Annotated in this window: 121 protein-coding genes and 6 tRNA genes (2 of these 127 running past the window's edge); 53 read left to right on the top strand and 74 right to left on the bottom strand. The window is 61.3% G+C overall.

Annotated features, from left to right (window positions below):
* The 7 genes from nusG to tuf all read right to left on the bottom strand — a co-directional run.
* A protein-coding gene (gene nusG / locus ACWGS8_RS14605; protein ID WP_010909261.1) for a transcription termination/antitermination protein NusG crosses the window boundary here: on the bottom strand, positions 1–177 show its 5' end (the start). Its footprint begins 351 nt before the window's first position; 177 of the gene's 528 nt are visible here — the first part of the coding sequence; it begins with the start codon at positions 175–177; its stop codon lies beyond the left edge, outside the window.
* A gap of 29 nt (positions 178–206) precedes the next feature.
* Positions 207–410, bottom strand: a complete 204-nt coding sequence (gene secE, locus ACWGS8_RS14610) for a preprotein translocase subunit SecE (RefSeq protein ID WP_010909260.1) — start codon at positions 408–410, stop codon at positions 207–209.
* Positions 411–773: 363 nt separating this feature from the next.
* Positions 774–849: transfer RNA gene (locus ACWGS8_RS14615), tRNA-Trp, on the bottom strand.
* Between the two features lie 82 nt (positions 850–931).
* Complete coding sequence (locus ACWGS8_RS14620; RefSeq protein WP_454581584.1) at positions 932–1141, bottom strand: putative glycolipid-binding domain-containing protein; 210 nt, start codon at positions 1139–1141, stop codon at positions 932–934.
* Positions 1142–1167: 26 nt separating this feature from the next.
* Positions 1168–1653, bottom strand: a complete 486-nt coding sequence (locus tag ACWGS8_RS14625) for a group II truncated hemoglobin (protein WP_454581585.1) — start codon at positions 1651–1653, stop codon at positions 1168–1170.
* Positions 1654–1753: 100 nt separating this feature from the next.
* Complete coding sequence (locus ACWGS8_RS14630; protein ID WP_454581586.1) at positions 1754–3418, bottom strand: hypothetical protein; 1665 nt, start codon at positions 3416–3418, stop codon at positions 1754–1756.
* A 155-nt stretch (positions 3419–3573) separates the two neighbouring features.
* Positions 3574–4749, bottom strand: coding sequence for an elongation factor Tu (tuf, locus tag ACWGS8_RS14635; RefSeq protein WP_010909256.1), 1176 nt, complete (start codon positions 4747–4749; stop codon positions 3574–3576).
* A gap of 295 nt (positions 4750–5044) precedes the next feature.
* Here tuf and ACWGS8_RS14640 point away from each other — a divergent pair, with 295 nt between their 5' ends.
* Entirely contained in the window at positions 5045–5932 is an 888-nt protein-coding gene (locus ACWGS8_RS14640; protein WP_454581587.1) for a DMT family transporter, read from the top strand.
* A gap of 91 nt (positions 5933–6023) precedes the next feature.
* Here the strand turns inward: ACWGS8_RS14640 and ACWGS8_RS14645 are convergent, their stop codons facing one another.
* The gene (locus ACWGS8_RS14645; RefSeq protein WP_454581588.1) at positions 6024–6281 is read right to left on the bottom strand and encodes a GlsB/YeaQ/YmgE family stress response membrane protein; all 258 of its coding nucleotides are present in this window, start codon (positions 6279–6281) and stop codon (positions 6024–6026) included.
* Positions 6282–6411: 130 nt separating this feature from the next.
* Between ACWGS8_RS14645 and ACWGS8_RS14650 the strand changes: the two genes are divergently transcribed.
* Positions 6412–6876: a YidB family protein gene (locus tag ACWGS8_RS14650; protein WP_454581589.1), complete on the top strand. Its 465-nt coding sequence runs from the start codon at positions 6412–6414 to the stop codon at positions 6874–6876.
* 76 nt (positions 6877–6952) lie between these two features.
* On the opposite strand, the gene ACWGS8_RS14655 is transcribed toward ACWGS8_RS14650, so the two are convergent.
* Positions 6953–7026, bottom strand: a tRNA-Gly gene (locus ACWGS8_RS14655).
* Positions 7027–7116: 90 nt separating this feature from the next.
* Positions 7117–7201 (bottom strand) — tRNA-Tyr (locus ACWGS8_RS14660).
* A 202-nt stretch (positions 7202–7403) separates the two neighbouring features.
* Between ACWGS8_RS14660 and ACWGS8_RS14665 the strand changes: the two genes are divergently transcribed.
* Positions 7404–8264 carry a TrmH family RNA methyltransferase gene (locus ACWGS8_RS14665; protein ID WP_454581590.1) on the top strand — a complete coding sequence of 287 codons (861 nt, stop codon included), beginning with the start codon at positions 7404–7406 and terminating at the stop codon, positions 8262–8264.
* Between the two features lie 6 nt (positions 8265–8270).
* The gene (locus ACWGS8_RS14670) at positions 8271–8576 is read left to right on the top strand and encodes a hypothetical protein (protein WP_454581591.1); all 306 of its coding nucleotides are present in this window, start codon (positions 8271–8273) and stop codon (positions 8574–8576) included.
* Between the two features lie 106 nt (positions 8577–8682).
* Here ACWGS8_RS14670 and ACWGS8_RS14675 read toward each other — a convergent pair whose 3' ends face one another.
* Genes ACWGS8_RS14675 through gcl form a run of 3 tightly spaced genes read right to left on the bottom strand, consistent with a single transcriptional unit; the run spans position 8683 to position 12290 of the window.
* Positions 8683–9801: a 2-hydroxy-3-oxopropionate reductase gene (locus tag ACWGS8_RS14675; RefSeq protein WP_454581764.1), complete on the bottom strand. Its 1119-nt coding sequence runs from the start codon at positions 9799–9801 to the stop codon at positions 8683–8685.
* Entirely contained in the window at positions 9701–10498 is a 798-nt protein-coding gene (otnI, locus tag ACWGS8_RS14680) for a 2-oxo-tetronate isomerase (protein WP_454581592.1), read from the bottom strand. Before otnI ends, ACWGS8_RS14675 begins: the two co-directional genes overlap by 101 nt.
* Positions 10499–10508: 10 nt before the next feature.
* Positions 10509–12290, bottom strand: coding sequence for a glyoxylate carboligase (gcl, locus tag ACWGS8_RS14685; protein ID WP_454581593.1), 1782 nt, complete (start codon positions 12288–12290; stop codon positions 10509–10511).
* Between the two features lie 213 nt (positions 12291–12503).
* Between gcl and bhcR the strand changes: the two genes are divergently transcribed.
* Entirely contained in the window at positions 12504–13325 is an 822-nt protein-coding gene (bhcR, locus tag ACWGS8_RS14690) for an HTH-type transcriptional regulator BhcR (protein WP_454581594.1), read from the top strand.
* A 137-nt stretch (positions 13326–13462) separates the two neighbouring features.
* The gene (locus ACWGS8_RS14695; RefSeq protein ID WP_454581595.1) at positions 13463–13825 is read left to right on the top strand and encodes a hypothetical protein; all 363 of its coding nucleotides are present in this window, start codon (positions 13463–13465) and stop codon (positions 13823–13825) included.
* Positions 13826–13908: 83 nt separating this feature from the next.
* On the opposite strand, the gene ACWGS8_RS14700 is transcribed toward ACWGS8_RS14695, so the two are convergent.
* The 3 genes from ACWGS8_RS14700 to ACWGS8_RS14710 all read right to left on the bottom strand — a co-directional run bounded on the left by ACWGS8_RS14700 (position 13909) and on the right by ACWGS8_RS14710 (position 15045).
* The gene (locus tag ACWGS8_RS14700) at positions 13909–14214 is read right to left on the bottom strand and encodes a BA14K family protein (RefSeq protein WP_027045656.1); all 306 of its coding nucleotides are present in this window, start codon (positions 14212–14214) and stop codon (positions 13909–13911) included.
* Between the two features lie 226 nt (positions 14215–14440).
* Complete coding sequence (locus ACWGS8_RS14705; protein WP_454581596.1) at positions 14441–14665, bottom strand: hypothetical protein; 225 nt, start codon at positions 14663–14665, stop codon at positions 14441–14443.
* A gap of 212 nt (positions 14666–14877) precedes the next feature.
* Positions 14878–15045 (bottom strand): hypothetical protein, encoded by a 168-nt coding sequence (locus ACWGS8_RS14710; RefSeq protein WP_454581597.1) that lies wholly within the window; start codon positions 15043–15045, stop codon positions 14878–14880.
* 279 nt (positions 15046–15324) lie between these two features.
* Here ACWGS8_RS14710 and ACWGS8_RS14715 point away from each other — a divergent pair.
* Positions 15325–15400, top strand: a tRNA-Thr gene (locus ACWGS8_RS14715).
* An 11-nt stretch (positions 15401–15411) separates the two neighbouring features.
* On the opposite strand, the gene ACWGS8_RS14720 is transcribed toward ACWGS8_RS14715, so the two are convergent.
* Positions 15412–16389, bottom strand: a complete 978-nt coding sequence (locus ACWGS8_RS14720; protein WP_454581598.1) for a DUF4435 domain-containing protein — start codon at positions 16387–16389, stop codon at positions 15412–15414.
* The gene (locus ACWGS8_RS14725) at positions 16386–17891 is read right to left on the bottom strand and encodes an AAA family ATPase (RefSeq protein ID WP_454581599.1); all 1506 of its coding nucleotides are present in this window, start codon (positions 17889–17891) and stop codon (positions 16386–16388) included. Before ACWGS8_RS14725 ends, ACWGS8_RS14720 begins: the two co-directional genes overlap by 4 nt.
* On the opposite strand from ACWGS8_RS14725, the gene ACWGS8_RS14730 reads away from it, so the two are divergent.
* Entirely contained in the window at positions 17890–18117 is a 228-nt protein-coding gene (locus tag ACWGS8_RS14730) for a hypothetical protein (RefSeq protein ID WP_454581600.1), read from the top strand. The genes ACWGS8_RS14725 and ACWGS8_RS14730 overlap by 2 nt on opposite strands.
* A gap of 47 nt (positions 18118–18164) precedes the next feature.
* Here ACWGS8_RS14730 and ACWGS8_RS14735 read toward each other — a convergent pair whose 3' ends face one another.
* A complete protein-coding gene (locus tag ACWGS8_RS14735) occupies positions 18165–18734 on the bottom strand; it encodes a DUF4145 domain-containing protein (protein WP_454581601.1) in 570 nt (189 codons plus the stop codon).
* A gap of 375 nt (positions 18735–19109) precedes the next feature.
* Here ACWGS8_RS14735 and ACWGS8_RS14740 point away from each other — a divergent pair, with 375 nt between their 5' ends.
* Positions 19110–20210 carry a S1 family peptidase gene (locus ACWGS8_RS14740; protein WP_454581602.1) on the top strand — a complete coding sequence of 367 codons (1101 nt, stop codon included), beginning with the start codon at positions 19110–19112 and terminating at the stop codon, positions 20208–20210.
* Between the two features lie 199 nt (positions 20211–20409).
* Here the strand turns inward: ACWGS8_RS14740 and ACWGS8_RS14745 are convergent, their stop codons facing one another.
* From ACWGS8_RS14745 to ACWGS8_RS14775, 7 genes are read right to left on the bottom strand one after another with little or no spacing between them, the layout of a single operon-like run.
* Positions 20410–20886 (bottom strand): hypothetical protein, encoded by a 477-nt coding sequence (locus ACWGS8_RS14745; RefSeq protein WP_454581603.1) that lies wholly within the window; start codon positions 20884–20886, stop codon positions 20410–20412.
* Entirely contained in the window at positions 20883–21116 is a 234-nt protein-coding gene (locus tag ACWGS8_RS14750; RefSeq protein WP_454581604.1) for a hypothetical protein, read from the bottom strand. Before ACWGS8_RS14750 ends, ACWGS8_RS14745 begins: the two co-directional genes overlap by 4 nt.
* Position 21117: 1 nt before the next feature.
* Positions 21118–21369, bottom strand: coding sequence for a hypothetical protein (locus ACWGS8_RS14755; protein WP_454581605.1), 252 nt, complete (start codon positions 21367–21369; stop codon positions 21118–21120).
* Positions 21345–21632, bottom strand: a complete 288-nt coding sequence (locus ACWGS8_RS14760) for a hypothetical protein (protein WP_454581606.1) — start codon at positions 21630–21632, stop codon at positions 21345–21347. Before ACWGS8_RS14760 ends, ACWGS8_RS14755 begins: the two co-directional genes overlap by 25 nt.
* Positions 21616–22041 carry a hypothetical protein gene (locus ACWGS8_RS14765; RefSeq protein WP_454581607.1) on the bottom strand — a complete coding sequence of 142 codons (426 nt, stop codon included), beginning with the start codon at positions 22039–22041 and terminating at the stop codon, positions 21616–21618. Before ACWGS8_RS14765 ends, ACWGS8_RS14760 begins: the two co-directional genes overlap by 17 nt.
* A gap of 1 nt (position 22042) precedes the next feature.
* A complete protein-coding gene (locus ACWGS8_RS14770) occupies positions 22043–22264 on the bottom strand; it encodes a hypothetical protein (protein ID WP_454581608.1) in 222 nt (73 codons plus the stop codon).
* Positions 22261–23034: a hypothetical protein gene (locus ACWGS8_RS14775; protein ID WP_454581609.1), complete on the bottom strand. Its 774-nt coding sequence runs from the start codon at positions 23032–23034 to the stop codon at positions 22261–22263. Before ACWGS8_RS14775 ends, ACWGS8_RS14770 begins: the two co-directional genes overlap by 4 nt.
* Positions 23035–23501: 467 nt before the next feature.
* Here ACWGS8_RS14775 and ACWGS8_RS14780 point away from each other — a divergent pair, with 467 nt between their 5' ends.
* Positions 23502–23966 carry a hypothetical protein gene (locus ACWGS8_RS14780; protein WP_454581610.1) on the top strand — a complete coding sequence of 155 codons (465 nt, stop codon included), beginning with the start codon at positions 23502–23504 and terminating at the stop codon, positions 23964–23966.
* Positions 23967–24160: 194 nt separating this feature from the next.
* On the opposite strand, the gene ACWGS8_RS14785 is transcribed toward ACWGS8_RS14780, so the two are convergent.
* The 4 genes from ACWGS8_RS14785 to ACWGS8_RS14800 all read right to left on the bottom strand — a co-directional run bounded on the left by ACWGS8_RS14785 (position 24161) and on the right by ACWGS8_RS14800 (position 27962).
* Positions 24161–25690, bottom strand: a complete 1530-nt coding sequence (locus tag ACWGS8_RS14785; protein WP_454581611.1) for a DUF3987 domain-containing protein — start codon at positions 25688–25690, stop codon at positions 24161–24163.
* A gap of 167 nt (positions 25691–25857) precedes the next feature.
* Entirely contained in the window at positions 25858–26091 is a 234-nt protein-coding gene (locus tag ACWGS8_RS14790; RefSeq protein ID WP_454581612.1) for a hypothetical protein, read from the bottom strand.
* 246 nt (positions 26092–26337) lie between these two features.
* Entirely contained in the window at positions 26338–26613 is a 276-nt protein-coding gene (locus ACWGS8_RS14795) for a hypothetical protein (protein ID WP_454581613.1), read from the bottom strand.
* 59 nt (positions 26614–26672) lie between these two features.
* Complete coding sequence (locus ACWGS8_RS14800) at positions 26673–27962, bottom strand: tyrosine-type recombinase/integrase (protein ID WP_454581614.1); 1290 nt, start codon at positions 27960–27962, stop codon at positions 26673–26675.
* Positions 27963–28112: 150 nt separating this feature from the next.
* Here ACWGS8_RS14800 and ACWGS8_RS14805 point away from each other — a divergent pair.
* Positions 28113–28173, top strand: a tRNA-OTHER gene (locus tag ACWGS8_RS14805).
* Between the two features lie 42 nt (positions 28174–28215).
* On the opposite strand, the gene ACWGS8_RS14810 is transcribed toward ACWGS8_RS14805, so the two are convergent.
* Positions 28216–28830, bottom strand: coding sequence for a TetR/AcrR family transcriptional regulator (locus ACWGS8_RS14810; RefSeq protein WP_010909235.1), 615 nt, complete (start codon positions 28828–28830; stop codon positions 28216–28218).
* A gap of 91 nt (positions 28831–28921) precedes the next feature.
* On the opposite strand from ACWGS8_RS14810, the gene ACWGS8_RS14815 reads away from it, so the two are divergent.
* From ACWGS8_RS14815 to ACWGS8_RS14835, 5 genes are read left to right on the top strand one after another with little or no spacing between them, the layout of a single operon-like run.
* Complete coding sequence (locus ACWGS8_RS14815; RefSeq protein ID WP_454581615.1) at positions 28922–30007, top strand: polyamine ABC transporter substrate-binding protein; 1086 nt, start codon at positions 28922–28924, stop codon at positions 30005–30007.
* 12 nt (positions 30008–30019) lie between these two features.
* Positions 30020–30907: an ABC transporter permease gene (locus ACWGS8_RS14820; protein WP_454581616.1), complete on the top strand. Its 888-nt coding sequence runs from the start codon at positions 30020–30022 to the stop codon at positions 30905–30907.
* Between the two features lies 1 nt (position 30908).
* Positions 30909–31691, top strand: a complete 783-nt coding sequence (locus ACWGS8_RS14825; RefSeq protein WP_454581617.1) for an ABC transporter permease — start codon at positions 30909–30911, stop codon at positions 31689–31691.
* Positions 31688–32752, top strand: a complete 1065-nt coding sequence (locus tag ACWGS8_RS14830) for an ABC transporter ATP-binding protein (protein WP_454581618.1) — start codon at positions 31688–31690, stop codon at positions 32750–32752. Before ACWGS8_RS14825 ends, ACWGS8_RS14830 begins: the two co-directional genes overlap by 4 nt.
* 1 nt (position 32753) lies before the next feature.
* A complete protein-coding gene (locus ACWGS8_RS14835) occupies positions 32754–33515 on the top strand; it encodes an MBL fold metallo-hydrolase (RefSeq protein WP_454581619.1) in 762 nt (253 codons plus the stop codon).
* A 51-nt stretch (positions 33516–33566) separates the two neighbouring features.
* On the opposite strand, the gene ACWGS8_RS14840 is transcribed toward ACWGS8_RS14835, so the two are convergent.
* The 5 genes from ACWGS8_RS14840 to ACWGS8_RS14860 form a co-directional block, all read right to left on the bottom strand.
* A complete protein-coding gene (locus ACWGS8_RS14840; protein ID WP_454581620.1) occupies positions 33567–34121 on the bottom strand; it encodes a DUF2569 family protein in 555 nt (184 codons plus the stop codon).
* 138 nt (positions 34122–34259) lie between these two features.
* A complete protein-coding gene (locus ACWGS8_RS14845; protein WP_454581621.1) occupies positions 34260–34958 on the bottom strand; it encodes a TetR/AcrR family transcriptional regulator in 699 nt (232 codons plus the stop codon).
* A gap of 89 nt (positions 34959–35047) precedes the next feature.
* On the bottom strand, positions 35048–36475 hold the full coding sequence (locus ACWGS8_RS14850; protein WP_454581622.1) for an amidase: 1428 nt from the start codon (positions 36473–36475) through the stop codon (positions 35048–35050).
* A gap of 98 nt (positions 36476–36573) precedes the next feature.
* Positions 36574–37608 carry an extracellular solute-binding protein gene (locus tag ACWGS8_RS14855; protein ID WP_454581623.1) on the bottom strand — a complete coding sequence of 345 codons (1035 nt, stop codon included), beginning with the start codon at positions 37606–37608 and terminating at the stop codon, positions 36574–36576.
* Positions 37609–37897: 289 nt separating this feature from the next.
* On the bottom strand, positions 37898–38062 hold the full coding sequence (locus ACWGS8_RS14860; RefSeq protein ID WP_244420703.1) for a hypothetical protein: 165 nt from the start codon (positions 38060–38062) through the stop codon (positions 37898–37900).
* A gap of 350 nt (positions 38063–38412) precedes the next feature.
* Between ACWGS8_RS14860 and ACWGS8_RS14865 the strand changes: the two genes are divergently transcribed.
* Entirely contained in the window at positions 38413–39186 is a 774-nt protein-coding gene (locus tag ACWGS8_RS14865) for an NAD kinase (RefSeq protein ID WP_454581624.1), read from the top strand.
* A 192-nt stretch (positions 39187–39378) separates the two neighbouring features.
* Positions 39379–40962: a DEAD/DEAH box helicase gene (locus ACWGS8_RS14870; RefSeq protein ID WP_454581625.1), complete on the top strand. Its 1584-nt coding sequence runs from the start codon at positions 39379–39381 to the stop codon at positions 40960–40962.
* A 39-nt stretch (positions 40963–41001) separates the two neighbouring features.
* On the opposite strand, the gene ACWGS8_RS14875 is transcribed toward ACWGS8_RS14870, so the two are convergent.
* From ACWGS8_RS14875 to ACWGS8_RS14895, 5 genes are read right to left on the bottom strand one after another with little or no spacing between them, the layout of a single operon-like run.
* Positions 41002–41673, bottom strand: coding sequence for a WbqC family protein (locus ACWGS8_RS14875; protein WP_454581626.1), 672 nt, complete (start codon positions 41671–41673; stop codon positions 41002–41004).
* Entirely contained in the window at positions 41673–42611 is a 939-nt protein-coding gene (locus ACWGS8_RS14880; protein ID WP_454581627.1) for a hypothetical protein, read from the bottom strand. The genes ACWGS8_RS14875 and ACWGS8_RS14880 overlap by 1 nt, the downstream gene beginning before the upstream one ends.
* Positions 42612–42621: 10 nt before the next feature.
* Positions 42622–43575, bottom strand: a complete 954-nt coding sequence (locus ACWGS8_RS14885) for a hypothetical protein (RefSeq protein WP_454581628.1) — start codon at positions 43573–43575, stop codon at positions 42622–42624.
* A complete protein-coding gene (locus tag ACWGS8_RS14890; protein ID WP_454581629.1) occupies positions 43575–44243 on the bottom strand; it encodes an acetyltransferase in 669 nt (222 codons plus the stop codon). Before ACWGS8_RS14890 ends, ACWGS8_RS14885 begins: the two co-directional genes overlap by 1 nt.
* A gap of 59 nt (positions 44244–44302) precedes the next feature.
* On the bottom strand, positions 44303–44935 hold the full coding sequence (locus ACWGS8_RS14895) for a class I SAM-dependent methyltransferase (RefSeq protein ID WP_454581630.1): 633 nt from the start codon (positions 44933–44935) through the stop codon (positions 44303–44305).
* A 251-nt stretch (positions 44936–45186) separates the two neighbouring features.
* Here ACWGS8_RS14895 and ACWGS8_RS14900 point away from each other — a divergent pair, with 251 nt between their 5' ends.
* A complete protein-coding gene (locus ACWGS8_RS14900) occupies positions 45187–46719 on the top strand; it encodes a radical SAM protein (protein ID WP_454581631.1) in 1533 nt (510 codons plus the stop codon).
* An 8-nt stretch (positions 46720–46727) separates the two neighbouring features.
* Positions 46728–47843, top strand: a complete 1116-nt coding sequence (locus tag ACWGS8_RS14905) for a DegT/DnrJ/EryC1/StrS family aminotransferase (protein ID WP_454581632.1) — start codon at positions 46728–46730, stop codon at positions 47841–47843.
* Between the two features lie 291 nt (positions 47844–48134).
* Here ACWGS8_RS14905 and ACWGS8_RS14910 read toward each other — a convergent pair whose 3' ends face one another.
* The 7 genes from ACWGS8_RS14910 to ACWGS8_RS14940 form a co-directional block, all read right to left on the bottom strand.
* On the bottom strand, positions 48135–48743 hold the full coding sequence (locus ACWGS8_RS14910; protein WP_454581633.1) for a hypothetical protein: 609 nt from the start codon (positions 48741–48743) through the stop codon (positions 48135–48137).
* Between the two features lie 247 nt (positions 48744–48990).
* Entirely contained in the window at positions 48991–49641 is a 651-nt protein-coding gene (locus ACWGS8_RS14915; RefSeq protein WP_454581634.1) for an OmpA family protein, read from the bottom strand.
* 127 nt (positions 49642–49768) lie between these two features.
* Positions 49769–50137: a GFA family protein gene (locus ACWGS8_RS14920; RefSeq protein ID WP_454581765.1), complete on the bottom strand. Its 369-nt coding sequence runs from the start codon at positions 50135–50137 to the stop codon at positions 49769–49771.
* Between the two features lie 109 nt (positions 50138–50246).
* On the bottom strand, positions 50247–50624 hold the full coding sequence (locus ACWGS8_RS14925) for a hypothetical protein (RefSeq protein WP_454581635.1): 378 nt from the start codon (positions 50622–50624) through the stop codon (positions 50247–50249).
* A gap of 306 nt (positions 50625–50930) precedes the next feature.
* Positions 50931–52062 (bottom strand): peptide chain release factor 2 gene (gene prfB, locus ACWGS8_RS14930; RefSeq protein WP_454581636.1). Its coding sequence is split into 2 segments (ribosomal slippage): positions 50931–51995 and positions 51997–52062, totalling 1131 coding nucleotides; the frame shifts between segments, so codons are not numbered across the junction.
* A gap of 127 nt (positions 52063–52189) precedes the next feature.
* A complete protein-coding gene (locus tag ACWGS8_RS14935; RefSeq protein ID WP_454581637.1) occupies positions 52190–54646 on the bottom strand; it encodes a penicillin-binding protein 1A in 2457 nt (818 codons plus the stop codon).
* A gap of 213 nt (positions 54647–54859) precedes the next feature.
* Positions 54860–56122 (bottom strand): N-acetylmuramoyl-L-alanine amidase, encoded by a 1263-nt coding sequence (locus ACWGS8_RS14940; RefSeq protein WP_454581638.1) that lies wholly within the window; start codon positions 56120–56122, stop codon positions 54860–54862.
* A 650-nt stretch (positions 56123–56772) separates the two neighbouring features.
* Between ACWGS8_RS14940 and ACWGS8_RS14945 the strand changes: the two genes are divergently transcribed.
* Positions 56773–59715 carry an Rne/Rng family ribonuclease gene (locus ACWGS8_RS14945; protein ID WP_454581639.1) on the top strand — a complete coding sequence of 981 codons (2943 nt, stop codon included), beginning with the start codon at positions 56773–56775 and terminating at the stop codon, positions 59713–59715.
* A 93-nt stretch (positions 59716–59808) separates the two neighbouring features.
* Here ACWGS8_RS14945 and ACWGS8_RS14950 read toward each other — a convergent pair whose 3' ends face one another.
* Both ACWGS8_RS14950 and ACWGS8_RS14955 read right to left on the bottom strand, forming a co-directional pair.
* Complete coding sequence (locus tag ACWGS8_RS14950; RefSeq protein WP_454581640.1) at positions 59809–60756, bottom strand: glutaminase; 948 nt, start codon at positions 60754–60756, stop codon at positions 59809–59811.
* A 4-nt stretch (positions 60757–60760) separates the two neighbouring features.
* On the bottom strand, positions 60761–61909 hold the full coding sequence (locus tag ACWGS8_RS14955; protein WP_454581641.1) for a pyridoxal phosphate-dependent aminotransferase: 1149 nt from the start codon (positions 61907–61909) through the stop codon (positions 60761–60763).
* A 146-nt stretch (positions 61910–62055) separates the two neighbouring features.
* Between ACWGS8_RS14955 and ACWGS8_RS14960 the strand changes: the two genes are divergently transcribed.
* From ACWGS8_RS14960 to aat, 6 genes are all read left to right on the top strand, one after another.
* Complete coding sequence (locus ACWGS8_RS14960) at positions 62056–63447, top strand: M48 family metalloprotease (RefSeq protein WP_454581642.1); 1392 nt, start codon at positions 62056–62058, stop codon at positions 63445–63447.
* A 64-nt stretch (positions 63448–63511) separates the two neighbouring features.
* The gene (locus ACWGS8_RS14965) at positions 63512–64312 is read left to right on the top strand and encodes a DsbA family protein (RefSeq protein WP_010909211.1); all 801 of its coding nucleotides are present in this window, start codon (positions 63512–63514) and stop codon (positions 64310–64312) included.
* A 145-nt stretch (positions 64313–64457) separates the two neighbouring features.
* Complete coding sequence (aroQ, locus tag ACWGS8_RS14970; RefSeq protein ID WP_019857903.1) at positions 64458–64892, top strand: type II 3-dehydroquinate dehydratase; 435 nt, start codon at positions 64458–64460, stop codon at positions 64890–64892.
* Positions 64893–64918: 26 nt separating this feature from the next.
* A complete protein-coding gene (gene accB, locus ACWGS8_RS14975; protein ID WP_454581643.1) occupies positions 64919–65377 on the top strand; it encodes an acetyl-CoA carboxylase biotin carboxyl carrier protein in 459 nt (152 codons plus the stop codon).
* Between the two features lie 10 nt (positions 65378–65387).
* Positions 65388–66731, top strand: coding sequence for an acetyl-CoA carboxylase biotin carboxylase subunit (accC, locus tag ACWGS8_RS14980; protein ID WP_454581644.1), 1344 nt, complete (start codon positions 65388–65390; stop codon positions 66729–66731).
* Between the two features lie 12 nt (positions 66732–66743).
* The gene (gene aat / locus ACWGS8_RS14985) at positions 66744–67361 is read left to right on the top strand and encodes a leucyl/phenylalanyl-tRNA--protein transferase (protein ID WP_454581645.1); all 618 of its coding nucleotides are present in this window, start codon (positions 66744–66746) and stop codon (positions 67359–67361) included.
* Positions 67362–67369: 8 nt separating this feature from the next.
* Here the strand turns inward: aat and ACWGS8_RS14990 are convergent, their stop codons facing one another.
* The 3 genes from ACWGS8_RS14990 to ACWGS8_RS15000 form a co-directional block, all read right to left on the bottom strand.
* The gene (locus tag ACWGS8_RS14990; protein ID WP_454581646.1) at positions 67370–67756 is read right to left on the bottom strand and encodes a hypothetical protein; all 387 of its coding nucleotides are present in this window, start codon (positions 67754–67756) and stop codon (positions 67370–67372) included.
* Positions 67757–67831: 75 nt separating this feature from the next.
* A complete protein-coding gene (locus tag ACWGS8_RS14995; RefSeq protein WP_454581647.1) occupies positions 67832–68428 on the bottom strand; it encodes a DUF2155 domain-containing protein in 597 nt (198 codons plus the stop codon).
* A gap of 140 nt (positions 68429–68568) precedes the next feature.
* Entirely contained in the window at positions 68569–68967 is a 399-nt protein-coding gene (locus ACWGS8_RS15000) for an NADH:ubiquinone oxidoreductase subunit NDUFA12 (RefSeq protein ID WP_454581648.1), read from the bottom strand.
* A 230-nt stretch (positions 68968–69197) separates the two neighbouring features.
* On the opposite strand from ACWGS8_RS15000, the gene panB reads away from it, so the two are divergent.
* Together panB and panC are read left to right on the top strand one after the other, a co-directional pair.
* A complete protein-coding gene (gene panB / locus ACWGS8_RS15005) occupies positions 69198–70061 on the top strand; it encodes a 3-methyl-2-oxobutanoate hydroxymethyltransferase (RefSeq protein ID WP_454581649.1) in 864 nt (287 codons plus the stop codon).
* Complete coding sequence (gene panC / locus ACWGS8_RS15010; protein ID WP_454581650.1) at positions 70058–70909, top strand: pantoate--beta-alanine ligase; 852 nt, start codon at positions 70058–70060, stop codon at positions 70907–70909. Before panB ends, panC begins: the two co-directional genes overlap by 4 nt.
* Positions 70910–70974: 65 nt before the next feature.
* On the opposite strand, the gene ACWGS8_RS15015 is transcribed toward panC, so the two are convergent.
* The 3 genes from ACWGS8_RS15015 to gatB form a co-directional block, all read right to left on the bottom strand.
* The gene (locus tag ACWGS8_RS15015) at positions 70975–71673 is read right to left on the bottom strand and encodes an AIM24 family protein (RefSeq protein ID WP_454581651.1); all 699 of its coding nucleotides are present in this window, start codon (positions 71671–71673) and stop codon (positions 70975–70977) included.
* Positions 71674–71831: 158 nt separating this feature from the next.
* Positions 71832–72311: an N-acetyltransferase family protein gene (locus ACWGS8_RS15020; protein WP_454581652.1), complete on the bottom strand. Its 480-nt coding sequence runs from the start codon at positions 72309–72311 to the stop codon at positions 71832–71834.
* 4 nt (positions 72312–72315) lie between these two features.
* Positions 72316–73815, bottom strand: coding sequence for an Asp-tRNA(Asn)/Glu-tRNA(Gln) amidotransferase subunit GatB (gatB, locus tag ACWGS8_RS15025; RefSeq protein WP_454581653.1), 1500 nt, complete (start codon positions 73813–73815; stop codon positions 72316–72318).
* Positions 73816–74109: 294 nt separating this feature from the next.
* Between gatB and ACWGS8_RS15030 the strand changes: the two genes are divergently transcribed.
* The gene (locus tag ACWGS8_RS15030) at positions 74110–74367 is read left to right on the top strand and encodes a YjhX family toxin (protein WP_013895772.1); all 258 of its coding nucleotides are present in this window, start codon (positions 74110–74112) and stop codon (positions 74365–74367) included.
* Positions 74368–74415: 48 nt separating this feature from the next.
* On the opposite strand, the gene ACWGS8_RS15035 is transcribed toward ACWGS8_RS15030, so the two are convergent.
* Complete coding sequence (locus ACWGS8_RS15035; protein ID WP_010909196.1) at positions 74416–74847, bottom strand: CBS domain-containing protein; 432 nt, start codon at positions 74845–74847, stop codon at positions 74416–74418.
* Positions 74848–74934: 87 nt separating this feature from the next.
* Positions 74935–75693 (bottom strand): rhomboid family intramembrane serine protease, encoded by a 759-nt coding sequence (locus ACWGS8_RS15040; RefSeq protein ID WP_454581654.1) that lies wholly within the window; start codon positions 75691–75693, stop codon positions 74935–74937.
* Positions 75694–76095: 402 nt separating this feature from the next.
* On the opposite strand from ACWGS8_RS15040, the gene ACWGS8_RS15045 reads away from it, so the two are divergent.
* The 4 genes from ACWGS8_RS15045 to ACWGS8_RS15060 all read left to right on the top strand — a co-directional run bounded on the left by ACWGS8_RS15045 (position 76096) and on the right by ACWGS8_RS15060 (position 79237).
* Positions 76096–76728, top strand: coding sequence for a PAS domain-containing protein (locus ACWGS8_RS15045; RefSeq protein ID WP_454581655.1), 633 nt, complete (start codon positions 76096–76098; stop codon positions 76726–76728).
* Between the two features lie 118 nt (positions 76729–76846).
* Complete coding sequence (locus ACWGS8_RS15050) at positions 76847–77464, top strand: PilZ domain-containing protein (RefSeq protein ID WP_010909193.1); 618 nt, start codon at positions 76847–76849, stop codon at positions 77462–77464.
* Between the two features lie 303 nt (positions 77465–77767).
* Complete coding sequence (locus tag ACWGS8_RS15055) at positions 77768–78376, top strand: transglutaminase-like cysteine peptidase (RefSeq protein ID WP_454581656.1); 609 nt, start codon at positions 77768–77770, stop codon at positions 78374–78376.
* 300 nt (positions 78377–78676) lie between these two features.
* Positions 78677–79237, top strand: a complete 561-nt coding sequence (locus ACWGS8_RS15060; RefSeq protein WP_454581657.1) for an ankyrin repeat domain-containing protein — start codon at positions 78677–78679, stop codon at positions 79235–79237.
* Positions 79238–79280: 43 nt separating this feature from the next.
* Here ACWGS8_RS15060 and ACWGS8_RS15065 read toward each other — a convergent pair whose 3' ends face one another.
* On the bottom strand, positions 79281–79808 hold the full coding sequence (locus ACWGS8_RS15065; protein ID WP_454581658.1) for a gamma carbonic anhydrase family protein: 528 nt from the start codon (positions 79806–79808) through the stop codon (positions 79281–79283).
* 19 nt (positions 79809–79827) lie between these two features.
* Positions 79828–80163: a DUF6949 family protein gene (locus ACWGS8_RS15070; RefSeq protein WP_454581659.1), complete on the bottom strand. Its 336-nt coding sequence runs from the start codon at positions 80161–80163 to the stop codon at positions 79828–79830.
* Positions 80164–80279: 116 nt separating this feature from the next.
* Here ACWGS8_RS15070 and ACWGS8_RS15075 point away from each other — a divergent pair, with 116 nt between their 5' ends.
* Positions 80280–81011, top strand: coding sequence for a hypothetical protein (locus ACWGS8_RS15075; protein WP_454581660.1), 732 nt, complete (start codon positions 80280–80282; stop codon positions 81009–81011).
* 48 nt (positions 81012–81059) lie between these two features.
* Here ACWGS8_RS15075 and ACWGS8_RS15080 read toward each other — a convergent pair whose 3' ends face one another.
* From ACWGS8_RS15080 to ACWGS8_RS15090, 3 genes are all read right to left on the bottom strand, one after another.
* Positions 81060–81263, bottom strand: coding sequence for a DUF3126 family protein (locus ACWGS8_RS15080; protein WP_019857879.1), 204 nt, complete (start codon positions 81261–81263; stop codon positions 81060–81062).
* A 153-nt stretch (positions 81264–81416) separates the two neighbouring features.
* Positions 81417–82265: a serine O-acetyltransferase gene (cysE, locus tag ACWGS8_RS15085; protein ID WP_027046788.1), complete on the bottom strand. Its 849-nt coding sequence runs from the start codon at positions 82263–82265 to the stop codon at positions 81417–81419.
* Between the two features lie 260 nt (positions 82266–82525).
* On the bottom strand, positions 82526–83170 hold the full coding sequence (locus tag ACWGS8_RS15090) for a VOC family protein (RefSeq protein WP_454581661.1): 645 nt from the start codon (positions 83168–83170) through the stop codon (positions 82526–82528).
* A 121-nt stretch (positions 83171–83291) separates the two neighbouring features.
* Between ACWGS8_RS15090 and ACWGS8_RS15095 the strand changes: the two genes are divergently transcribed.
* Positions 83292–83894, top strand: coding sequence for an HD domain-containing protein (locus ACWGS8_RS15095; protein ID WP_454581662.1), 603 nt, complete (start codon positions 83292–83294; stop codon positions 83892–83894).
* A 190-nt stretch (positions 83895–84084) separates the two neighbouring features.
* Here the strand turns inward: ACWGS8_RS15095 and ACWGS8_RS15100 are convergent, their stop codons facing one another.
* The 3 genes from ACWGS8_RS15100 to ACWGS8_RS15110 are packed head-to-tail and all read right to left on the bottom strand — an operon-like array spanning position 84085 to position 86053.
* Positions 84085–84852 carry an alpha/beta fold hydrolase gene (locus tag ACWGS8_RS15100; protein WP_454581663.1) on the bottom strand — a complete coding sequence of 256 codons (768 nt, stop codon included), beginning with the start codon at positions 84850–84852 and terminating at the stop codon, positions 84085–84087.
* A gap of 19 nt (positions 84853–84871) precedes the next feature.
* Complete coding sequence (locus ACWGS8_RS15105) at positions 84872–85432, bottom strand: DUF192 domain-containing protein (protein ID WP_454581664.1); 561 nt, start codon at positions 85430–85432, stop codon at positions 84872–84874.
* 24 nt (positions 85433–85456) lie between these two features.
* Positions 85457–86053 carry a cold-shock protein gene (locus ACWGS8_RS15110; protein ID WP_091578390.1) on the bottom strand — a complete coding sequence of 199 codons (597 nt, stop codon included), beginning with the start codon at positions 86051–86053 and terminating at the stop codon, positions 85457–85459.
* A 216-nt stretch (positions 86054–86269) separates the two neighbouring features.
* Between ACWGS8_RS15110 and gloA the strand changes: the two genes are divergently transcribed.
* Complete coding sequence (gloA, locus tag ACWGS8_RS15115) at positions 86270–86710, top strand: lactoylglutathione lyase (RefSeq protein ID WP_010909179.1); 441 nt, start codon at positions 86270–86272, stop codon at positions 86708–86710.
* Positions 86711–86854: 144 nt separating this feature from the next.
* Positions 86855–87145 carry a DUF2218 domain-containing protein gene (locus ACWGS8_RS15120; protein WP_454581665.1) on the top strand — a complete coding sequence of 97 codons (291 nt, stop codon included), beginning with the start codon at positions 86855–86857 and terminating at the stop codon, positions 87143–87145.
* A 5-nt stretch (positions 87146–87150) separates the two neighbouring features.
* Here ACWGS8_RS15120 and ACWGS8_RS15125 read toward each other — a convergent pair whose 3' ends face one another.
* Both ACWGS8_RS15125 and ilvA read right to left on the bottom strand, forming a co-directional pair.
* Positions 87151–87705 carry a DUF1697 domain-containing protein gene (locus tag ACWGS8_RS15125; RefSeq protein WP_454581666.1) on the bottom strand — a complete coding sequence of 185 codons (555 nt, stop codon included), beginning with the start codon at positions 87703–87705 and terminating at the stop codon, positions 87151–87153.
* Complete coding sequence (ilvA, locus tag ACWGS8_RS15130; RefSeq protein ID WP_454581667.1) at positions 87702–88958, bottom strand: threonine ammonia-lyase IlvA; 1257 nt, start codon at positions 88956–88958, stop codon at positions 87702–87704. Before ilvA ends, ACWGS8_RS15125 begins: the two co-directional genes overlap by 4 nt.
* Before the next feature lie 422 nt (positions 88959–89380).
* Between ilvA and ACWGS8_RS15135 the strand changes: the two genes are divergently transcribed.
* Positions 89381–90487, top strand: coding sequence for an alpha/beta hydrolase (locus ACWGS8_RS15135; protein WP_454581668.1), 1107 nt, complete (start codon positions 89381–89383; stop codon positions 90485–90487).
* Between the two features lie 142 nt (positions 90488–90629).
* A complete protein-coding gene (locus tag ACWGS8_RS15140; RefSeq protein WP_454581766.1) occupies positions 90630–91787 on the top strand; it encodes an alpha/beta hydrolase in 1158 nt (385 codons plus the stop codon).
* Positions 91788–91812: 25 nt separating this feature from the next.
* On the opposite strand, the gene ade is transcribed toward ACWGS8_RS15140, so the two are convergent.
* Together ade and ACWGS8_RS15150 are read right to left on the bottom strand one after the other, a co-directional pair.
* Positions 91813–93630 (bottom strand): adenine deaminase, encoded by a 1818-nt coding sequence (gene ade / locus ACWGS8_RS15145; RefSeq protein ID WP_454581669.1) that lies wholly within the window; start codon positions 93628–93630, stop codon positions 91813–91815.
* An 81-nt stretch (positions 93631–93711) separates the two neighbouring features.
* On the bottom strand, positions 93712–94098 hold the full coding sequence (locus tag ACWGS8_RS15150) for a SecDF P1 head subdomain-containing protein (protein ID WP_454581670.1): 387 nt from the start codon (positions 94096–94098) through the stop codon (positions 93712–93714).
* A 190-nt stretch (positions 94099–94288) separates the two neighbouring features.
* Here ACWGS8_RS15150 and ACWGS8_RS15155 point away from each other — a divergent pair, with 190 nt between their 5' ends.
* The 3 genes from ACWGS8_RS15155 (at position 94289) to ACWGS8_RS15165 (ending at position 95794) form a co-directional block, all read left to right on the top strand.
* Positions 94289–94954 carry an outer membrane protein gene (locus ACWGS8_RS15155; protein ID WP_454581671.1) on the top strand — a complete coding sequence of 222 codons (666 nt, stop codon included), beginning with the start codon at positions 94289–94291 and terminating at the stop codon, positions 94952–94954.
* Between the two features lie 282 nt (positions 94955–95236).
* Positions 95237–95322 (top strand) — tRNA-Leu (locus tag ACWGS8_RS15160).
* 58 nt (positions 95323–95380) lie between these two features.
* Positions 95381–95794 carry a hypothetical protein gene (locus ACWGS8_RS15165; RefSeq protein WP_454581672.1) on the top strand — a complete coding sequence of 138 codons (414 nt, stop codon included), beginning with the start codon at positions 95381–95383 and terminating at the stop codon, positions 95792–95794.
* A gap of 38 nt (positions 95795–95832) precedes the next feature.
* Here ACWGS8_RS15165 and ACWGS8_RS15170 read toward each other — a convergent pair whose 3' ends face one another.
* On the bottom strand, positions 95833–96144 hold the full coding sequence (locus ACWGS8_RS15170; RefSeq protein WP_454581673.1) for a hypothetical protein: 312 nt from the start codon (positions 96142–96144) through the stop codon (positions 95833–95835).
* A 343-nt stretch (positions 96145–96487) separates the two neighbouring features.
* Here ACWGS8_RS15170 and ACWGS8_RS15175 point away from each other — a divergent pair, with 343 nt between their 5' ends.
* Positions 96488–97993 (top strand): HAL/PAL/TAL family ammonia-lyase, encoded by a 1506-nt coding sequence (locus tag ACWGS8_RS15175; protein WP_454581674.1) that lies wholly within the window; start codon positions 96488–96490, stop codon positions 97991–97993.
* A 25-nt stretch (positions 97994–98018) separates the two neighbouring features.
* Here the strand turns inward: ACWGS8_RS15175 and ACWGS8_RS15180 are convergent, their stop codons facing one another.
* Entirely contained in the window at positions 98019–98597 is a 579-nt protein-coding gene (locus ACWGS8_RS15180; RefSeq protein ID WP_454581675.1) for an NUDIX domain-containing protein, read from the bottom strand.
* A gap of 227 nt (positions 98598–98824) precedes the next feature.
* Between ACWGS8_RS15180 and ACWGS8_RS15185 the strand changes: the two genes are divergently transcribed.
* The 3 genes from ACWGS8_RS15185 to ACWGS8_RS15195 all read left to right on the top strand — a co-directional run bounded on the left by ACWGS8_RS15185 (position 98825) and on the right by ACWGS8_RS15195 (position 99795).
* On the top strand, positions 98825–99142 hold the full coding sequence (locus ACWGS8_RS15185) for an SH3 domain-containing protein (protein ID WP_454581676.1): 318 nt from the start codon (positions 98825–98827) through the stop codon (positions 99140–99142).
* Between the two features lie 105 nt (positions 99143–99247).
* Entirely contained in the window at positions 99248–99526 is a 279-nt protein-coding gene (locus ACWGS8_RS15190; protein WP_010909164.1) for a DUF982 domain-containing protein, read from the top strand.
* A 29-nt stretch (positions 99527–99555) separates the two neighbouring features.
* Positions 99556–99795, top strand: a complete 240-nt coding sequence (locus ACWGS8_RS15195; protein WP_454581677.1) for a DUF2188 domain-containing protein — start codon at positions 99556–99558, stop codon at positions 99793–99795.
* A gap of 102 nt (positions 99796–99897) precedes the next feature.
* On the opposite strand, the gene ACWGS8_RS15200 is transcribed toward ACWGS8_RS15195, so the two are convergent.
* Together ACWGS8_RS15200 and ACWGS8_RS15205 are read right to left on the bottom strand one after the other, a co-directional pair.
* Positions 99898–100182 carry a hypothetical protein gene (locus ACWGS8_RS15200; protein WP_454581678.1) on the bottom strand — a complete coding sequence of 95 codons (285 nt, stop codon included), beginning with the start codon at positions 100180–100182 and terminating at the stop codon, positions 99898–99900.
* A gap of 54 nt (positions 100183–100236) precedes the next feature.
* Positions 100237–101241 carry an alpha/beta fold hydrolase gene (locus tag ACWGS8_RS15205; protein ID WP_454581679.1) on the bottom strand — a complete coding sequence of 335 codons (1005 nt, stop codon included), beginning with the start codon at positions 101239–101241 and terminating at the stop codon, positions 100237–100239.
* A gap of 164 nt (positions 101242–101405) precedes the next feature.
* Between ACWGS8_RS15205 and ACWGS8_RS15210 the strand changes: the two genes are divergently transcribed.
* The 6 genes from ACWGS8_RS15210 to ACWGS8_RS15235 form a co-directional block, all read left to right on the top strand.
* A complete protein-coding gene (locus tag ACWGS8_RS15210; protein ID WP_454581680.1) occupies positions 101406–102149 on the top strand; it encodes a competence/damage-inducible protein A in 744 nt (247 codons plus the stop codon).
* An 82-nt stretch (positions 102150–102231) separates the two neighbouring features.
* Positions 102232–103065, top strand: coding sequence for a universal stress protein (locus tag ACWGS8_RS15215; RefSeq protein ID WP_454581681.1), 834 nt, complete (start codon positions 102232–102234; stop codon positions 103063–103065).
* A gap of 116 nt (positions 103066–103181) precedes the next feature.
* Positions 103182–103682 (top strand): xanthine phosphoribosyltransferase, encoded by a 501-nt coding sequence (gpt, locus tag ACWGS8_RS15220; RefSeq protein ID WP_454581682.1) that lies wholly within the window; start codon positions 103182–103184, stop codon positions 103680–103682.
* A gap of 210 nt (positions 103683–103892) precedes the next feature.
* Positions 103893–104381, top strand: coding sequence for an NUDIX hydrolase (locus ACWGS8_RS15225; protein WP_454581683.1), 489 nt, complete (start codon positions 103893–103895; stop codon positions 104379–104381).
* Between the two features lie 107 nt (positions 104382–104488).
* On the top strand, positions 104489–104800 hold the full coding sequence (locus tag ACWGS8_RS15230) for a PilZ domain-containing protein (protein ID WP_454581684.1): 312 nt from the start codon (positions 104489–104491) through the stop codon (positions 104798–104800).
* A 673-nt stretch (positions 104801–105473) separates the two neighbouring features.
* Positions 105474–107627: the 5' portion of a vitamin B12-dependent ribonucleotide reductase gene (locus ACWGS8_RS15235; RefSeq protein ID WP_454581685.1), read on the top strand. The gene runs 1629 nt beyond the window's last position; 2154 of the gene's 3783 nt are visible here — the first part of the coding sequence; it begins with the start codon at positions 105474–105476; its stop codon lies off the right edge, out of view.

Raw genomic sequence — 107627 nt, forward strand, 5'->3', positions numbered from 1 at the left:
CTTGCGCTCGGCATCGACCTTGCGGCCACGACGGACCTCGACCACCTTCTCGGTCGGCACCACGATCTGCTCGATATCGGCGGACAGGCCCTTCTGCTTGGCCTTGTTCTCGATATCCTCGGCGACCTTCTTTTCAAAGTTCGAATAAGCGTGGACGATGTACCAGCGCGCAGCCATTTTTTTAGACTTCTCCGTAGTCGCCGGACTTAGCGTCCAATGCCCAGAATCTGTTCGATCGCGAGGCCCATCAACTGATCGGCGCTAAAGAAAAAGATCATCGCAATCACAGCGAAGGCCAGAACCATCACCGTCGAGATCATCGTTTCGCGCCGCGACGGCCAAGTCACCTTGGCGGTCTCCGAGCGAACCTGCTGGAGAAAGACGAAAGGATTTGTGGTTTTCGAAGCCATATGCCGCTCTGTCTTCAAGACCCGTTGGCCGGGTCCCCTGGATGATCCCGCTGGCCGGGACGTGCCGCCTGAGCCCAGTCTCGCGCCGAATCAGCGCAATCATTTCGCCCATGCAAATCAGACGCGTAAAGCCGGCTTCCCAGCTCCACGCGTCGCGTGTCTGTTCTGTCTACATAAAACCGATTCTTGATCCACGCAAGTGGCAAGTGTCCGCTTTATGACCAAACGCCGCCTCGGAACCATCCAGTCGTTCCGTCCCGGCTATGGCGCCCTTATGCCCCAATCGGGCTAATATGGCAAGCGTGTCGCCGATTTTCAAAGGGCGGACCGCGGAAATATCGTTTCTGAAGCCATTTTTTGAAATGGCACGGGCAGCAGGGCTCGAACCTACGACCTGCGGTTTTGGAGACCGCCGCTCTACCAACTGAGCTATGCCCGTATCGTGCGCGCCTCGGCGCAGCAGGGGCTTCCTAAAAGCTTCCGCGCTGTCTGTAAAGAGTGGTTTGCACGCAAACGCGCCTTCATCCCCTTTGCCAGAAATCGGGATAGGTGACTACCAGCCCGTCTCCGTCGATCTCGACTTCGAGCCTGAAGCCGCTGGCGCGCGATTCATAGAGATATCGCCTGGCCTCCTCGAGGCATGCGTAGCGCTGCGGGTTGCTGACGGTGAGCGCCGGGAATTCGATAAAGGCAGTGGTGATCTCGGCACTCTGTCCAGTGGCCAGCCGCAAGCCGCCCTTCGGCCTGTTCGCAACCGCTAGGATTTCCCGGTCGGCGGCGTATATGGCCCGCCAGGCACGCCCCAGCCCCAGGCCGGCATCGGTTCTGTTTCCGGATCGCAGGTCTCACCGAGATTGGAGTTCATCTTGGCCAGCCGCGATCCCCATTCGACATAGCCCATGAAGGCCGAGCGGAATTCGGGATCGTCCGGCAAGCCGACCTCGTCGGCGGCATCGGCGAGCAAGTTGATCCAGCGGCGGCGCTGCTCCTCGGTCAAATGCTTGCCCAGATGATGCATGACCATCTCACGGTGGCCGCCGAATTTCTCGCTATAGGTCTTCGGCCCACCAAAGACCTCGCCGATGAAGGCCGCAACATGGGTGGGATGATCCGGCGACATCGCCTTGAACACCGGCCCAACGACCGGGTCCCTTGCCACCTTGCCATAGAAGGTCTGCGTCAGCTGGTTCAGGGCTTCGCTGCCGCCGGCCCATTCGTAGAGTGTGGGAACATCCCGGCTCATTGTCGATCCTCCGCCGGCCCCGGCGCCACCGGCCGCGACGATAGCGGAAAGATCGAAGGCAGCTCAACCTGCCTCGATGGCCAGTTTCCGAAGCCGCGCACTACAGCTTTGCGGGCGCGTCGGCCGCCGCATTGGCGGGCGGCAGGCCGCGGCAGTTGTCGGGCCTGGGAACGGCCTTGCAAATCGTGGCGCCGGTCAGTGCGTCGACCGATTGCGGTCCCGTTGTCAGCCCCGCCTTCAGCATGATGTCCGGTTCGAGCTGGCGCTCGGCCGAGCGCCCCGCGATCGCTTTGAACAGAACGGGACCGATCGCCATCTCCTCGAGATACGCCTTGACCATCTGCTTCTGTCCCATCGGGTAGAGGCTGAGCCGCGCTTCGGGGCCAACAAGCCTTCTCGCGCCGCCGGCAAGCATCAGCGCGCAGGCTGAATCACATTCCACGCCGGTATCGATGCTCAATCCGGCATAAGCGCCCTCCTTGGCCAGGCAATTCCATGCTCCCGGGTCGCAATCGACGAAATCGGTCCGGCCCACGGCGACGTCAAGCTTCCTTTCGCGGATAAGCCGGCCCGCCGCCAGGGCGCCGGACAGGTCACCTCTCCGTGAACTGATCACGACAGGCAGGCGCCGATTGCCAAGCGTGGCGAGCAACTGGCGCAACTTCTGCGGCGTCTGGCCCGTAATCGCGCCGTCCGCCGAAATCCATTCCGGACAGTCGGGATTGCACAGCGGATTGCTGCCGCGAACCACGACAAAGCGCATCTCCGCACCGGCCTTGGCGGTTTCCGGCCCAGCCGGTACGACATCCCTGGGCTTGCCGATCGCAGCGGCCGATGGCGTCGCATCATTTGCAGAGATCGGTATCTCCCGGCAGTTCGCGGCCGGCTGTTGCGGCGCGCACAGGCTCGCGGAGGTCAACAGATCCACGGCATCCCGGCTGGTCACCAACTTCATCGTCAGCATATCGTCGAGCGCGATCTGGCGGATGTCGCTGGCCGGCGTGGCCTTCATCATTTCCAGCACGCCGTCGCCTATCCCCATTTCCCTGAGATAGGCCGAAAGCGTCTTCTCAACCGCCTTGCTCATCTCGTAGGTCTTGTAGCTGCCGGCATTTTTCCGGCTGACCACCTTGGTGTTGATGATCTTCTTCTTGCCGTTCACGATCCGGTAGGTGGTCCGGTAGAGCAGCTTCTCGCGCTTGTAGGTGGTGGTGATCTGGTGGACACCGAGATAGGCGAAATCTCCGACCACGCGGCGGACACCGCCGGAAAACATCAGGGGACAGGCAGAATTGCACATGCCCCCGTCGTCGAAAGCCATGCCGAAATAGTCGGCACCCTTGCCCTTGTTGTCGCTGCAACTCTTCACCTCCGGTTGGCAGCCGGAAAACACCGTCACGCCGACGGCGATATCGAGCTTGGCCTTGCGGATCATCCTGCCAAGTGCGAGTGCGGCATCGACATTGCCGCCGGGCGAGTTGACCACGACAGGCAGTTGCCGTCCCTCGAGCGTTTTGAGCGTGCGTTTGAAGAGCGATGGCGTGTCTGCCGCGATCGTGCCTTCCGCCGATATCCATTCTGGACAATTGGGCTCGCATCCCGGCGCATTGCTGCGCACGACGGCGAAGCGCATCGGTGGGATGTCCAGCTGCTGCTCCTGGGCCCGCGCCGGAAGGACAGGCAGGACCACGGCGACCAACAGCATGAGACGGACCACTACCCGCAACCGCCACCCCTTCCCGCCGAAACAGCGCCCTGGAACCACTCGTTCGCAAAGCTCCCGCAATGCAACCTATACTAGTTGGCGCGATGGCGCTTGCAACAGGGCGGGCGCAGTTCCAGGTCTTGCAGCGTCGGAAACGAAAAAGGGCGGCCCGAGGACCGCCCTTTTCTTGTCGATCCGGCTGATGCCGGTCTCGATTATTCCTTGATGGTGACGACGATGCCGGCACCGACGGTGCGGCCGCCTTCACGGATGGCGAAGCGCAGCTTCTCTTCCATGGCGATCGGCACGATCAGCTCGACATCGACGGTGATGTTGTCGCCAGGCATGACCATCTCGGTGCCAGCCGGCAGCGACACGATGCCAGTCACATCCGTCGTGCGGAAGTAGAACTGCGGACGGTAGTTGGTGAAGAACGGCGTGTGACGGCCACCTTCGTCCTTGGTCAGGATGTAGGCTTCGGCCACGAACTTCTTGTGCGGCTTCACCGTGCCGGGCTTGGCCAGAACCTGGCCGCGCTCGACGCCTTCACGGTCAACACCACGCAGCAGCGCGCCGATGTTGTCGCCAGCCTGGCCCTGATCAAGCAGCTTGCGGAACATTTCCACGCCCGTGCAGGTCGTCTTGGTCGTCGGACGGATGCCGATGATCTCCAGCTCCTCGCCGACCTTGACCACGCCGCGCTCGACGCGGCCGGTGACGACCGTGCCGCGGCCCGAGATCGAGAACACGTCTTCGATCGGCATCAGGAACGGCTTGTCGAGCGGACGAACCGGCGTCGGGATGTAGGCGTCGACCTGAGCCATCAGCTCGCGGATCGCGTCCTCGCCGATCGTCTTGTTGGAATCCTCAAGCGCGGCCAGCGCCGAACCCTTGACGATCGGAATGTCGTCGCCGGGGAACTCGTTCTTCGACAGCAGCTCGCGAACCTCGAGCTCGACCAGTTCGAGCAGCTCGGCGTCGTCGACCTGGTCGACCTTGTTCAAGAACACAACGATCGACGGCACGCCGACCTGACGGGCAAGCAGGATGTGCTCGCGGGTCTGCGGCATCGGGCCGTCGGCGGCCGACACGACCAGGATCGCGCCGTCCATCTGCGCGGCGCCGGTGATCATGTTCTTCACATAGTCGGCGTGGCCGGGGCAGTCGACGTGGGCGTAGTGGCGGTTGGCCGTCTCGTATTCGACGTGAGCCGTCGAGATGGTGATGCCGCGCGCCTTCTCTTCCGGAGCCGCATCGATCTGGTCGTAGCGCTTGTACTCGCCAAAATACTTCGTGATCGCCGCCGTCAGCGACGTCTTGCCATGGTCAACGTGACCAATCGTGCCGATGTTCACATGAGGCTTAGTGCGCTCGAATTTACCTTTTGCCATAGTCTCTTTCCTTGGACGGCCTTGACCTTCAGTTCAGTCGAATGCGGGGCGATTAGCGACAAAGGCCAAAAAACACAAGCGTCTTTTGGCCGGGTGCCGTCTCACTCAGTCCGAACCTGGGATCCGATTGCGGGGATATGGCGCTGATATAGGAAGGCGATGGGGGAAATGGAATGGGCGGCAGGCCGATCGATCGAGGCCTGCATCCGATGTTCTTGCCAGCCAATTCCTGTCTCGATCACGGCCAGTTGATGGCCCATTGCGGCGGCCACCGAGGTCTGATCTCCTGACCGCCATGCAATTCATCCCTGCCTCGATCCGCGGCCCGCTGTTCATGATCGTCTCGACCGGGTCGTATCTGGTCAACGATACGATGATGAAACTCGCGACCGCGGGGCTGCCGTCCTACGAGGTGCTGTTCCTGCGCGGCGTGGCGGCAGCGCTCTGGGGCTTCCCGCTGTTGTTCCTGCTGGGCTACGGCAAACAGATCCCGTTGATCTTCGACGGCCATGTGCTGAGCAGGAACCTGCTCGAGCTGGCGGCGATCCTTTGCTACGTCGTGGCGCTCGCCAATATGCAGATCGCGGATTCCACGGCGCTGGGACAAATCACGCCACTGCTAATGCTGGTCGGTTCCTCGATCCTGTTTGGCGAGCGCATCGGCGGCCAACGCATGGCTCTGATTGGCCTCGGCTTCATCGGCGCGCTGATGGTGGCGCAACCGACGATGCAAGGCATCTCCGTCTACGCCCTGCTGGCGCTCGGCAACGCCGCGCTGTCGGCCGCGCGCGACCTTGCCGGCAGGCGTGTTTCTGCAGAGGTGCCGGGGATGATCGTGGCGATCTCCGCCGTCGTGGTGGTGCTGATCGGCGCTGGTGCGGCGCATCTGGTTGCCGAGCGCTGGGTCATGCCCGAGGCGCGCCATTTGCTGCTGATGGCCGGCGCCGGGTTTTTCCTGATCTTCGGCCATTTCTTCATCTTCATGGCCTATCGCGTCGGGCCGACCAGCGCGGTGGCGCCATTCTATTACTGCTTCACCGTCTGGGCCGTCATTTCGGGCCTGCTGGTGTTCGGCCAGTTCCCCAATGCGCTGGCGGTCTGCGGCATCCTGCTGGTGGTGACCAGCGGGCTGACCATCGTGTCCCTGGACCAGCGTAGACGCCGGCTGACCGTCGTCGCCTAGCATCGGCAGCCAAGCGCCTGTGATGCCATAGGCAAGCCGACGCTGGTCTTGCTCGGCAGAAATTCAAAATTTCAGACGATGCGGCTGGCGCTTATAGCGTCCGCCTTCCGCTGAACTGGTGGTAGCCCCACAGCACAACCACCGCGCCGACCACGGCGACGATCAGGCTGGAGATGTTGAGGCCGGTGACACCCACCCCGAAGAGCTGGCTGCAGATCACGCCGCCGACGATGGCGCCGACAATGCCGAGCACGACATCCATGATCAGGCCTTGGCCGGTCTTGTTGACGATCTTGCTGCCCAGGAAGCCGGCGATGGCGCCGAGAATGATCCAGCTGATGATACCCATTTTTTCCTCTCCATCCCCTGCCGACCCGACATTTTCATATGATTGTCAAAACCTCAAGCCAGCTTGAAATTCCGCCCGGATACGCCATTGTTGACGATGGGCAGGGCTTGGTCGAGATGGAGGATCCACTATGGGACTTTTTGACAACGCCGTTCCCGGCGGCAACATCACCAAACCGCTGATGATCGCGCTCGGCGCCTTGCTGGTCGGAAAAATGCTGAGCGGCAGAAGCGCCGAACAGCCGGATCAGCCTCAAGCGCCCGCGCCTGTCGACCCAACGCCGGTCGGAACCACCGCCAGTGATGGCGGCCTGCTCGGCGGCCTGGGCGGCCTCCTCGACAAGCTCAGGGACGCCGGCCACGGCAATGTCGCCGACTCCTGGGTCGGCACCGGGCAGAACCAGTCGATCAACGCCAATGATCTGGGCGCCGCACTCGGGCCGCAGGTCATCCGCGAGATCGCGCAGCGCACCGGAATGGATGAGGGCGAACTGCTCAAGCAGTTGTCCACGGCCCTGCCCGGCGTCGTCGACAAGCTGACGCCGAACGGCCAGGTGCCGCAGCAACACCAGGTGGCGTCGGCATTCAACAGCTGACGCGGCGCATTTTGATGTCCGGAAGCGCTGCGCGCATGGTCGCGCAGTGTCTGGGTCTGGCCATGTGGCGAAAATCTGGAGCGGGTAGCGGGAATCGAACCCGCATATTCAGCTTGGAAGGCTGCTGCTCTACCACTGAGCTATACCCGCGCCTTGCACTGAAGTATCGGATTCACCCGAAAAGCGCCATGCACTTTTCGGCCCGATGCTCTTGTCGTTTCAGGGCTTCCGGGCCGGCAGTGGTGGAGAGGGTTGGATTCGAACCAACGTAGGCTAAGCCAACGGATTTACAGTCCGTCCCCTTTAACCACTCGGGCACCTCTCCAGTCTGCCGCCGGAGCCATGCAACGAGGCATTCTTGCCGATCCCGGAGCCCGAGTTGGATGTCTTCTCCGAAATCAGCGAAGCGCCTTATGGCGGCAAGGCCAGTGGGTGTCAACCGCGCAGCAAGGGTTTTTCGATGTTGTTCGCCGGCTGCGGCGACGGGCCATATCCTTGGCCACGCGAGACGGCTATAGAAGCCGGCCATGAGCAACAAGACCAACACACCCAAAGACACCCACTACGCCAAGCTGCGCCGCGCGCACCGCGACGAGAAGAGCGGTGGCGCGCCGGCATTCCGGCCGCGCCAGCCCGTGCCGCCCGGCGAGAACGCCGCCGACGGGCTGGTGCGACTTTATGGCCTGCACACGGTGCGAGCAGCACTCGACAATCCGCGCCGCAAGATTAGCAAAATGCTGGTGACCCGCAACGCGGCCGAGCGGCTGGAGATAGCCGATCTGGCCGCCCTGCCCTTCAAGGCGGAGCTGGTCGAACCCAGGGACATCGACAAGATCACCGGGTCCGACGCCGTGCACCAGGGCGTGCTGATCGAGGCGGAGCCGTTGAAACCCAAGCGTCTCGACGCTCTCGGCGACACAAAGCTGGTGCTGGTGCTCGACCAGGTGACCGATCCGCACAATGTCGGCGCCATCCTGCGCTCGGCGGTCGCCTTCGGCGCCGGCGCGCTGATCACCACCGCGCGCCACAGCCCGCAGGAATCGGGCGTGCTGGCGAAATCCGCCTCCGGCGCGCTGGAACATATCGACCAGATCGAGGTGAAGAACCTGGCCGACGCGCTCGGGCAATTGCACGAAGCCGGCTTCCAGACCATCGGGCTCGATTCGGATGGGCCGGCGGAACTCGAAACCAGCTTTGCCGGCGACAGGATCGCGCTGGTGCTCGGCGCCGAAGGCAAGGGCCTGCGCCAGAAGACGCGCGAGACAGTGACGACACTGGCGCGGCTCGACATGCCCGGCGCTATCCGCTCGCTCAACGTGTCGAATGCCGCGGCGGTAAGCCTTTATGCGGCGCAAAGGTGGTTCGCGCACCACAGATCGGCCCGGTGAGTGCCGTTGGATTTCGCCGTCCTCGACGCGAAAGGCTATGTCGACCGATGTGTATCGATGGGCCCCTCCACACATCATGAAATCATATCAATCGCGAGCGACAACGCGTTTGAATTCATACTGCAATTCAAAGATTTCTATGAAGATGCAACCGTTCCGATCGAATCCCTTCCATCATTGACCAAGCAAGTTGCGCAGCTTCAGCGAAATGAAGAAATTTCGGAAGAATCCAAAAGCTTTCTGACAAGCTTGGCCGACCTCATCCGCTACGCGGTCGAAGAAAGTCGACCTATCGAGGCCCTTGCGGACTAGCCGGCAGGCTGAAATGCCAAACGGGTTCCGACGACAGACGCCGGAACCCGTTCTTGTGCAGGACAAGAGGTGGCGGCTTGGGAACGTTGCGCCGCCCTCTCCCGGCCTATGCCGCTTGGCCTTTCACTTCGGTCCCCTCGCCGCCGACCTCGAAATTGGCCATCCGCTCCAGTGCCCTGACCAGCGCCGAGTGATCTTCCTTGGCGCCGCCATTGGCCGCACATGAGTTGAACAGTTGCTGTGTGGTCGAGGTGTTTGGCAACGAGACGCCGAGCGCTTTCGCTCCTTCCAATGCCAGGTTGAGATCCTTCTGGTGCAGTTCGATGCGGAAGCCCGGCGCGAAGGTGCGTTTGACCATGCGCTCGCCATGCACTTCGAGAATGCGCGAGGCCGCCAGCCCGCCCATCAGCGCCTGCCGGACCTCGGCCGGATCGGCGCCGGCTTTCGAAGCAAACACAAGCGCTTCGGCGACGGCTTCAATGGTCAGCGCGACGACGATCTGGTTGGCGACCTTGGTGGTCTGGCCGACACCGTTAGGCCCGACCAGAGTGATGTTCTTGCCCATCGTCTCGAAGACGGGTTTGGCGCGCTCGAAAGCCTTTTCCTCGCCGCCGACCATGATGGTCAGCGATGCCGCCTTGGCGCCGACCTCGCCGCCCGAAACCGGCGCGTCGAGATAGTCGCAGCCCATCTCGTTGATCTTCGCGGCGAAGAGCTTGGTCTCGATCGGCGAGATCGAGCTCATGTCGATGACCAGCTTGCCCCCGGTCAGGCCGGACGCGACCCCATTGTCGCCGAACAGCACATCGGCGACTTGTGGGGTATCAGGCACCATGGTGATGACGATGTTGGCCGCCTTGGCCACAGTGGCATGGCCAGAGACCGTTTTCAGGCCCCTGGCGACGAGATCAGCCGGCGGCTTCGAGCGATGGTCGCTGGCGATGACCTTATAGCCGGCATCGAGCAGATGCCCCGCCATCGGCGCGCCCATGATGCCGAGACCGATGAAACCTATGGTTTCCATTGTTTTTCTCCGTCTGTTGGGCCGCGTTCTGCCACGCCCCCCTTTGTCCTGCCGGACATCTCCCCCTCGAGGGGGAGGTTGGCAGCTTCGACGCCGGCTCTCAGGCCGCCGCGCTGCCCTGCCCGGCCAGGTCCCGAAACCAGCCCAGCCCAGCCTCGGTGCCGGCTTTCGGCTTGTATTCCGCCCCGATCCAGCCGGAATAGCCGATGCGGTCGATGTGGTCGTAGAGGAAGGGAAAATTGATCTCGCCCGTTCCCGGCTCGTGACGGCCGGGATTGTCCGCAAGCTGGATATGCGCGATGCGGCCGAGGTTGGCCTCGATTTTACGGGCGAGATCCCCCTCCATGATCTGCATGTGATAGATATCGTATTGCAGGAACAGGTTCTTCGAGCCGACGCGGTCGATCAGCGCCAGCGCCTGGTCGGAGTGGTTGAGGAAGAAGCCTGGAATGTCGCGGGTGTTGATCGGCTCGATCAAAAGCCGGATGCCGGCCTGCTCCAGCTTTTCCGCCGCGAAGGCGAGATTTTCGGCGAAAACATCCTCGAGCACCTTGCGGTTGACGCCGACGGGCGCGATGCCGGCCAGGCAGTTGACCTGCCGGCAGCCGAGCGCCTGTGCGTAGGTGATCGCCTTGGCGATGCCCTGGCGGAATTCCGGCACGCGGTCCGGCAGCACGGCGATGCCGCGCTCGCCCTTGGCCCAGTCGCCGGCCGGCAGGTTGAACAGCACCTGCGTCAGGCCGTTCTTCTTCAGTTTCGCGGCCACCGCTTCGGGCGCATGGTCGTAGGGTCCGATATATTCGATGCCCTTGAAGCCCGCGCGGGCGGCGGCGTCGAAACGGTCGAGGAAATCATGCTCGCCAAAGAGCATGGACAGATTGGCTGAAAAACGCGGCATTCTTTTTCTCCTAATCGAGCATCACGATCGCGGTTGGTGCGTCTTCCTGATGTTCGGCAAGTTCCTCGAATTCGGTGATCTTGTCGATCTCGGTGCCCATCGAGATGTTGGTGACGCGCTCGAGGATGAACTCGAGCACGACCGGAACCCGGTGCTCCTTCATCAACCTCTGCGCCTGCTTGAAGGCGGCGGCGAATTCCTCCGGCTTGCGCACCCGGACCGCCTTGCAGCCCATCGCTTCGGCGACGGCGACATGGTCGACGCCATAGCCCGCCTCGGGATCGCCCGATCGGTTGATGTTCTCGAAGGCGAGGCTGACCTCATAATCCATCGAGAAGCCGCGCTGCGCCTGGCGGATCAGGCCGAGATAGGCATTGTTCACGACGACGTGGATGTAAGGCAGTCTGTGCTGCGCGCCGACCGCCAGTTCCTCGATCATGAACTGAAAATCATAGTCGCCCGACAGCGCCACGATGGTACGGTCGGGATCGGCGGCGCGAACGCCAAGGGCTGCCGGCAGCGTCCAGCCGAGCGGGCCGGCCTGGCCGCAATTGATCCAGTTGCGCGGCTTGTAGACATGCAGGAACTGCGCGCCGGCGATCTGCGACAGGCCGATCGTGGTGACATAGGTGACGTCGCGCCCGAACGCCTTGTTCATCTCCTCATAGACGCGCTGCGGCTTCAGCGGCACCTGGTCGAAATGCGTCTTGCGCTTCATCGTCTTCTTGCGGGCCTGGCATTCCTTGGCCCAGCCCGACCAGTCACGCAGCTTGCCGGCCGTCTTCCACTCGGTTGCGACATCGAGCAGCATCTTCAGTGCCGCCCCCGCATCGGAGACGACGCCGAGATCCGGCGCGAAGACACGGCCGATCTGCGTGGGCTCGATGTCGACATGGATGAACTTCTTGCCCTTGGTGTAGACGTCGACCGAGCCGGTGTGGCGGTTGGCCCAGCGGTTGCCAATGCCGAAGACGAAATCGGCTTCCAGCATCGTCGCATTGCCATAGCGGTGCGAGGTCTGCAGGCCGCACATGCCGGCCATCAGCCGGTGATCGTCAGGGATCGCGCCCCAGCCCATCAGTGTCGGGATGACCGGCACGCCTGATATTTCCGCGAACTCAATCAGCAGGTCGGATGCATCGGCATTGATGATGCCGCCGCCGGCGACGATCAGCGGCTTCTCGGCCGCGTTGAGCATCGCCAGCGCCTTTTCGGCCTGGGCGCGCGTCATCGCCGGCTTGAACGGCGCCATCGGTTCATAGGCATCGATATCGAACTCGATCTCGGCCAATTGGACGTCGACCGGCAGGTCGATCAGCACCGGGCCGGGCCGCGACGAGCGCATGAGATGAAACGCCTTCTGCAGCGCCATCGGCACGAGATAGGGCTCCATGACGGTGACCGCCCATTTGGCGACCGGTGCGGCGATGGCGGCGATGTCGACGGCCTGGAAATCCTCCTTGTTCAGCCGCGCACGCGGCGCCTGGCCGGTGATGCACAGGATCGGAATGGAATCGGCGGCGGCCGAATAAAGACCGGTGATCATGTCGGTGCCGGCCGGCCCGGACGTGCCGATGCAGAGCCCGATATTGCCCGCCTTGGCGCGGGTGAAGCCTTCTGCCATGTGCGAGGCGCCCTCGACGTGGCGGGCCAGCACGTGGCGGATGGTGCCCCTCGCCTTCAGCGCCGAATAGAGCGGATTGATCGCCGCGCCCGGCACGCCGAAAGCGCAGGAGATGCCTTCCTTTTCGAGAACGAGAACCGCCGCATCGACAGCGCGCATCCTGGCCATTTTCCGGCCCTCCACTTGGGTTGTCATTGTTGGATGGCCGAGAATGTCAGCAAGCCGACTATTTTTCAATTTTTTCAGAATATTTTTTCATTTCTAGAAAACGGCTGGTATTTGCTGATTTTGTTGGATTTTCTGTTTTCCAGGAATTTGCCATTCCGCCTCAGTGAAAAACTTTTTCATTGCATGTTTGGAGAAATCGGCGAAACTGGCGCGATGGAAACCACCGAAAAACGCCAGCGTGGCCGGCCGCGCGCTTTCAACGGGCCTGCCGAAGCCAGTTCGGTGCAGTCGCTCGACCGGGCCTTGCGCATTCTGGCCATTGTCGCCGAGGGCAGCGGCCTGTCGCTGAGCGAGATATCGGCGCAGAGCGGCCTTGCCGCTTCCACCGCCTACCGCATGCTGACGACACTTGAAAACCACGGCATGGTCGAGTTCGACACATCAGACCAGCTGTGGTCGATCGGAGTCGAGACCTACCGCATGGGCGCGGCCTTCCTGCGCCGCCGCAAGCTGGTCGACCGCGCCCGCATCGTCATGCAGGAGCTGATGGAAAAAACCGGCGAGACCGCCAATCTCGGCGTCGCCGAGGATGATTGCGTGGTCTTCGTCAGCCAGGTCGAGACGCATCAGGCGATCCGTGCCTTCTTCCGCCCGGGCACGCGCAGCCCCTTTCATGCCTCCGGCATCGGCAAGGCGGTGCTGGCGCATCTCGAGCCGGAGCGCGTCGGCACCATTCTGCGCAAGGCCGGCCTGCAGCGCTTCACCGACAGGACGCTGTCCGAGATCCCTGCCCTCGCCCACGATCTGGCTGTCATCAAGCAGCGTGGCTGGTCGGTCGACGACGAGGAGCGGCACCCCGGCATGCGCTGCGTGGCGGCCGCCATCTTCAACGAATTCGGCGAGCCGATCGGCGGCGTCTCCGTGTCGGGGCCGACCGTGCGGGTAACGCCGGAGCGGCTTGCCGAGATCGGGCCGATGGTGCGCAGTGCCGCGGCCGAGGTGACCCGGATGATCGGTGGCCTGCAGGCTGGCTGATCGGCCCGTCCCGGGCAGCGCACTCCTGGTCGCAATATCGAAGAAATCGAGCAGTATGGCCGGGCCGAGACCGCAAGTGCCGGCGGCATGGGCTCCGTCTAGTTCAGCTTCTGCTTGTCGGTTCGCTTTGTGGATGCGTGGCGACGACACCTCGACCCGGTGCCGGCGACCAGCGTGTCGATCCGATTCCGTTCTCGCTCGCGCTCGAGGAGATCGTCATCGCCGGCATTCGTCAGCACTTGCCGGATCCTGCTTCGGCCAGGCTCGGAAGGACGCTTGCCGGCGAGCGGACACTGAACGGCCGCAAGGAGATCGTTGTCTGTGGATTCGTCAGCGGCAAGACTGCGTCCGGCAACTCCGGCGGCGACCAAGCCTTCATCGCCAGGATCTACCCGGATTCGGCAGGCACCTTCGAGCTTGTCGCCATGGGCGGCGCTTCGAGGCGTCTCGTCGATAGCACCTGCAGCGCAGCGGGGTTGCCGATTTCCGATTCTGCCTGAACACGTAACTGTAAGTATTTGTGAGAGAACAAAAATGGGGCTCGTTCGAGCCCCATTTCGTTGCTGGAACAATCCTCCTCCTCTCAAAGCCGGCAGTAGTGGCTGTAGCCGTCGCGGCCGATGTAGGTGTCGGAGTCCGGATCGTAGCTCGAGTAGCGATCGAAGCAGCGGCGGACGTGCCAGGAGCCGCCGTCTTCGTCGACATAGACGGTACGCGGCGGCTGCTGGGCAAGCAGGCTGCCGAGGACGAACCCGCCGACGCCGGCGGCGATGCCGATGCCGAGGTCGTGGTGATGCGAATGAGCCGCCGAAGGCTGAACGGTGCCGACCAGCGTGGTCGCGGCGACGGTGGTGGCGATGAGGCCGGAAACGAGTGTGCGCTTGAACATGATGATCTCCTTGCTTCGTTGACCGAGGCGATCCATCCGCCTCTTGATCATCTGTCGCGGCGGCATGGAAAAAGGTTCGAATTTTTTTTCGAGCAGATGGTGATCGCCCAGCTCGACGTGGCCATGTGACGTCAATTTTCAACGATGGGTACCAGCGCATGGCGACATGCGGATGCGAAAAAGGGCGGTCGAAGCCGCCCTTCTCCAATCGCGTCGCCAAGGTGGTTCAGTAGACGATGATGTGATGATGATGGTGGTGGTGATGATGATGATGGTACCACCAGTAGTCCGGATAATCGGGATAATCCGGATAGTCCGAGTACTCCTCGTAATAATCGTGGTGGTGATGATGGTGCATGCCATAGGCCGACGAAGACTGGACCGTGAAGGCCAGAGCGCCGGTGGCAACGAAGATGGCGGTAAGCCCGGAAACGAAACTGCGCTTGAACATGATGATCTCCTGGATCCTTGACCGAGGCGACCATTCGCCTCTGGAGATCAGTCGGCGCGGCCTGTCAAAAGGTTCGAATGGTCGAGGAGATTTTTCAGAAGGTAGGCAGTAGGCAGTAGGCAGTAGTAAAATGGCACATGCAGATACGAACGATGCAATTCCCTATTCCCTATTCCCTATTCCCTATTCCCTACTGCCTACTGCCAATTCCCTCACCCCATCCCCGTGACATGCCGAAGCCAGAACGCCAGCGCGATGAAACCGATGATCGTGGTCACGCCGGTCCAGTCGACATTGGCCTTTTTCACGTCGCTGATGAGCTTCACCAGCAGCATCCAAGCGATGACGACGAGGGGGAGAATGATGACAAGCCTGATCATGCGACACTCCAGTCCGAAGCGATTGCATCTCACCATCATGTAGGAAGCCCGCTCGCGGATTTCAGCATGGGCCCGCGGCGGCGTCATCCACCGCCGGGGTAACCGAAAACGGAGTTTTGTCTTTACTGGCGCACGAAATATGCTACCGGAGCGCCGTGCCCTTGTAGCTCAGCTGGTAGAGCAGCGGTTTTGTAATTCGCTGGATCAATCAGCTAAGGCGTTGGAAAACCGAAATGTTTTCCAAAGCCAGGTTTCAGGGGTATGCGTACGGGTAAATGTGCCGCCTTAGCTCAGATGGTAGAGCAGTAGTTTTGTAAACTATTGGTCGGGGGTTCGAGTCCCTCAGGCGGCACCAATCCCCCACCCTCAAACTGCCGGTTGCTCAGCCGCTCCATTTCTCGTCGCGATAAATTGGAGGTACGTGGACTCCAGAAAGACCCTAAAAGAGTTTGGAATGCGGGCGCGTGGCGCTGCCACCACCATGACGTTCGCCGGCCCGAATGCCATTCGAGTCTTCGGGGGAGTCCGGTAAGAGGCGACGAACTGGGTGACTTTCGCGTGGACCTCGTTCGCGAGCATGGCAAGAAACCAAATCAAATACTTCCCCCGTGTCAAATTCGCCGGCCCATTCGCCTCGCGAAATGTCGCTTCCATCGCCTCTCGCTCAGCGGCATTTGAAGCTTGGGCGCCGACACATTGGCAAAGCCGATCAATACGCGCATCGGCATGTTCGTACCCTTGCCTAACAACGAAGGCGCCGCCGCTGAATGCGACAATGGATGCTAGATCGAGATTGCTCAGATTCGCCTTCACGCCATCCCGGCGCCAAATCGCGATCTGCGCCATCATTGATGCCATCATTTCCTGAAATGCGGCTAATTGGTCGACAAAATGTTGTGACAAGCTCACACGCTCCAACTCTGTCCAGTCGATGACATTGTGAACTTCCTGAAGCAATCGAATGAAAACATCCTTTGTCGCTATCGAATTCTCGATTGAGTAGCCGTCCGATACATAAACGTTCGGGGCGTACACGCAGCCCGGATTCAAAAAATGCACTAAGTCCTGGTCTGCGTAAAAGGCTATTTGCAAGCGGGAAAATCTCTCCCAGTCGAATGCAGCTTCTGCGTCCAGTACCTTCTGCCTGTTGCCAGAAACAAACAATTCGACCGACCAGTCATCCGGCAAAAAGCGTTCTATTACGCTCCGATAGAACGATGGGTCTTCCTTTCCTTCTACAAACCCGTAAACGCTCTTATTGGTAGCGTTATACCGGAGAAGAAATTCATGATAGGCTTCATCTACTTTTTCTAACGCATCTTTATGAACGTCCAACATACTCATTGAATATTGCCCCAGTCCGGACCTTTGATGAATTCCCCAAGTGCATGCGTATTCTTTCGCAACTCGTTATCGTATATAAATGGCGAATGAGTTACGGCAACTAGACCTGCACAAAACGATGCCTTACGAATATCAATCAAAAATCGCCGTTGCCAAGGCACAGAAAGCGACAACTCAGGCTCGTCTATGAGAACAAAATACCTGTTCCTGCCAGATAGATATAAATGACTGAACAGAGAAACAATCTGCTTTTCACCTGAACTTAGGTCAGACAACTCAACTTCGCCCTTCAGGCTTTTCGACTTTATTTTGAACGTAAATTCACCTGTCGAAAAAGTAAAATCCTTGTCTATGATGTATGTAGAGCATAAGTCACAGAAATCAGAGATAGCACTTTCTCTGACCCTCAATTCTCTCTGGAAACGAATCAGCTTAGAGAAATAGTGATAAATTATCTGCTCATGCTCAGATGGGACGTTCGATGTGCTTTTAGCAGATAGGATAACTTCGCGGAGCTTTGCCTTGTTATTTGGGCTTAGAATAGTGTTGTCGATCCGATTGAGAATTTCGTCTATGCTCTCGTCAGATGCCGTTTCGATGTCATGTCGATCAACCGACTTGTAGCTCTGGCTGACCACGTCGCCCAGGTAGCTGAGACTAAGACGGGTTGCGCCAGCCAATTGGAAACTACGTATCTCTTCCAACACACGATTAATTGACTTCTTTACATCGTTCATACCGAATTCGACTAACTCGACATAGTCGCTCGCATCTTCTGGCTGCCGCGCCACATTAACTGCTCGTCTAGGCTCTTCAGGGTCGTATCCCTGGATGATGCTGCTCAATTCCCGCTCTATCCGTCGATAAGTCGGCAAGTACAGGATTTGTGACTGAAGGGCGTTCGAGACGGCCTCTTGAATTCTAATCACCCTTTCCGTTTTCTCGTCTCGCGCCCTGAAGAGCTCCGTTTGTCGTGCATTGTTAGGATAGCCGTAGTGGGCGTTGAAATTGATCAACAATGCCTCAGCTTCAGCGTAGCGGCCCATGTCGATCATTTCCGTTACTCGACGTCGTTGAGTCGTTGGAAGCCGATTCAAAAGCGCCTTGTCGAGCAAGAATGATGTCATTCCTACGACGTCATCATGATCGACGCGATACCGTTCACCATTAATTGTTGCCACTACCGATTTGAAATCGAATTGACCGAGATTCGACCACCTACCGGAAAGAAAATAGAACATGATTCGTAGGAAGGTTGTTTTTCCTGAACCGTTCTCCCCCACCAAAACCAAGGTGTTGTTCGATATCTTAGCGGAAATGGTGCCGTTTGACCCGCGAAGCCCCTTGATCTGAAATTCTGAGAATACGGGGTTATTAGGCATGATATCATTCCTGCTCGCGCTTGATCGCCAAATGCACTGACGCAGACGATACACATTTCCCTCAATCTCGCGCAATGGCTCGCCTTTTAGAGGTGCGGATACGCAGTCGGCGGTGCGCATGAAGCTCTATCAGCCGGATTGGGAACCGGATGCTTATGACGAGCGGATAGGCGGGCGGCCGTTTTTATTACCCGTGCTGTTACCCTGCCTATGCAGATTCTTTAGCGTCGCAGTCGAATCACTGTATTTCTTGCCGTTCATTGTCGGTCTTGTCGCGCCTGCCACCTGTTTGAATGTTTGCTGCTCATGCAGCGATACGATGAATGTGGACGCGCTCGGCCCCTAGACGGTGGCGCAGGCGCGTAAGCGATGTAACGCGTGATCTGGCGTAGTTCAGGGAGGCGTAGACTTGCCTTTCTTTAGGGCCGTCAGGCGTGCCAGAAGCGCGTTATACTGATAGACTGCCTTCAGAAGCTCCTTTGCGAGTTCAATTGCAAGCTCCGACTCTTCCTCTCCAATCTTGTCGTAATCCTTCGCCTCAATGTGGGCAGCATCATTTCCCAGAATCCGCAGTTCGTCCGCTGCGCTCAGCAATTCGGTTGGAATTATCGCCACGGCACTCAACGCGGCGACCCTAGCCTTTAAGTTCGCTCCAAGGGCCTTTTTATCCTCGCACAACTCCTCCAGAGTGCGGCGTACCATGAGTGCGGATGCTCGATAGCAACCGGAAGCGTGGCATTTAACAGCCTCTTCAAGCGATGCCAGAATACGCAGCGGCAAATTGCTGGCGTCGAAATCGATCACCTCTGGTGGGAACGCCAACGACGCTGCACCCGGCGCCTCCCGGGCAACAAACAGCACCGAATGACACTTGGTATTTGGACAGACCCGAATTCCGAACGTTCTATTGGCCAGCGGCGCTTGCCGGCCGTTCGCCTGTCTTTCGAATACAGTGCTTGTCACGTCACTTAGCCGACGTTGCCAAAACTACCGACATGCCTGCAAGCTGGGCAGCGGATATTGATGGGCGATGGAGCAGACTCCCCAAAAACCCCGCAAGTCTTTAGTTCCAAGAGTGCATCCCCCATTCCGACCAAATAATCCTGCACTACCACGCGGCAAGGATTTCAGGAAAGCGGTTCCATGTGCTGCGTGCTGCCGTAGTCGATCCGTCAAAGGTGGTATTCGCCTTCGTCGCGATGTGTGTCGCTTGATCAAGGCGGATGTCCTCCACGTACTTATTAGAGCAAACAGCCCAGCAGCGCGACCATTGCAGTCAAACGAAGTTCGTTCATAAGATACCGCATGACCGGAACTGGGCGGGATCGGGTGACAGCCATGCCGAGTGAACCAACTTCACAAACGCCAGAAGACGCGGCGAAGGATGTGTCTGCCGAGCGTCAGGCCACTTTTGATCGACGATACAGGTTGCTGGAATTGAAAGAGCGTCGAGCCGATCGCAAATTAAAGCGGGAGGAAATATCCGGGGCGCTTGGAAGAGGCTTTGCCTTTACGCCTGCGCAGGCGAGTGTAGCGGCTGCGATTATTGCGCTCGCGAGCGGCGTTGTCGGCGGTCTCATACAGGGCGCGACGTCAAGGGACGTGGAAGGCGAAAAGAGCAAAGGTTCGCTCGCCATCGAGAAGCTCAAGGCCGAAGCTAACATCGAGTTAGAGAAGCAGAAATTTGAAACTACACTAATCTTAAAAGCCACCGAAGCTCCACGAAGAGAGGATCAAATTCGGAACCTGAAATTCTTTCTAAACGCAGGTTTCATCAGTGACCCAGACGGCAAGATTGCAAAGATGGATGAGGCGTCATTCCCGTCCTTGCCCCCGCCGACGACAACCGCGCCGACACCCGGCGATATTTTTAAACACACTAGGCCCAGCGTTGGCTATCTCACTTTCACGTACGTCGACAATGCCGGAGCACAGGCAAAACGGACTAGCACTTGCTTTATCGTAAGCAAAGATGGCTTCGCACTAACGGCGGCACATGCAGTAAGTGCTCCGGATGATGGCAATGCGGGCAGGGCGCAGTTGAGCGTTAGTCTTGGCGACGGACAATCTCGACCGGCAACCATTGTAAAAGTCGACGCAAATATTGATATCGCTTTGCTAAAATTACCAGGAGAAGTTGAATATAACCCATTAAACCTTTCAAAGGGCGAGCGCTCTCCGGGCGACGTCGTAAATCTAATTGGATTTGGGTTTCAGGGGATATTGTCGATGTCCACAGGAAACGTAGCTTCAGTCGACGCGGGTAGTGGCCTAATAGCCATCGACACGCCAATGGCGCCAGGACAATCGGGGGCACCAGTCCTAAATGCTGCCGGTGACGTAATTGGAGTTGTACGTGGGGTAAGAGATGGCAGTACCGGATTGGTGGTGCCAATCAAATTGGTCCAATCCCTGCTGTCTGGCATTGTGGCGAATTGAGATTTCTCTAGCGTTGCCCACGTTCCGAAACAGCGCCAAGCCCCATCGAAGGATGGTGTGCAGGCTGCTGGCGGATTTTATACCCCCGCAGTCACGCCTGCCCTTCAATCCGAAGTCGCACCAGATCGGCCCTTGGATTGGCTGCGAATTATCGTTGCTTCGTTGGGTCTGGCGTCTGTTCGGGTATTTGCTGCTCTGGTTATTGGATCGCCTTCGCATACGCTGCGGCCAACTCGGCAAAGCCTTCGGGATCGGCATCGAGCGCCTTCGCGATGTAATAAAGTTCCTCGCCGTGAGGCGGGCGCTTAAGCTCTGGCGCACAGACAATCTGACCCGCTGCGGTCAACACTTCTCTGAAGTACGCCGATCCGGGGAAGTAGCCGAACATCGCATTACCGAACGCCTTGGTCGATGCGTCCGGCATTGTCGAGCGTAACCAACCGGCAAATGTGGTGATGTCGGCGGCGTCCAAATTGAGCTTGGACGTGTCCGTCCAGTCGTCGCGGTTTGCAACATGAACGTTGGTCTGCGCCGTGGTGGCGTCTAACTCGTCAACAACATGTGTCGCATGTGGGTTGATATGCGCGTCGGCTGCCTTCTGAATTTGGAAAATCTTGTTGTCGACCAGCATCACATAGAGCTTGGCGCTTTCGACAAAGATTAGCTGTGCGGTCATCGTTTTAACTCGATGGCGTTGCGGCTGCGGTCGCCGGGACTGTCAAAGTCGATAGACGGGTTGGCGGTGGCATCATCAACATCGAAGACGATTGCCAATCGTCCGCCATGAAACAGCACGTCGTCGGACAGATTGCCGTGACCGGGCGAATTGAGATTGCGAACGCTTACGATTGCGTTGTCCAATAATTCCGCTTCAACCTTGCCGTTGCGAATATATATAACGCGCATTTCATGTTCCCTGAATTGTGTGGCGAACCACGTTTAGTTGCCTGCTTTTGCACCAACGGGCCACGTCATCTGTTTGCAGGACAAGCATTTCGCTCAACCGGATTGGAAGCGGGAAACCGGCAAAAGACTGGTGATATCTTAATTGTGATAGATCGCCCCAACCCATGATATCGAGAGCGATTTCTTCCGCTATGTATTTGCAGGTTGGCACAGATACGGTCGTCATGGTCATCGCTGCATGAACCTTTGCCATTTTTCATTGGCCTGCTCGTCTGTATCGCCGGCGATGATCAAAGGCATATCGCCGTACAGAATACGCTTGATGTCGCTCCGCAGCCCTTGGCCTATCTCGTCCGTGCTGTTGATCATTGCTTCGTAATCAATGCGCGGTCGATCTTCTCGCCACGCTGCAAACCATTCGCGCTGTTCGGCGTCCAATTTGCCGAACGCGCCGATTTTGTGTTGAACGGCAAGTTTGAGCGCTTCGAGCCGCTGCCGTTCATCGTGCAACGCCATCGCTAAGCAGCTTTTCCAATTCGTCTAGTTTGGCGCGGATTTCGGCAAGTTCGGTCACGTCTTGAAGCGACTTGAGCGCCGTTGCGATTGAGCGTGTTTCGTCGGGCGTCAAATGACCTTCGGCCAATGCAGATGCGATGCCGCTAGGCGACGTGTCGTCCAGTTCGACGCTGCGGCCCTTCGGCAAAATGCGTTCAAGAATGAAGGTGATTGCGTCCCAATCGCCGCGTTCGAGTTTTGATCGAAGCTGCTCAATCGCAACGTCCTTCATCGAGTTGATTGCGGCAATTGCCTCGAATGAAACACGATTTTTAGATCCCGGCTTTCGGCCAGGATTACCCGGCGCGAACCGACCGTTCGGCAATTGCACAACCGTTGATGTACGGGGTTCTGCGGCATCGGCGGTCATGCTAAATCCAAGTTATCTTGCAACCACGCTCATTGAGGAACGCGGCAATTTCGGCCGTGACCGTGAGTGTGGTGTTCCCGTCCCGTTGCGACGGTCGCGGAAAGCCGTGGCGAACGCGCCACTTCTCAATCAAGCGACGATCCGCGTTGAACGTGGCCTGTATCTCGGCTGCGCTCATCGTCGCTTTTGTAGGCAAGGCCACGGTGTGAGAAATGCCGATCATGCTGCGGTTTTGCCCGTTGTGAGCAATTTCCAAGCCTCATCGCGGGTGAGGTCAGTCGCCACCGCCACAACGTCGATGATGGATTGCGCGGTGCTACGAACCGCATCGACCGTTCCGGAGCGTGCGCGAAGCGCGGCCAGCGACTTACGGGACGCATCCATGGCCGCATTTTCATCCGCCCCGAACGCTACGGGGTCATTCGGATCGGGCTGGCGCTGAAAATCAGCCTGTAAGCCAGTCCGGGCGATATGACGTTTGATGGAATACTGATCTTCGATCATCTGCCAAACCGGGTCCGGTGTGTTGGCAAAATATGACCGGCCGGCTTCCATGAGCGCCGCCAGTTCCTCCACCGACGCGCGCTGTGCAAATGCTGCCTGTCCAGCGGTATCCATCGCGTCGAAACGGTCGCGTGTTTGGGCGCGCAACGGAGCGTTGCCGGGATCGACGCCAAGAGCGGTCGCATTCGCCGCAGCTGCCGCACGTCCTTCGGCAATGCCGGCTGAGGTGAAAGCCTGAAACGGCTTTGCCATGATGTCGGCGGCGGCTTTGCGGTTCGCATCGTTGCGCGCTGCCGGCTGATATTTGGCGGCACTGAAGGCGACGTTCTCACCGAACGCCTTTAGCGCGGTGACGACGCCGGTTGCCTGCGAAGCGAGCGGGCTAGTGCTGGCAGACAGGGACGCAGTGACCGCTGCTATGGCGTTCCGGTCGCGGTCCCGGACGGTAAGGATTGATGCGTGGTCCGTGGTGGCGAAAGTGGTTTCCATGATCTGCCTCGATATCTAGCGGTGATTTGCAGTCAACATCCCCGTATATTTCCGGCTTGTCAAGCACATGTCGCCATGTCCCCAAGAAAAATTAGGTATTTGTGAAATTATCACCTTGATGACCATCGCGAAATTACTTTTTGTCGCTTGACCATTGCTTTGACCCCCGTAGCGACGCATCCGCCAACGACCATGGCAAACGACCGCAGCGACGGAGCAGCAAATCAATGAACAGAAGCCAGAGCAGCGATCCGACGATTAATCCGCAACGAATTCAACGCGTTCTGCTATACACAAACGCCTTGAATAGCTGCCGGGTGCACTGGCGGGTAATTTACAGCGATTAGCTGCCGGAATGCGCTGCTAGGCAATTAAGTAATTACAGTAAATTTCCCGGCACCGGCACTTTTCTACAGCTATTGAGACCTATCGCCCCAACCCCGGTACCTTCATCATGGAGCGTTTGAATGGCAACAACGCAGGACCAGATTGCATCCGCAATCGTCGCGATAAAGGACTGCTCGCTGATTGAAATTTGGGAAAAGGAGTTCCACTCGAAATTCCTTGCCGAGACTGATCCGACTGAGAAAATTTGGTCCTATGAAAGCCATCAACATATGTGGCGGGCGGCGCTGCTCTATAGCCTTATCGCGCTCCGCAAGGTCGCGGACTTTGCAGGGGATCACCGCAAGCGAAAAGACGATGTGAAGCTCAAGGATTTTGGGCTCGATTTGGAAAGCGTCACTGGTGAGAGCCAAATCATCGATGAGGCAACGCGTACTATGATAGACAAAGGCATCGCACACCTAACCGATCGGTTGGACCCGGACAACGAAGAATTGGAGCACTTGCGCGGGGTTCTGGAATCAAAATCGACTATGCTTAAGGCGCTCGTAGACAAGCTTTTCGCATTAATGGACGCCAGCAATTAGCGGGCTTGGACGACGCTAAAAGGGACGCCGGACATAGATACCCCTAGATGTGTCACATTTGTCCCTCCCGCGCATGGAACACAGAAGATATTTGGTCCTCCTTGTATAAATATACAATTATGGACACGTCCTTCCCTGTCCGAATGCGCCGTGCGCGGGAGGGACAAATGTGACACATCTAGGGGTATCTAGGTTTAGCGTCCGAACATTTCCCGCATGGCCTCTTTCGCCGCGTCCCGTCTTGCTTTCTCCCGCGCGCCGCGTTCAGCAAATAGCGAATGTACGGCCGGGTTGACGATAAAGACGGGATCGGAGGTGGCGCGCGGTCCCGGCACCTCTGCCACCCAGCTCAACGCGGTCAATTGTTCAAGGATCGGCAGCACGTCCGCCTTGGCAATCTTCCGCATTGCGCCGTCACCGCGCTGGACGTCCCGCACGGTTATCTGCGGGAGCCGATGGGCGATGATGTAGGCGGCAACAGCCTTGAGCCGGTCCGCGTCGTCTGAGAGGCCTAGGACGCCACTGTAGAAGGCCACGGCGTGCGGTAGGAGGAAAATGCGTATGAAGTCGGCTACACGGCCCGCCACCTCCCCTGTGATCGTTTCCGGCAGTGTGACGGCCTGCACATTCTCAATCGCGTGCCAGACCACGCACAGGCGGGCAAACAGGCCGTCCAATTTGCCGATGTGCGAGGCCAGCTTTGGATTGACCAATTCTGCCGCCATGAGCCGCGAGTGGCGTGCTTCCAGCTTTTGCCGGACGGATTGTGCCTCATGATCGAAACGCAGCCCAAGGCCCGGCGCTCGCGTCCCGTGAAGCATCAGGATCGTGAATTCATAGACCGCCTGGACGGGTGGCAACGGCGCGTCATGACCTATCGTTGCCGGACGCAACAGAATCGGGAACAGCCGTTGCAGCAATCCATCGTCGGTTGCGTCGGCGGCAACGCGGCGAATTGCATCGGGTTGAATGCCGCCCAGTAGTGATACCGATAGGTTGGGAAGTAGCGTCACGCCTCGACCGATGCGGTTGATTGCATATTCGCCGCCATTGAAAGCTTGCAACCACACGGCGCGGTCGGTCGCGGCGGCTTTCCCGCCTGCGTATTTTTCCATGCTACCGAACCAACCGGATAGTTCGTCCCGAACGCACAGAACGCCTTCTGTTGATCCGCGCATTACCTCCTGTAAGGCTTCAACGGTTGTGTCCTCGATACGCTTGCGGTTTTGCAGCGGTTCGGGTGTTGCTGCCTTTTCGGCTTTGTCGAGTGCTTCCCATTGCGTTCGCTTCGATTGCCAGTCCCGAACCATTCGGCTGTCGATTTTCGCAAGCGGCGCAACGGCTGCGTTGATGATCGGCGATTTCTTAGTTGAAGGAAGGCCGATCAGTGCAGTCCAAATTCGCGCGCATTCTTTCCAATGGTGATCGTGCTGTTTGACCTGCAATTGCACCTTGTCTGAGAGTGTCGCCGCGCATGTCGTCAGCGCAGCCATTGCCAATCCGGCCGGATCGGCTCCCATGTGAGAGGCCAGGACAGTTGCGAATTGTTCGATGACGGGAGGTAAGAGCCCAATCGGGAGCTGTGGCGGATCAAAGTTGCCCCAAAGATCAACTGGTGTGGCGAATGCAGGAGGCGGCAGCGAATTGTTGAAGGCGCGAGGGAAAAGAGCGCCACAAGGCGACTTCGTGTTGCCCGCTGGCGCGAGCGGTGCTAAAGCGATCATGCATTTATTCCTATTGCCCCAAGTACGGCTTCCACGCCTTGCTTGGGGCTTTTTCTTGCACTTCAAACTATTTAACCGCTGCTCGGCTCAAAATAATTCCGCAATATCAATTGCTTGATATAGAACAGCGGTCCATTTTCTAATTGGGGTAGCTTGTCGGGGAAAAATTAGGCTGCATCGACGCGCCGGCCGGCCGCAAAACGCTCGATTTCGAGACGCGACCAGTAGCGGCGGCGATTGATCGTTCTTGCCGGCTTTGGGAAATCAGGAACGGGCGGAGTCGTCTTCCCTGTGCGGGGATCGGTTTCGCCGTTGAGCCAGCGCCAGAGCGTCATATCGGAAATACCGCCGCAGATGTGGCGCACGGCGGGTGCGGGAATAAGCGTGTCCGTTGCAGACATTGGGATGCCTTCAAAAATCTCTCGGGTTGTCGGCTACCTCAACCGAACGTGCCGCTGGGAGCCCTGTGCTCGAATGGACCAACTGGCGAAATGGGAGCCCTGTGCTCGACCATTTCAGAAACCGGGAGCCCTGTGCTCCACCCCGGCTCTAAGTACGCGGACCGTGAGCTAACGTGGAGCCACGGTCAACCTCGAAGCGCAGCATGAACCAGTTGTTCACAAGAACTTGGAGCCTTGCCGTGGGCGTCAGTTCTTTGCGCAGGAGATAGAGTGAGCAAGTTCCTTACCACAATTGCCACCCCCGGCCTCAATCGAATTCACGATATCTCCCACGATCTCGTCGTGATCTCTTCCGCTCTGACCGCCGCCCTGCCCGTTGGAATTGATCCAGCTTGTGGTTCCTTGGTCGGTAGTCACGGTTGTCTTGGTCCCATCCGGCCGATTGATGATTGTGACATCCTGAGCCAAGACACTCGAAGTGGCGAGGCAAAGAATTCCCGCTGCAAAAGTCAATTTTCGCATCTGAAATCTCCTCTACGAAAAGCTATCATATTTTCTCACGTCGGGCGAGACCGAGCGCTTTAGCGTTCGGAGGAGCGTTGCGGCATTAGTAAAACGTTCTTTCCAATTATTGACGCGAGGCGGCTGGCCCACTTTTCCAAAGCATCGCGCCTTTCGTCTTGGTAATCGTTGCGGTTATAGATTGCGGCAACGCCGCTCACTTTGCCAGTTTTGTGATTTAAGATTGCTTCGGTAACTTCCTGCTTGATTCCAAGCTTTGCGAGTTCGGTTGCGCATGTGCGGCGCAAATCATGCAAATGCCAACCCGGCAACGCGGGTTCGCCGCAATGCTTGTCGAGCGCTTTCTTGCCATTGCTAAAGCCGCTGAACGGCGTCGTTGCGGTCGTGGTGAACACGTATTCTGATGGGGTGCCGTCTGCATCTGTGATGCGTGGTAATGCCTTGATGATCGTTTGCGCCAGCGGTGAGAGCGGCACAACATGGGGACGGGAATTCTTGGTGCGGGAAGCTTCAAGCGTGATCGCGTCCAGATCGTCGGAAAGCTCGCGCCATTTCAATTCGGCAATTTCATCGCGGCGCTGCCCGGTCAACAAGAGCAGCTGCGCCATCGGCCCGAACGGATATCCGCACTTTTCCGAAGCGTTCCAAACGGTCTTGATTTCGTCGGTCGCGAGAACGCGGTCGCGGCTGTTCGGCTTGGCCGGCGCTTCGGCAAGCTCAATGATGTTTCGGCCCATGGCTCGCGCTACAGGCTTCCAACGGAAGAATGCAGACAGCACCGCGAAGGCGTTGCGACGTGCGCCCGGTGTGAGCTTCACCAGAAGCTTTTCAACGTCGCGGTAATCAATCGTGCGAATGTCGGTGACATGCTTCCAATGCGGCTTGATGTTGGTCGCGATGATGCGTTCGTATTCGTCGGCGGTCGATGCCTTTACCGCCCTACCCTTGAAGCCGGTCGCGCGAGCGGTCTTGATGAATTCATCAAACCACGCGCTGACACTCGTCTTGTCGATCTTCTGTTGCCGGGGATCGTTGCCGCGCTTCGCGTCCGCAATCACCTTTTCGGCCGCTGCCCGTGCCTGTGTGACGTTGAGCGCTTGCGTTGGCGAAATGAGGGTTCCAAGGCGGTCGTCGGCGATGCCGATTTCGTCATAGCGTCCGACCGTCACTTTGGACGCCTTCCCGTCGATCTTCGTTCGCACCGCCCATGACAAAGCACCGCTTGGTTGCATCACCAGATAGAGCCCGGCCTGGGCGCTGTCGGGTATCTCTTGCCGCGCTGCCGTTGGCTTCAATGCGGTGATGAAAGCGGCGGCTTTTTTGAATTGGGCGGGGATCGGTCCAAGCATCGGTTTTCGCTCCGGGGTAACGTCAGGGGTAACCACGGGTATGTGATATTACGTTATGACCCGATATGCAAACCGGTGCTCTTTCGGTGTCAACTCATTGATTTTTCGCCATTTATTGGCTTTACGCGGTGGGCTCCGGTACCCTTCGGGGTATGCTGGCACAAAATTTGTAAACCGAAGGTCGGCGGTTCGATCCCGTCCGGGGGCACCAGTCTCGCCGGACAGTTTGGTTTGTCAGTATGAGGCTACCTACTCACACCCCGATCGCCGCCACCAATATCCGGTTCTGCCTTCGTATCGCCGCGCGCAGTTCCGGGATCCTCGCCTCGTCGCGCTTCACGAATTCGATGAACATCATGTTCATGTTGTTGAAGATCAGTTCGCCGAGCGCCGCGCCGTCTATGTCCTGGCGCACCAGGCCGATCTCCTGCAGCCGGGCGATCAGGGCGCGGATCTGTTCGGTGAGTGAGCGGTCGAGCGCGGTGTAGGCCTGGCCGAACGGGCTGTCGGGCAATTGCGTCGAGATCGCCATGGCCTGCCGCCACATCTCCTTGCTGAGATAGTGCAGCGAGTGCTCGATATAGATGCCGATCAGCGTGTCCAGCGCATCGCCGACATTGGCCGGCGGCCTGGCGACGACGCCGCGCCCGGCATTGAGCACTTCGTTGACCTCAAGCGAGACGATGGCGCCGAGGATGTCGCCCTTGTTCTCATAGTAATTGTAGATCGTGCCGATCGACACTTCCGCCTGCGCGGCGATCGCCTCGATCTTGGCGCCCTCATAGCCTGCCTCGCGAAAAAGCGCCGCGGCCGCTTCGATGATGCGCCTGTGCCGATCCGCCTTTTGCCTTGCCCGCAATCCGCTCATAGCAGCCTCTTGCCACAAAAACAGAATTGACTCAATTTTAGAATTGGTTCAATTTTTTGCAAGAAGCCACAAAGGCAAGGGAGAACACTCGATGTCCGTCAAATCCGGGAATCCGCTTTCCGTCCTGAAGCGCCATCTGCGCGCCGCCTGCGCCGCCACGGCACTGCTGCTTGGCGCAGGCAGCCTTGCCGACGCCGCCGATCTCAACGCGCTGATCTGGTGCGACCATTCCGATCCGGCTTTGCTGCAGCCTTTCGAAGAGGCCAACAACGTCAAGGTCAACGTCAAGGAGTTCGAAGGCACCGGCGCTGGTCTCGCCATCGTCGAGCAATCGCAGCCCGGCGACTGGGACGTGATGGTGATCGATAGCATCGACGTGCCGCGCGGCGTCGAAAAGGGCCTGTTCGAGCCGCTGCCCGAGGACAAGCTACCCGTCGCCGACCTCTTCCCGCAGGTGAAGATGGACGGCTCCACCGTCGTTGGCGGCAAGCGCTACGGCATCACCGAAAAATTCGGCTACAACACGATCGGCTTCAACAAGACCAAGGTCGATCCGGCCGACATGCAATCCCTGGCATCGCTGACCAGCGACAAATACAAAGGCAAGGTGGCCATCTACGACTATTACCTGCCGGTCATCGGCATGGCGGCACTGGCCATCGGCAAGAAGACGGCTGAGCTCACTGAAGCCGACCTTCCCGCTTTGAAGGACGAACTGCTCAAGATGAAGGCCAACGCCAAGCTGGTCGGCGAAGTCACCGCCAGCCAGACGGCGCTGGCCACCGGCGAGGTCGACATACTGGTCGGCGGCGGCGAATGGGTGACGGCGGGGCTGGCCAAGGAGAACCCGGCGCTCGACTTCTCCATCCCCAAGGAGGGCGCGGTGCTGTGGTCGCAGTCGCTGGCCATGTTCAAGGATTCCAGGAACAAGGATCTGGCGCTGAAATTCATCCAGTACATTATGAGCCCAGAAGGCCAGGCGCGCCTTGCGACCTCGTCCTGCTATTGGGGCATGCCCGCCAACACCAAGGCGGCGCTGACCGACGACCAGAAGAAGGTGCTGCGCTTCGACGAGCAGCCAGGCTTCCTCGCCCGCGCGCAAGCCTATCCGGCGCCGAACGCCGATCTCGACAAGAAGATGCAGGACATGTGGACCGAAATGCTGCAGGCGAAGTGAGCTGATACGCTCGTGAGCTCAAATGGGAACAGCAGACATGCCCCGCCCCCGGCGGGCCGCGCCTTGCCCTGGGCGAGCGATACTCTGCCCTGGGCGTTGGTCACGCCGGCGCTCGGCTGGACGCTGCTGTTCTTCGTGCTGCCCTTCATCGCCATGGGGTTTTCGAGCCTGACGGCGCATGAGGGCGGGGGCCTCACGCTTTCCAACTACAGCCAGTTCTTCACCAACCCCTCCTATTGGCGGGCGATGGTGAACTCGCTGGAGGTGACGGCGATCGTCACCGTGGTTTCGGTGCTGCTTGCCTATCCCTTTGCCTGGATCCTCGCCGAACAGGTGCCGGAACGCTGGCAACGCCTGGCGCTGATGCTGGCCGTGCTGCCGTTCTGGACGTCCTATGTCGTGCGCTCCTATTCCTGGCTGCTGGTGCTGGCGCAGAACGGCGTCATCAACCGCGCGCTCACCAGCTCCGGCCTGATCACCGAGCCGCTGCAGCTCGCCAACACGCGGCTGGCCACCATCACCGGCTTCGTGCATTTCTTCGTCATGCTGCTGACGCTGACCATTTTCGCCAACCTCAAGCAGCTCAGCCCGAGCTACCGCAAGGCGGCCGCCGATCTCGGCGCCGGGCCGGTGCGTACCTTCCTGCATGTCATCCTGCCGCTGACCCTGCCGGGCATCATGGTCGGCGCCTTCCTCACCTTCGTGCTGTGCATCGGCGACTACATCACGCCGCAGATTCTCGGCGGCAACAACGAGCTTTTGATGCCGCAGCTGGTGATGATGCAGATCGGCCGGCGTGGCGATTTTCCGCTGGCCTCGGCGCTGTCGATCATCCTGATGGCGGTCGTAACCATCGCCTACCTTGCCTGCGCGCGCTGGCTGAAGATCGAGCGCGCCTGAGATGCGCCAGTTGGTCCGCGTCGCCTCCTGGCTCTACGCGCTTGCCGTCTACGGCTTCATCTTCCTGCCTGTTGTCGTGCTGGTGCTGTTCTCGCTGCAGGCGACCTCCTTCCCCATTCCGCCCTTCACCGGCCCGTCGCTACGCTGGTATGAGGCGGTGCTGTCGGATGTCAGGCTGACCTCGGCGCTGGTCAATTCGCTGCTGGTGGCGTCAATCTCCTCGGCCACCGCCGTCACGCTGGGCTTCCTTTCCGCCTGGGGTTTCGCGCGCTTCGTGCTGCCGGGCTCCGGCCTGCTGCGCGGGCTGATCACCCTTCCGCTGACCGTCAGCTATCTCATCATCGGCATGGGGCTTTTGGTGCTGTTCAACTGGGCCGGCGTGCCGAAATCGCTGCTTGCCGCCGGCATCGGCCATGTCGTGATCAACCTGCCGCTGTGCTTTGCCATCATCTACAGCCAGATGGGCGATCACCAGATCAACATCGAGCGCGCCGCGCGCGACCTCGGCGCGCCGGAATGGAAGGTGCTGCTCTTGATCACCGTGCCAGTCATGGCGCCGGCGATCTTCGCCGGCTTCTTCCTGTCGATGACCTTCTCCTGGGACGAGTTCGTGATCTCCTTCCTGCTGACCCGGTTCGACACCACGCTGCCGGTGGAAATCTGGAACCTGCTGCGCTCCGGCCTCAACCCGAAAACCAACGCCGTCGGGTCGCTGGTCTTCGCCGTTTCCATCGTGCTGGTCGTGCTGTTCGAACTGACATTGCTGCGCCGGAGAAAGACATGACCGCGCCTTTGGTCGATATCCGCGCCGTTTCGCATCGCTTCGGGCAACTGGCCGTGCTGAAGAACGTCTCGCTGCGCATCGAGCCCGGCAGCTACACGATCCTGCTTGGGCCGTCGGGTTCCGGCAAGACGACGCTGTTGTCCATCCTGGGCGGCTTCGTCACGCCCAGTGAAGGCAAGGTGTTCATCCGCGGCGAGGACTGCACCGCGGTGCCGCCAGCCAGACGCCCGACGACGACCGTGTTCCAGGATTATGCGCTGTTCCCGCATATGAGCGTCGGCGGCAATGTCGGCTTCGGGCTGCGCATGCAGGGCGTCGACGGCACGACACGGGCCGCCCGGGCGCGCGAGGCGCTGGCGCTGGTTGGCCTCGCCTCAGCCTTCGACAAGAAGCCGCACCAGCTTTCCGGCGGGCAAAGACAGCGCGTCGCGCTGGCGCGTGCGCTGGTCATCGAGCCGGCGGTGCTTCTGCTCGACGAGCCGCTCGGCGCGCTCGACCTCAAACTGCGCCGGCAGATGCAGGACGAGCTGAAGGCGATCCAGAAGCGCGTCGGCACCGCCTTCATCCACGTCACCCATGACCAGGAAGAAGCGATGGCGCTGGCCGACCATTGCGTGGTGATGAATGACGGCCGCATCGAGGACGAAGGGCCGCCCGAGCGCGTCTATGCCAGGCCGGCGACGCGCTTTTCGGCGACCTTCATGGGCGAAAGCACGATCCTTGCCGGCAAGGTCACGGAAGCCGGAGACAGGACAAGCACCGTCTCGACGCCGGCCGGACCGGTTCTGGTGCGCGGCGCCTTGCCCGCAGGCTCGGCTGTTGCACTGGCAATCCGGCCGGAGCATCTCATGCTCGGCGAGGCCGCCGGCACCGCAAGCCTCGGCATGGCGAAAGTGAGCGATGTCGTCTTCCAGGGCAGTTTCAAACGCGTGCTTGCCGTCTCCGTCGAAGACCCCTCGGCGCAGTTCATCGCCAAGCTGCCGGCGTTCGCCACCGTCCAGCCCGGCGACACGCTTGCCGTTTCGTGCGATACCGACCAGATCATCGTTTTGGCGGACTGAAATGGGATCCCTTCCGGTCATCGGCGCACCAGACTGGTACGAGACCATCCGCATGGCCGAGGGCGTCACGCTGATCCACGAGCCGTGGATCAAGCCGTTCTTCCGCTGCAACATGTGGCATGTGCGCGGCCGCGACCGTGACCTCCTGTTCGACACCGGCCTCGGCCATTTCAGCCTGCGCACACATGTGCCGCTGGTCACGGAGCGCAAGCTGACCTGCGTCGCCAGCCATACGCATTTCGACCATATCGGCTGTCATCACGAATTTCCCGACCGCTGCGTGCACCGGGCCGAAGCAAAAATCCTCGCCGATCCGCGCAACGAATGGACGGTGGCTGACCGCTATGCGACCGACGATATGTTCGATGGATTGCCGCAAGGCTGGGAGTCGTCCCGCTACCGGATTCTGCCGGCCCCGGCCGACCGTCTGCTCGAACATGGCGACATCGTCGATCTCGGGGACCGCGCCTTCGAGGTGATCCACACACCGGGCCATTCACCTGGCGGCATCGCGCTCTACGAAAACAGGACGGGCATCCTGTTATCCGGCGACATCATCTATGACGGCCCGCTGATCGACGACGTCTACCATTCCGATATGTTGGACTATGTCGAGACACTGCTCGCCATGCGCGATCTCGACGTCTCGGTTGTGCATGGCGGCCATTTTCCGAGCTTCGGCAAGGTGCGCTACCGCCAGCTGATCGACGAGTATCTGGCGCAGAAACGCCAGGCCGGCTGCCATCTGCGGCAGAGTCCGTAAAGGGACCGTGCGCTCGCGATTTGGCCGGCTGCGCCTGGCCCAGCAGACCTTCTAAGAAAACGTCGCAGCCTGAATGGCTGCCGTATCGCCACCGAATGTATTTCTCACCCTGACCGACCTGTAGACATAAGCGGCCCAAAGCCCCGTGGTGGCGACGGCTATCACGGCCGATATCAATGTGTCTCCGTCAAGGAGCTGGCTCATCGGGATACTGAGTGTTCTTGATATCCAAACGGTGTCCAGGATGAACAAGATAGGGATAGCAAACCATTGGCATATAAACAGTTTCGGGAAGTGCTGGCTTCGCCTCAGCATCGAAATAAGTACCACGAGTTGAAGCACCAGAAAGGCCAGATTGAGCGCGGTTTCGCCATACACCGCCAAAGGCCCATTAGGCAGTGTGATGAGCCGCTGGTAGTCTTTGACCGATCTGGCCAACTCCAAAAGTGTGCGCAACGGTGACAATGACTGACCTATCGCCAGCAGCATCAGCCAGCCGCCAAATCCCTCGAGGTCTTTCGGAGGTCGGGGGCGTTTGCGTGCCGAGCGAACAGCGAAGAAAACTGGCACGCCAATCAATAGCAGCAGTATTGCCCAATGCCACATTCGCCCGCCCCCCGTCACGCAACCTTGTATTGCGCATATACATCCTAAGATTGTATCATGTTTCGTTTGCAACTCAAGAGGATCGAGCAGCTTCGGCTGAAAATTACGCCGCCGGCCTTCGCCTAGCCAGCCCGTCCCTCACCCCAATTCGAAATGCCGGGGAAATGCCTGATGCAGCAGGAGCAGCATGGTCTTGCGCAGCACATTGGTGTCACGGCTCGACGGGTTCAGATGGTCCCAATACCAAGCGCCATGAACCAGATAGTTCAGGCTCTCCGACAAGGTGTTGATGTCGACGCCGGCATAGCCGCCGCTGCGCGAAATCTCGATCAGCAGTTCGCGCGCTTCGGCGGTGTAGGCGAGATCGCTGGGCAGGCCGATCTCATTGTAGATCTGCATGCTCTTGCGGTCGCTTGAGAACACGACGAAGACCGACACCCATTGCGGATGCTGCCGCGCGAAACGCTGCGCACAATCGACGGCGCCCAGCAGCCTTTCGACCGGCGACAGGCCGGGCGCCCGCACCAGGCTGATCCACAGCGCGTCATACTGATCGCTGAGATACTGAAGCACGGCCCGGAACAGGTTTTCCTTGCTGCGGAAATGAAAGACGACCAGCGCATTGGACGAGCCGACATGTTCGGCGATGCGCTGCATGGTGAGGCTTGCCAGGCCCTCCTCCGCGATGAGCTCGATGGTGGCGTCGATGATGCGCTGCACGCTGGCTTCGCCGCGCACGCGCCGGCGGTCCTTGGGCGGCGCGGCATCGTTTGCCGCACCCTTGGTCCTCACGAGCTTGCGTTTCTCCGGCTTCACGGTTGCCTTGCGTTGCGCCATTTTCGTCAGGCCTTTCGGACCCACGGCGGAACATCCCGCCGCACAGATTGCCTTGCCACATATGCCACGCCGGCTGATCCCGGAATGACTCAGAGCGACGGGCGTGTCCCGGTGCTCCCATACCACTCCCCCCGGACCGTTTCATAGGCCAGTCCGGCCCTGAAGACATCGGCGTCGCTATAGGTGCGGCCGACGATCTGGATGCCTGTCGGCACGCCGCTGGCGGCGTGGCCGGACGGTACGGACAGAACAGGGCAACGGCTCAGCATGTTGAACGGCGTCGTCATCACCCAGCCCAGCGAGGGGTTCACCTGCCTGCCGTTGATCTCGACCATGTCCCTGGTCTGGTCGAACTCCGCCGGCACCGCGGGCAGCGCGTTTGTCGGGCAGATCAGCACATCGTAGGTTTCCAGCAGCGGGCCGAGCGTCTGGTACATTCTGGCCGCCACCTCCAGCGTCGCGACGAAGTCCGTGGCCTTGGACTTTTGCCCGTCCTCGGCAAACCGCCGGGCATAGCTGGTCATGTCGCTGGCATGCTCCGCTAGCAGTTGCGACAGCGATGCGCCGAACAGGTGCTCGAGATAGGCCATCCCGGCGTTGAGCACCCCGTCATCCCAGCCAAGGTCGACTTCCTCGACCGTGGCGCCGAGCGAACGGAACACATCGCAGGCGGCAAGCGTGTTCTTCCGCACGTCGGGGTCGACTTCAAAAGCACCGAGATCCATGGAGAAGGCGATCTTCCAACCCTTGATTGGCTTGTAATCAAGCGGCAGGCGCAATTTGGGACGCAGCGTGGCGATGTCGAGTGGGCTCGGTCCGGCCATGACGTTCTGCAGCAGGATCGCGTCCCGGACGTTTCGCGCCAGCGGCCCGGTGTGGCAATAGAAGTCGAGGTTGAAGGGCGGATCGTCGGGATTGCGGCCGTAAGGCGGCTTGTAGCCGACGAGACCGCAGGCCGAGGCCGGAATGCGGATCGATCCGGCAATGTCCGAGCCGGTGGCGATCGATGATGTTCCGGAGGCGAGCGTTGCCGCCGCACCACCCGACGAACCGCCCGGCGTGAAATCTGGATTCCATGGGTTGCGGGTGACGCCCCACCGCTTCGACCAGGTGTAGCCGGCGCAGCTGAATTCCGGCGTCGCCGTGCGGGCATGCACAATGCCGCCGGCCTTCATGATGCGCTCGTTCATCGTCGAGGTGTGGCCACCTATGCCATCCCTGGACAGCAGCGAGCCATGCGAGGTCGGCTTGCCCTTGATGTAGCTTTCGTCCTTGATGCCAATTGGAAGCCCTTCCAGCGCGCCGGTCCTGGCGCCCCTGGCGTATTTCGCCTCGGCCCTGGCGGCCAGCTTCATCGCCTCTTCGAAATGCGTGAAGGTGAAGCAGTTGATCGACGATTTGGTGGCTTCGGCGCGGCGAATGGTGGCCTGCATCAATTCGACAGGCGAGAGTTTCTTCGCCTTGAACAGCCGCAGCGCCTCATGGGCAGGCATGTAGCAAAGGTCGAGATCGGACATCGGAAATCTCCTGCGATCGCGAGACCGCACCTGGCATGGAGGGTTGCCGGGCCGCGCGTCGCGGCCCGGTGGTTACTGGTTGGGTTCGGCCGGCTGCGCTACTTCTGGAGGTCGGTCCAGATCTTCGTGTAGAGCGCCTGCACATCCGATGGACAGGCAGGCATGAACTGACCCTTGGCGGCAAATTCAGCCGGAACGTCCACTTCCGGCGCCGTCTTCATGTCGTCCGGCATGAAAGCCTCGGAGCCCTTGATGGCGTTGGCGTAGCGGGCGAAAGCCGAGATCATCGCGGCGTTCTTCGGGTCCATGATGAAGTTCTGGAACAGCTTGGCGTTCTCGACATTCTTGGCGTCCTTGAGGACGGCGACATTGTCCATCCAGATCGGAAAGCCTTCCTTGGGATAGCCGTAGACGATTTTGTCGTTCTGCAGCCGCTCGCGCAGCGATATTCCGTTCCAGTTGACGCCGGCGGCAATGTCGCCCCTGCCCAGGCCGTCGACGGCCGCGTAGTCGAGCGAGAGCCATTTCGCCTTCGCCTCGACCAGCTTGTCGTGCACCTTCTTCAGCACCTGCATGTCGTTGGTGCAATATTTGCCGCCCTCATAAGCGATGGCGAGGAACATGATGTCCCCCATTTCGGGCACGACATTGATCTTGCCGACAAGCTCCGGCGGCGGGTCGAGGAAAATCGCCGAGGTGTTCGGATCGCCGGAATAGACCGACTTGTTCACCGAAATGCCTGTCGTACCCCACTGCCACGGAACTGTGTATTTGCGGCCCGGATCGAAGGGAACGTCGACCCAACGCGGATCGACATTCTTGAAATTCTCCATCTTGTTGGGGTCGGTCTCCAGGAGCAGGCCTTCACTGATCCAGACCGGCACGACGCTGGCCGACGGCACGACGATGTCATAGCCGGACGCGCCCTGGCGGACCTTGGCCAATGCGGTGTCGTTGGAATCATAGTCGGTGATGGTGACCTTGACCTTGTAGGTCTCCTCGAACTTCTTGATGAGGTCCGGGCTGGTGTAGTTGCCCCAATTGTAGATGTTGAGTTCGCCATCGGCGCGGGCAACGCCGGTTGCGGCGAGCAGCGACAGCCCGACGGCCGCCGCGGTCAGATTCCAGTTCATGCTAGTGCTCCCATTGTTGGGACCGGCTGCGTCGCCGCCTCGGTCCGTCTCCTGCTGATGAACAAGCCTGGCTCTGCCTTTCGGCCCGTGGCGGGCCAAATGACTGTCAAAATATTCCCCTTTCGTGGCCATTCACCGGCGGATGCCAGCTGGCCAACTTGGTCGTCTGCGTTAGGACTAATTATAACTAACTATACAGTCAATATCTTTTCGCAAGCCCAGCATGAAACTATCGCTTGGGATGGGCCGAGCGTCAGCGGTTTCTACGGCGGGTGGGGTATTCCGGGACCTACAGCGCCCGTTGCGGGCAAGGCATTCCGGTGGCATCGCCGCAGCGCGACGCTGTCGGCAGCGGTCTCATGCTCATGTTTTCCGACTGGCGCACAAGCTCGGCGAAGACCAGCGCGAAGCTACCCAGCATGACAAAGACGATGATCAGGCGTGCTACCGGCAATATGTCGGCCTCGTCTGGTTGGTGCGCGCCCCGAACATCAGATTTTCCGGGATCATGCGCACTAATCAAAAGTGCCGCAGCGTCCTTTGGCATCCCGAAGGATACAGTGTGCTGCGGGCGCCCCCACGCCATTCATGCCGGCTAACATGATCGATCCGCCTTTACGAGACTTTAAGCCTCGCCTTAACCATCACATTCGCGCCTGCCCTGTCATCAAGCGCGATCCGCAGGTTCGCAGGATACCGTTGCGGCGCCCGCAACGGCGCTCTTTGCAGAGCTGCCCACCCCGTGCTACCCCGGCGCGGGCGCGGCCAGACCTGCCGCCGCCAATCGGTCGCGATCGGGGAGCCATGAGCACAGCCGCCAACAGCATCGCCTTCGTCTCGTCCGACACAGCAGACGCCAAGGCGGCGCTGGAAAGTCTGTCGGCGCGCCATGGCCAGTGTTCGGTCGCCGAGGCCGCGGTTGTGGTTGCCCTGGGCGGTGACGGCTTCCTGCTGCAGACCTTGCGTGACACGATGGGAACGGGGAAGAAGGTCTACGGCATGAACCGTGGCACCATCGGGTTCCTGATGAATGAGTACCGTTCGGGAGGGCTCACCGAGCGCATCGCGGCCGCGGTCGCCGAAACCATCCGGCCGCTGGAGATGCTGGCCGTCACCTCGGAAGGCGAAACCGTCTCGGCGCTGGCGATCAACGAGGTTGCGCTGTGGCGCCAATCCTACCAGACTGCCAAGATCCGCATCAGCGTCGATGACCAGATACGGCTCGAGGAACTCAGCTGCGATGGCGTGATGATCGCGACGCCGGCCGGATCCACCGCCTACAATCTTTCCGCGCATGGCCCGATCCTGCCGCTCGACGCGCCGCTTCTGGCACTGACGCCGGTCAGTCCGTTTCGCCCCCGCCGCTGGCGTGGCGCGTTGCTTTCCAACAAGGCGACCGTGCGCTTCGACATTCTGGAGCCGGAAAAGCGGCCGGTGAACGCCGCCGCCGACCACACCGAGGTCAAGGCGGTGACCTCGGTCACGGTGCGGGAGTCGCCGACTGCGACGGCAACCTTGCTGTTCGACCCCAATCACTCCTGGAACGAGCGCATCCTGGCCGAGCAGTTCCGTTACTGAGCCGACACAGAGGCAAGCGGCCGGATTAAGCATCGCGATTAAGGTTACAGCTTCACAATCGTGCCAATCCCGCCCGTTTCTGTTGACAAATCGCGGGCTTGCGCCTAATCGCAATGCCAATCTTGCAAGCGCGTGGCGCTTGCCGCGACGAATAGCGTTGCGCCTCCCCGAACCAGCCAAAGACAACAACACTTGTCCTCAGACACCACGATCGCTCAAGAAGCGTTGACCTTTTCAGACCTCGGCCTGTCGCCGAAGGTGCTTTCCGCAGTTACAGATGCCGGCTACACCCAGCCGACACCGATCCAGGCCGGCGCCATCCCGCACGCCTTGCTCGGCAAGGACGTGCTTGGCATAGCCCAGACCGGCACCGGCAAGACAGCCTCCTTCGTGCTGCCGATGCTGACCCGGCTGGAAAAGGGCCGCGCCCGCGCCCGCATGCCGCGCACGCTGATTCTCGAACCGACGCGCGAGCTTGCCGCCCAGGTCGAAGAAAACTTCGTCAAATACGGCAAGAACCACAAGCTCAACATCGCGCTCCTGATCGGTGGCGTATCGTTCGACGAGCAGGACAAGAAGCTGGAGCGCGGCGCCGACGTGCTGATCGCCACGCCTGGCCGTCTGCTCGACCATCGCGAGCGCGGCAAGCTTTTGCTCAACGGCGTCGAGATCCTCGTCATCGACGAGGCCGACCGGATGCTCGACATGGGCTTCATTCCCGATATCGAGCGCATCTGCGAGATGATCCCGTTCACCCGGCAGACGCTGTTCTTCTCGGCGACCATGCCGCCGGAAATCACCAAGCTGACGGAAAAGTTTCTGCACGCGCCGGTGCGTGTCGAAGTTTCGAAGGCCGCGTCGGCCGCCACCAACATCACCCAGCGGCTGGTCAAATCCGGCTCGAAGCCTTGGGACAAGCGCGAGACTTTGCGCAACCTCATCAAGGCCGAAGACGCGGAGTTGAAGAACGCCATCATCTTCTGCAACCGCAAGGTCGAAGTGTCGGAGCTGTTCCGCTCGTTGCTGAAGTATGATTTCGATGCCGGCGCCCTGCATGGCGACATGGACCAGCGCGCCCGCATGCAGATGCTGGCCAATTTCCGTGACGGCAAGCTTCGCTACCTCGTGGCTTCTGACGTTGCCGCGCGCGGCCTCGACATCCCCGATGTCAGCCACGTCTTCAACTATGACGTGCCGATCCATGCCGAGGACTATGTCCACCGCATCGGCCGCACCGGCCGCGCCGGGCGCTCCGGCAAGTCCTTCACCATCGCGACCAAGTCCGACACCAAATATGTCGACGCCATCGAACGGCTGATCGGCAACAAGATCGAGTGGCATGACGGCGATCTGTCGACCGTGGTCGCCAGCGAAGGCGAGGACGATGCTCCGCGCCGGGGCAAGGGTGCACCGCGTCGCGCCGGCCGCAAGGACGACGATCGCAAGGACAGAGGCGAGCGCAAGAAGGGCGGCGAACGCCGTGCCAGACACAGCGAGGAAGATGCCTCGGCCGCACAGCAAGAACAGCCAGGTGTGGCTGAGACGGCCGTCGCCGATATCGGCGAGCGGCGCGCGCGCAAGGAGGCGATCCGTTCGGAAAACACCGAACGCAAATCCTCCGATCGCAACGAACGGCGCGCACCGGAACGGGGTGACACCAGGCCGCAGCGCGACAACAGCCGCCCGGCCCGCCATCGCCATCAGGAAGACAACGACACCACCGTTGGTTTCGGCGACGACATGCCGGCCTTCATGCGCATCGTCGCCAAGGTCTGACTGCAAGCCTGAAATAGCCGCCAAGTGATCGGCAAACGATCACGGGGCCAATTGGCATGTGTTTCGGATATCATCGCGAAGATCGGCAAGGCCGTTGCCTAACAAGGCAGGCAAGATGTGCGGGAACCTTCCCGCATAGGGCACGAGAAATCGAAGATCTATACCTGCTTGCTGAAAGACATCGCGTGAATAGAGGCTACGTCCGCCCGGAGCATTGATGTAGCGCTGGCCGCCAAGTGCCTGAACGATGGCGATCACGCGGGCTTGCGCACGCAAGGCGGGATCGATGCCGAGGCGGGAACTGCGCACGACATCCGGTCTGAGCTGAAGCACATCGGCCGTCAGCCGAAGACCTTCCTCGAGAAAATCTGTCACGTCACCAAGGGACCCGGTCAGGTGGCCGTTGATCTGCTCCGCCGCTGGCGTCCGCGCCTGGCTTGGCAGGCCGAAGGCAGCCAGCCGCTTGTCCAAGGTGGCTCGGGCATCGTTCTCCCAGCGCAGGTCCTTTATCAGCGCGTCGAAAGGCATCGGCGCAACCGGCAATGTCAGCCAGTGTCCCGGCATCATTTCGCAGCGGTGCACCCTCCCCCGGCGCGCGAACTGGACATCGTCGAAAACAACGAAGATGTCGCTCGCGGCCATCAGGCGGAAATAACCCGCATAGGGGAAGAAGTATGGCTGCATGACAGCAATGGTGAGCTTGCCCGTCACTATGCTTCGCCTTCGCCATAGAAGAGGTGAGGCAGGCCTCGAATGTGCCTCTGGAAGGCTTGCAGAACCGGAGATTCGAATGACTTGTTGCAGAAGGCGTCGAAGTCATCGCGCTTGCACAGGAAGCTGTGACGGTCAAACTGCTCGCGGCGAAGATAATGCAGTACCCTGATATCAGCCGCGTCATGCAGCCCGTACGCCAGCATCTCGTCCGAGTTCGGGCAATTGTACTCCGGCCCAAGCGGCAAAGGATCGGCTCCAACCGTAAGGATCGCCAATGACAGCGCTATCTGGGCAGAAAAGAAAATGGAGGATGTATCCTTCAAATAGTCCAATACGCGCGCCGTCAGCGGGCGGATCAATGGCTGAATCGCGGTGAATGCCATCTTGTTGAAGACGACGAAACCATAGTTGAAATACGCTGGGCAGCCGCCGAACGCTTCATCCGGCGACTCGGAATATCGGAAGTTCAGGGGCGTGTCGCCGAAGCCGAATGCCCCGAGAAGTCGGCGCCACGCGGCGTCATTTTCCGTACCGTCTCTCGAAAATGGCGAGAAATGCGCCGGCAGACCGGCAACGGTCGGCCGCTCGGCGTCGCGCATGCTTTGCAGAAGGCCGTCGATAGGCCGCATCAGGCAGGCATCGGCATCGACAAGGATGATGACATCGCCGCTTGGCGGTTCGACATAACGGTCGAAGCCCGAGGAAAAGCCTCGATCGCTGACAGCGTGAGGCACGGGACGCCACGTCACCGGGTAGGCCGATGACCATCGATTGACTGCACTGATTTCGCCGAAGTCGGCATGCCCCCCGACGGAGACCACAATGGGGGCGGTGGCATAGGCGCCGCCGAGACTGGCCAGCGACAAGGCAGCCAGCTTGACGTTCGAAAAAAACTCCTGTTCGGGCAGGATCGGGATGCGAAATTCGAAAGTCATTCGTGCCTTCTCAGGTCAAATCGCGGGTTGCCCAGCCGATGCCGGCCTCGCCAAACCCGTTGCCGTTGTAGAACATCACGTCGCCGGAAGGGCGCTGCATGATGCAGCAATAGGCCTGCATCGAGCTGTCGAATTCGCCGGCGGCCGGTGGATTGCTGAAGATCACGGGCTCGGCTTCACCGACGGTTCCGGTCCGGGCGTCCATGCGACGGGAAAACAGTCGGTAAGCTTCTTTGCCGCTGGCGCGAAAGTCCCGCCCGCGCCGGCTGTACCACAGGCGCATGCCACCAGCCTCATGAGTGATCCAGGGACGCGTCTGGCTGATACCGTCACCAAGATCGTCGCACAGGACGACGCTCGAGCCCGTTTCCCACAGCATGCCATCTGGTGAAAAACAGGTGCGAAGGACGTAGTCCGGTTCCAGCGTACCCTTGGTCCCGGTCCAGCCGATGCCGCTGGTGTACCACATGCGATAGCCGCCCTCGACGGCACTGACAAAGGGCGTCGAAACGAAATAGGGATCAGCCGGGCCGATGCTGCGGATCGGCCCGGCAAATGCTCTCTCGAAACTCAGCCCATCATCGCTGACAGCGAGCCCGATCGCTGTCTGGGAGCGGACGTCGACACGGGGATAGATACCGGAATAGTAGAGGTGCACGCGCCCGCCAACCACCAGCGCGCAGGATGGCCCCAGCCCGGTGCAATCGAAGCTCCCTGTCGGCCCCCACTCCAGAATGGGATCGAGATGCTCGTCCAACACACACATGCCGTCTTGCGGGTCGAGATCGACGGCCAGAATGGATGACCGGTTGTCGCTGTTGCGTCCCGCGAAATAGATACGCCAAAGCCGGGGCGAAAGCGCGAGGACCGTTGGGGACTGTGCGTGACTGGCCCACCACCCTTGTCCCGCCTTTACCGACACCAGCAATCCCCGCCGGGTCCATTTCCTCTGATGGTCGGGCATCAGCGGAACTTCATCGACTTGATACGGGCGCTGGAATAGGGCTTGGGCAGATCCGAGGGATGACGAACCACACTGTTGGGCGGCACATCGCGCCGGATCATGCATCGGGACTCGATGTAGCTTCCCGCGCCGATCGTGATGCCGTTGTCGACGCCGACCTGGCCGCCGATCAGGCTGCACGTACCGATACGGACGCCGCTCGCTAATCCCACCAGCGACGACACGAAGCAGAAGTCTTCGATGATGGCGTGATGACCCACATGGCTGCCGCTCCAGATGATGATGCCCTCGCCAAGGCGAACAAACGGCTGCAGCGTGCAGTTTTCCAGAATGAAGCAGTTGTCGCCAACCGTCTCCGCCATATTGTGGGTCGAGGGATGGATAAAGCGCGCAAAGCCGTATCCACGCGCCCTGCCCTCCCTGTGTCTATTCCTGCGGAACTCGTTGAGATTCTGGTAGCTGAGCGGACCGAGCAACTTGACGGCATCAGGCGGGAAGCGCTCCTCAAGCCTTTCCCAGGCGACCACGGGAAGGCCGTTGAACTCAGTTTGCGTGAGGAACGCTTCGTCGACAGTGAACCCAACGACACGATCCTCACCGAATCTGTCGAGATAGGCCTTGGCAACTTCGGCGAGTTGCCCTGCCCCAAAAATGACCACGTCCGCCATGCCGCCCCGCGCTCTTGCCTTGTACCCTGGTCCGCTCGTCATCACCGTGGATTGTCCGGCTATGCGGCAGCCTTGTAGACGTAAACAGTATATTCATAGAGTCCGTAGTCGGCGCGGATAAGGTGTTGGCGCGACAATTGACTGACGACGAAGTGGCCAATCCGGTCATAGGGCACGTGAAAGAGGTCGTCGCGTTCCCAGTCGACGTGTTTCGACATCAGGTTGAAGGCGATACCTTTGCGTGCATGAGGGAACACCTTTGCCAGTAACCCGGTCATGGCGTCGAACATTGTCTCGAAGGCAACGCCGCAGCGCTCCGTGAAGACACCGTTCATGATGATGTAGTCGGCCTCGGGCACAGCCGCCCCGTCCTGCATCACGTCCAGGCAATCAAAGGCCACGCCGGGATACTTGCGCCGGCATAGGTCGATGAACCGCGCCGACAGATCGAGCCCCCGGTAGTGCACCTTGCGATCAGTCTGGCGCAGATAGTCGAGGAAATGACCAGCGCCGCAACCGAAGTCGAGCAGGTCGACCGGGTCGCGCTCACGCACCACCTCTGCCATGACGCGATAACGCGTCGCCGCCCCTTCGGCATCGGGCCAGTCGACGCCTTTACATGTGTCTCCGTGTCGCTCGAAACACGCCTCATAGTACGCAACAAGCGCGCTGTACGGATTAATATCAGTCAATTGTAATATCTCATGGAATTGCCGTATACGTTCGACATGGCCCAGTATACCACGCCATCAACCACGTGAAACACAGCCCCCAGTATCTTCGGTCAGATCGGCTCAACACGATGCACAATTCGAACCTCCCTTCGCCGCGCCGCCTTCGGATTTGTCTCATCAATCCGCGTTTCCATCCCTCCATCTGGACCCGCGATGAGGTTCTCGCCATTCTGCCCGGCGGCAAGCGCAGTTGGATCGTGACAGGCTCCTTGCCGGCACTGGCGGCTCTTGCTCCAGAGCATTGCGATGTCGTCCTGGTTGACGAGAACGTCGAGGACATTGATTTCGAGCACCTCGGCGACTTCGACATCGTTGGCGTGACCGGTATGATCGTGCAGCGTGATCGTATGTTCGAAATCCTTGATCGGCTTCGCGATCTTCCGGTTACCGCGGTGGTGGGCGGCCCCTACGTCTCGGTATCGGAATCGGAATTTGTCGATCGTTGTGACGTGCGCTTCATCGGCGAAGCCGAGGAGACATGGCCGCGTTTCCTGACGGCTTTCGCCCTGGGCGAAGCGGTGCATCGGCGTTACGAGCAAGAGGCGAAAACGGACATGGAGACCGTGCCGACGCCGCGATACGACCTGCTGAAATCCGGACGCTACATGGTGGCATCGCTGCAGTTCTCGCGAGGGTGTCCCTTCCTGTGCGAATTCTGCGACATCATAACCATCTTCGGTCGCCGCCCACGCCTCAAGTTGCCCGCGCAAATGATCCTCGAATGCGAGGCGATCGTGAAAGCCGGGTTCAGCACCTGCTTCCTGGTCGACGACAATTTTATCGGCAACAAGGCGAAGGCCAAGGAGTTGCTGCGCGTCCTGATCGATTGGCAGCAGGCAAACAACTATCCGCTGGTCTTCTCCACCGAGGCGAGCATCAATCTGGCCGACGATGAGGAAATGCTCGATCTGATGCGGCTGGCCAATTTCCGCCAGGTCTTTGTCGGGATCGAATCGCCCCGGGCCTCGTCATTGGCGGAAACCAGGAAGGTTCAAAACGTCCGCGGCGACTCCATGATCGAGAAGCTGCAACGCATTCGCGACAAGGGACTGGTGATTCAGGCCGGCTTCATCGTTGGATTCGATGCCGATGACGAAGCGATCTTCGACGAGCAGTTCGCGTTCATCCAGCAAAGCGGCATCGCACCGGTTTCCGTAACGATCCTGTGCCCGATCCCGACGACGCCACTTTACGACCGGCTGAGGACCGAAGGCCGGCTGGATCTCAGTGACCCCCATGTCAGTTTTCATCCCAAGAACATGACGCGCGAAGTCCTCAAGGCCGGCTACGACAAGTTGGTGCGGCGTCTGTATGAGCCGGATGCCTATTTCGATCGCCTGGTGGATGGCTATGCCGGATCGCCGGGCTTTCGTCGGAGCCGGGCCGCCCAGGCGACGTTGGTTGGAAGAAAGCGTTCCGGCATGGGCCGGCTCGCAGAACTGGCCGGGGCTGCTCTGACGGCCGCCCGTCTTCTTCGAACCCTGATTGCCAACCGTCAGGCCATGTCGCTCGGCGGCGCCTATGTCAGGCATTGGCGCCGCAACCGTCGTCTCTGTGGCCGCGAGGCGTTATCCTTCGCCAGCTTCGTGTTTCTTTGCATCGAGCATTGGCATTGTTACGTTATCTCGCAGACCAGCATCTGGTTCCAGATCGGCAGCAGCCGGCCCGAAACCTTGCGGCCATTGCCCGCCAATGAAGATCTTTACCTGCCCAAGATTGCCGACGGCCGAAAAGCTTCATGACGGGAAGATTGTGGGATGCCGATCCCGATCCAGCACCTGATGTCCCGGTCGCGCGCCCGCGCCTGCCAACGGCGGACGATATTCTGCCCTATCTGCGCGAGATCGACGCGAACCGCTGGTACAGCAACAACGGTCCGCTGAATCAGCGCTTCCAGGAAGCCCTCAGGACTCGGATCGCCGTGGGTCATGTCGTGTGCCTGGCAAACGCAACGCTGGGGTTGGCGCTGGCGCTGATGGCGCAGAAACCGGCGAAGGGCAGTCTCTGCATGATGCCGTCCTGGACCTTCGCCGCCAGCGCGCATGCGGTGGTCCTCGCAGGGCTCGTTCCCTGGCTTGTCGACGTCGACCTCGACACCCAGCAATTGTTGCCGGAGGCGGCGATACAGCTCCTCGGCCAGGCTCCTGGCAAGGTCGGCGCCGTCATGCCGGTCATGCCATTCGGCGGCCCGATGGATGCCGCGAACTGGGATCGGTTCAAGAGCGATACCGGTCTTGCCGTGGCAATCGACGCGGCCGCGGCCTTCGACTCATTGACGCCGTCGCGGGTTCCGGCAGTCGTCAGCCTGCATGCCACCAAGGCGCTCGGCGTTGGCGAAGGTTGCTTCATTGCGTCCGATGACGGCGCTCTGATCGACGAAATCGTGAAGGGAGCCAATTTTGGTTTTGCAAATTCGCGCGAGGCGACATCGCCGGCGTTGAATGGCAAGCTCAGTGAGTATAGCACGGCCGTCGGCCTCGCCGCACTGGACGGTTGGGCACCTACACGTGCCGCCTACCAGCGTGTTGCCAGTGGCTATTGCCGCTCGCTTGATTCGACTTCCGGGTTGAACTTGCCGAATGGATTCGGCGAACGCTGGATATCCTCCACCGTCAACGTCGGCCTGCCGTCGGATTCGATGGAAAGGGCGCTCATGGTGCTGACGCGAGCCGGAATTGGTGTCCGTCGATGGTGGGGCGGCGGTCTTCATCGGCACGCAGCCTTCGAACATTTTCCCAGTGTACCACTGCCGGTCACCGAGACGCTTGTTGCGACTCAACTGGGCCTGCCTTGCTGGACAGATCTTCCGGATGAAGCAATCTCGCGCATCTGCTCCATCCTCACCGAGGCGGTGACAGCGGGCTGACGCAAATATCTTGAGTGGCTCGCAACACAGAAACGTCCCCGCGCGCCGGACCGTTTGCGTGTTCAATCCGGTTTTTCTCAGGTGAGCAGCGACAGCTGGATTTCGACGCGACGGTTCTGCTCGCTGCCGGCAGCCGCAGCATCGGAGCCGATCGGCCGCGTCTTACCGCAGCCGGTGACGGCGAAGCGGCGCTGATCGCCCCCGGCCGAACACGTCGAAGGTCGTCTGGCGGAACTTCTTCAGACCAACGCGACGGATTCAGCACTGGACATGCATTGGCCTGGCCGACCGCTACATCGGCCCAGGCATCATCTTGGTTGGCTTCTCCAGCATCGGGAACTCGGCCTTATTGCATTTCACGTTCGGATTCGTCGGACTGAACATGCCGTTCGGATTGTCCCTGAACAGCCAGGCGTGAAGATCATAGTGGACGAACTCCCTCGGGATGAGCGGATAGTGTCCCTCCATCGGACCCATGAATTTCTGGCCAAACAGTGTGGGAGCCTCCTTGGTGTTCGGAGTCAACGGCACCAGCCATTCCACGCCGACCAACTTCAGGCCTTTCTTGGTCGGCTCGTAGATCAGGACGTTGGGCTTCATCGGGTCGAGCTTCTGGCCGACGCTTGGGACATTGACGAAATGAACGCCCATGGCGCCTTTCGGGTAATCCATCGAGCCCGGTATCTTTTCCCCACTGTAAAAGACGCAGCCGACCGTCGACAGATAGAGGTCGCGGACCGCAGCCTTGTAGTCCTCATATTTGGCGAGCGACTTTTTCAAGGCATCGATGTCGGCCTTGTTGGCGTCCTCGGCCCGAGCCGTGGCGAGCCCCAACCATGCGCCTACAATGCTAGTCAAAGCGAGGACGCCATAGCGCCCGAGGCTGGCTGTTCTTGTCATGCATTCCTCCCAGATATTTCATCTGGCCGTGCAAGACCGAGGCGGGAAAAATGCTTGTTGCGCGGCCAGTTGTACCGCCTCATCCCCTCCGGAACAGCGATGATGCTATTCCTTTCCGTGACCGTAGGGAAGCGGTTATTTAGCAGTTGCTAATTCTCTTGCGCGATAGCTGAAGAGCACCGATGGCCACTCAAACAAAAACGGCCCCGCATTGGGGCCGTTTTCGCATTCGTTGCCGAACAGATCGTCAGGTGAGCGGCGACAACTGGATCTCGACGCGACGGTTCTGCTCGCGGCCGGCGGCCGTCGCATTGGATGCGATCGGCCGCGTCTTGCCGAAGCCGGTGACGGCGAAGCGGCGCTGATCGACACCCTGACCGGACAGATAGTTGGCAACCGCAAGTGCGCGGCGCTGCGACAGATCGAAATTGTGCTGGTCGCCGCCGGTCGAATCGGTATGACCGAAAACATCGACCGTGGTCTGCTTGAACTTCTTCAGCACCAGCGCGACCGAGTTCAGCACCGGGTAGAAGCCTGGCTTCACCGCATCCTGATCGACATTGAAGGTGATGTCCGACGGCATGTTGAGGATGATCTGGTCGCCACTGCGGGTGACGCTGACACCGGTGCCCTCGAGCTGCCGGCGCAGTTCAGCTTCGTTCTGATCCATGGTGGCGCCGATGGCGCCGCCGGCCAGCGCACCGATACCGGCGCCGATCAGCGCGTTGCGGCGGTCATTGCCGCCGGCAAGCAGACCAAGGCCGGCACCTGCCAGAGCACCGAGACCAGCACCTGCGGCCGTGTTGGAAATCTTCTGGTCGCCCGTATACGGATCGGTGGTGGTGCAGGCGCTCACGAGCAAAGCTGTCGCCACGGCGACGAGCACGGTCTTCTTCATAGATGGTCCCTCTCCAAGTCGCGCCTTTTCGACGGCGCCAAATCAGCCCTTCGCGCGACTTGTACCATGAATTGCGGCGAAAAGCGGAACGGGAAAAAGCGCCCGCGACGGCTTTTCCCGGGATCAGTTACCAGAGATTCTTGCCGTCAATGACCACCACTTCCACCTTGTCGAGATTGAAGTCGTCGAACAGCCGCGAGTTGACGCTGATCTTCGGATTGTCGAAATCCGGCTCGCCGGTCGACCAATCCGGCGTCTCGGTGAAGGTGCCGCAGCCGCAATTGGCGCAAAAACCATGTTTCACCGTTTTCGAGCCCCACTCGTAGAAGGAGACGTTTTTCAGTGGCGTGATGAGCTTGAACTGCGACGGGGTATAATAGGCCCAAAGCGAGCCGCGTTTCGAGCAGAACGAGCAGGTGCATTGCGTCACCGTTTCCGGTGCCTCTGAAACCTCGAATGTCGTCGCCTTGCAGTGGCAGCTTCCCTTGATGGCCATCAACATCACCTCTCCATTGTCCGCCGTCCAAGCGGCAGGGCACCATAAAGAAGCGATCCTGACAACTGCCTGTCAGCAGGCTCTACCCCCTGAACAGCAAGCAGCGAACTCAGTAGGACGATGGCGGCACGAACAGGCAGATGGTCTTGCCGGCATCGAGCCCGGCCTCATGCGCGCACCAATGGTATTCGCCATCAGGCGAATCCTTGATGCGCCTATCGCTGTAGGCCAGCACCTCCCCGGTGTCCTTGATGACATAGCCTTCCGGACGCTCGCTGATCGAGGTCTGCGACACCTCGTGGCAGTCGTAATTCGCGCAACAGGCGAACGGATAACTCCAGCCCTGCGGCTTGGCCGCGGTCGGTTTGGCGTCATGCGCCATGGCCGGCACTGACAGAAGCGTGATCACACACGCCGCGCAAAGCGAAGTGACAAGCTGGCCAACCGATGGAACGGCGATGGCCGATCTGGAATTGGCGGTAAACATGGGAACGTTCCTTTCAAACGAGGTTCAAGCGTTTCGCTTGCCCGTTCCCGGAACGTGTCTTCCCAGCGGCCAATCGTCAGCAGATATGCCGCGACCGGCCATAAATGCTTTTGTCTCCTCCTGCCGCAAATGGTGAGCCGAAATGTGAGTCGGCGCAAGAAATTGCTGCGTGGAGGCTGCGCCCTTGCTGGCGGCCCAAGGCCGCAAAACGTGCCCTTCACGACCACGCCAGGTCGTCGTGAGCAATGGGCCCGCCTGGTTCCCACAAAAGTGCGAGCGGGCGCTATGGTCTATTGGCGGACGGTACTAGTCCAGATCCGCCACGGCCTCGCCCGCGCCGCCTTCGATGCGTTGCGACAGCGAGGCTTCCATGAAGTCGTCGAGGTCGCCATCGAGCACGCTCGACGGGCTGGTGCTTTCGACGCCGGTGCGCAGATCCTTGACCAGCTGGTAGGGCTGCAGCACGTAGGAACGGATCTGGTGGCCCCAGCCGATGTCGCTCTTTGAGGCTTCGGTGGCGTTGGCGATGGCCTCACGCTTCTTCAGCTCTTCCTCGTAGAGGCGCGAGCGCAGCATCTCCCAAGCCTTCGCCCGGTTCTTGTGCTGCGATCGCTCCGCCTGGCAGGCGACCGCGATGCCGGTTGCGATATGGGTTATGCGCACGGCCGAATCGGTGGTGTTGACGTGCTGGCCGCCCGAACCCGACGAGCGATAGGTGTCGATGCGCACGTCCGATTCGGAAACATCGATCTCGATCGTGTCGTCGATGACCGGATAGACCCAGACGCTGGCGAAGGAGGTGTGCCGGCGCGCATTGCTGTCATAGGGCGAAATGCGGACCAGGCGGTGGACGCCGGATTCGGTCTTCAGCCAGCCATAGGCATTGTGGCCCTTGATCAGCAGCGTCGCGGACTTGATGCCGGCCTCTTCGCCGTCATGCACCTCCAGCACCTCGACCTTGAAGCGGCGGCGTTCGGCCCAGCGCGTGTACATGCGCAAGAGCATCGAGGCCCAGTCCTGGCTTTCGGTGCCGCCGGCGCCGGCATGAATTTCGAGATAGGTGTCGTTGGCGTCGGCTTCACCTGACAGCAGGGTTTCGACCTGGCGGGCCTTGGCCTCGCCCTGCATCGAGCGGATCGCCGCCTCGGCCTCGGCGATGACGCCCTCGTCGCCCTCTTCCTCGCCGAGCTCGATCAGGCCGATATTGTCTTCCAGCGCCTGGGTCAGGCCCTTGACCGCCGCGATGCCCTCCTCGAGGCCCTGGCGCTCGCGCATCAGCTTCTGGGCTTCCAGCGGTTCGTTCCAGAGGCTGGCGTCCTCGGCCCGCACATTCAGGTATTCAAGCCGCTTTATGGCCTGATCCCAGTCAAAGATGCCTCCTCAGCAGGGTTATCGCCTGCCTGATCTCGTCGACAATATTCTGCGTTTCCGCGCGCATGGCCTGATATTTTGTCCTGTGGCTGAAGTGACACTTCGGTCGGCGCGATACATAGGGACGGCGCCGCCAAGTGTAAAGCGAAATGGGCCGGCCCCCAGGCCAGCCCAGCGATCCGCATCCGGACCCGTCAGTAGAGGCCGCCGCCGCCGTCCTGGATGGCCTGGTTGGCCTGCGGCGAAAGTGCGCCGCCCGACGCGTTGGAGCCGTCGGCGCCCATGCCGATCACCCAATAGCTGTCGGCGGGACCGGTGCCCGGCTTGAAGGCCTCGATGATCGTGCCCGGATCGCCGGACGCGGCACGCATGCCGGTCTTGCGATTGATGGCGATCAGATTCATGCCGTCCGGAACCTTGAAGTCGACATTGGGCGTGCCGTCCAGCGCCACGCGCATGAAATCCTTGAAGATCGGGGCGGCGAGACCGCCACCGGTGGCGCCATGACCAAGGCCGCGCGGCGTGTCGTAGCCCATATAGAGGCCGACCACGAGGTTCGGCGTGAAACCGATGAACCAGGCGTCCTTTTCGTCGTTGGTGGTGCCGGTCTTGCCGGCAATGTGGCGGCCGAGTTCGCCGATGGTGGCGCCCGTGCCGCGCTGGACCACGCCTTCCATCATCGACGTGATCTGATAGGCGGTCATCGGATCGAGCACCTGCTCGGAATTGTCGACCAGTTCCGGCTCCGGCTGGTTCTTCCATTCAGGCGCGTTGCAGCCTTCGCAGCCACGCTCATCCTGCTTGAACACGGTCTTGCCGTAGCGGTCCTGGATGCGGTCGATCAGCGATGGTTTGATCGACTTGCCGCCATTGGCCATGATCGAATAGGCCGAAACCATGCGCATGACGGTGGTCTCGCCGGAGCCCAGCGCCATCGGCAGATACGGCGCCAGATGATCGTAGACACCGAAGCGCTCGGCATATTCGACGACCAGCTTCATGCCCATGTCGTTGGCAAGCCGCACCGTCATCAAATTGCGCGACTTCTCGATGCCGGAACGCAGGGTCGCCGGCCCGGCGACGGTGCCGTCATAGTTCTTGGGCGTCCAGGTCGTGTTGCCGCTCTGGATGGTGATCGGTCCGTCCATGATCACCGAGGCCGGTGTATAGCCATTGTCGAGCGCCGCCGAATAAACGATCGGCTTGAACGAGGAACCCGGCTGGCGCATCGCCTGGGTGGCGCGGTTGAATTCGGACTGCGCATAGGAGAAACCGCCGACCATGGCCAGCACACGGCCGGTGTGCGGATCCATAGCGATCAGGCCGCCTTCCACCTCGGGAACCTGGCGCAGGCTGTAGCTATTGTCGGAGCCTTCGTTCTTCTGCACGAAGATGACGTCGCCGGGCTTGAGCACATCGGCCGGCGACTTGGCCTTGACCGTCTTGCCGTCGACCATATGGCGCATGGCAAAGCCCATGTCGTCCTTGCTGACGGTGCCTTCGACGCGTTCCTTGACGATGTCACCCGATGCCTGGCGTGCTGGCTGCAGGCCTATCGAGAGACCTGATGCCGAAGAGTCGAGCACGACGGCCAGCGACCATTCGGGGACGTCCTCCAGTCCCTTGACATTACCCAGAGGCACGCCCCAGTCGCCCGACACGTCGATCGACTTAACCGGCCCGCGATAGCCGCGCAGCGTATCGTATTTGATCAAGCCGTTCTGCATCGCCCTTCGGGCGATGAGCTGGACTTTCGGATCAAGCGTGGTGCGGACGGACAGGCCGCCTTCGTAGAGCGCGTTCTCGCCGTAGCGGGCAATGATCTGGCGGCGCACCTCTTCGGTGAAGTATTCGCCGGCGAACAGATAGGTGCCGGTACGGCGCGGCGTCACGCCGAGCGGCTCGGCCTTGGCCTTGTTGCCTTCCTCACGCGTGACGTAGCCATTTTCGACCATCTGGTCGATGACCCAGTTGCGGCGCTCGATCGCGCGATCGGCATGCTTGAAAGGATGGTAATTGTTAGGGCCCTTCGGCAGTGAGGCCAGGTAGGCAGCCTCGGCCACGGTCAGTTCGTTCACCGACTTGTCGAAGTAGGTGAGCGCCGCGCCGGCGACACCGTAGGCGCCGAAACCGAAGAAGATTTCGTTGAGGTAGAGCTCGAGGATACGATCCTTGGGATAGGCCTGCTCGATGCGGAAGGCCAGGATCATCTCCTTTATCTTGCGCTCATAGGTCTGGTCCGCGGTCAACAGGAAGTTTTTTGCCACCTGCTGGGTGATCGTCGAGGCGCCAACCTGGCGCCTGCCCGAGCCGAAATTCTGCAGGTTGACGATGATGGCGCGGCCAAGGCCGGTCACGTCGATGCCGGGGTGGTTGTAGAAGTTCTTGTCTTCCGCGGACAGGAAGGCCGCCTTGACTCGATCCGGGATAGCCTGGATCGGCAAATATAGCCGCCGCTCGCGCGCATATTCGGCCATCAGCGAACCGTCCGAGGCGTGAATGCGGGTGGTCACCGGCGGTTCGTATTTGGCCAGCACCTCGTAGTCGGGCAGATCCTTCGACAGATGGCTGATGTAAATGGCAACGCCCGCCGCGACCAGAAGGGCCAGCGTCGTGCCGATGCCGAAGAAATAGCCAATGAGACGAATCATACCCGCTCCAGTCCTTGGTTCGGGAATTTCCTAAACGAAGCCGCCTTCCACGCAAGCTTTCGAGCTGGTCCCAATCCGTATTTGAAAACCCATGTCGCCATCATGTGGACAAAATACGGCAAGGCCTGATTTCGTGACCGCGCGCCGGAAATAAAGGCACCGGGTGTTGTCATCCAGCAACGCCGCCTCTGGTTGCAGGCGCCGCAAGGCATGTCAACCTCCGGTTCCGGCTCCGGCCTTGGCGGACGCGAACAGCGCCACAGCATTGGTGATGCTTTGTGCGGCCTTGCCGCGCCATTCGGCGTCGAGCAGCTGCGCTTCGTCCTTGGCATTCGAGAGATAGCCGAGTTCGACCAGCACGGATGGCACGTCGGGTGCCTTCAGCACCTTGAACCCCGCGGAACGCTGTGGATTGTTGATGAGGCCGACGCTGGTCGACAGCTGGCCGACCAGCGTGTGGGCGAAACTCATCGAAAAGGTGTGCGTCTCGCGGCGGATCAGGTCGATCAGGATATCGGTCACTTCCTTGTTGTCGTCCTTGATGACCATACCGGCGAACTGATCGGAGAGATTTTCGCGGTCGGCGAGCGCCTGCGCCTCGGGATCCGATGCCTTGTCGGAGACGGTGTAGACGGTGGCGCCGCGAATGCCCTTGACGCTGATTGTGTCGGCATGGATCGAAATCAGCAGGTCGGCCTCATGCTGGCGGGCGATGCGCACGCGGTCGTCCAGACGCAGATATTCATCGGTGTCGCGGGTCATGAAGACATCGTATTTACCGATGGCCGCGAGCTTGTCGCGCAGTTCCGTGGCGAAGGCCAGCGTGACGTTCTTCTCGATGGTGCCGTTCAGGCCCTCGGCACCGCCGTCGACCCCGCCATGACCGGGATCGATGACGACGGTGAAGCGGTGGCCCGGATTGGAGACCGGTCCGGTGCCAACCCGCCCGCCCTTGTCGGTCGAAACCGTCGAACCGGTGGTCAGCGCCTGGTTGGCAAGGGCGGCGTCGAACTCCCGTTCGGAGGCGGCCGACATGTCGATGGCAATGCGGTAGCCGGTTCCGTCCTCATTCTTGAGCACATCCAGCTTGTCGACGGCAAACGGTCCCTTGCCGGTCAGGATCAGCCGCGAAACGCCCTCGCCGAGAGCGCCCAGGCGCACGCCCCTGACCAGGCCGCGCGGCTTCAAATCCTTGGCGTCGATGGCCAGCCTGGTATTCGCCAGGTCGATGACCAGACGATTGGGTCCGCGCAGCAGGAACCATTTGATATCAGGTTCGCGATCGAAATCCATGACGATGCGCATCTTCGTGGCATCGCCCGCCATCTTGTAGCCTTTTGCCACAAGCGGCGCGTCGGCGGCATTGGCAACAGAGGAAAACGTCGAGGCAATCGCCACCAGCAGCAGGAAACATAAAGCGCCAAGAATCCGGCCGCCGACACGACATCCCTTGTCTGTGAAGTCCGCCAGTCCCATCTCTCTTCCAGTCGCTCCCGGTTTGGCGCCAGGCGCCCGCGCGTTTCGTCGAAGTGCCGGTTAGGCGGCGAACTCGATTAACGATTGGTATCCAGAGAAGGTTAACCAAGCCTTTTCACGCAAGGTTCGGACCCAGGCTTACGTTACGGAACCGCTTTTTGCCGGCATCGGAAATCGGGGTTGCCTTCCAACCCGCCAAATCATAAAAGCGATAGTGGATCACTGCAATCCTGGAACCGCCCTCCTCCGCAGCTTCCTGCTACAGGGTCAGATGAAAGGCGGCTCCTTTCGCTTCACGCGAAAAGGCTTCAGGTGATTGCGACGAATTTCGCAGGTGTGCTCCCGTGGCGGGGGAATCACCTGCGTGAGGAAAACGGCCGGGTTTGTCCCCGTGCCGGCTCTGTATGAGCAAACAAGCTGGTCCGGTTTCCGGGCTTTGGTTCAAAAGGTACTGCTGGTGACGATGGCTTCAAGCGCAATCATGGAAAGGTCCGCATCAAACCGCGCCAGTATGGCAGCGGGCGGCACCGCCATGACACGCAGGCACCGTCCGGCGGACATTCAATTATCCGGCACCCACTCTCCAGACACACAGCAGCGGGCTTTGCCCAGCCAGCTGTGGCTGACGGCTGCCGGGGGGAAACGAAATAATGCCCAACAAGATGCTGATAGACGCCTCCCACCCGGAGGAAACACGAGTTGTCGTCGTACGCGGTAACCGTATCGAAGAATTCGACTTTGAATCCCAGGACAAGAAGCAGCTCAAAGGAAATATCTACCTCGCCCGCGTAACGCGCGTCGAACCCTCCCTTCAGGCAGCTTTTGTCGAATATGGCGGCAACCGTCACGGTTTTCTCGCCTTCAGTGAAATACACCCCGACTACTACCAGATCCCGGTCGCCGACCGTCAGGCACTGCTGCGCGCCGAAGCGCAGGAGGCCGAGGACGAAGAGGACGAGGATGGTGACGGCGATGACCGTCAGAGCCGCGATCGCGGACGCCGCGGACGCCGGCGCGGCGGCAAGGGCCGCGAGCGCGGTGAACACAAGCGCGATGCCGGCGAGGCAGGCGAAGGCTCCGGCGAGCCAAGCGAAGGCGGCGACAATGGCGACATCGTTGTCGAGGAGATCTCCCACACTTCCGAGATCATCGAACACGCGGCCGATACATCGGAACGTCCAGATCCCTCGGGGCATGCCGATACATCAGGCCATGATGAAGCTTCCGCCGAACAGGAGGAAACCGAAACCCGCGAGGGTGGCCCGACATCGATCGCCGCCGCGGTCGAAGGCGATGTGATCTCCGAACCCGTCTCGCAGACGGAACAGGCTACTGAAGCCACCTCCAGCGACAACGATCGCGGCATGCTGGAGGAAGTCCAGTCCTCGCATCCCGATGATCACGAGGTCGAATCGGTCGGCGCGGAGGATGCGCTGGAAGAGGTGCGCAACCGTCGCAAGCCGGTGCGCCGCCAGTACAAGATCCAGGAAGTGATCAAGCGCCGGCAGATCCTGCTGGTTCAGGTCGTCAAGGAAGAGCGCGGCAACAAGGGCGCCGCACTCACCACCTATCTGTCGCTCGCCGGCCGCTATTCGGTGCTGATGCCGAACACGGCGCGCGGCGGCGGCATTTCGCGCAAGATCACCAGCGCGGTCGACCGCAAGCGCCTGAAGGAGGTCGTTGCCGACCTCGAAGTGCCGCAAGGCATGGGCGTCATTCTGCGCACCGCCGGCGAGAGCCGCACCAAGGCCGAGATCAAGCGCGACTATGAATATCTGATGCGGCTGTGGGAGAATGTGCGCAGTCTCACCTTGCAATCGACGGCCCCTGCCCTGGTCTATGAGGAAGGCAGCCTGATCAAGCGCTCGGTGCGCGACCTTTACAACAAGGATATCGACGAGATCCTCGTCTCCGGCGAGGAAGGCTACCGCGAAGCCAAGGACTTCATGCGCATGCTGATGCCGAGCCACGCCAAGGTGGTTCAGCCGTTCCGCGACACCACGCCGATCTTCGTGCGCAACGGCATCGAGGCGCAGCTCGACCGCATGCTGCAGCCGCAGGTGACGCTGAAGAGCGGCGGCTACATCATCATCAACCAGACCGAGGCGCTGGTCGCCATCGACGTCAATTCTGGCCGCTCCACCAAGGAGCACTCGATCGAGGACACCGCACTCCACACCAATCTGGAAGCGGCCGAAGAGGTTGCCCGTCAGCTCAGGCTTCGCGATCTCGCCGGCCTGATCGTCATCGACTTCATCGACATGGAGGAGAACCGCAACAACCGCTCTGTCGAGAAGCGGCTGAAGGATCACCTCAAGAACGACCGGGCCCGCATCCAGGTCGGCCGCATCTCGCATTTCGGCCTGATGGAGATGTCACGCCAGCGCATCCGCGCCAGCGTGCTGGAATCGACCATGAAGCCGTGTCCGCATTGCGGCGGCACCGGCCATGTCAGGTCCGATTCGTCGGTCGCGCTGATGGTGGTGCGGGCGATCGAGGAATTCCTGCTCAAGGATTCGCGCAGCCACATCACCGTGCGCACCCCGGCGGCAACCGCGCTCTACGTGCTCAACCACAAGCGCGGCACGCTGGTGGAACTGGAAAGCCGCTTCGGTCTGACCATCACCATCGAGGCCGACGACACGGTTGGCGCGCAGCACTACGCAATCTTCCGCGGCGCGCTGGCCGAGAAGCCCGAGGGCTTCGTCGAGGCGCGCAGCCTGCCCGCCTATATCGAGCCGGAAGAGCCCGAGGACGAGATTGCCGTCGTCGAGGAAGACGATGAGGTTGTGGTCCAGGCCGAGCAGCCACGCCAGCAGCCGCAGCAGAACCAGCAGCCGCGGCCTGCCGGCAGCGAAGATGGCGAAGGCCGAGACCGCAAGCGTCGCAAGCGCCGCAGACGGCGCGGCGGCAGGGATCGCGACCGCGAGCATGGCGCCCCGGCGGATGGCTCTTCCATCTCGGCTCCGACCGGCGACTTCGCCGGCGCGGCAGACGCGACAGGCGATGACGACGGCGAACAGGACGACGCCGCCCCAATCGCTGCCAGCGCGTCCGACGAGGCGGTGCAGGCCGCGGATGACAGCCAGGGCAAGAAGCGCCGGCGCGGCAAGCGCGGCGGCAAGCGCAACCGTCGTGAAGACGGCGAAGGCGAGACCGAAGCAGGCGCCGGCGAGGCGACCGAGGCTTCCGAAGCCGATGCTTCCGAAAGCGAGCCTGCCTCGATCGAACCGGTGGCTGTTGCCGCGGTGACGGAAGAGCCGGTGGCTGCGGCGAGCGAACAGGTGCCAAGCACCGAGAAGCCCAAGAAGCCGCGGCGCGCAGCCAAGCCGAAGAAGGCAGCCGCCGAAGCCGTCGCCGAAACCCCTGTTGTCGAAGCGGCCGCCGAAGCGCCGGTGGCGGCTGCTGAAGAGACGGTGGTTGCACCCGTTGCGGAAGAGCCCTCCAAGGCCCGTCCGTCCAGGCGCAAGCCGGCGGCCATCGATGCGCCCGTCGTGCCGGTGGTGTCGTCGACCGTCGCCGATGAGCCGGAAGCTAAGACCGAAGAAAAGCCGAAGCGCGCCGGCTGGTGGCAGCGGAAGGGCTTTTTCTAAGCCTTTCAACTGGATGATGTGACTTTTTAATAAGAAATCCCGCGCCGATCGAAAGACGGCGCGGGATTTTTCACGTCCGGCAGGCAGCAAGAACTAAGGTGCGAAGATCGACCAGTTCATCATCCTGGCCAGCTTCTCCAGCGCGATCGAACCCAGCTTGGAATTGCCGTTGGCGTTGAGCCCGGGCGACCACACCGCAAGCGACGCCACACCCGGCACGATGCCCAATATGCCGCCACCGACGCCGCTTTTTCCCGGAATGCCAACGCGGAAGGCGAAATCGCCGGAGCCATCATAGTGACCGCAAGTCAGCATCATGGCGCCGATGCGCCGCGCCCGCTCCGCCGACACCACGGAGTGGCCTGTCGCCGGGTTCTTGCCGCCATTGGCGAGGAAGCGGCCGGCCATCGCCAGTTGCCGGCAGCTCATGGCGATGGCGCAATGGTGGAAGTAGACGCCCAGCGCCAGTTCCGGCGCATGATGAAGATTGCCGAAGGATTTCATGTAGTTGGCGAGCGCGAAGTTGCGATAACCGGTGGCACGCTCGGAGGCCGCGACCTCACGGTCGATGATAATGGTCTCGTCGTCGGCGAGAAACTGGATGAAACGCAGGATCTCGCCGATCGCCTCGCGCGGCTGATGGCCGGCAAGCAGGATGTCGGAAATAACGATGGCGCCGGCATTGATGAACGGATTGCGCGGAATGCCGTTCTCATGCTCGAGCTGGACGATCGAGTTGAATGGGTTTCCCGAAGGCTCGCGCCCGACCCGCTTCCACAGCGCGTCGCCGACATTGCCGAGCGCCAGCGTCAAGGTGAACACCTTGGAGATGCTCTGGATCGAAAAAGCCTGGTCGGCATCGCCCGCCACAAGCACGCGGCCGTCATTGGTGACGGCGGCAATGCCGAATTTCCTTGGATCGACCTTGCCCAATTGGGGAATGTAGGTGGCGACATCGCCGCGATCGGTGCGCTCGGCCATTTCGGCGGCGACTTCGGCCAATGCCTGATCAAGTTTAGGGGCCTGTTCGAGTTCCGGCATGGCGCTACCTCAACCAGCGTTCGATGCGCGCCATCGCCTCGACCATGTCGTCATGGCTGCCGGCGTAGGAAAACCGCATCGTGCGATGCCCCGCCTGGGTGTCGAAGTCGCGGCCGGGCGTCGCCGCGACATGCGCCTCGGCCAGAATCTTGCGCGCGAAGGCCATGCTGTCATTGCTGTGGCGGGTGACATCGCAAAACGCATAGAAGGCGCCGTCCATGGGCGCGGCCAGCGGAAAGCCGAGTTCCGGCAGGCGTTTCATCAGCAGTTGGCGGTTCCAGGCATAGCGGCCCTTGACCGCCTCCAGCTCTTCGGTGGCGGCAAAGGCCTCGATCGCGGCGATCTGCGACAGTTCCGGCGGTGAAATGTAGAGGCTCTGGGCGATGCGCTCGACGGGCCGCACCAGCTCTTGCGGCAACACCATCCAGCCGACGCGCCAACCGGTCATGCAGTAATATTTCGAGAAGGAATTGATCACCGTGACACTGTTGCCGAAGGCAAGCGCGGTGGTGTCAGGCGCACCATAGGCCAACCGGTGGTAGATTTCGTCGGAAATGACGGCGATGCCCAGTGTCTCCGCCGTGTCGACCAGCGCCGACAGTTCGTCGGCCGGTATGACGGCACCGGTCGGATTGGCCGGACTTGCAAACAGAACCCCCTTCAGCGGCTTCTCGCGATGCGCTGCCTCAAGATGACCGGCATGCAGATAGGCAGCCTCGCCAAGTTCGATCTCGACCACATCGATGCCGAGCGCCGCCATGATGTTGCGATAGGCAGGGTAGCCGGGTGCCGCGATGGCAACGCGATCGCCCGGATCGAACATCGCCAGGAAGGCGAGATTGAAGGCCGCGGACGATCCGGTGGTCACCGCGATCCGGGCCGACTCGACTTCGAGCCGATAGTGATCCGCGTAATGCGCGGCGATCGCCTTGCGCAGGCCAGCCAGCCCCAGCGTGTCGGTGTAGCCGATGCGACCGTCCTGCAAGGCCCTGGCCGCGGCGGCGCGAACCCGTGCGGGCGCCGGATCGGACGGCTGGCCGACCGCCATGGAGATCACCGGCACGCCCTGGGCCTTCAGCCGGTTTGCTTCGGCCAGCACATCCATGGCGTGGAATGGCTCGACATTGCCACGACGCGAGAGCGAAACGACCATTTTATCCCTATCTCGACGGTTGGGTGCGCCACGCCCCCGAATACATGCGCCGCACAAATGCCCGATTGATGTGAGGATCACAAGTTGAGGAAGTTTCCGGTGCCGACTTTTCATCTTTCGCCCGCTCGTCTACCAGTGAACACGTCATGTTGAGCCGACCCAGATCGACGATTGCCAGGATCGCGCGTGTTTTCACGACGCTTTCGCTTGGCCTTGCCGTTGCCGTGGCAAGTTCAGTCATCGCCTTCGCCCAGAGCGTTCCGGTGGTCCGCGATGCCGAGATCGAGGCTTTGGTGCGGGACTATGCGCGGCCGATCTTCAAGGCAGCCGGGCTGGCGAATGACGGCATCGACATCGTGCTGGTCAATGATTCCAGCTTCAACGCTTTTGTCACCGGGCGACGGCTGTTCATTAACACCGGCGCGCTGATGATGGCTGAAACGCCCAACGAGATCATCGGCGTCATCGCGCACGAGGCCGGCCATATCGCCGGCGGCCACCAGCAGAAACTGCGTGACCAGCTCGAGCGCGCCAAGACGATGGCCATCATTGCGACCTTGCTTGGCGCGGGCGCGATCGTCGCTGGCGCGACCACCAACAGCCGCGGCCTTGCCGGCGCCGGCATGGGCGTGGCCGCCGGCGGCGGCGAGATGGCACAGCGCAGCATCCTCGCCTACCAGCGCACCGAAGAGATAACGGCCGACCGCTCCGCCATCACCTATCTCAACGCCACCGGCCAGTCCGGCATGGGCATGCTGAAGACGTTCCGCCGCTTCCAGACCGCGCTGTCGCTGTCGGGTGCGCAAGTCGATCCCTATCGGATCAGCCATCCGATGCCGCAGGAACGCATCGCCAATCTCGAAGTGCTGGTGAAACAGAGCCCCAATGTCGACAAGCTCGACCCGCCGGTGCTGCAGCAGCGCCACGACATGATGCGGGTAAAGATCGCCGTCTACATGGAAGGCCAGGCCGCCGCCGCGCGGTTGATGCAAAAGATGAGAGGCAGCCTCGCCGGGCAGTATGGCGACGCCCAATCGACCTACCTCTACGGCGACATCACCGGCGCGCTTGCCAAGACCAATGCCCTGGTCAAGGCGCAGCCCAAGAATGCTTATTTCCAGGAGTTGCGCGGCGACATCCTGATGAAGGCGAACAAGCCCAAGGACGCGGCGGAAGCCTACGCCAAGGCGGTCAGCCTCGATCCGGCGCGGTCCGGCTTGCTGCCTGTCTCGCTCGGCCAGGCGCTGATGGCGGTCGGCACACCTGACTCGCTGAAGAACGCCGTCGTGCAGATCAACAATGGCCTTGGACGCGACAAGGAAAATTCCGAAGGCTATCGCTACCTGGCGCAGGCTTATGGCGAATTGGGTGACATACCGGGCGCCGAGCTTGCCACGGCGGAAGGTCATTTCTATTCCGGTAACTACAAGGATGCGAAGATCTTCGCCATGCGGGCGCAGCAGCAGATGAAGCGCGGCGAGCCGCGCTGGATACGCGCTCAGGACATCATAAACTACAAATCGTCAAACAAGATCTAGTGAACCTTCCGGTCACGCACTGCGACACAGCCGGACCAGGAAACAGGCAAAGGGAACGAGAACGATGAAAAAGGCACTGCTGCTGGGCACCACGGGGGTCGCTGTAGTCCTTGCCATGCTGGCTTTCGGTTTCGTGGCCGGCAGCCCACAGATGGCCAAGGCCGGTACGGCGCAGCCTGTCCAAACGGCCGCCGATACAAAGATCGACCGTGCCGAGGTCGAAGGGATCATCCGTGACTATCTCCTGAAGAACCCTGAGGTGCTGCTCGAAGTGCAAGACGCGCTCGAGGCCAAGCAGAAGGAAGAGCAGCGCATCGCCTCGCTCGGCGTCATCAAGGGCGCCAAGGACCAGATCTTCAACTCCGCCTTCGACGGCGTCGTCGGCAATCCGAACGGCAAGGTGACGATCGTCGAGTTCTACGACTACAATTGCGGCTTCTGCAAACGCGCCATCGAGGACATGCGGGCGCTGACCAAATCCGATCCGGATCTGCGCTTCGTGCTCAAGGAGTTCCCGATCCTCGGCCCGGATTCGCAGAAAGCGAGCGTCGTTTCGATGGCGTTCCACCTGATGATGCCGGAAAAGTACGGCGAGTTCCACAATGCGCTGCTCGGCGGCCAGGGACGCGCAACCGAGGCGGCCGCGATCAAGGTCGCGCTTTCGCTGGGCGCCGACGAGGCGACGCTGCGCGAGAAGATGAAGGATGCTTCGATCCCCGAGGCCTTCTCCAAGACCTACGACCTTGCCAACAAGCTGGCGATCACCGGAACGCCGTCCTACGTCGTCGGCAACGAGGTCGTGTTCGGGGCTCTCGGGCAGGACGTGTTGGCGGAAAAGATCAAGGCGGCGAAAGCCGCGCTTTGATCAGCCCGCGGTTTTCTTCACGGGCGCATTTCGGCCTGTTGTGGACAGTGAAAGAACGCACTTGCGCTCTTTTCGCGGACGACTATGCCCGGTATAGAGGCCCAGCGCGCCGGTTTGATACCGGCGCCGGAAAAGGTCGGGTTTTTTGAAAACGGTTTTCGTCCTGAACGGTCCCAATCTCAACGCGCTCGGCAAGCGCGAGCCGGGCATCTATGGCGGCAAGACGCTTGCCGCGATCGCCGACGACTGCAAGCAGGCCGGCGCGTCGCTCGGGCTCGAAATCGATTTCCGCCAGTCGAACCACGAGGGTGACCTTGTCGACTGGATCCAGGAAGCCGGCGACAAGGCTGCCGGCATCGTGATCAATCCAGGCGCTTACAGCCACACCTCGATCGCGATCCACGACGCCATCCGTTCGGTCGCACCGCTGCCGGTCGCCGAAGTTCACCTTTCCAACATCCATGCGCGGGAATCATTCCGCCACGTCTCCATGGTCGCGCCGGTCGCCGTCGGCATGATCTGTGGCTTTGGGCCGCTCGGCTACACGCTGGCGCTACAGGCGCTGGCCGCACGCCTATGACCGGCCAACAAACAGAAGGCTCGAAAATGTCGATAAAGAAGACCGGTGTTGACCAGCAACTGATCCGCGATCTGGCGGGCATACTGAACGACACCAACCTGACCGAGATCGAGGTTGAGCTGGGCGACCTGAAGGTGCGCGTGTCGCGGCAGGCCCCTGCCGTCCATGCTATCGCTGCACCCCAGCCCAGCTATGCGCCGGCAGCAGCCCAACCCGCGGTCGCGGCCGCTCCGGCCACGGTCGACGTGTCGAAGAACGCGGTAGCCTCGCCAATGGTCGGCACTGCCTATCTGGCGCCGTCACCCGATGCCAAGCCGTTCATCGAGGTCGGCCAGAAGGTCAAGGAAGGCCAGACGCTGCTGATCATCGAGGCGATGAAGACGATGAACCAGATCCCCTCGCCGCGCGCCGGCACGGTGACGGCGATCCTGTTCGAGGACGCGACGCCGGTCGAATACGGCATGCCGCTCGTCGTGATCGAGTAGAGCGGGTCGGATGTTCCAGAAGATCCTCATCGCCAATCGCGGCGAAATCGCGCTTCGGGTGCTGCGCGCCTGCAAGGAACTCGGCATCCAGACGGTGGTGGTGCATTCGACCGCCGACGCCGACGCCATGCATGTGCGGCTTGCCGACGAGAGCGTCTGCATTGGTCCGCCGCCATCGCGCGACAGCTATCTCAACATCCATCAGATCGTCGCGGCCTGCGAGATCACCGGCGCGGACGCGGTGCATCCTGGCTACGGCTTCCTGTCGGAGAACGCCAAGTTCGCCGACATACTGGCCGCGCACAACATCACCTTCATCGGCCCGACCGGCGACCATATCCGCGTCATGGGCGACAAGATCGAGGCCAAGCGCGCCGCCAAGCGCCTCGGCATCCCGGTGGTGCCAGGTTCCGACGGCGCGGTGACCGAAGAGAAGGAAGCCAAGCGCATTGCCGCCGAAATCGGCTATCCGGTGATCATCAAGGCCTCGGCCGGCGGCGGCGGACGCGGCATGAAGGTCGCGCACACCGAGGCCGACCTCGAGGTCGCCCTGCAGACGGCGCGCTCGGAAGCAGGCGCCGCTTTCGGCGACGACGCCGTCTACATCGAGAAGTATCTGCAGAAGCCGCGCCATATCGAAGTGCAGGTGTTCGGCGACGGCTTTGGCCGCGGCGTGCATTTCGGCGAGCGCGACTGTTCGCTGCAACGGCGCCACCAGAAAGTCTGGGAAGAGGCCAATTCGCCTGCGCTCAACGCCGAGGAACGGTCCCGCATCGGCGGCATCTGCGCCAAGGCCATTGCCGATCTCGGCTACTCCGGCGCCGGCACGATCGAGTTCCTCTACGAGAATGGCGAGTTCTATTTCATCGAGATGAACACGCGCCTCCAGGTCGAGCATCCGGTGACGGAAGCAATCACCGGCATCGATCTCGTGCACGAGCAGATCCGCGTCGCTTCCGGCGGAGGGCTTTCCGTCAAGCAGGAAGACATCAAGTTCAATGGCCACGCCATCGAATGCCGTATCAATGCCGAGGATCCGCGCACCTTCACCCCCTCGCCCGGCACGATCACGCATTTCCACACGCCAGGCGGTCTCGGCATCCGCGTCGATTCCGGCGTCTATTCCGGCTACAAGATCCCGCCCTACTACGACAGCCTGATCGGCAAGCTGATCGTGCATGGGCGCAACCGCGTCGAATGCATGATGCGGCTGCGCCGGGCGCTGGATGAATTCGTCGTCGACGGCATCAAGACGACCTTGCCGCTGTTTCGCGATCTGGTCGGCAATGCCGACATCGCCAATGGCGACTATGACATCCACTGGCTGGAAAAATACCTGGCCAAGGAAGAGTAGCCCGGGGACGCGATGACCCGCCCTTACGCGCCCGGCTATCGCATCCCCACCGACCTTCTGCTCAAGGCCTACGCTTCGGGCGTCTTCCCGATGGCCGAAAGCGCCAGCGACCCAGAAGTGTTCTGGGTGCGGCCGGAGACGCGCGGCATCATCCCGCTCGACGGGTTCCACACGCCCAAAAGCCTGAGGAAGGCGATCCGCAAAAGTCCGTTCGACATCCGTTTCGACTTCGATTTCGAAGCGACGATCGACGGCTGCGCCGAAAAGCGCGAGGAGCGGCGCTCCACCTGGATCAACGCGCCAATCCGCGAGGCCTATGTGCAGTTGCACCGCATGGGCCACTGCCATTCGGTCGAGGCCTGGCGCGAGGACCAGTTGGTCGGCGGCCTCTATGGCGTGTCGCTTGGACGGGTGTTCTTCGGTGAAAGCATGTTCTCCAAGGAGACGGATGCGTCGAAGATCTGCCTCGTGCATCTTGTCGAACGCTTGAAAGCACGCGGCTTCGCGCTGCTCGATACGCAATTCACCACCGAGCATCTCAAGCGCTTCGGCGCGGTCGATGTTCCGCGCGGCAAGTATGAGAAGATGCTGGCCGAGGCACTGAAGGGCGAAGCGATCTTTTTTCCGTAGGATCGGGCCTACTTCCCGGCCGCTACCTCGATCGGCGTCTGCGAGTGGAACATCATCTTCCAACCGTTGACGCGATGGACATAGCCGGTGCTAACCAAGGCAGCATAGGGCTCGCCGTTCTCGCGTGTCGCATGGGCCTCGTAGGTCAGCATGACGATGTCGCTGCCAGGCTCGATTATCCCCTTGAGCTCGATATCGAGATCGCGCCAGCGGTTGGGTTTGGTGGCGGTCTTGGCCAAGTCAGCATTGTCCATCGCCTTCGCCATTCGCGGAAAGGCCACCAGGCATTCCGTGTCGGCGTTGGCCGCGTAGTATGCGGCATCGCCGGTCCAGAACCCTTTTTCGAGTTCCAGCAGTTCTTTCTTGTTGGCCATGATTCGCTTGCTGTCCGACATCGAAATATCCTCCGGGCGCGTCGATGCGCGGTCGTCTGTGGTCCAACGCTTGGTGGCCACGACGGTTCCCAGCGATCAGTTGGCGTCTGACGTATCCGGTTGCGCGGGATCGGACTGTTCCGCATCCGGGCTGGCCGCAGGCTTGGGGGCCGCTGGTTTGGTCGCGGCCGGCTTCGAAGCGTCAGCCTTGGTGGCGTCGGCCTTGGTGGCATCTGGTGCCGGCACATCGGACTTCTGTTTGCATTCCTTCAGCCAGATGTCATAGACGGCATGCTCGACAGCGTTGAGGCCCGGGCTTTCGGCGAACATCCAGCCGGTGAAGATGCGGCGGATCTTGCGGTCGAGCGTGATCTCGTCGACCTCGACGAAGGAATCGGTCTTCGGCTCCTCGTTCTGCGGCCGGGAATAACAGACGCGCGGCGTCACCTGCAAAGCCCCGAACTGCACCGTCTCATCGATGTAGACATCGAAGGTGATGATGCGGCCGGTGATCTTGTCGATGCCGGCGAACTCGGCAACCGGGTTGGTGACGCGATCCGATCCCGCGGGCGCGGCCGGTGCGGGAGCGGCCGGGGCAGCCGGTGCGGGCGACGCCGCAAAGGCCGCGGTGCTGACGGCGAGGCCGGCGGCTAGCGTCAGACCGCCTGTCGATATCCGATTGAAAAAGCTCATATAGGGGTACCGGTGGTTCGCGCCCGGGTGATTCCGTCGATCGCCAAGGCTAGTCGCCGTTTTCTGATCAGCAAGCAGCTAAACACCAATTGTGGCGATAAAGGACCGGCCCGCACTTTGTGCCGTAGAAGCCGGAGCCGTTAGGACCCGGGCGTCCAGGCGTCGTAGTCACCCGTAACCTGCGGGCGATGCTGATTGGTCAGCACCGAGCCCTTCGGGCGGTAGGCCGCCGGCGTACCGGTTAGATTGGGTTGATGCGGCTTCTGCCAGTCGCGCGCCTTGTAGTCCTCGCTGGCCGGAGCGAGATCGACGCGGTGGTGGATCCAGCCATGCCAGCCGGGCGGTATGGCCGAAGCTTCCGAATAATTGCGGTAGATGACCCAGCGTCGCGTGCGGCCTTCCGAATCGATGCCGCCTTCGTAGTAGACATTGCCGACCTCGTCCTGGCCGACCCTCTTGCCGTACCGCCAGGTGTGAAGGCGTGTTCCCAGCGTCTGGCTGTTCCACCAAGTGAAAAACTGCGTCAGGAAAGTCTTCATTTCAGAGCCCTTTGCGCTGGCGGCGCCTGTTTCCTGCTTATGGCGTCAGGGCTTCGGGAAGGCAAGGGTTTTGCCGCGGGGAGCGCGCAAATGGCGCGCCGAGGTGCCGACACATGCCTGTGATCCGCAGAGGCAACAGGATGCGCGCTTGCCAAGCCTTTGCGCTCTTTCTAAAGGTCAGCGCGCCCGTGCGGATATCCAACCCGGCCATGGGCCGAGGGAGGTGACGATTGGCCACGAAACTGCCGACCACCGACATTCGCATCGGCGCGGAGCTGATTCGCCGTCGCAAGGGAGGCGTCCCGTTGGTCTGCCTGACCGCCTACACCTATCCCGTCGCCCGCCTGCTCGATCCGCATGTCGACCTGCTCCTGGTCGGCGACAGTGTCGCCATGGTCCTGCATGGCCATGCGACGACGCTCGGCGCCTCGCTGGAGATGATGATCGCGCATGGGCAAGCCGTGATGCGCGGCGCGGCCAGGGCGTGCGTTGTCGTCGACATGCCGGCTGGCAGCTACGAGGATTCGGCGGAGCACGCCGTGGCCTGCGCGCAGCGCATCGTTGACGAGACCGGCTGCCAGGCGGTGAAACTCGAAGGCGGCGTCGACATGGCCGCGCAGATCGCGGCAATCGTGGCCGCCGGCATTCCGGTCATGGGCCATATCGGCCTGCTGCCCCAATCGGTGAAGAAGGACGGCGGCTACAAGATTAAGGGCCGCACGGACGAGACTGTCGCGGCGCTGATGGCCGATGCCTTCGCGGTCGAAAAAGCCGGCGCGTTCTCCGTGGTCATCGAAGGCACGATCGAGGCGGTGGCCTCCGACATCACTCACCGCATCGGCATCCCGACCATCGGCATCGGCGCCAGCGGCGATTGCGATGGCCAGATCCTGGTCATCGACGACATGGTCGGGCTGACCGTCGACCGCGTGCCGAAATTCGTCAAGGAATATGCCGATTTGCGCCGCGTGATCGCGAACGCCGCCGAGCGCTACGCAGCGGAGGTGCGAGACCGGACTTTCCCCGGTGCTGCCCATGTCTTTTCAAATTCAAAGGTGGCCTTTTCGGGCACAGATGGCGGGGATGAGACATGAGCCGGCCTGACGTCGTCGACAACGTCGCCGCAGTTCGCGCGCGGGTCAGTGACTGGCGGCGCGACGGCCTGCGCGTTGCCATGGTGCCAACCATGGGCGCGCTGCATGAGGGGCATCTCTCCCTGATCAGGATCGCCAGGGAAAAAGCCGAGCGCTGCGTGGTGTCGATCTTCGTCAACCCGACGCAGTTCGCGCCGAGTGAGGATCTCGACAAGTACCCACGCCAGCTTGCCCGCGACCTCGACCTGCTGGCGACGGTCAAGGCCGATCTCGCGTTCACGCCGACGGTCGGCGCGATGTATCCCGCCGGCTTTGCCACTAGGATCTCGGTAGGCGGCCCGTCCGCCGGGCTCGAATCGGACTTTCGCCCCACTTTCTTCGAGGGCGTCGCCACCGTGGTGACCAAGCTTTTTCTGCAGGCGACGCCCGACTATGCGGTCTTTGGCGAGAAGGATTACCAGCAGCTTTGCGTCGTCAGACAGCTCTGCCGTGACCTTGACCTGCCTGTCGAGATCATCGGCGCCCCGACCATACGCGATGCGCATGGCCTCGCAATGTCGTCACGCAACGCCTATCTCGGCGAGGCTGAACTCGCTGTCGCCCGCCAGCTCAACGTGATCCTGCACAAGGCAGCTGCCGCACTGGCGGCTGGCGCTCACCGAGATGACACAACCGGGGAAGCCAGCCGCGCGCTCATCGCCGCCGGCTTCCACAAGATCGACTATGTCGAGGCCCGCGAAAGCCTCACGCTTGCGCCCTGGCGCCGCGACCGCGCGGGGCGCCTGCTTGCGGCGGCCTGGCTTGGCAAGACGCGGCTGATCGACAATGTGGACGTTCCCGCTGCCTGAGCGGATCGGGCTACGCCAGGTTTTGTGCCCTGGCGCGTCACCCATCCGAGATTTCCGGTACGCGCCTACTCCTCTGTCGGCATATGCAGATACATCGACTGGATGCCGACGCGGCCTGGGCCGGTGAAGCGGTTGACGATGAAATTCATATTGGCGCCGAAGAAGCCGCTCGACAGGCGGTCGATCTTGGTTTCCATCCTGACGGAGGCATCCTTGAACAGCCAGCCGCCCGGCTCGATGTCGATGGTCTCGCCGGTGGCAAGCGTCTTTTCGAAGACATTGCCGTAGCCGTGCAGCCAGACGATGCCATCGCCGCCATCGCCGCGAAAACGGTCGATGAAGAAGCCGCTTTGGCCGAACAGCATCGTCGCCAGGCCGCGCACACGCTCGAACGTGTACTCGACATTGCCGGTGGCGGCGAGAAACTGGTGTTCGCGCACTTGGATCTCCTCGCCGCGCCTGAGATGGATCGGCACGATGTGGCCGGGTCCATCGCGGCTGAAGGCGATGATGCCTGCTCCCGACGCCTCGGTAACGAAGATCTGCATGCCGGCCATCATGCGCTTCAGCGCGCCTTTCAGTGATTTCAGGCCGATGGTGATGGTGGAGTTCTTCCACAACAGGATATGGTGCTCGAAATAGACGGGCATTTGCGTCACATCGACCGACAGCACGGGCACCAACTCGCCCGCTATGTGGTAGGTGACGCCGCCAAAGGTTTCGTCCGACACCTGCGTCGGCATCAGTTCCGGCAAGCTTGGCATGGTTTCCCCCCAGCGCTACCCAGCGTGCCGGTCCATTCCGGCTTCCGCGCGGTCAGCACCGGCAGCTTTGGTGCGGGGGCCCCGGGCCGTCAAACGAAAACGGACGCATGCAGCGCCGCTCGCGCGAAGGTGATCAAGAGAGGCTCACTTCGAAGGAATCAGTCCGCAAGAGGCCTGATGTAGACAAATGTCGGTTCGCCGGAGGCACCCGCGTGCTCGCCGGTATCGCCGGATCGCACGAAGCCGTTCGCTTCGTAGAAGGCGACGGCGCGGGCGTTTTGCGCCTCCACTTCCAGGCGGATGGCGCGGGCTTCCGGAAAACTCTCGATGATCTCGTCCAGCAACATGCCGCCGATGCCCCTGCCCTGCAGGGCTGGAAGCACGTAGAGCTGTTTCAGAACAACTTCTTCTCCGCCACCAATGCCCTCCGCAAAGGCCACGCCCCCAATGCGCTTGCCGTCATCGGCGACGAGGAACTCGCTGGTCGGTTTGGTCAGCCGCGCCTTCAACGAGGCGATCGAGTGCCACGCATCGGTGATTTCGGTGACCTTTGCAACGCCATAGGTCGCGTGCCAGGTTTCAATCAACAGTGCGCGGATGGCAACGAGATCGCGTTCGCCTGCGGTGCGGACGAACATGGCCTTACTCGATGCCGAGCTTGGCCTTGACGAGGTCGTTGACCGCCTGCGGGTTGGCCTTGCCGCCCGTCGCCTTCATCACCTGGCCGACGAACCAGCCGGCCATGGTCGGCTTGGCGCGCGCCTGTTCGACCTTGTCGGGATTGGCCGCGATCACTTCGTCGACCGCCTTCTCGATGGCGCCGGTGTCGGTGACCTGCTTCATGCCACGGCTTTCGACCAGCGCACGCGGATCGCCGCCTTCGTTCCAGACGATCTCGAACAGGTCCTTGGCGATCTTGCCGGAGATGGTGCCGTCCTTGATCAGGTCAATGATCGCGCCAAGTTGATCAGGCGAAACGGGAGCATTTTCAATGTCCTTGCCGACCTTGTTCAACTGGCCGAGCAGATCGTTGATGACCCAGTTGGCGGCGAGCTTGCCGTCGCGGCCGGCGGCCACCTTCTCGAAATAGTCGGCGATCGACTTTTCCGACACCAGGATCGAAGCGTCGTAGGTCGAGAGACCCAGCGAGGTGATCAGCCGCGCCTTCTTGTCGTCGGGCAATTCCGGCAGCCCTTTGGCCAAAGCATCGACATAGGCCTGGTCAAATTCCAGCGGCAGAAGATCGGGATCGGGGAAATAGCGGTAGTCGTGCGCTTCTTCCTTCGAGCGCATGGAGCGCGTCTCGCCCTTGACGGCATCATACAGCCGCGTTTCCTGATCGATCTTGCCGCCGTCCTCCAGGATGGCGATCTGGCGGCGCGCCTCATAGTCGATGGCCTGGCCGATGAAGCGGATCGAGTTCATGTTCTTGATCTCGCAGCGCGTGCCGAACTCGCCACCGGGCCGGCGTACCGAGACGTTGACGTCGGCGCGCAGCGAGCCTTCATCCATGTTGCCGTCGCAGGTGCCGAGATAGCGCATGATGGTGCGCAGCTTGGTGACATAGGCCTTGGCCTCATCGCCGGAACGCAGGTCAGGCTTGGAGACGATTTCCATGAGCGCCACCCCGGAACGGTTGAGGTCGACATAGGACATGGTCGGATGCTGGTCGTGCATCGACTTGCCGGCATCCTGTTCCAAATGCAGGCGCTCGATGCCGACCTCGATGTCCTCAAACTCGCCCTGCCGGTCCGGTCCGACCGAAACGATCACCGTGCCCTCCCCGACGATCGGCTGCTTGAACTGCGAAATCTGGTAGCCCTGCGGCAGGTCTGGATAAAAGTAGTTCTTCCGGTCGAAAACCGACTTTTGGTTGATCTGCGCCTTCAACCCGAGACCCGTGCGGATCGCCTGTTTCACGCATTCCTCGTTGATGACAGGCAGCATGCCCGGCATTGCCGCATCGACCAGGCTGACATTGGCGTTGGGGGCCGCGCCGAAGGCAGTCGAGGCGCCGGAAAACAGTTTTGCTTCCGAGATGACCTGCGCGTGCACTTCGAGACCGATGATGATTTCCCAATCGCCTGTGGCGCCGGGGATCAGGCGTTTTGCGTCGGGCGTTCGGGTATCGATGAGGGTCATGGCCTGCCGTCAAATTCGGGATGGATGCTGAATGTCACTACACATTCAGAAGGTACAAATCGTACCCGCTTCGCTAGTGCAAACCGCCAAAAGAGACAAGCGCAAAGCCGCTGGCTGGCCTTTTCAACCGCTTTCGCCTATAGGACGCCCATCCCAATGGAGAGTGGATGTCCACTTACGCTCAGTCCCGGTAAGGCCCTGACCTCCTAGCGAGGCAGGGCAGGAAGACCTGAAACCCCGTGCCGCGAAGCATCGCGGCGGCGGCTTTTTTCGTTTTCCAGGGAATTTCTCCACATGGATATTTCGCGTACTGAACAGCGCATCCTGCACCTGCTTGCGCAGGGCGGACGCATTGAAATCGAAAAGAACCAGAAGAAACGGATCGCCTCCGTCAAATGCCTGACCCGCGACGGATGGCACTATCCGGGCGTCGATCTCGACCTGTTTCGAAAGCTGAAACGCAAGAAGGCTGTTTCGTCGTCGGGCGGCGGTCCCTACCGCATCACCAGGCGCGGCCTCGAACTCGTCCGCTCCGAACTCGACAACCGATAGACTACGGTTCCGCCGGATGAGTTTTCGGCCGGCGGTTCCCTTCGCCGCTCAGGCGGTTGCGATATAGGCCCTGATCTCGTCGGCCTCGCGCTCGACATCCTCGATGCGGCGCTTGACCACGTCGCCGATGGAGACGATGCCATCGAGCAGGCCGTCCTTTTCCACCGGCAGATGGCGGAAACGGCCCCTGGTCATGATCTCCATCACCTCGTTGACGGTGTGGTTCTCGTTGCAGATCTTCACTTTCGGCGTCATTGCCGAACGCACGGCGATATCGAGCGCGGCGGCACCTTCCTTGGCAACAACCCGCACGATATCGCGTTCCGACAGGATGCCGACAATCTTGTGATCGCCATTGGTGATGACCAGCGCGCCGATCTTGTGTTCGGCCAGGATGCGGATGGCTTCGCTGAGCTTTTCGTTCGGCCCGAGCGTCAACACGTCGTGGCCCTTTTTTTCCAGAATTGCCTTAACCGTCATGGCGTCCTCCTCTGCTTCGCGTGCCGGTTCCTGCCCAGACCGGCTTTCACGTAAGAGTGAACATCGTGCGCCGTGATCGGTTGCATTTCAAGTGCGGCGGTCGGTGGTCTCCCATTCGGGCGGCTGCCATCGCCGATCGAACCAGCGCAGGCCGAAAAAGCCGGCAACGAAGCCGCCAATATGCGCCTCCCAGGCGATCTGCCCATCTACTCCAGGCGAAAAGCCGAGCAGGCCGGTGGCGAGATTGATGATCATCCACACGGCAAGAAAAATCACGACACCGCGCGAACGCAAGACAATCGCGATCGGCAGCACAGGGCCGGCGAAGGCCGCCTTGCCGGCCGAGCGATCGGTGCGGAAACCGAAACGCGCCGCAGCACCCATCATGCCTGATATGGCGCCCGAGGCGCCCACCAGCGGTGCCTCGCCATATGGGTGCATGGCCCAGAAGAGCGCCACGGAAGCCAGTCCGGTAACGGCGAAGAACAGAGCGAACCGGAGCCCGCCGAGCCGATTGGCCAGTGGCGAACCAAAGGCGGCGAGCCACACCATATTGATGGCGATATGGGCAAACCCGCCATGCATGAAGGCGTAGGTGAAGGGGCGTGTGAGCAGGAACCAGTCGAAGCCGTATTGCCCGGTGTAGAGGACGGGAATGAAGGCGCCATCGTAGAGCAGTGTCATCTGCTGCGCATCGTTCAGCACATATTGCTGCAGCAGGAAGACGGCCGCGCAAATGCCGATCACCGCCAGCACGATCGGCGGCAGGTTGAACACCGGTTCGCGCGCAGGCGGCGGTATGCTTTCGGCCGGTTCGGCCTCGGTTGGATTTTGCGGTTCGCTCATCTGCAATCGCACTCGGTGCTGTTCGATCTGGCGAGCATCTAGATCACGGCCAGTGGAACCGCAAACGGCGAATCGCCCCAGTGCGAATCAACCAGTACGAATCAAAAAGAAGCCGTCCAAGGTTTCCCTTGAACGGCCGGTCGAGCCCCCTGCTCCCCTAAAACTCTTGACTGAAGTGCTGCCGATCGTCGCGAAACGACCGCTTCTGGAGTGGTTTTGGTGTGCCACAGGGCCTGCTCGGGGGCAACGTAAACCAGTTGTTAACCTTAACGGCCCCGACCCGTGAACAAGTGTTAACGACGCTGGCACGCTTCCTGCTCCGCAACGCATGTAGGTCATCGGAGGGCGCCCTTCTGTTCACCGATGGGACATCAGACGACAGAATGCGCGGAGCAGCATACCATGAACCAAAACGGATCGATCACGCTGTTCCATTATTGGAACCGCCTGCGTGACGGACGCCCCGCTCCGAAGCGTTCGGACGTCGAGCCGGCCGATATCAAGTCGCTTTTGGCCGACACGTTCATCCTGGAAAAGGACACACGCGGGCAACCCGTCTTCCGCCTGGCCGGCACTCGGCTCTGCGCCTGTTATGGCCGCGAACTCAAGGGGTTCTCCTTCCCGTCGCTGTGGCGCGAGAAGGATCAGCGTCTGGTCTCACGGCTGATTCATGGGGTTTTCGACCAGAAGTCGGTGGTGCTGATCAATTTCGAGGGTTTCAGCCGCAACGGCCGCTCCAACAAGTTCGAATTGCTTGCCTTGCCGCTCGACGGCGGCATCGAAAACCCGCGCTGCCTCGGTGTGATCAGCGCCGCCGAGAAGCCGTTCTGGCTGGGTGCCGACCCGATCACGGACGCAATGATCGATTCGATCCGTGTCATCGATCCGGAAAAAGAGCTGCTCAACAACCGTCCGGCGATCGACGTTCCCTCGCTCGTTCCAGCCGAACTCGAGGCGCCCGAAACTTTCTCGGCGCTTGGCCGGGCACGCCGCATCCGCCATCTCGTCGTCTTCGACGGCGGGCGCGACGAATAGTTGATGATCGCATAGTCTCGCAGGCTCGTTTTTCCCCTTTGTTAACCGCTTTGTTGTACTTCTGTGATGAAGTCCCTCGCATCGACGCGCGGGAACGCCAAACGGGGTGTAGGCAGTCATGAGGTCAGCGGCGGTCGACTACGCGCCGTCCCAAGCTGAAAGGCGTAACTTTCAGCGCGTCCGGGTCAAGATATACGGGCGATTCATGCTGGAAGACCGCACCGAGCATCCTTGCCAGGTTGTCGACATGTCGCCCGGCAATGTCGCGTTCCGCACCGATCGCATCGGCATGCCCGGTGAAAAGGTGATCGCCTATATCGACCATATTGGCCGCATCGAAGGCGTCGTCACGCGCACGCTGCAGGACGGCTTCGCCATGACGGTGATCGCGTCCGACCGCAAGAAGGACAAGCTGGCGGCGCAGTTGACCTGGCTTGCCAACAAGCACGAACTCGACCTGCCGGAAGACCGCCGCCACGAGCGCGTCGCGCCGCGCAACCCGACCAGCGTGCTGCAGCTCACCGATGGCCGCCAATACCAGTGCCGGATCATCGACCTGTCGCTGTCCGGCGCCGCGATCGAGATCGACGTCAAGCCGGCGATCGGCGTCCAAGTCATGCTCGGCACCATGCGCGGGCAGATCGTTCGTCATTTCGAGGATGGCGTCGCCATCGAATTCGCCGTCATCCAGCGCCCCGAAACGCTCGATTCCGAATTCAACACGCCGCGCGCCTGAACCGGGTCGTACGAGACACCCAATCGAACCTGCCCCACGTGGCCGTTTTTTTGTTTTCGGGCGACAGCAATTTGTCTCTTTGCAAGCAGCCGGGCTCGCTTCCGACAGGCAGAGGCCGCGTTCGAGGCGCCGGGCACAAGGCATCGAGCTCCGATGCCAGCCCGGGCAATCCGAACAATTCAATACTCAAATGATTCAAATTTTATATTTATTCTATTGGCGTTTTACTTAAAGTCTGCTTCGCGCCTTTGCGTCAAATAAATCCAGCTGTGGCAATGTCTCCTTCGAACGGGGAGACTAAAAATGAAAAAAACGAGGGGCGGGCTGTTGCTGTTGGCAATGGCGATGCAGCTTTCCGCTTGGGGATCAGCATATGCCGCGGGACCGGCCTATATGCACACTGGCGGCCGTACCACGCAGCCTGTCGGCCATTATGAATTCTGCCAGCGCATCCCTGGCGAGTGCAACGAGAAGACGCCCAGGGGCGCGCCGGTCGACCTGAGCCGCAAGCTCTGGGCGACGATCGTCAGCATCAACAATTCGGTCAACACCCGCGTCAAGCCGCGCACCGACATGGAAAACTACGGTGTCGAGGAGTACTGGGCCTATCCCGACAATGGCTATGGCGATTGCGAGGACTATGCGCTGGAAAAGCGCCGCGAACTGATGGACGCGGGCGTGCCGGCGGGCGATCTCCTGATGACGGTTGCCCGCCAGCCGAATGGCGACGGCCACGCCGTGCTCACCGTGCGCACAAGCCTTGGCGAGTTCATCCTCGACAATCTGGAGACCAAGGTGCTGTCCTGGACGGACACCGACTACACCTATCTCAAGCGTCAATCGACGGAGAATTCCGGCGTTTGGGTGACGATCAATGACGGCCGCTCCGACGCGGTCGCCAGCGTCCGCTAGGGCGCCAATGCATGTCGCCCAAAAGGGCAGTGGTTTGCGACATGCATAAAACAGAGGTTAAGCGCGTCGCATCGGCGCGACGCGCTTAAGCAGAAACCCGGTCGAGTCCCCACCCTCCCCGTCCCCAACGACCGGGTCAAAGGAGCCGGCCCCGTCCCCGGGCCGGCTCCGCCATTTCCGGCGGAGGCTCGAAACCCAATCGGGGTTGGGGAGGTGCATCCGACCATGCAGCGCCTCCTTTGCACGGGGCAGCGGATCGGGGCATCATGGGCCGTTGGTTTCATCCTCTGGATCACGGCGATGTTGGAGATCCCGGAAGATCGATGCGAGCGCCATCGTCTGTTCAAGCAGATCGACGACGCCTTCAAGGCCGGTGACTTCGATGGCCTCGGCAAAGCCCTGGGCGGTTCGCCCTATTGGTTCGACGAGCATATGCCGTTCGAACTCGGCCTCGGACATCCGCTGGAATATGCGATCTATTGGAGTTCCGTCGGCTTCATCTCGACGTTGCTGGATGCAGGCTCGGATCCGAATTATCAGGATCACGGCGGGTTTCCGGCCATCATTGCCGCGCTGTCCACCGACCGGGCCGACAGGCTGGAAATCGTCCAGATGTTGATCGAGGCTGGCGCCGATCCCGACATGCGGGGCGTGAACGACTGGACGCCGCTTCACTATTCGGTGGTTATCCGTAGCGCCGAAGCGATCCGCCTGTTTTTGGCGGCTGGCGCCGAACCGACGCTCGCAACCCGCATCGATGACTACAGGACACCCATCGAGGAAGCGGACATTGCCGGTTTTGAAGCCGGTGCTTCATTGCTGCGCAATGCGATGGCCAGGCGCGGCCCTGACAAACAATGAGCGGCCTCGAACCCGCAGACAACACGGATCGACCAAAACTGTCTCAGACCTTCTTCAGCCCCGCCTTGAAGCGCTTGCCGTTGGCGACGTAATGCGCGGCCGAGCCGCGCAGCCTGGCGACGGCCGCGTCATCCAGCACCCTGATCGCCTTGGCCGGTGAACCGACGATCAGCGAATTGTCCGGAAACTCCTTGCCTTCGGTGACCAGCGCACCGGCGCCGACCAGCGAATTCCTGCCGATCCTGGCGCCGTTCAGCACGATGGCGCCCATGCCGATCAGGCTGTTGTCGCCGATCGTGCAGCCATGCAGCATGGCACGGTGGCCAATCGTGCAGCCTTCGCCGATGGTCAGCGGAAAGCCGGGATCGGTATGCATGACCGTGTGTTCCTGCACGTTGGTGTCGGCGCCGATAGTGATCGGCTCATTGTCGCCGCGAATGACGACGCCGAACCAGAAACCGGCATTGCGGCCGACGCTGATATCGCCGATCAGCGTCGCATCGGGCGCGATCCAGTTTGTGTCAGCATCCGCGAAGCTGGGCTCTCGTCCATCGATCGCATAAAGCGGCATTGTCGGCCTCCGAATCGTCTCAGATGCCGGACCCTAGGGGACGGATCGTCCAAGAGGCAATGGTAAGCACGACGATGCCCAGCGCCAGGGACCAGGCAATCGCCGTGCAGCCGCATGACAGGAGCGCCATCGTCGAAATGCGCTTCTCGCGGCGGGCATCGAGGGCATCGTTGACCAGCATGAACGGCCCGGCACCGGCTGTGGCCGCCAGCGAACGCAGCACATGCGTGGACGACACATAGGGCTCTGCGAAGGCGACCTTGCGGCCCGACACCAGTTCCATCGTCGAGCCTGTCAGCCCGCACACCGTCAGCCCGACGACAAAAGCAAACAGGAAGAGTTCCATCTGAGCCATCTTAACCTTCCATTTACCATGAAATCGCACAGTTGTTTCAGGAAGGCTGCAAGAGCCGTGCCGCGCGATGTGTGCCGCCGAGGGACACGAGACGGGCGGTTGGGATGAGGACCGAGATGAAGCAGGCAGCGATCGCCGACGGCGCTGAACTCACCGTGGTCGATTCCACGCTGATGAAGCGGGTGTTCTATGCCTTCGCCGCACTTGCCTTGCTGTCGGTGGCGATCAGCCTTGGCGGCAAATGGTTCGGCCATGCCATCGCCATGGCCGGATATACCGACGACACGACGGTTCGCCGGGTGGTGATCGGCAACAATGTGATTTCCGTGCCCGCCAATTTCATCCGTTTCGAGCAGGCCCGGCGTGACGGCATCGCTTCGCGTCTCGACCTTTACCTGCGCTATCCCCAGATGGACGGTTACAGCGAGGCGGCGCGCGACGATTTCAATCACTCGGAAGCCAAAAGAAGCATCATCTTCCTGTCCTTCGAACAGCAGATGATGTCGCGCGACATGAGCGGCCGGTTCGCGCCGATCTACAGCGCGCTGATCGTCCAGCCCGGTATTCCTGGACCGGGCGGCACGACCGTCTACGGCTTCAACGAGAAATCAGGCTATCTGAATGAGGTTCTGGTGGTCGGCAAGCGCGGGGGAAAGGACCCTTTCGTTGCCCGCTGCCTGAGCGGGCCGAGTGTCGGTCAATCGCTGGCGCCGTGCGAACGGGACATCCATGTCGGCGACGATCTCAGCCTCACCTACCGCTTTCCCAACGAATTCCTTGGCGACTGGCAGGCGCTCGACGCGGCAATGACGGCTGAGGCCGAACGAATGCTGAAGAGCGGACATTGAGAGACGATGGCAGGCCGCGCCTGGCGCAGCCTGCCATTTGATACGGGCTCAGCCCAGATCGATGTCGAGGATCGCCATCGAGAAATTATAGTCGCCGTCGTCCTCATCCTTGAAGACGATGCCGAGGAACTCGTCACCGACATAGACTTCGGCGGAATCTTCCTTGCGCGGCCGTGCCTTGACCTCAAGCTTGGGGTTCTGGAAGACGCGCTTGAAATAGGCGTCCAGCTTTCTGATTTCGTCCGGCTTCAACAGTCTTCTCCGATCATCGGGCTTGCTGGTTTGAAGGGCGCTTCTGGCACGTCGACAATGGCGATGTAAAGGCAAGCCGGCCGTATTGCACCGGAAGCGGCAGCGCCGCCGGGCAAAATCGCCATCGCGCCGGACGGCGCGCCGGCGCGGAAATCAGATATCGAAGCTGACCACCTGGTCCATCGACTGCGACGGCAGGAGCTGGTCCATCTGGCGCGAAGGCTGGTCGCAGCCGGTCTCCCCGACCACGCGGGCCGGCACGCCGGCCACCGTCTTGTTGTGCGGCACGGGGGACAGCACCACCGATCCGGCGGCGACCTTGGAGCAATGGCCGATCTCGATATTGCCGAGGATCTTGGCGCCGGCGCCGATCAGCACGCCACGGCGGATCTTGGGATGGCGGTCGCCGCCGGCCTTGCCGGTGCCGCCCAGCGTCACGCCGTGCAGGATCGACACATCGTCCTCGATGACCGCGGTCTCACCGACGACGAGGCCGGTGGCGTGATCGATGAAGATACCCTTGCCGATGCGCGCGGCCGGATTGATGTCGGTCTGGAAGACCGAGGACGAGCGGCTCTGCAGATAGAGCGCGAAATCCTTGCGGCCCTGGTTCCACAGCCAATGCGCCAGCCTGTGGGTCTGGATGGCGTGAAAGCCCTTGAAATAGAGCACCGGCATGATGAAACGGTCGCAAGCCGGGTCGCGGTCGTAATAGGCCTGGATGTCGACACGCACGGTCGTCGGCCATTCCTTGTCGTCAGCCAGCATGGTCTTGAAGGTCTGGCGGATGAGATCGGAGCCGATATCCTGATGGGCGAGCCGCTCGGCGATCCGGTGGATGACCGCCTCTTCCAGGCTCTCCTGGTTGAGGATCGTCGAATAGAGGAAGGCGGCAAGCAAGGGGTCGCGGTTGACCGCGTCCATCGCTTCGTCGCGGATCGAACGCCAGATCGGATCGACCGGCTGCAACGCGCTATGGCGGGAAATGCTGATGCTGTTCATCGACGTCTCGTCCTGCGTCCTGCTGGCTTGCCTGTTGTCCGGCCGCACATATAGGCCAGATCATAGCATGATTGAACTCAATTTTCCTTAGTGCTGTGTCAAATGGATTTGGTTCTCAGGAATTCAAGCAGCCATGGAAAACGAACCCTTGATCGCCGAGCTGCCGGGGCCGGGCCTTCCGCACCCAGCGCCGGAACGATCTGATGGCGGGCTCAAGGCCTGCGCGGCGCCGATGACGCCGCGCTGCGATAGACCTCGGCTCAGGTCGGCAGCGTCGTGCCGGCCTGTTCGGCCACCATGTATTCGGCATACCAGTCGGGCCAGTTCACGTCATATTGTCCGCCGGTCCGTTTCTCGTGTTCGCCATGTGCCGCCGCCGCACGCCGCAGCGCGGCGGCAAGCTCGCCCGACGACGTGAATATCGTGTCGCTGGCATCCACGCGTCCAGGCAGTCGCTGGGTGATTTCCTGCAGTATGAAGCTGTTGCCGTCCGGATCGGCGAACGTGACATAGGATGAATAGCTGCGCCCTTCCGGATGCCGGCCGCTGATCGCCGGCTGCCCAGGCCCCGCGCGGTGGAACACCTCGCTCGCCTCGACGCTGCGCGCCACCAGTTCGGCATGCGCGGCCTCGATATCGGACACCACGAGATACAGTCCCTTCGCCGAGCCTGGCGCGGCCGATGTCAGGCCCTTGCCGAAATGGATCGAGCACGGCGAACCCGGGGGCGTGAACTGCACCACCCGAAACGCATCGCCGACGACGAAGTCCGCGTCGAGCCGCCAACCCAGGCCGCTGTAAAAACGCTTGGACCGATCGGCATCCGCAACGGCGATGATGACGGCCTCCAGCTTCATGTCGATCATCCCCGGTCTGGAGTTCTCGCTGCCGGGCGTATTGGTCATGTCAGCCTCCTGGGTTGGATACTCCGGGAATGGCAACATTCCCCAGAGCTCCGGCCTATGCAAGGTTTCGAAGTGACTGGCTCGAACAGGCTGAGATCGATTAACTGGACGGATGACGAAAATGAAAGACCAGCCCTTGATCGACGAACCACTGAAGCAGGAACTCGCGGCGCTCTACCGGGCCCAAAGCCGTCACTATCACAACCTTGCCCATATCGAGGCGATGCTGGCGCTGGCCAGCGATTATCGGGCGCTGCTCGGTGATCCCCAGGCTGTCCAAGCGGCGATCTGGTTCCACGACGCCATCTATGACAGCAAGGCCAAGGACAATGAAGCCAGAAGTGCCGCGCTTGCCGAGAAAAAACTCGCGGGCCGCACCGACGCGCGGCGCCTGGACCGTATCGGCGCGATGATCCTCGCCACCGCCACCCACCAGTTGCCCCGGTTCGACGATGCGAAGGCCACGCGCGACGCCAGCCTCTTCCTCGACATGGATCTGTCGATCCTGGGTGCCGCGCCGGATGTGTTCGACGCCTATGAACGCGCGGTCCGCCGCGAATATGACTGGGTAGAGGAGCCAATGTGGCGTGCCGGGCGAGGTGCCGTGCTGAAGGATTTCCTTTCCCGCCCGCGCATCTTCCACACCGAGGAATTTCGCCAGCGTTTCGAGCCGCAGGCCAGGCTGAACATGGCGCGCTCGATGGAGTCGCTCGCTACCGGCTAGCGGCGATCAGGTAAAGGCCCCTATGGTCGACGCCATTGCCGCGAGGATGTCCAGCCCGGCCGCCACCGACAGCCCGTTGAGAACGATCCCCAGCAGGCCAAGGACGCGATTGTCGTTCGAACGCGCCAGCGCCGGGCATGGCGGCCGGGCTTCTTCCGCATTGTGCCACTGTTGCCCCCCGGCAGACCGCTCAAAGCGGATATTCAGAATAAAACTCCAGCACGCGTTGCTTGAAGGTCTTGTCCCCAACCGCCAACATATGGTCCCTGCCCTCGATGTGGAAAGCCCTGGCGTTCGGCATCAGGGCGGCGAGTTCGTCGGGCGAGCCGCCAATGTCGTCCGTGGTGCCGACCGCGACCAACGTGGGCTGGGCGATGCGGGCAATGTCATCCTCGCTCAGCAACTCCCGCGATGTGGCGATGCAGGCGGCAAGCGCTCGGCGATCGCTGCGGGTCTGGTCGGCGAAGGCGCGGAAAGAGCGGCCGCGCGGATGGGTGGTGGCAGTTGGATCGTCGGCAAGCAGGGCCGCGGCGATCGGGTCCCAATCGCCGACGCCATCGATCATGCCGATGCCGAGGCCGCCAAAGACCAGCGTCGACACCTTGTCCGGATCGGACAGAGCCAGAAACGCCGCGATGCGAGCGCCCATCGAATAGCCCATGACATGGGCCCGCCCGATACCGAGATGGTCGAGCAAGGCGGCGGCATCCGAGGCCATTTTCGCTGGCGTATAGTCGGCCTCGTCATAGCTCTTGGATGACGAGCCATGGCCGCGATTGTCGAAGGCGATGGCCCGATAGCCGGCATCGTTGAACGTCTTGAACCAGCCGGGCGACACCCAGTTGACGTAGTGGCTCGAGGCGAAGCCGTGGATCATGAGCACAGGATCGCCCTCGCCCGACACCGGTTGGCGGTCGAGGAAGGCAAGATCGAAGCCGTCATGAGAGAAGAACTGCATCGGCTGCTCCACCTCGCGTTCAGCCGCCGCCGTTGGGTGCGTCGCCATTGTCCGGCGGTGGCATGCCGGGCCCGGATACGGTGCCGATTGCCGGGTGGCGCAACAGGTCGCCATACCCGATGCCGTATTTGGCGGCGGTGCCGGCCTTGAGCTCGAGCACGAAGCGCACGGGCACGCCGGGCGAAATGATGGCTTGGGATTGCGGCTCGCCATGCTTGACGGCGCGGATCTTGCCGTCCTGGCCGACAAAGATCAGGTCAAGCGGCATCGGCGTGTTCTGCATCCAGAAACTGACCTGCTGCTGCATCTCGAAAACGAACAGCATGCCATGATCGTCCGCCATGTCCTGGCGAAACATCAGACCGGCCTCGCGCTGCGCATCGGTGTCGGCGATTTCGATGGAAAAAGTGCGATTCCCGTCTTTCGTCACCACGACCAGTGGCGCCGGGTCGACCGGAAGGATCATCGCCCGGCTGTCGGCCGAGGTCGGCCGTTCTGAGTAGAAGAAAGCACCTGCGGCGACGATCACCGCAGCAATGGCGCAAAGCACGCCCGCCGTCAGCCAGTTCCTGCGAGTCATCCAAGATCCTCGGCCGAAATCGTCCTAGTGCGAAACCGGCAAGGTGCCCATATCGGGGTGAATTTCGGCGGCCATAAGGCCTTTATCACCGCGGCCGAAACGGACGAGCACGACCTGCCCCGGCCGAAGCTCGGTGATGCCATAGCGGCGCAAGGTCTCCATATGGACGAAAATGTCCTCGGTGCCTTCGCCACGCGTCAGGAAGCCGAAGCCCTTGGTGCGGTTGAACCACTTGACCAAAGCGCGTTCGAGCCCGCTCTCCGGCGTCACCGCGACATGGGTTCGCTGTTCCTGCATTTCCGCGGGATGGACGGCGGTAGTGACATCCATGGAAAGCACGCGAAAGGCCTGCAGCCCGCGATCGCCCTGCTTGACAAGGCAAACCACGCGCGCGCCCTCCAGGGCAGTCTGGAAACCGTCCCGTCGAAGGCATGTCACATGGAGGAGGATATCGCCCGAGACACCGTCATCGGGTAGGATGAACCCATAACCCTTGGCCACATCGAACCACTTGATGGCGCCGGCAATTTCGGTCAGGTCGGCGGCATCGCCGCCTTCGTCGCGCCTCAAGGCGTCGCCAAGGGTTCCGGCCCGCCCCGTCAAAGAGGCCTTTTCCCCCATAAGAATGCCCCCTTTTTTCAAGAACACCGCAACTGATTCTTGACACCAGATTAACACCGCGGCTTCCGGTGTGTGCAAGACCTTCCCTGCCTTTTTTCACGGTTCATTGCGGGAATACCGGATTTGTTCTTTGCCGGCATCGCCGGCCGGGGGAGATTGCCCTTTCGCCGGGCCGACCCTATGTTGCGCCGCACCCCAACAGATCGAGGAAAACTCATGCGCTATCTGCACACCATGGTCCGCGTCGCCGATGTCGATGCCTCGCTCGATTTCTACTGCAACAAGCTCGGGCTGAAGGAGGTCCGCCGCTACGAAAACGAGCAGGGCCGCTTCACGCTGATCTTCCTCGCCGCCTCCGAAGACGAGCAGAGCGGCATCAACGACAAGGCGCCGCTGATCGAACTCACGTACAACTGGGATCCGGAAGACTACAAGGGCGGCCGCAATTTCGGCCACCTCGCCTATGAGGTCGATGACATCTACGCCACCTGCCAGCATCTGATGGACAACGGCGTCACCATCAACCGGCCGCCGCGCGACGGCAACATGGCCTTCATCAGGTCGCCGGACGGCATCTCCATCGAGCTTCTGCAGAAGGGCCCGGCGAAAGCCAAGGCCGAACCCTGGGCTTCGATGGCCAACACCGGAAGCTGGTAGGCGTCGGCCCGACACCGGGCGGAAGTTGCCCGGCCGCCTTTGGCGTCTTTCACCAAGGCACCTATCTACCCGAACACAGCGCCAGCCTGGCAAGTCTGGCGCCATGTCAAGCAATGGGCGCCTGCCCTTCCGGAGAGTTCACTCATGCCGACCAGCCGTGCCGACGTCGCCACCGAACATGCCAGCCGCTATCTGCAGCAATTGTGCAAGCATTGGGCGCACAAATTTCCCGTCGTATTCGATCCCACCCATGGCACGATCGATCTGTCGCTCGGCCGCACCGTCATGGATGCGGACGCGGCAGCATTGCACATCGTGGTATCAACCGACGAAGCGGGATCGCTCGAGCGCCTGGAAAGTGTCGTCGCCGACCACATCAAGCGCTTTGCCTTCCGCGAGGAACTGACCTTCGACTGGAAGCCGGCAGCGACGTAACCAGCCTAGTTCGTACCGACCTGACCGGCCATCTCCAGCAGCGCCAGCACCGAGCGCCAGTTGCGCGCGGTGCCCGGCACCTTCAGGACGCGCGGAATGAGGTTGGCGAAGACTGACTTGCCGAGCCCGTCTGGCGCGCTGAGATAGAGCACGTCTCGCTTGACCTCGAAGCGCTCGGGACCGGTGCACTTTTCAGCCAGCCGCGCCACCTCGTCGGCGGTCGGCTCACGCTCCAGCGCATAGGCGTGGAGCTTGGTGTGGTCGGCGGCCGCTTCCGGATAGGGATTTTCGCTCACCAGCCGTTCGAACCAGGCGAGATCGCGCACCATGATGCGCGAATGAAAACCCCATTTCTTCTCGAAGGCCGCTTCGATCTGTCTGGTCAGCGGGGTGGCGTCGCCCTTCCCGGCCCGGAACACGACATTGCCGCTCTGCACATAGGTGGCGACATCGGAAAAGCCGAGATCCTCGAAGAAGGAGCGTAGTTCCGCCATTTTGACGATGCGGTTGCCGCCGACGTTGATGCCGGAAAACAGGGCGATGAAGACCTTTGCGCTCATATGATGAAGCCCGCCAATGTCTCGTTGTCGGTGATGTCCTGATACTGGACGCCCTCGGCCTCGAAGTTTGCCTTGAGCAGGTCGAAATTGCGACGGTCCTTGGTTTCGATGCCGATCAGCACGGAGCCGAAATTGCGCGCCGATTTCTTGAGATACTCGAAGCGCGCAATATCGTCGTCCGGACCCAGCATTTCGAGGAAATCGCGTAGCGCGCCCGGCCGCTGCGGGAAGCGGATGATGAAGTATTTCTTCAGGCCTTCGAAGCGCAGCGCCCGTTCCTTGACATCCGGCAGCCGCTCGAAATCGAAATTGCCGCCTGAGACCACGGCGACAATGGTCTTGCCGCGGATCTCCTTCCTGGAAAAATCCTTCAACGCATCGATGGCCAATGCGCCGGCCGGCTCGAGCACGACACCTTCGACATTGAGCATCTCGATCATGGTCGCGCAGAGCCGGTTCTCCGGGATCAGCCGCACCGTGTCGGCGGCGAACTCCTTGAGATACCGCAAGGGTTCGCGGCCGATCTCTGCCACCGCCGCGCCGTCGACGAAGTTGTCGACCCTGGCGAGCTTCAGCCGTTTTCCCGCCGCGAGGCTGTCATGCAGGCTTGGCGCGCCTGCCGGCTGGCAGAAGACGAAACGCGCCTCCCGCCCTTGGTCGGCGAAATAATGCGTCACGCCGGCGGCGAGCCCGCCACCGCCGACCGGCAGCATGACGATGTCGGGCATACGCGCACCCGGCATCTGGCCCGCGATCTCATAGGCGACCGTCGCCTGCCCCTCGATGATGTCCTTGTGGTCGAAGGGCGGCACCATGTGGGCGCCCGAGCTTTCGGTGAATTCGAAGGCGGCGCGATAGCAGTCGTCGAAAAAGTCGCCGACCAGCCTGATCTCGACGAAATCGCCGCCGAACAGCCTGGTCTTGTCGATCTTCTGCTGCGGCGTCGTCACCGGCATGAACACCACGCCCTTTTTGCCGAAATGGCGGCAGACGAAGGCAAAACCCTGGGCATGGTTGCCGGCCGAAGCGCAGACGAACAGCTCTGCCTGGTTACCCTCGCCGAGCGCCTTGCGGAAGAAGTTGAAGGCACCACGGATCTTGTAGGAGCGCACCGGCGACAGGTCCTCGCGCTTCAGCAGCACCCGCGCGCCGGTCTTCTTTGACAGGTAGTCGTTTTCCTGCAGCGGCGTTTCCGGAAAGATCTGGCGGATCGCCGCCGCAGCGGTGGCGACACGGGAGGAAAAACTGTTCATCGGAAAGCCGCCTTGTACCGCATGTCCGCGCGGACCCCAGTCATCAACCTGGCCGCACAACGTCTGTTTATCGCACGCTGATGTCTCACAGCCGATCCTGCCTAATTGCATATCCGGCCCCGCAACGCCATTGGCCGACCGTTCACAGCTCTCTTCAACCGAAATTCATGGACTATTTTCAATCCCCTGGACAAGTTTTCTCATATTTCTGCTTCGGCTGATCAACAAATCGAGGCGAACCGCGCCTTGATGGCCGCTGCTCGGCGTTCGCCTCGATCTGGGGAGGCTGCCCTTTCCGACATCCGGCCATTTTGGCTTTCGCGCAACAGTATGATGGCCTTAACCAGGCGCCGACGACATTTCGGCTGGACATGACTTAGTTCTGCCGCACTCTCGCTGTCCGGGAGGTGTCGCGCGGGTAGATGGGCCTTTTGGCCGGAGTGGAAATTTCAGACGTGCCTGTGAAGAAGATCGTTACTGTTTGTCTCGCTTTGCTCGTCGCCGGCTGCGCCGGCCCGCAAACGCAGGAATTGCTTGGCAGCGCCATCGTCGCCGCGCCGGTGACAGATATCGCCGGCAACCACTCGATCTTCATCGCCACGACGCGCAAGAAATCCGACGATCCCAACAAGGTTTTCGACGGCGAGCGCTCGGCCACTCTGAACTATGCCCGCGTCAACGTCACCGTTCCGGGGCTCCACACGACCGGCCAGATCGAACGGCGCTCGCGGGGCAAGTCGGATGATCCGGCCAAATATTTCATGGCTTCCGAGGTTGTCGGCTACGACACGCAGCCGAAATTCTCCAGCGCGCTGAACGCCGACATCGCGGCGCGCGGCGGCCGCGTCATGGTCTTCGTGCACGGCTACAACACCGGTTTCGACGACGCGGTCTACCGCCTGACCCAGATCGTCCATGATTCCGGCTATCCCGGCACACCAATGCTGTTTTCCTGGGCATCGGGCGCCAAGACCACCGACTATGTCTATGACAAGGAAAGTGCCAGCGCCGCACGCGACCAGCTCGAAGTGACATTGCGCATGCTGCAGCAGTCCGGCGCGCGTCGCATCGACATTGTCGCGCATTCGATGGGAACCTGGGTGACCATGGAAACGCTGCGCCAGATGGCCATCAGCGGCGACCGTGACCTCGGCGGCAAGCTCGGCGACGTGGTGCTGGCGTCGCCCGACATCGATGTCGACGTGTTCAAGAGCCAGATGCGCCGCTACGGCAAGCCCGACAAGCCGTTCATCCTGCTGTTGTCCGACGACGACCGCGCGCTGAGGCTTTCCGGCCTGATCGCCGGTTCGCGGCCGCGTGTCGGCGATTACAAGGATGCCGCCGATCTTGCCTCCTATGGCGTGACGGTGGTCGATCTCTCCGAGGTCAAAGGCAGCGACAGCTTCAACCATACGAAATTCGCCGACAATCCGGTCCTGGTGAAGATGATCGGCCAGCGGCTGCGCGAGGACGACGGCTTTGCCAGCGACCGGGACGTGACCGACCGCATCAGCCTGCTCGGGCAGTAGATGCAGCGCCGCGGATTTCGCCGTGCCTGTTCACCATTCAAGAGGTATCGGCCCACTTTGAACTGGACCGCGCCGGTCTCTGGCTCTATCGGAATAGCGGTGACGTCATGACGTCCCCCTTTGCGGGAGCCGGCCCTTGAGCTTGCGCTTGAACAGTATCGTCCTCGCGTTGGCGCTCGCCATTGCCGGCTGCGCCGGCCAGAACACGCACGATCTGCTCAACAAGACGACGGTCTCGGTACCAGCTTCCGACATCGCGGCCACGCACGAAATTTTCGTCGCCACCACCCGCCAGCAGGCGACCAAGGATCCGCGGCAGGTCTTTAACGGCGATCGCTCGTTGAGCACCAGCTACGCCCGCGTCGACGTCACCGTGCCGAAGGTCCACCAGGTCGGCGCCATCGAGCGGGCCAAGGGCTCGGCCAACTCGAACCCGGCCAAGCATTTCACCGCCACCAATGTCGTCCACTATGGCGATGCCCCGCAATTCGCCAAGGCGGTCGGCGCCGACATCGCGATGCGCGGCGACCGCGCGCTGGTGTTCGTGCACGGCTTCAATAACGGCTTCGACGACGGTGTCTACCGGCTGACGCAGATCGCCCATGATACGAAATATCCAGGCACGCCGGTGCTGTTCTCCTGGGCGTCCAGCGCCAGGACGACGGGCTATATCTACGACAAGGACAGCGCCAACGCCGCCCGTGACGATCTCGAGGCAACGCTCAGAATGCTCGCCAAGACGCGGGTCAAGAGTATCGACATCATCGCCCATTCGATGGGAACCTGGCTGACCATGGAGGCGCTTCGCCAGCTCGCCATCACCGGCGACCGCGATCTCGGCGGCAAGCTCGGCTATGTCGTCCTGGCTTCGCCCGACATCGATGTCGACGTGTTCAAAAAGCAGATGATACGTTACGGCAAGCCGGACAAGCCGTTTGCCGTGCTGCTGTCCGGCGATGACCGGGCGCTCAAATTGTCTTCGTTTATCTCCGGCGACAAGCCGCGTGTCGGCGACTATGGCAATGCGGCCGATCTCGCCAGCTATGGCGTCTCCGTGGTCGACCTGACCAAGGCCAAGGGCGGCGACGGTGGCCTCAACCACGCGAAATTCGCCGACAATCCGATCCTGGTGCAGTTGCTCGGCAACCGGCTGCGTACCCCTGCCGGCCTGGCCTCGGATGAACCCAATCCGGCACAGCTCAACAATCTCGGCCAGGGCCTCGGCAAGGCCGTCGGATCGGTCGCCGAGGTCGTCATCACCACGCCGTTCAAGGTGCTGACCATCGTCACCGGCGGGTGAGCTAGTCGCCGGCGACGGCTCTGGTCTAGACGAACAGGTCGACCTTCTGGAACGTCGTCACGTCGATCAGCCCGACGTCGGAAATCCTCAGCTCCGGAATAACCACCAGCGCCAGCAGCGAGTGCTGCATGTAGGCGTTGTTCAGGGAACACCCCATCTTGCGCATGGCTTCGGTCAGTTTCTCGGCCTTGGCGGCGACGATCTCGGCGCGCTCGTCCGACATCAGGCCGGCGATCGGCATTTCGACCAGCGCCAGTTCCTTGCCCTTTGAGAACAGCACGACGCCGCCGCCGACCTCGCCCAGCCGGTTGACCGCCAGCGCCATGTCCTGCTTGTTGGTGCCGACGCAGATGATGTGGTGGGCGTCATGCGCCACGCTCGAGGCCATGGCGCAATCGCCCATATAGCCGAAGCCGGAGACGAAAGCGTTGGTGACGCCGCCCGTGCCCCTGTGGCGCTCGACCAGCGCGATCTGGCAGACGTCGTTGCGGCGGTCCATCGCGACCAACCCGTCCTCGACCGGCAGATCGGCCTCCAGCGCCCGCGTCGGCGCCTGGTTCTCGATGACGCCGATGACGCGCACCCGCACCTCGTTGGCGCCCTTGGGAGCCGTGATGTCGAAATCGCCAGCCCTGAGTTTCTTGCCCAACTTGACGGTGTTCTTCGCCGTCTTCGGATAGTCATAGGCGGGAATGTCGATGTCGAGCTTGCCGCCCTTGGCCAGCCGGACGCCGCGCGCATACACCTCATCGATGGTCATCGCGGCGAGGTCGGAGACAATCAGCAGGTCGGCCAGCCGTCCCGGCGTGATCGACCCGATTTCGCGTTCCAGCCTGAAATGCTGGGCGGTGTTGATCGTCGCCATCTGGATCGCCGTCACCGGCTTCAGCCCCTGTTGGATGGCGTGGCGCACCACCCGGTCCATGTGGCCTTCATGCACCAGCGTGCCGGAATGGGTGTCGTCGGTGCACAGGATGAAGTTGCGCGGATCGATGCCGCCTTCGGTCACCGCCTTGATCTGCGAAGCCACGTCGTACCAGGCCGAACCCAGCCGCAGCATCGCCTTCATGCCCTGGCGGACACGGGCGATGGCGTCCTCGGCGCGCGTGCCTTCGTGATCGTCCTCGGGTCCGCCGGCGACATAGCCGTGGAACGGCAGGCCAAGGTCGCGCGAGGCGTAGTGGCCACCGACCGTCTTGCCTGCACGAACCGTCGCGGCGATCTCGCCAGACATGACAGGATCGTTGGCGGCGACGCCAGGGAAATTCATCACTTCGCCGAGCCCGATGATGTTTTCCCAGGTCATGGCCTCGGCAACATCGGCGACCGTCAGTTCGGCGCCGGCGTGTTCCAGCCCAGGCGCCGACGGCACGCAGGACGGCATCTGCACATGCACGTTGATGGGCATCGCCACCGCCTCGTCATGCATCAGCCGCACACCCGGCAGGCCCAATACATTGGCGATCTCATGCGGATCGATGAACATCGACGTGGTGCCATGCGGGATGACGGCGCGGCAGAACTCGGTCACCGTCACCATGCCGCTCTCGACATGCATGTGTGCGTCACAGAGGCCTGGCACCAGATAGCGCCCGCCGGCGTCGACCACCTTGGTGCCCTGACCGATGGCGTGGCTGGCATTCGGCCCGCAATAGGCAAAGCGGCCGCCGGCAATGGCGATGTCGGTGCCGGCGATGATCTCGCCGGAGTGAACGTTTACCCAGCGGCCGTTGCGGATGACGAGATCGGCGGGCTTGCGGCCCATGGCGACGTCGACCAGATGCGTTGCCATCTCGATCCAGGGTTTTGGTTTCGTCGCATGCGCCGCCGGCTTCTTTGCCATGAAGGGACTCCTGTTTGCGCGACTGTGCCAAGCCTGCCTGGTTTTGACCAGCACCAAACAGCGGACAGGTCTGCCCGGCCCTCACAAAGGCTGTTCAGCCTTGACCTCGACCGTGACTTTCGCGCCTCCCGCCGAAATCCGTTCCGCGAGGCGCTGCAGTTCGCCCGGGGCGAAGGTGCCGCTGAGCATCACCTCGCCGCCGAGGATGGGCTCGACCAGACGCGGCGACGCCACCACGGCACCGTCGACGCTGAGATCGATCACCTTGCCGACATTCGCCGTGGTGAAGTCGGCGAACGCCTTTGCGCTGTCCGGGGTCATCTTGAGGTTGAGCGCCCTCTGTCCGGGCGCCTGATCGGATACGACCGCGGCCTTGGCGATCGCGAGCGTCAATGGCTTGGCCATGGCGAGACCGCAGGCGAACAGTGTGATGGCTATTCCAGCGATGAGACGAGCCAGGCCGTTCATCAGGATTTTTCCCCGCAAGACGACCATTTTGCACGCTGACATCGCCCAGGCAATGCCAGCAGTCCTCGGCTCCAGCCGACGCTTCTGCGAGCAGCACATGGCTGCAACCAGAAACAGGATTCCGTATGGTCGCAAATCGGTCTACGTTGGCCGTCAAGATTTTTTCCGACTCTTCGTATGGGGAGTTCGAATGTATCGCCTTGTCGTCGCAAGTGCCGGTCTCCTCGCCGTCCTGTCGATGCCGGCTTTCGCAGCCGACCCGACGGTCGACGTGCCGATGACCGCGCCCGGCTTCGACTGGACCGGATATTACGCCGGCCTGCAGGCGGGCTATGGCTGGGGCCAGTCCGACATCTCAGGAACGGAAGGTGGGCCGTTTTCCGTGTCGCCTGATATAAACGGCGGTTTCGTCGGCGGGCATATCGCCGGGCTGTGGCAGTTCGACCAGGCGGTGATCGGCGCCGAGGCCGACCTCAACTATTCCTCGGTCAACGGCACGGGCGAAGCGGAACCCGGAAACAATTTCGGCACCGACATCAAATGGTTCGGATCGGTCAACGCCAAGGCCGGATATGCGATGGATCGTGTGCTGGTCTACGGCACAGGCGGCGTTGCCTTTGCCGGGATCGAAACCTCGCAATCGGCGGGCTCCGCTTTCTCCGAGACACGCACGAATGTCGGCTGGACCCTGGGCGCCGGCGTCGACTATGCGCTGACCGACAAGTTCGTCGTCGGCGCCCAGTATCGCTATTACGATTTCGGCTCCGAGCACTATGACGGGTCCAGCGATTTCGTCGGCCGCGACCAGGATACCAAGCTCAACACCGTCGGCATCAATCTCAGCTACAAGTTCTGAGCCTCGCCGACATCGATCGCCCAGCGACAGGCATGACCTAGTCAGCAATGTTGATGAGAGGGGTGGCCGGCGCCCCCAGTGGGCGGGGGAATGGGTTGGGCCTGGTAGACGCCGGCCTCGGCGGATCAAGTCCGCCGTGCAAACACCCTATCCCCTGAGCACGCCGCGCTAAATTCCGCGATCACACCAGTATCGCCCCGCCCCCTCCTCTGGGGTGCGTGTTCAGGCAGCTCAAGAACACGACTTGACGGCCTGTGTCTGGCATCTGAAAAGGGCTGGCCTGCGGACGTGGCGGAATTGGTAGACGCAAGGGACTTAAAATCCCTCGATCTCTGATCGTACGGGTTCGATTCCCGTCGTCCGCACCAGATTGAAATCAAAGCAGAGTTTGGCTGACTGGCATGGGCGGCTACCCCATGAAAAGGTTTGGCAGGATGGCCGCAAGGCAACCGTATCGAGAACGGCCATCCCATTCGATTTTTAGCAAAAGTGAAACAAAGGATGCATTTCCGCGTTGAAGTTCTTGAAAACGAGGGAGGTTTGAGCATGGATCCGGCAACTGCGGCAGTGATGGTTTTGCTCCAGTGCAGCCCGGTTGAGGGTTCTGTCTGCAAACCTGTCGATATGCAGCCGACCATGTATGCGTCGCTCGACTTATGCATGGCTTCGCTTAGGGATAGGCTGGCAAGCGCTCCGAACGGCGAAACCGTTGGTCGGTGTCGCCTCGTTGATGCGACCGTCACAGACGGCTTGCCGGTCGGCTATACAAGGGTTTTTGTGACGCACGGACGCGGCGCCGACGCCGTCACCAGCAGCTACGTCGTACAGCACCAGCCCTAGCCGCCTCGCTGCCCCAAAGTGGCGTTCTTGCCTGTTTGCTAAATGCGCGTAGTGGCATGCTCTTGACCGCCCGAAGGCAGCACCGGCGACCGCTGATCGGCGCTTCGCTCGTGGTCCGGCCCAGAGCCCATTTCAATGATTCCGACCAGCGCGCGAACAAACTCAACCATGTCGTTCGCCGTGATGGCTGCCTGGTCGGGATCTTGCCCAATGTGCTCGGCGGCCGCGCAACAGGACAGGCGGATGCGATCGTAGTGAGAATCCCTTTCATCCTCCGGCAACATCGCCAATTTCATGGCTCGGCGATGAATCAGCCGGAGCAATTGTTCGAGAGCAGTTCCGACACTCATGCGTTTTGCTCCGCATTGGTCAAGCGTTCCGGCGCTCCAGGGCGCGTGTCGGAACGTCGATGGGAGATATTTCCATCCCTGTGCCAAGGTTGCATTATAGCCATTAATATATTGTTTATTGCTAATATACGAGTCCTTGAAGCGTCTTGGGCTCCATGAGATCGTCGGATCGCAGGCGGCATGTCTTTTGTTGCCGACGACGTCGCTACAGTCGCATCAGCCGGCAATTCCATCACCATTATGCCCGCGATAGTGCGGTAAGGAGCCGAAGCAGCGGTTCTCACGCCGCCTTTCGGGCGAGCCAACAGGCCTGCGCATTCGCAATGCTATTTCGGAAGGGGCAATGACGATAACGATAGATACAAACGCCAGCTGGCGCGACATCGCGCGCGTTAGCGAAGGCGAATCCCTGGCGCTTAGCCAGGCAGCGTGGGAGAGGATCGCCTTTGCGCACCAGATCGTAGCGGCCATCGTCGAAAAAGGCATCCGCGCCTATGGCGTCAATACCGGGGTCGGCGCCTTGGCAAGCAAGGTCGTGGCGCCTGCCCTGCAAAAGAAACTGTCGCGCAATATCATTCGCAGTCACGCCTGCGGCGTTGGTGACCTCGTGCCGAGACGCGGCGTGCGCGCCATCATTGCCGCTCAAGTGGCGAATTTCGCGCATGGCCGTTCGGGCGTGAGCCCAGCGATTGTCCGTAATTTGCTCACCTTCATCGAGCGCGACTGCGTCCCCGACGTGCCGTCCCGGGGATCGGCCGGGTATTTGACACACAACGCGCATGTAGCACTGGTCTTGATCGGCGAAGGCAGCGCAAGCGTGGCAGGCCGTTCGATGAACGGGCTCGAGGCCCTGGCTGAAATGGGCCTGGAACCCTTGGAGCTTGGCGCCAAGGAAGGCTTGAGCCTCGTCAACGGCACGGCGTGCGCGACCGGCCTGACAAGCATCGCCGTGCTGCGCGCGGAGCGTTTGTTGAGATGGGCTGACGCGGCGGCCGCTTTGACGCTTGAAGCGGCAGGCGTGCAAATGCCGGCTTTTGGCGAACAAATCCTGGCGATGAGGCCCTCACCCGGCATTCAGGACGTGGGCAGATCGCTGCGTGGCTGGCTCCGCGGCAGCGAACTTGTCGCTCTGGCCCATGGCAGTCGCACGCAGGACGCACTCAGTCTTCGCGCCGTACCGCATGTTCATGGCGCCGCCCGGGAAGTGCTGGACCGGTCCGCCGAGCTGGTCGACCGCGAACTGGCTGCCGTCACCGACAATCCCGCGGTATTCGGGTCCTTGAACGATCCGCAGGTTGTTTCAGAGGCGCATGCGGTGGCGCCCGCCCTCGGGCAAGCCGCCGACGGCCTGACCATCGCTTTGGCCCAGGTCGCCGGAATGAGCGAGCGCCGCATCGATCGTCTGGTCAATCCGCTTGTCAACAATTTGCCGGCCTTCCTTGCCGATGAGGATGGAGCCAATTCCGGCTTCATGATCGCCCAATACACGGCCACGTCGCTCAGCAACGTCAATCGGCGTCTGGCCGCCCCGGCGGCGACCGACGGCGGCGTCACATCCGGCCTGCAAGAGGATTTCCTGGCCCATCCAACCGTCGCGGCCAACAAGCTGCTGGCGGTGATCGACAACGCCGAATACATCCTGGCGATCGAACTCATGGCAGCCGCGCAGGCACATGATTTTCTTGCCGAGCGCGGTGCACGTGCGCCTGGCACCGACACCATCTACCAAAGGGTCCGGGAAAAAATCGCGCACTATTCCGACGATCGGCCTCTGTCCCGGGATATGGAAACCTTGCGCAACTTCATCCGTGAAATGGACGTGCCGGCCTGTCCGCAGCCCACTGTGTGAGGCTTGCTCGCTGCGCCTCGCGGTCTCAAGCCTTCATCGGGTACAATTTCAAATGCTGGATCAGGATAATCGTCTTGGCATCGACGATGCGACCGTCGGCGATGCCGGCCAGCGCTTCGTCGAGCGGCATTTCCAGAACCTCGATGTCCTCGCCCTCCTCCGGCGCGCCGCCGCCGGCCGAAATGCGGTCGGCGGGGGAATAGCGCGCAATAAAGAACCACAACCGCTCGGTGACGCTGCCCGGGCTCATATACGGCGAAAACAGCCGCTCAATATCCTTCAACCGGTAGCCGAGCTCTTCCTCCGCTTCCTTGCGGATGGCGGTTTCCGGATCGTTTTCGTCGAGCAGCCCGGCACAGGCCTCGATCAGCGGTTCGCGGTGGCCGGTGACGTAGGCAGGATAGCGGAACTGGCGCACCAAAAGCACCGTCGAACGCTGGGGGTCGTAAGGCAAAATCACCGCGCCATCGCCGCGATCATAGGTCTGGCGGATTTGCGTCTCCCACTGCCCGTCGCGCCGGCGATAGTCGAGCACGGTCTTTTTCAGCACCGCCCAGTCGTCGGAAAGAACCTCTTCCGAACGGATACGAATACGATCTTCCATTGGATACCTCGGTATTTTGCCACCGGGCGCAGGCGTAGCCGCGAACCGACGCCGGCGCAATTGGGGCAGCGATTGGTCCAGCAGGCGTTTCACCCTCTCGTGTGTGGTATGCAGGATATCCGTCGCCTAGATAACGCGTTCCCTCTCCCCGGAGCCCTCTTCATGACTGCATCGCTTTTCCAGCCGATCACCCTCGACGGCCTCGCGGCCGGGCTGGGGAGGAGATCATGTCATTCAGGGCATTCTTGCCGGCTGCGATGCTTGTGACTGTCGCAGGGTTTTGGCTCGTCGCTTCGACGCCGAGCGTCGCGCAATATTGCGAGGGGACGGTACACGGCCTGTCGGGCCGCTACAATCTGGCGACCGGCAGTGGCTTTCTCGCCGTGCGGACGCGGCCTAACTCGTCATCGCGCATGATCGGCCAGCTGTTCAATGGCGATCACGTCGAGATTTTCGACCGCCGCGGCAACTGGTATCAGGTCGAAATCGGCGGCTCGACCGGCTGGGCGAATGCACGCTGGCTGCGCAACGATTGCGGCTACTGACGCCGATGCATGTCACCCAAAAGCGCGTCGCAAAACGCGACGCGACTTTTGGGCGCAGGTTCCGGGCCACTTTTGCAACCAAATTGGCTGCTTTGCGTTGCGGCCATGATGGACAACAAACCTTTTGAAACGCCGGTTGTGGTCGAACTCGGCCATGTCGGCAAATATCGCCATATCCGCAGCACCCAGGAAGCAGCGGAGTGTCTGATGACAGTCTGGCCGCTCAATCGCGGCCCGCGTCATCGTGATGCCCTCGACACTTGCCTCAAAGTGCTGGAAGGTTATCGTTCGACAGCGGAAGCGCGACGGGCATTGATCGAGGCCGCCAGGGAATCGGAAGTGCTGGTGCCCGACGACAAGCTATCCGACGACCGGCTGCATTGAGCAGGCGGACCTTTCAACCGGAGGTTTTTATGGCGAAGCTGACTTACAAGATCGTCGAGCATGACGGCGGCTGGGCCTACAAGGTCGGCACGACCTTCTCGGAGACATTTCCCACCCATCAGGATGCATTGCGCGCCGCCGAGATCGCCTCGGCCGAGCAGCAGGTGGCAGGCGCGACGGACGGCATCCAGTATGAGGATGCCGACGGCAAATGGCACGAGGAACTGGCCGATGGCCGCGACCGGCCGCAGACAGAAGTGTCCGAGTAGACTTTCCGAAGAAGAGAACTTGCCAGCAGACTGAGGCAGGGCGCCGGCCGAGGACGTCATGAGAGACGGCGTCCCACGGTCGACGGCTGCCCGGCGGCTGAACTATTTGCCGCAATACTGGTCGTTCACGTTGCCCTGGGCATTCGCATCAGGCCCCGCTGTGCTATAGGCACACGGGCCGGCCGGGCCTGAATTGCCAAGACTGTCCAGCCCAGAGCGGTCGCCATTGATGCTTCCGGTCGTGTTCTGGTCGACGCCTGAGGACTCTTCGTTGCCAAACGGCCACCAGTTGTGACGGTTGGAATATGTGCTGTCGGATGATTGCGCCATCGCCGATGTGGCGAGACCGATCGTCAGAACCGACGCCGCAAGAAATTTCCTGTACATTGCATTACTCCGTGTCTTGGTCGCCTTGGGTGCGACACGGGATAAACCCGGCAGTCAGCCGGCTGGTTCATTGAAATTGTCGTGAGGCTGCGGTGATGGGAACGCACGGGCGGCAATCCGCTCGATGAAGCCAATCACTCGCTTCGGCTCGACGAATTGCGGCATATGGCCGACGCCGTCGACGGGTTCGAAATCGAGCCCTGCGATCTTACCTTGCATCGGCTCGCCATGGATGCGGATGTCGATGACGCGGTCGGCGGTTCCGAAGAGGATGCCGGCAGGCATGACAATCTCGCTATAGCGCTGTTCGATGCGGCCGAGATCCTGATCGGCGGCCACGACATCGGCCGATGTCGCCTGGAAGTGGACTGGCCGCAGCCCGAGCCAGCCGCCGCCGTCGACCATGTAGTCCACGGGAAAGACCTGCGGCGCGAAGATGAATTCCATTGTCGGCCGCGCGTAGCGCAGGCTCAGGGGTATCGCCACGGTATAGGCCATGATCCAACGCTGCAGGCGTGAGGGGATATAGAGCAGGTCAAATCTCTGCCGCGCCCTGGTTTCCAGATGCGTCAGCGGCGCCAGCAAGGCGATGCCTGAAATTGCCTCGGGATGTTCCACGGCCAGGGTCAATGTGAGGGCACCACCCAGCGAATGGCCTACCACCAGTGGCCTTTCCAGCTCCAATTTTTCGATGAAGCGGCGCACCAGCGCCGCCTGTTCCGGCAAGCGGCCAGTGGCACCGTTCGCACGCGTCGAATAGCCCGATCCCGGGCGATCGAGCGCGATCAGCCGATAACCCGTGCCGAAATGTCCGAACAGCGTGTGCCGGAAGTGGTGGAGTTGCGCACCAAGCCCATGCAGGAAGACGATCGGCCGCCCCTCGCCCTCATCGACATAGTGGATGTTGTTGCCGTCGATCTCGACGAATTTTCCCACCGGCGGCACCAATCTTTGCGCCTTCGCCGCGATCCACAGCGTCGCCAGCACCAGGCAGGCGATCCCCAGGACCGCCAGCAGGAACAGCAGGGCCAACAGCCATGACAGGATCGATATCGGCATTGTTCACCCGAGCCAGAACCCTTTTGAGCTTACCCGCATCCGGTCTTGCTGCAACCTCGCATCGAAACGGACGCGTCCAGGCATGGATTGTTCAGCAGCTAGGCGGCATTGCCGACAGCCACGCGCCGCGCTATCTCAGGCGACCCGTCCTGCCGGAGCCCTCCATGACCGAAATCGTTACCGCCGCCATGCTTGTCATTGGCGATGAGATTCTCTCCGGCCGCACCAAGGACAAGAACATCGGCCACCTCGCCGACATCATGACGGCCGTCGGCATCGACCTGAAAGAAGTGCGCATCGTTCCCGACGAAGAGGACGAGATCGTCGCCGCCGTGAATGCCGTGCGCGCACGCTACACCTATGTGTTCACCACCGGCGGCATCGGCCCGACCCATGACGACATAACAGCCGATTCGATTGCCAAGGCGTTCGGCGTGCCCTGCGAATACGACGCCAAGGCCTATGCGCTGCTGGAGGCAAGCTATGCGGCGCGCGGCATCGAATACACCGAGGCCCGCAAGCGCATGGCGCGGATGCCACGCGGCGCTGACCTTATAGACAATCCGGTGTCCGTGGCGCCCGGCTTTCGCATCGGCAACGTCCACGTCATGGCCGGCGTGCCCTCGATCTTCCAGGCCATGCTCGACAATGTCGTGCCGACGTTGAAGACGGGCACGAAGATGCTGTCGGCGGCGGTGCACTGCCCGTTCGGCGAAGGTCTTGTCGGCGGGCCGCTGGGTGAGATCCAGAAAGTGCATCCGGACACGATCATCGGCTCCTATCCAAAGTATGGCGACGGCAAGTTCTGGACCGAGCTGGTCGTTCGCGCCCGCAGCCAGGAAGCGCTTGACGCCGCGCGCGCCGATGTCGAGGCAATGGTGGCTGGTTTCGCCGCCAAGGCGGGCTGAGCCGGTTCAGGCCGGAACAAAGCATGGCGCGCCGGCGTTGCTTTCACGCGAGTTCAAACACTCGCCAGATTGAGGGATCACCATGCGCTTCAAGACCATCGTCGCCATTCTGCAGAACGAGCAGGACGCCGAGCGCGTGCTCGACTGCGCCATTCCGCTAGCCAACCGCTTCCAGAGCCACCTGATCGGTATCCATGCCGAGGCGCTTCCGGTGCCTTACACGTCGGCGACCGGCTTTCCCGATACCGAGTTCCTGCAGGTCTCTGCCGACATGAACCGGGAGCGGGCCGACAAGCTGCAGGCTGTCTTTCTCCGGCGCATCGAGGATTCCGGCCTCTCTTTCGAGTGGCGCAGCCTGGAGAGTTTCTCCGGCGACAGCGCGCTGACCGGCATTTCAAGTGTGCGCGCCGCCGATATTATCATTGCCGCCCAGCGCGAAACCGGCGGCGACCCGAGCGCCGATGTCGACACGCTGGTCTATGACGCCGGCCGGCCGGTGCTGGTGGTGCCGAGCGCAGGCCCGTTGGTCACCACGTTCAAACGTGTGCTGCTTGCCTGGAACGGCAGCAAGGAGGCCGCCCGCGCCGCCTTCGACGCCCTGCCCTTCATCATCGAGGCCGAGAAGACCGACATATTGGTCATCGATCCGCCCGATACGTTCGACGAAAGCCCGGAAGCCGCCGGCGCCGAAATCGCGTCGGCGCTGTCGCGCCACGGCGCCACCGTCAGCGTCTCCGTGCAGAAATCGGGCGGCACCTCGGTCGACGACATGATCCAGAACCGGGTCGAAGAGAGCGGCGCCGATCTCCTGGTGCTCGGCGCCTACAGCCACTCCTGGCTGCGCCAGCTGCTGTTCGGCGGCGTGACGCGCACGGTGCTGCGCACGGCACAGGTGGCGGCTTTCCTGTCGCGATAAGTCCACAGCCATCGCTGCCGGCCGCCCTTGCCAAGGCCAAGGTTTTCCAGTTAATTCCGCGCGCATTCCCCTGTTTTTGTGCACGCGGTCCTCGCGTGCTGCGGAGTGCGCGAAAGATGTCCCTTCCCGAAAAAGCCTTCCCGGTCTCCTGGGACCAGTTCCATCGCGACGCCCGTGCGCTTTCCTGGCGGCTTTCCGGCGCCAACAAGGGTCAATGGAAGGCGATCGTCTGCATCACGCGTGGCGGGCTGGTTCCGGCGGCGATCATTGCGCGCGAACTCGGCATCCGCATCATCGAGACGGTTTGCGTTGCCTCCTACCACGACTACACCAGCCAGGGGCAGTTGCAGGTGCTGAAGGAGATTACGCCCGCGCTGCTCGCCGACGACGGTTCCGGCGTGCTGATCATCGACGACCTGACCGACACCGGCAAAACAGCCGGCATCGTGCGCGCGATGATGCCCAAGGCGCATTTCGCCACCGTCTATGCCAAGCCTAAAGGCCGGCCGTTGGTCGACACTTTCGTCACCGAGGTCAGCCAGGACACCTGGATTTATTTTCCCTGGGACATGGGCTTCACCTATCAGAAGCCGATCGCCGACGATCACGCCGGTTGATTCGCAACACGCTGCTTTTTTCAATTAAGCCGTCGCCGACGACAATATTTGCTTCCACGGACGGGTCCACGGGGCAAGATATCCTGTGAAATCGACGTTTGCTGGCGGGAATCGGCCAGCCTGACCAAAGTTTTTACTTTTATTGGTCACAATTGACCGTAAAATTCCTGAGGCGGCAAATGATTCTGGAGGCTGGGGCTAGCTTCTCCGATGTTGACGAGGCCAACGACGCATAACCATCTGGCTGAAAGGGTCCGGCGACTCTTCGGCAACTCGCCATGTCGTCTGCAGGTTGCCGCCCTGCCCTGGCGCGATACCGGCAACGGCGTCGAGATCATGCTGATCACCAGCCGTGATACTGGTCGCTGGGTGTTGCCGAAGGGCTGGCCGGAGGCCAGGGAGCCGCTGTGCGAGGCGGCGGCCCGCGAGGCTGGCGAGGAAGCCGGATTGCGCGGAAGCATCTCGCATCTTGAAGCCGGCCGTTACTTCTACGCCAAGGTGCTGGCCTCCGGCGAAGAAGTGCCTTGCGAGGTGCTGGTGTTTCCGCTGCATGTCGACAAGATCGCCGACCGCTGGAAGGAAAAGCACTCGCGCGCCCGCAAATGGGTCAATTCCAGCGAAGCTGTGCGCATGGTCAATGAACCCGACCTTTGCCAGATCATCGCCTATTTCTGCGCCGACCCGCACAGATTTTCCTAGGTGACCTCCGCTTTCTCCAGGGCAAATTCACAACCCTGTGATGTGTCGAGCATGAATGGTTTGCTAATCCTTCGTCGCTAAGAATCGACCAATCTGGCGTTTGATCGATGGCGAATCCTGTAGACCCACTTCAGCAACATACCTGCGAGCCCGAGCGCGAGCACCGCCCACGCGTGCTCAAGGGTGGAAGCGTCATCACCGGGATTCAAAACTCGGAAATCGCCGTTATGCTGCGCAACCAGCATGCGGGCGGCGCCGAATTGAAAATACCGCTCGAGGCGCGAGTGCCCGATCGTTTCCTGCTTTATGTGCCGCTCGACGGCGTCGCCTATCGCTGCGAGGTCCGCTGGCGCCGCAACGACCGTGTCGGCGTGCAATTCACCGGCACCGAGCCGAAGCCGAAGCTGCATTACGGCTGATATCCGGCATATCGGCCCGTCAGGTTTCGCGGCCGACCAGATTTTGCCCCCCGGCGGAGGCCTCCTGGTGGTCAAAGACCGCAGATCCGCCGCTCGAAACGGCAATCGCGGCGGCGCATTTCTATCCCCGTTATCCACATGTGTGACACACAAGATGTTGGGGTCACAAAAGCTACGCAAACGAATCCTTGACGGCGCAAAACGAGTCGCCTTTTATAGGCCATGCGCTCCTGTTGAGAGTGCGACCGGAAAGTTCTGAGCCCGGTCTTTTTCCCGGATTATGTGCGTTTTTGCCCGCATTTCCGCCTGTTTACGAGGCCGGCGGAAGCGTTGGGGTTGTGGGGTGGTGGGGCGACGAAAGGGAGAATTGTCGGACTGGAATAAATTGTCTGTTAATACTATATTTAGTGTTTGCAGGTAGGTTCGACGCTAGATAGTGTGAATTTCCCTCGAGTGAGGGAATCGAAAAAATCAGATTTGAGGGACCCGCGGAGTTCCCCGGCGCGTTGTGACAGAGGCTTCATGGGAAGCCCAGGCAGGAAGTGCTGGCGGAGATCGCGGAATGGAGAGCCGGCCGTTTTCGAACGCCGGCAGACGGCGGACATGCGCGTTTCGCGTCAGGGGGAGCAATCCCTGGGCAAAAGCGCTATATATAGACAAAAGGACCGGACCAATGCGCATCGAGCGTCGCTTCACCAAGCAAGGGCAATCGGCTTATGCGGAGATCGAATTCCGCAAGGCGCTTTCCGAGATCAAGAATCCGGATGGCTCGGTGGTGTTCCGTCTCGACAACATCGATGTGCCGGCGCAGTTCTCCCAGGTCGCCGCCGACATCCTGGCGCAGAAATATTTCCGCAAGGCCGGCGTCCCCGCACGGCTGAAGAAGGTCGAGGAGAACGACGTCCCCTCCTTCCTGTGGCGCTCCGTCGCCGATGAGGCCGAACTTGCCAAGTTGCCGGAAGCCGAACGCTATGGTTCCGAGATCGACGCCCGCCAGGTCTTCGACCGGCTGGCCGGCACCTGGACGTACTGGGGCTGGAAGGGCGGCTACTTCAAGTCGGAGGAAGACGCGCGCGCTTTCCGCGACGAGCTTGCCTACATGCTGGCCACCCAGCGCGTCGCGCCGAACTCGCCGCAATGGTTCAACACCGGCCTGCACTGGGCCTACGGCATTGACGGTCCGAGCCAGGGCCATTTCTATGTCGACCCCTTCACCGGCAAGCTGACCAAGTCGAAGTCCTCCTACGAGCATCCGCAGCCGCATGCCTGCTTCATCCAGGGCGTGCAGGACGACCTCGTCAACGAGGGCGGCATCATGGATCTGTGGGTGCGCGAGGCGCGCCTGTTCAAATACGGCTCGGGCACCGGCTCGAACTTCTCACTGCTGCGCGGCGAAGGCGAAAAGCTGTCGGGCGGCGGCCGTTCGTCCGGCCTGATGAGCTTCCTCAAGATCGGCGACCGGGCCGCCGGCGCCATCAAGTCGGGCGGCACGACGCGCCGCGCCGCGAAAATGGTCATCGTCGACGCCGACCACCCTGATATCGAGGAATTCATCGACTGGAAGGTCAATGAAGAGCAGAAGGTCGCCTCGCTGGTGACCGGCTCCAAGATCGTCAAGAAGCATCTCGAAGCCATCATGAAGGCCTGCGTCAACTGCGAGGGCCATGACGACGATTGCTTCGATCCGGCCATCAACACGGCGCTGAAGCGCGAGATCAAGGCGGCCAAGAAGTCGGCCGTGCCGGAGAACTACATCTACCGCGTCATCCAGTTCGCCAAGCAGGGCTACACCTCGATGTCGTTCAAGACCTACGACACCGACTGGGATTCGGATGCCTACCTGACCGTTTCGGGCCAAAACTCCAACAATTCGGTGTCGCTTAAGGATAATTTCCTGCGCGCCGTCGAGGACGATGCCGACTGGCACCTGACCGCCCGCAAGGACGGCAAGGTGCTGAAGACGCTGAAGGCCAGGGATCTCTGGGAAAAGATCGGCTACGCCGCCTGGGCGTCGGCCGATCCGGGCCTGCATTTCAACACGACGATGAACGACTGGCACACCTGCGCTTCGGCCGGTGCGATCCGGGCCTCCAACCCGTGCTCGGAATACATGTTCCTGGACGACACGGCCTGCAACCTCGCCTCGATCAACCTTTTGCCCTACCGCAATGCCGACGGCACGATCGATATCGCTGCCTACGAGCACACGGTGCGGCTGTGGACCATCGTGCTTGAAGTCTCGGTCATGATGGCGCAGTTCCCGTCGAAGGAGATCGCCAAGCTCTCCTACGACTACCGCACGCTCGGCCTTGGCTACGCCAACATTGGCGGCCTGCTGATGACCTCGGGCATTCCCTATGATTCCGACGAGGGCCGCGCCATCTGCGCCGCGCTCACCGCTGTTATGACCGGCGTCGCCTACGCCACCTCGGCGGAAATGGCCTCCGAACTCGGCGCCTTCCCGGATTATGACCGCAACGCCCAGAACATGCTGCGCGTCATGCGCAACCATCGCCGCGCCGCCTATGGCGACAAGGACGGCTATGAGAAGCTCGCCGTCAATCCGGTGCCGCTGGTCGCCTCCGACCTCAAGCAGCAGGCGCTTGCCGAGCATGCGAAAGCCGCCTGGGACCGCGCCATCGAACTTGGCGAGGAGCACGGCTACCGCAATGCGCAGGCGACCGTAATCGCGCCGACCGGTACGATCGGCCTGGTCATGGATTGCGACACCACCGGCATCGAGCCCGATTTCGCGCTGGTGAAATTCAAGAAGCTCGCCGGCGGCGGCTACTTCAAGATCATCAACCGCGCAGTGCCGGAAGCGTTG

Source organism: Mesorhizobium sp. 43Arga (genome assembly GCF_053714255.1).

Excerpts from the sequence above, each read along its gene's own strand:
- ACWGS8_RS14880 (WP_454581627.1), bottom strand. The coding sequence starts at position 42,611 with ATGACTTTCGAATTTCGCATCCCGATCCTGCCCGAACAGGAGTTTTTT.
- ACWGS8_RS14710 (WP_454581597.1), bottom strand. The coding sequence starts at position 15,045 with ATGATCAGGCTTGTCATCATTCTCCCCCTCGTCGTCATCGCTTGGATG.
- ACWGS8_RS14760 (WP_454581606.1), bottom strand. The coding sequence starts at position 21,632 with ATGGCGTTGCACGATGAACGGCAGCGGCTCGAAGCGCTCAAACTTGCC.
- ACWGS8_RS15175 (WP_454581674.1), top strand. The coding sequence starts at position 96,488 with ATGACGATAACGATAGATACAAACGCCAGCTGGCGCGACATCGCGCGC.
- cysE (WP_027046788.1), bottom strand. The coding sequence starts at position 82,265 with ATGAACAGCATCAGCATTTCCCGCCATAGCGCGTTGCAGCCGGTCGAT.
- ACWGS8_RS15060 (WP_454581657.1), top strand. The coding sequence starts at position 78,677 with ATGTTGGAGATCCCGGAAGATCGATGCGAGCGCCATCGTCTGTTCAAG.
- ACWGS8_RS15185 (WP_454581676.1), top strand. The coding sequence starts at position 98,825 with ATGTCATTCAGGGCATTCTTGCCGGCTGCGATGCTTGTGACTGTCGCA.
- ACWGS8_RS15095 (WP_454581662.1), top strand. The coding sequence starts at position 83,292 with ATGAAAGACCAGCCCTTGATCGACGAACCACTGAAGCAGGAACTCGCG.
- ACWGS8_RS15045 (WP_454581655.1), top strand. The coding sequence starts at position 76,096 with ATGAACCAAAACGGATCGATCACGCTGTTCCATTATTGGAACCGCCTG.
- ACWGS8_RS14845 (WP_454581621.1), bottom strand. The coding sequence starts at position 34,958 with ATGGCGCAACGCAAGGCAACCGTGAAGCCGGAGAAACGCAAGCTCGTG.
- otnI (WP_454581592.1), bottom strand. The coding sequence starts at position 10,498 with ATGCCGCGTTTTTCAGCCAATCTGTCCATGCTCTTTGGCGAGCATGAT.
- ACWGS8_RS15195 (WP_454581677.1), top strand. The coding sequence starts at position 99,556 with ATGGCGAAGCTGACTTACAAGATCGTCGAGCATGACGGCGGCTGGGCC.
- ACWGS8_RS14815 (WP_454581615.1), top strand. The coding sequence starts at position 28,922 with ATGTCCGTCAAATCCGGGAATCCGCTTTCCGTCCTGAAGCGCCATCTG.
- ACWGS8_RS15100 (WP_454581663.1), bottom strand. The coding sequence starts at position 84,852 with ATGCAGTTCTTCTCTCATGACGGCTTCGATCTTGCCTTCCTCGACCGC.
- ACWGS8_RS15035 (WP_010909196.1), bottom strand. The coding sequence starts at position 74,847 with ATGACGGTTAAGGCAATTCTGGAAAAAAAGGGCCACGACGTGTTGACG.
- ACWGS8_RS15125 (WP_454581666.1), bottom strand. The coding sequence starts at position 87,705 with ATGAGCGCAAAGGTCTTCATCGCCCTGTTTTCCGGCATCAACGTCGGC.
- ACWGS8_RS15090 (WP_454581661.1), bottom strand. The coding sequence starts at position 83,170 with ATGACCAATACGCCCGGCAGCGAGAACTCCAGACCGGGGATGATCGAC.
- ACWGS8_RS15120 (WP_454581665.1), top strand. The coding sequence starts at position 86,855 with ATGCCGACCAGCCGTGCCGACGTCGCCACCGAACATGCCAGCCGCTAT.
- ACWGS8_RS14955 (WP_454581641.1), bottom strand. The coding sequence starts at position 61,909 with ATGGTCGTTTCGCTCTCGCGTCGTGGCAATGTCGAGCCATTCCACGCC.
- ACWGS8_RS15225 (WP_454581683.1), top strand. The coding sequence starts at position 103,893 with ATGTTGACGAGGCCAACGACGCATAACCATCTGGCTGAAAGGGTCCGG.
- ACWGS8_RS14700 (WP_027045656.1), bottom strand. The coding sequence starts at position 14,214 with ATGTTCAAGCGCACACTCGTTTCCGGCCTCATCGCCACCACCGTCGCC.
- gatB (WP_454581653.1), bottom strand. The coding sequence starts at position 73,815 with ATGACCCTCATCGATACCCGAACGCCCGACGCAAAACGCCTGATCCCC.
- ACWGS8_RS15135 (WP_454581668.1), top strand. The coding sequence starts at position 89,381 with ATGGGCCTTTTGGCCGGAGTGGAAATTTCAGACGTGCCTGTGAAGAAG.
- secE (WP_010909260.1), bottom strand. The coding sequence starts at position 410 with ATGGCTTCGAAAACCACAAATCCTTTCGTCTTTCTCCAGCAGGTTCGC.
- ACWGS8_RS14995 (WP_454581647.1), bottom strand. The coding sequence starts at position 68,428 with ATGAGCTTTTTCAATCGGATATCGACAGGCGGTCTGACGCTAGCCGCC.
- ACWGS8_RS14915 (WP_454581634.1), bottom strand. The coding sequence starts at position 49,641 with ATGAAGAAGACCGTGCTCGTCGCCGTGGCGACAGCTTTGCTCGTGAGC.
- ACWGS8_RS14625 (WP_454581585.1), bottom strand. The coding sequence starts at position 1,653 with ATGAGCCGGGATGTTCCCACACTCTACGAATGGGCCGGCGGCAGCGAA.
- ACWGS8_RS14960 (WP_454581642.1), top strand. The coding sequence starts at position 62,056 with ATGTTGAGCCGACCCAGATCGACGATTGCCAGGATCGCGCGTGTTTTC.
- tuf (WP_010909256.1), bottom strand. The coding sequence starts at position 4,749 with ATGGCAAAAGGTAAATTCGAGCGCACTAAGCCTCATGTGAACATCGGC.
- gpt (WP_454581682.1), top strand. The coding sequence starts at position 103,182 with ATGTCCCTTCCCGAAAAAGCCTTCCCGGTCTCCTGGGACCAGTTCCAT.
- ACWGS8_RS14665 (WP_454581590.1), top strand. The coding sequence starts at position 7,404 with ATGAGCAACAAGACCAACACACCCAAAGACACCCACTACGCCAAGCTG.
- ACWGS8_RS14990 (WP_454581646.1), bottom strand. The coding sequence starts at position 67,756 with ATGTCGGACAGCAAGCGAATCATGGCCAACAAGAAAGAACTGCTGGAA.
- ilvA (WP_454581667.1), bottom strand. The coding sequence starts at position 88,958 with ATGAACAGTTTTTCCTCCCGTGTCGCCACCGCTGCGGCGGCGATCCGC.
- ACWGS8_RS15110 (WP_091578390.1), bottom strand. The coding sequence starts at position 86,053 with ATGGGGGAAAAGGCCTCTTTGACGGGGCGGGCCGGAACCCTTGGCGAC.
- ACWGS8_RS14825 (WP_454581617.1), top strand. The coding sequence starts at position 30,909 with ATGCGCCAGTTGGTCCGCGTCGCCTCCTGGCTCTACGCGCTTGCCGTC.
- ACWGS8_RS15030 (WP_013895772.1), top strand. The coding sequence starts at position 74,110 with ATGGATATTTCGCGTACTGAACAGCGCATCCTGCACCTGCTTGCGCAG.
- ACWGS8_RS14945 (WP_454581639.1), top strand. The coding sequence starts at position 56,773 with ATGCCCAACAAGATGCTGATAGACGCCTCCCACCCGGAGGAAACACGA.
- ACWGS8_RS15215 (WP_454581681.1), top strand. The coding sequence starts at position 102,232 with ATGCGCTTCAAGACCATCGTCGCCATTCTGCAGAACGAGCAGGACGCC.
- ACWGS8_RS14810 (WP_010909235.1), bottom strand. The coding sequence starts at position 28,830 with ATGAGCGGATTGCGGGCAAGGCAAAAGGCGGATCGGCACAGGCGCATC.
- ACWGS8_RS15075 (WP_454581660.1), top strand. The coding sequence starts at position 80,280 with ATGAAGCAGGCAGCGATCGCCGACGGCGCTGAACTCACCGTGGTCGAT.
- ACWGS8_RS15055 (WP_454581656.1), top strand. The coding sequence starts at position 77,768 with ATGAAAAAAACGAGGGGCGGGCTGTTGCTGTTGGCAATGGCGATGCAG.
- ACWGS8_RS14935 (WP_454581637.1), bottom strand. The coding sequence starts at position 54,646 with ATGATTCGTCTCATTGGCTATTTCTTCGGCATCGGCACGACGCTGGCC.
- accC (WP_454581644.1), top strand. The coding sequence starts at position 65,388 with ATGTTCCAGAAGATCCTCATCGCCAATCGCGGCGAAATCGCGCTTCGG.
- ACWGS8_RS14765 (WP_454581607.1), bottom strand. The coding sequence starts at position 22,041 with ATGACCGCCGATGCCGCAGAACCCCGTACATCAACGGTTGTGCAATTG.
- gloA (WP_010909179.1), top strand. The coding sequence starts at position 86,270 with ATGCGCTATCTGCACACCATGGTCCGCGTCGCCGATGTCGATGCCTCG.
- ACWGS8_RS14640 (WP_454581587.1), top strand. The coding sequence starts at position 5,045 with ATGCAATTCATCCCTGCCTCGATCCGCGGCCCGCTGTTCATGATCGTC.
- ACWGS8_RS14840 (WP_454581620.1), bottom strand. The coding sequence starts at position 34,121 with ATGTGGCATTGGGCAATACTGCTGCTATTGATTGGCGTGCCAGTTTTC.
- ade (WP_454581669.1), bottom strand. The coding sequence starts at position 93,630 with ATGGCAAAGAAGCCGGCGGCGCATGCGACGAAACCAAAACCCTGGATC.
- ACWGS8_RS14850 (WP_454581622.1), bottom strand. The coding sequence starts at position 36,475 with ATGTCCGATCTCGACCTTTGCTACATGCCTGCCCATGAGGCGCTGCGG.
- ACWGS8_RS14855 (WP_454581623.1), bottom strand. The coding sequence starts at position 37,608 with ATGAACTGGAATCTGACCGCGGCGGCCGTCGGGCTGTCGCTGCTCGCC.
- ACWGS8_RS15000 (WP_454581648.1), bottom strand. The coding sequence starts at position 68,967 with ATGAAGACTTTCCTGACGCAGTTTTTCACTTGGTGGAACAGCCAGACG.
- ACWGS8_RS14740 (WP_454581602.1), top strand. The coding sequence starts at position 19,110 with ATGCCGAGTGAACCAACTTCACAAACGCCAGAAGACGCGGCGAAGGAT.
- ACWGS8_RS15040 (WP_454581654.1), bottom strand. The coding sequence starts at position 75,693 with ATGAGCGAACCGCAAAATCCAACCGAGGCCGAACCGGCCGAAAGCATA.
- ACWGS8_RS15070 (WP_454581659.1), bottom strand. The coding sequence starts at position 80,163 with ATGGCTCAGATGGAACTCTTCCTGTTTGCTTTTGTCGTCGGGCTGACG.
- ACWGS8_RS14750 (WP_454581604.1), bottom strand. The coding sequence starts at position 21,116 with ATGCGCGTTATATATATTCGCAACGGCAAGGTTGAAGCGGAATTATTG.
- ACWGS8_RS14885 (WP_454581628.1), bottom strand. The coding sequence starts at position 43,575 with ATGCCCGACCATCAGAGGAAATGGACCCGGCGGGGATTGCTGGTGTCG.
- ACWGS8_RS14775 (WP_454581609.1), bottom strand. The coding sequence starts at position 23,034 with ATGGAAACCACTTTCGCCACCACGGACCACGCATCAATCCTTACCGTC.
- ACWGS8_RS15180 (WP_454581675.1), bottom strand. The coding sequence starts at position 98,597 with ATGGAAGATCGTATTCGTATCCGTTCGGAAGAGGTTCTTTCCGACGAC.
- ACWGS8_RS14830 (WP_454581618.1), top strand. The coding sequence starts at position 31,688 with ATGACCGCGCCTTTGGTCGATATCCGCGCCGTTTCGCATCGCTTCGGG.
- ACWGS8_RS14785 (WP_454581611.1), bottom strand. The coding sequence starts at position 25,690 with ATGATCGCTTTAGCACCGCTCGCGCCAGCGGGCAACACGAAGTCGCCT.
- accB (WP_454581643.1), top strand. The coding sequence starts at position 64,919 with ATGTCGATAAAGAAGACCGGTGTTGACCAGCAACTGATCCGCGATCTG.
- ACWGS8_RS14800 (WP_454581614.1), bottom strand. The coding sequence starts at position 27,962 with ATGCTTGGACCGATCCCCGCCCAATTCAAAAAAGCCGCCGCTTTCATC.
- ACWGS8_RS14770 (WP_454581608.1), bottom strand. The coding sequence starts at position 22,264 with ATGATCGGCATTTCTCACACCGTGGCCTTGCCTACAAAAGCGACGATG.
- ACWGS8_RS15015 (WP_454581651.1), bottom strand. The coding sequence starts at position 71,673 with ATGCCAAGCTTGCCGGAACTGATGCCGACGCAGGTGTCGGACGAAACC.
- ACWGS8_RS14865 (WP_454581624.1), top strand. The coding sequence starts at position 38,413 with ATGAGCACAGCCGCCAACAGCATCGCCTTCGTCTCGTCCGACACAGCA.
- ACWGS8_RS15150 (WP_454581670.1), bottom strand. The coding sequence starts at position 94,098 with ATGAACGGCCTGGCTCGTCTCATCGCTGGAATAGCCATCACACTGTTC.
- ACWGS8_RS15155 (WP_454581671.1), top strand. The coding sequence starts at position 94,289 with ATGTATCGCCTTGTCGTCGCAAGTGCCGGTCTCCTCGCCGTCCTGTCG.
- ACWGS8_RS14835 (WP_454581619.1), top strand. The coding sequence starts at position 32,754 with ATGGGATCCCTTCCGGTCATCGGCGCACCAGACTGGTACGAGACCATC.
- ACWGS8_RS15050 (WP_010909193.1), top strand. The coding sequence starts at position 76,847 with ATGAGGTCAGCGGCGGTCGACTACGCGCCGTCCCAAGCTGAAAGGCGT.
- ACWGS8_RS14645 (WP_454581588.1), bottom strand. The coding sequence starts at position 6,281 with ATGGGTATCATCAGCTGGATCATTCTCGGCGCCATCGCCGGCTTCCTG.
- ACWGS8_RS15105 (WP_454581664.1), bottom strand. The coding sequence starts at position 85,432 with ATGACTCGCAGGAACTGGCTGACGGCGGGCGTGCTTTGCGCCATTGCT.
- ACWGS8_RS15190 (WP_010909164.1), top strand. The coding sequence starts at position 99,248 with ATGATGGACAACAAACCTTTTGAAACGCCGGTTGTGGTCGAACTCGGC.
- ACWGS8_RS15200 (WP_454581678.1), bottom strand. The coding sequence starts at position 100,182 with ATGTACAGGAAATTTCTTGCGGCGTCGGTTCTGACGATCGGTCTCGCC.
- ACWGS8_RS14910 (WP_454581633.1), bottom strand. The coding sequence starts at position 48,743 with ATGACAAGAACAGCCAGCCTCGGGCGCTATGGCGTCCTCGCTTTGACT.
- ACWGS8_RS14780 (WP_454581610.1), top strand. The coding sequence starts at position 23,502 with ATGGCAACAACGCAGGACCAGATTGCATCCGCAATCGTCGCGATAAAG.
- bhcR (WP_454581594.1), top strand. The coding sequence starts at position 12,504 with ATGGAAACCACCGAAAAACGCCAGCGTGGCCGGCCGCGCGCTTTCAAC.
- ACWGS8_RS14890 (WP_454581629.1), bottom strand. The coding sequence starts at position 44,243 with ATGGCGGACGTGGTCATTTTTGGGGCAGGGCAACTCGCCGAAGTTGCC.
- ACWGS8_RS14705 (WP_454581596.1), bottom strand. The coding sequence starts at position 14,665 with ATGTTCAAGCGCAGTTTCGTTTCCGGGCTTACCGCCATCTTCGTTGCC.
- ACWGS8_RS14940 (WP_454581638.1), bottom strand. The coding sequence starts at position 56,122 with ATGGGACTGGCGGACTTCACAGACAAGGGATGTCGTGTCGGCGGCCGG.
- ACWGS8_RS14650 (WP_454581589.1), top strand. The coding sequence starts at position 6,412 with ATGGGACTTTTTGACAACGCCGTTCCCGGCGGCAACATCACCAAACCG.
- ACWGS8_RS14950 (WP_454581640.1), bottom strand. The coding sequence starts at position 60,756 with ATGCCGGAACTCGAACAGGCCCCTAAACTTGATCAGGCATTGGCCGAA.
- ACWGS8_RS14925 (WP_454581635.1), bottom strand. The coding sequence starts at position 50,624 with ATGTTTACCGCCAATTCCAGATCGGCCATCGCCGTTCCATCGGTTGGC.
- ACWGS8_RS14745 (WP_454581603.1), bottom strand. The coding sequence starts at position 20,886 with ATGACCGCACAGCTAATCTTTGTCGAAAGCGCCAAGCTCTATGTGATG.
- ACWGS8_RS14965 (WP_010909211.1), top strand. The coding sequence starts at position 63,512 with ATGAAAAAGGCACTGCTGCTGGGCACCACGGGGGTCGCTGTAGTCCTT.
- ACWGS8_RS14795 (WP_454581613.1), bottom strand. The coding sequence starts at position 26,613 with ATGCGAAAATTGACTTTTGCAGCGGGAATTCTTTGCCTCGCCACTTCG.
- aat (WP_454581645.1), top strand. The coding sequence starts at position 66,744 with ATGACCCGCCCTTACGCGCCCGGCTATCGCATCCCCACCGACCTTCTG.
- ACWGS8_RS15205 (WP_454581679.1), bottom strand. The coding sequence starts at position 101,241 with ATGCCGATATCGATCCTGTCATGGCTGTTGGCCCTGCTGTTCCTGCTG.
- panC (WP_454581650.1), top strand. The coding sequence starts at position 70,058 with ATGAGCCGGCCTGACGTCGTCGACAACGTCGCCGCAGTTCGCGCGCGG.
- ACWGS8_RS15170 (WP_454581673.1), bottom strand. The coding sequence starts at position 96,144 with ATGAGTGTCGGAACTGCTCTCGAACAATTGCTCCGGCTGATTCATCGC.
- ACWGS8_RS14730 (WP_454581600.1), top strand. The coding sequence starts at position 17,890 with ATGAAGCTCTATCAGCCGGATTGGGAACCGGATGCTTATGACGAGCGG.
- gcl (WP_454581593.1), bottom strand. The coding sequence starts at position 12,290 with ATGGCCAGGATGCGCGCTGTCGATGCGGCGGTTCTCGTTCTCGAAAAG.
- ACWGS8_RS15230 (WP_454581684.1), top strand. The coding sequence starts at position 104,489 with ATGGCGAATCCTGTAGACCCACTTCAGCAACATACCTGCGAGCCCGAG.
- ACWGS8_RS15210 (WP_454581680.1), top strand. The coding sequence starts at position 101,406 with ATGACCGAAATCGTTACCGCCGCCATGCTTGTCATTGGCGATGAGATT.
- ACWGS8_RS14720 (WP_454581598.1), bottom strand. The coding sequence starts at position 16,389 with ATGAGTATGTTGGACGTTCATAAAGATGCGTTAGAAAAAGTAGATGAA.
- ACWGS8_RS14755 (WP_454581605.1), bottom strand. The coding sequence starts at position 21,369 with ATGGCAAAGGTTCATGCAGCGATGACCATGACGACCGTATCTGTGCCA.
- ACWGS8_RS14725 (WP_454581599.1), bottom strand. The coding sequence starts at position 17,891 with ATGCGCACCGCCGACTGCGTATCCGCACCTCTAAAAGGCGAGCCATTG.
- ACWGS8_RS15020 (WP_454581652.1), bottom strand. The coding sequence starts at position 72,311 with ATGTTCGTCCGCACCGCAGGCGAACGCGATCTCGTTGCCATCCGCGCA.
- ACWGS8_RS14790 (WP_454581612.1), bottom strand. The coding sequence starts at position 26,091 with ATGTCTGCAACGGACACGCTTATTCCCGCACCCGCCGTGCGCCACATC.
- ACWGS8_RS14920 (WP_454581765.1), bottom strand. The coding sequence starts at position 50,137 with ATGGCCATCAAGGGAAGCTGCCACTGCAAGGCGACGACATTCGAGGTT.
- ACWGS8_RS15065 (WP_454581658.1), bottom strand. The coding sequence starts at position 79,808 with ATGCCGCTTTATGCGATCGATGGACGAGAGCCCAGCTTCGCGGATGCT.